Here is a 115343-nt window from a genome sequence, read left to right on the forward strand (position 1 = left end):
TGAAGATCACCGCGCCGCTGTTGGTGTCGTAAGCGGAATGGGCCAGGCGGGTGGTGTTGCCTTCTTTGTCCACATGCACTGCGTACAGGCCGCCCGCTGCTTCGCCGTTTGCTGGTGTGTAGGGAATTGATACCGTTGCGATGCCCTTGCTTAACGAAGCAAGACTGACGGTTTTTCCATTTTTCACCGTGCTCAGTGTTATGTCGTAGGTATTGCGAAGGTTGTTGACTTCGACTGGCTTCAGCGTCATGGTGATATCGCCGTCACCCTGGGTGCGCTGCTGTTTCAGAGAATCCTGGTCAAAGGAGACATTGACCGGCAGCCCCACCATCTGAAATAGCTTCACATTGGTGGTGACCAATCGGTTCAGTGCCGCACGCTCTGTGATGATGGTCCAGCTGGTGGCATCAGGAGCAACAAGCACTACCTCCACACCAATGCCATTGGCTGTTCTGTTCTGCGCTTTTGCAGCTTTCTCAGCTTTTTCAATGGCTGTTTTCACCATGCTGTCGGTAATGATGATCACTGCATGGCTGCCGGAAATCTTGCCATTGGCATTGACACTGCCCATCACCGGCTGGTCAGGCTTCTTTTCAGTGGTGACCACAGCTGAAGACCTGGCACGGGAGGAGCCGCCAGAGGAACTGCCACCGCCGTTGTCATTACCGCCACCATTATGATCGCCGTCTCCGCCGTCGTTATTACCACCGCCATTATTATCATTGCCGCCATTATTATTGTCGCCTCCGCCGTTGTCGTTGCCGCCGCCATTATCGTCTCCACCGGGGTTAGTCGCTTTGACGAAGTGGAGTGTTCCGGCTTTGGCACCTGACAAGGTCACCGGCGAGCTGTTTTCTTGTGTCACGGAAAGACTGTTTCCCGTAGCCACCAGGCTCCAGTAGGTTGCCTGGGTGCCTGTCACAAAAGCAATCTCGGTTCCTGAAGGAAGCCCTGGCAGTGAAAGAACGTCCTGCTGCTCTTTGGCGTGGGCTGTGCGGTCAACAATGCAGAAAGGTGCCACTGCGGCGTTGGTTATCAGCCTGCTGTCGTCATCCACTGTCAGCTTGCCATCCTCAATGTATACCCCGTAGTCGCAGTTGGTGGTTAGTGTGGCCCCGCCGGTGACATTCACGCCGCCTTCCAGCGCCTGCACGCCAATGGAATCGCCGTTTGCAATGAGGGTGGCACCGTTGGACACATTCACGGTGTCGCACATCACGGCGTAGCCGTGGGCAGAGGAAACCGTCAGGTTGGTGCCCTGGCCAGTGACGTTCAGTGTGCCATCTTGCCCACCTGAACCACCCAAAAACAGGGCGCCTCCCATGGTCACTTGCGCGCCTTCCTGAAGGGTGACAGTATCACCGTTAAAGGCGCCGCCGATGCCCCCAGCGCTGAACAATGCGCCTGCCCCGCTGAAGGTCAGATTCAGCGGCCTGCTGTAATCGCTCTCCATCCTGCCCTGAATCACTGTGGACCCTGTGGTATGAACCATTGTTTCGGCGGGCAGTGTCACATTCCCGTCAATATAGGCATTGCCCAGGGTGAGCGTGTTGCTGGCGTTATCCCAGGCATAACCGTCATTTACCACCGTTTTGCCGCTGTGGTCGCCCGTGGTCAGGTCAAGGCCATCCGGGCCACCAACTTCTTTCAGTTCTGAACCATCGTTTTTGTAAGTCTTATAGCCTATGAAGGAGCCATCGACTTCATCCACCACATCCACCCGTAGAATGCCACTGCCGGAAATGGACAGAGCTGCCATTTGCGCCGGGGTGGTATCCTGGGGAAGGTGCATGATACCATTGTTGACAATGGTTCCCTGGTTGATAATGGCAGTTGCCCGATCAATCATGAACCGGCTTCTTTCTTGAAGGGTGATGGTACTGCCGCTGCCAACGGTGAGGTTGCCAGAGATGATGGCATCGCCTTCAATAGCCAGGGTGCTGCCACCACTGATGGTGAGGTGCTTGGGATCACCCCCTCCGCCCATGAAACCTCCCATGACAAGGGCCCCCCCGAAGGCTCCCCCCTGAAGGGTTACCCGGGCGCCGTTTTCTATCAGGACATCTCCCTGAGCAATGATTCCGTAAACAGCACCTCGCATCTCAACGTTACCGCCGGAAATGGTCAGGTTTTCTACCCCGGCAATGCATTGCCATGCTGACACCAGCAGTGAGTCGCCGGTGCCACCCTGAAGGCTGATTGACCGAGACGGGCCACCGCCCGTCGCCACCAACATTCCGACACCGCCTGGTGTGTTGGTGTTTGTCAAATGATTGGTGCCCCGCAGCCGGATCACCATTTCTTCACCTACTTGCAGGGGAATATCGCTGCCCATGATGCCGGCATTGTTCAACACCAGCGTGGCAGGCGAACTTCCCTGGACCGGCTCAAACAGGGCATAGCCATCTCCTGCTTTGTAATAGGTGGAAACGGTGGGGGCTGTGACCAGGTTCAGACCTGCAGATGCGTCAGGACCAGCTGCTGCCACCTGCAGCACTTTGTCTGCCATGGTCATTGTTCCGGCAGCGCTCACTGCACCGATGACCAGTCCTGCATCACCGATGCTCACATTGCCGGTGGATGAAATGGCACCTGCTGCGTCGCTGGCAGCCGCGATGATCACCTGGTCCGCCTTGAGGGTCAGATGACTGCCCAGAAACACATGCCGTCCGCCCCCGCCGCCTGAAAGAGTGATTTCTGCGGCATTGCCCCCTGCCGGATTGGTGATGGAGGCAGCCCCTGCCATCAGGGCATATCCGCTTCCCGGAGCAGCAATATGAATCTTCTGCCCTCTGATATCCGCTGAACTGCAGCCTGAAATGCCGCTGTTCCCTTGCAGGTCCACCACCCCTTTGGCACTGATGTTGAGGGTATAGTCGCTTCCGGAAATAATGAATTCATGTGGTTCAGTTGTTTTCAGTCGAATGTCACCCCTGGGTGCCGCCAGCTCCACTTTGATTTTTGCATTTTCAATGAGTGTATTGCTGCTGTCAATGGTGATATCTCCGGTTTCTGAAACAAGGGAAATGTCACTGCCGCCGCTTCCACCCATCCCTCCCCGGATGCTTTGCGCCAAAACAATTTCATTTTTTGCGGAAATGGAAATGGTGTGGTTGCCTAACTGGCTAATGGCATAGCCTTGGCCGCTTAGGGAAACCCCACCCTCCGGCGCCGAAAGGGTGATCTTCTCCTGGGCATTGATGCCTATATTCCCTGTACCCTGAAGGGTGATGTTCCCGTTGTTCGCCCTTAGAAACACCTCTCCGCTCCCGGTTTGAAGCGAGTGTCCGTTCATGGTCATGCTGTTGGCTTTCACCGAGATATTACCGCTGGTTTGAATCATCTGCCAGGTGGATTCCAGGGTAAGATCGCCGTCAATGTCAATGGAAACGTCTCCTGTTCCATTGATGCGTATCCCATAGTTGCCTCTGATGTCCAGATGGCCGGCACCGGTGATGCTGATAGATTTTCCCCCGGTGCCGTTGTAGATGGCATAGCCGCTGGTACTGCCGCTGGCGGTTCCAATCTGGTTGCTTGTGCCCTGTAGCACGATGTTTAAATCGTAATCGTTGACTTCAATGGCATGACTGGAAAAAACAGGATTAGAAAGAGTGGCCCCTTTTAATGTTACCGTTGCAGTGGTGCCGCTTTTGGTCACATGAATCTGCCAGTTGCCTGGACCGGCTCCTTCGGTACTTACCACACCGCTGGCGTCTGTGACAGCATACCAGTCGTCGCTGTCAACGGCTATGCCGCTGATGGCAACGGGTGCCGGGTCAGATAACACGTGCATCATGGCACTGCCAATCAGCACGCTGATTTCCGGCAGGTTCACACCTTCTGCAAGGGTGTAGCCTGCCGGCAAAACAGGCACATAGGTATAGCCGGCACCGTTTTCACTGGCATCAAACCATGGGGAGCTGCTTTTTTCAGCATCAATCACCCACTGCACCTCTTCCAGTGTGATCGAACGACTGGAAGATTCGGTGGTGAACCCTGATAAAGGCACCTTGTCACTGTCCACGATCACCGTTCCCTGGATTTCCCCAGTGGTGTTCCCTGCCGGGTTGTTTTCATCACCTTGAGAGGTTTCACCTTCTTGAGCGGTTTCATCTTCTTGATCTGAAGCAGGTCCCGCCTCGCCGTGGGATTCATCGGCTGTTGGTGTTGTCGGGGCGCTCCCGTCAGGTGGTGTTTCTTCGGGGAGGGTTTCGCCAGGTTGTCCGCCGTTTTCCATGCTTTCCCCGTTATCTGGTGTGTCTGGTGTTTCGGATGTGTCAGGTAGTTCGGATGCGTCTGGTGTTTCAGGTAGTTCGGGTAATTCGGGAACATTCGGCAGTGCCATTGGTTGCCCGCTGATTGTCACGCCCAGCGTGTTTGGCAGATGAATATCCGATTCCCGGGCCCCCACTGCCAGCTGTTGGCTGGTAATTTCACCGGTGAGCTGTGCAAAAGCGGTGATTGTTTCCACTTGCTGTTCATGGGCAGAAAAGCCGTAGCCCGTGGCCGGGGTGGCCATGAGAACAGCCAATGTTAATGCCATCATTTGCTTTGCTTTTTGTTGGAAAGAGGTGCTTTTCAGGCACCTGCTCATACTTTTGATTGTCATCGTTTCCTCCAATGCTCAATGCCCTTTTGTTAATGGGCATTGTCCTGTTATTTTGTTTGAAGCACAAGGTGTTGTTCACGACAGCATTCCAGTGCTCTGATCAGTATCTCCCTGATTCCCTGCAGCACACTGGTCAACGTTTTTTTGATTCCCTGCAGCAGCCTGGTCAGCGTTTCTTTGATTCCCTGCAGTCCTCGGGTTTTTGCCGGGTTTCGCTTTTCTCCTCCTTCCTATGCTGAAAATGTCAGACAGGCCATCTGCCACTGCTCCCTGCCACTGAACCGCTCCTATCGGCCTGGGAAAACTGTTTCAATCGAACTCCTCGCCAAGAAGACCCTCAGTATTCACAGCTTCTTTTTACTTCTTTAGCCTTTCTTTATCCTATGTCATAAAAAAAACAACCAAGCTTCTTTTATAGAAGTTTGGCGGCTGGTGGCTGATTGTCGATGACGAGAGGTCAGTGGCGACTGGCTGTCGTTGTTTTCACTAAAGTAGCATGCTGTCAAATGTTTTTCAACAGGCCGTGATCAAGCGGTCGAAAATCTGCACAAGCGGTTATTTTTTGAAGGTTGATGGGACACGCCAGGCGCTTTATCATGCTCTCCTGGCAGAGTCTATTAGTGGTTCATTCCACAGCAACATGATACAATGAAAGAAAACCGATTTAAATCAAAAGGAGCTGAAATAATGAACCATCGAATCATCGCCATCATTCTCATTGTCATACTCTTTGCAGGCGTTGCAGCTGCCCCTGTATCAGCTGCACCCCCCATTCGTGTAACGGTAGATGACGTTCTGCTTCAAATGGACGTGCCGCCTGCCCTCATCGAAGGGAGAACCCTGGTTCCTCTCAGGGCTATTTTCGAATCACTGGGAGCCGAAGTGGAATGGAATGACCAAACGCGCACCGTCACCGGACGTAAAGGAACCACCACCGTTGTTCTTCCCATAGGAAGCCGCTACCCGACAGTTAATGGAGCCCCTGTGGAAATCGATGTTCCCGGAACACTGGTCAATGGCCGCACCATGGTACCTGCCCGGTTTGTCAGTGAAAGTTTCGGTGGTCAAGTGGTTTGGGATGGTGCCAACCATCAGATTCATATATCCACTTCACCAAGCACCTCTCAAAGCGAAGCATCCAGCACTTCACCTCACCTCACTTCAGAAGAAGCGCCTTCACCCTCTGCCACTGAAATGATGCCTGAAAAAGCAGTGAATGCCCAACGCAGCGTGGTCGATGTTGCTTCAACCACCGGATATGGTTCTTATGTCTTGATGAGTGACGGAACCGTTTGGGGTTGGGGTGGATCATTTGTTGGTGATGGAATCACCGAAGTTAAGAAACAACGAAGTGAAATGATGTACTATGCTTTTTCGCCAAGTCGATTCATTCCTGTTAAAATCGAAGGGCTGACCAATGTTCAGCGCCTTAATGCAAGCAGATCTGTGGTGGCTTTTCAACAAAATGGCAGCGTTTATGGATGGGGCGTTTACAGCGACGTTGATCCTGCCAATGCATCTTTGAATGAAATTTCCGACTTAACCAACTGGCATCCCGCCGCCAATTATCTGGTGACACCCCAAAAGATAAATGGCCTTCAGGACTATGTTGACGTTTCGGCTGGACTTGGACACACCCTGGGCCTCAAACGTGATGGTACCGTCTGGGCGTGGGGCAACAACAAACATGGTCAATTGGGGAACGGTACTTTTGAGGACAGCAGTACAGCGCTTCCTGTAAGTGGCTTGGATAATGTCATTGCCATCTCAGCCGGCAGCCATCACAGTGTTGCTCTCAAGAGCGACGGCACAGTGTGGTCGTGGGGTATGAACGGATCAGGAACCATGGGAAATGGCACGACAACAGGGCCGTCAACATATGGACACCCCCTGCCTGTTCAAGCAACCAATCTTAATAACGTGGTCAAAATCCAGGCAGGAAGTTCCATCACCATGGCCATCAAGTCCGACGGCACCTTATGGAGCTGGGGTTTTAATGATAATGGCATGCTTGGAGACGGCACCGATACTTCGAGACAGACACCCGTTCAAATAAGCACCCTTTCCAATGTGGTTGACGTCAGTACGGGATTCCGCACAGCTGTTGCATTGAAAAACGATGGAACTGTCTGGGCATGGGGCAACAATTTTCGCGGAAGGCTTGGCAACGGTACCACTGAATCCAGTTTTTCGCCCGTACAGGTGAAGAACCTGCACAACATTGTCAAGATATCCACTTCAACAAAGCATTCTATTGCACTTGGTGCAGATGGCCGGGTATGGACATGGGGAAGCAACACTTTTGGAAGTCTTGGCGTCGGAATAAACCAGTCAGCCGCCTCAGTGCCTGTCGAAGTGACATTTCCTCCATTGAGGGATGCAACTGAAAGCATTGCATGGCAAAATGGATACCACTATGCAGAGCCGTTACCTCAAGATCTGGAAGTCTATTTCGACCTTGACAGCCGATTGGAACTGGCCATGTACATTCCGTTATCCTTAGAACAGCATGGACTGGATTTCGGAAGAGCTGTTTTAGCATCTAAGCTGGGTGAGCTAAATATTGTGGCAGAGTCTTTTGATTATGCGAGTACGCTCTTTGAGACCCGGGAACAAATCAGCTACAACGCTTACTGGGATGACGCATACATGATTCATGTATTGCATATGAAGCCCTCCAGCCGGATCTTCATCGCAATTGAACACCGAAGATAGCAGCCATCTGAATGAAGATAGCAGCATCTGAATAATGAAGCTTTCTTTGCTTCTCCGCTTGTTGAAAAGAATTCTTCATCGCCATAAATCCTGCGCCAGCAGCATGGGCACCCTGCAAGGCTTCTGCTGCAGCGACTGCTTCTTCTGCTTCTTATGAAGACTCTTCTTCGGGAGAGTCTTCTTTTGACGTGCCGTCATCTTTCTGTTGTAAAGGCATGAAATTGGGTAAAATCAATCCAACTACTACTCAACACCCTTACCTGCTGGAGGTATTCCCATGAAAATTGCCCTGCTGACAGAAACCTGGCACCCTTACACCAACGGAGTCACCACCCATATCGCCGTTCTGGCCGAAGGATTGAGATCCCTGGGCCATGAAGTGCTCATCGTCACCGCCGATCCAGATTTGAGACGTCATCAGGTGGATGCCCAGGGCGTGCTGCGGTGCCCCGGTATTGCCATCAAACGGATATACGGCTACGGCCTGGCGGCGCCCTTCAGCTGGAAACGTTATCGGATTCTTCGAAATTTTGGCCCTGATGTGATACACATTCATCAGGAGTTTGGTGTGGGTACCTTTGGAATGCTGGCTTCCCGCCTGTTAAAAGTGCCCCTGGTGTATACCCTGCACACTGCCTATGATGAATACCTGCATTACCTGGCCCCGCCCGCCCTGATTCCGGTGGTGCGGTTTATTTCCCGTGCCCATGTGAAGCTGCTGGCGACCGCCGCTGCCATGACCACCGGTCCTTCTGAAAAAGCATCTGCCTACCTGAATGCCCGGGGAGTGGTGACGCCCTTTGTGCTGGTGCCCAACAGTGTGAACTTGTCTCTTTTTCATCCCGGCAATAGGACCAACTGTTTTCGGGGTTCCCTTCGCCGTCAAATGGGCATTGAAGATAATCATACCCTGGCTATTTTTGTCGGGCGGCTGGGAAAAGAAAAAAGTATTGCTGAACTGCTGGAATATTGGCAACAGATGGCAAATGGCGGCAACCACTTCCACCTGCTCATTGTTGGAGATGGCCCTGATCGCGAGACACTGGAAGCCATTGCATCAAAAAAGCACCTTCCCGTTACCTTTGTCGGAAAGGTGCCCCACGAAACCATGCCTCGTTATTATGGCATTGCCGATCTTTTTGTCAGTGCCTCCACCACAGAAATGATGTCCATCGCCCTGTTGGAAGCTCAGGCCAGCGGCCTTCCGGTGTTGCAGCGTTTTGATCCATGGAACCGGCAACAGGTGACTGACGGCGTGAATGGATTTGCATATGAAGATGCTGCGTCATTGGGCAGGCACCTTGATTATTTTCACCACCTGACTGAGCGCCAATGGCATGAATGGCGGCTGCGTTGCCGGGCTCACGTGGCCCAACAGGATCACACCCATCTGGCAGAACGCCTGCTGGAAGTTTACCAGCAAGCCATTGCCTGTTCCACAGTCTGCCCGCCGGGTGCATTGGCACCCACTGATACTGATTAACACCCTGCCCATTTTTTGATCATTCTCTGATCATCGGGTGCAGCACCATTGAGTCGCCAATGAGTTGCCCATTTACCTATCTTAAAAATAGAAACGCCCTTGATTCTACAGAATGATGTAAAATCAAGGGCGTTCATGGTGCACCTGAGAGGAATCGAACCTCCGACCTGCGGTTTAGGAAACCGTTGCTCTATCCCCTGAGCTACAGGTGCATGATAAACGAAAAGTATATATGAAACAGAATGGTGCAAATGGCAAGGATGTGAGCTGCAGCCTTCAGATAGTATGAGACCCACAAACCTGCTCTTGTAGCATAAACAAAAAGAAATGGCTTGTCAATGGGTGTCTTTATCTTTTGAGTGTCTGTCATTTTTCTATTGCAAGGACATAGATTTGAGTAGAGTCGACGCACCAAGGCAATATTTAAAGGATAGTACCCTATGAATCTTTTTTTCGATGTGCCATTTCCTTTCGCAGCAGTGCCTCAATTTGTGGTGCGGGCATGGGCTTGTAAAAATGGAAACCCTGCACATCATCACACTGTTGCTCTTTTAAAAACTGCAGTTGCTGTAGTGTTTCAACACCTTCTGCAATCACGCTGAGCCCCAGGCTTTTGGCCAAATGAATGATGCTTCTGGCTATGGCTTGGTCTTTGCCACCTTTATCGATGCCGTGGACAAACTCCATGGCTATTTTAAGGCGATCCACCGGCAGTTCTTTGATGCGGCTCAGAGAAGAATACTCGGTGCCAAAGTCATCGATGGAGATGGTCACCCCCAGGTGCTTCAGCTGCTGAAGCAGTGCAATGGGATAGGTGGTTTCTTTAATAGCAATGCTTTCAGTGATTTCCAGCTCAAGGCAGGCGGATGACAGCCCTGTTTCCTGCAGCACCTGATACACCATTTCCACCAGCCGGGGGTTGCGAAACTGTTCCACTGACAAGTTCACTGCCATGGTCACCAGGGGCAGGCCCAGGTTCTGCCAGGCTTTGTTCTGCCGACTGGCAGTTTCCAGCACCCATCGGCCAATGGCATTAATGAGCCCCGTTTGCTCTGCCAGGGGAATGAAAACGCCTGGAGGAATCAGTCCTTTTTCTGGATGCTGCCATCGAACAAGGGCTTCAACACCGACCATTTGCCCGGTGTTAATATTGATCTGGGGCTGATAGTAAAGCACCAGCTCCTGCCGCTCGATGGCCCGGTAAAGCTGGCTGGTCAGCTGCGTTTTATCTTCAATGCCTTGTTTCATCGTAGGCGTACAGCCAGCCACCTGGTTTTTTCCCTGGTCTTTGGCATGGTACATGGCCAGATCGGCATTTTTGATCAGGCTTTCTGCATCAGTTCCGTCTTCAGGATAGACGGCAATACCTCCACTGGCAGTGACAAAAAACTCCTGTTCTTTCACCTGTATCGGATCGCCAAAAACTTCCATGATGTTTTCCGCCATTGTCTGGATCTGTTGACGAGTTTCCATTTCTGGAAAGAGAATGAGAAACTCATCGCCTCCAAACCGGCAGAGGGTGTCCTGTTCCCGTATCTTTCGGCTCATGTTGCCTGCTGCCTGTACCAGCAGCTGGTCACCGCCTTCATGCCCCATGGTATCGTTAACGCTTTTGAAGGAATCCAGATCAAGAAATAACAGACCGATGCGTTTTCCTGTTTGAGCAGCCTTAGCGATGGCCTCTTGCAGGCGATTGTTAAACAGTGAACGGTTGGCCAGGCCGGTGAGGCTGTCATAATAGGCCAGTTGGTTGATTTCGGCTTCATTGCTGATCTTCACCAGTGCATCTGAAACCAGATTTGCCAGAATGCTCAACACCTCTCGATGGCTTTCCTGCCAGTTTTTTGTCTCACGGGTAGAATCAAATCCGATGAATCCGAAGAACCGTTGCTGATTCATAATGGGTAGTGCCAGGGTTGACAGAATCTGCTGACTTTCCAGTAGTTTTTTCTCATTTGAAGCTTCCGGCGGCAACTGGGCCACCGCCGGAATATGCACCATGCGGTTCCGGGTCAACTGATCCATCCACCAGGAGACATCTGCCGTTGAAAGAGCTTCTGCTGCTGCTTTGCCTGACTTGGTGTGCTCATGACACCACTCGTATTCATATGTAAGGAGCGTCATATCTTCCGAAGCCTTAAAGAGGTAGCTGCGGTCCACCTGAAAATGGCTGCCTGCCTGCGCCAGCAGGTAGTTGATTTTTTCGTCCAGATTCGCCTCGTTTGCCTGCACAAAAGCTGCCGACACATTGGCCACCACCCGCTGCAGGTTGGTCTGATCCATGTTTTCCTTCAGGCGGTAGACATAGGTGCGGTTCACGTAGTAGGCCAGAAAAGCTCCCAACAAGTAGATGCCCAGCCATGTGACGTGATCTGCAGCATTGATGCGAACCATTTGTTCCGGCACCTGCCGCCAGATCCACAGATGAGTCATCACGGCCGACAAGGTCACCATTACCAGCATGCTTCGGTGGCTGTACACTGCCGATATAATCATCAATATCAAGGGAACCGGCCACGCGATGTGGCTGGCTGCGGAGCCCATCAAGTACAGCATAATCAAAGGATAGCTTCCCGCCAATATTGCCATTAACAGATTATCCTGCCTTTTGGTTGAAAGGGGCAGGCGGGGAAGGAGCAGCAACAGAACGCCACATAGAAATAGAAGTGCGCTAAAGGTAAATGTTCGACGCAAGGCTTCTCCGTTGAGAAAATACCCTCCCATGTTCAGCACACTGCCCACTGCAAATGAAAAGGCGACATAGCGAAACATCTGGAGTCGACTGGTTTCATTCAGTATTTGCCCCTGAGCTGCCGTTTCTTTATTAGTCATCAGTCCGTGCTTCATCACCGCCCGGTAAAAGGCCAGCATGGGAAACAGAGCAAACACTATTCCCATCTGTGGAAGCTCTGCTGTCAGCGAATACCGCAGCAGCACGTCTGTGACTGTGGCAAGGATAAAAGCGAGTATGAAGCCGCCAATAATCAAATGAGTAGTTTTTCCAATTTCTGCATGATCCTGTTGTTTTTTCCAGCGCATTAAAATTCTCAGCCCAATCATGGAATAGAGTATGTAGTAAATCCGGTATAAGGTTTCTCCCATACCGGCCGGTTCGGTGTCGATCCAGCCGGCCGGCATTTTAATGAGATGATAGCTCTCAACAGGCAGGCTTCCGATGGGTCCAAAAAAAACAAAAATCACCAGGGCCGGCAGATATAGCAGCACCTGAATGATTCGCTTTTTCAATAAATCATGGTGCCCTGCCAAAATGAGCAGAAAATGAACCATAAAACTATAAAACACGCCCCACCCAATGGATGCAACTCTGTGCCAGAAAAGTGCCGATTCAGCATTTGGGGCGGCATTTCCCATGGAGTAGGCGAGTCCCCATAGGGTTAAAGCACCTGAAATCAAAAAGAAGAGACGATTCAACCTGTCGCCCGTGTTCAATAAGAGAATATAGACACCCATGGAGGCATAGATGGCTGATGTCACCAGAAAAACAAATGAAAAAAACACATCTGATGTGATCATATGTGCAAAGGTGCTCCCTTCAGTCAGCCACCCTCAATGTGGTAACGAATATTTCGTTTCATTCTTCAACAGGAAATCAATGGATGAATCCTGTTGTAGAGGCAACAAAGGTGTATTTGTTTCATTTTAAACAATGTGGCTGCATCTGTCAATATTAGTCATGTGCTTTCATATGCTGATGATCAGGTCATTTGGGGCAGGTTTTCCATGCGTCGCAGTGGATGCTTTAGTCTTTGGTTGATGGCATGATTCGATTAAGACTGATGATCACTGCCCCCAGAAGTATCACAGCCACCCCTGCACCTGCTGACTTTTGAAGAACAGATATTATTCCCTGCTCTTGCCAGTTCAGGAAGGGGTAGGGATACTCACCTGTTTCACTGCCAATGATCATGGTCACCAGCCAATATCCCACTGGATAGAGGGTCCAGCTCCACAGATATTTCCACCGGTAGCAGCCCCTTGGCTCTGTGAGCAGCCAGTCTGTCAGATAGGCCAGGGGTACCAGGTAATGTGTCAGAAGGCTCACTGCAAATAAGGGAGGTGTGAGGCTATAGCCCTGGCGCAGATAGACGTGGAACACCGCCATGGCGAGGGTGATGTACACCAACAATCCGCCGCGCAGGCCTCTGGGCAGGTAAAGGCCCTCCCGACGCTCCGGTGTTTTCAGGCAGGAGTACAGGCTCCAGGCAACCACCAACAAATTGGTCTGATTGGTGAAAAGCCTCATCAGTCGGTAGCTTCCCTGTAGCGGGCCGAAATCGTGATGAACACCATTGAGCATAAAAAGGTAGTTGAGTAACAGTGCCACCAGGCCAACAAATCCGTAGGCCATTCGAAAGTATGTCCAGCCTGAGAAACGTTCCTTTTCATTCAATGTTTTCCCGCTCCCCGTTTCATTCATTTCTTCCTTGTTCGATCTCCCCCATCGCTGATGATGATTCATGACTTATTCTTCTTCCAGTTCAGTATCCAACTGTTTTTCCGGGGTTATTTTGAACCCTTCGCCCATGTCTCAAGTCTTTCTGGAAATCATTCTAAAGACCTTTCTGGAAATCTTGCTGGAAATCTTTCTGGAGATCTTGTTGGAAATCTTGCTGGTGGTTATTTTCCGATTCATTCTGAAGGTCTTTTAAAGTGAATGTATTTTGTTCGTCAGCCAGCACCACGCAGTTGCGCCCCTGCTGTTTGGCTGCATAGAGAGCTTGATCTGCCCTGCGAACCAGGGCTTCCGGGGTCGTTTTTCGTGACGGTATAATGGCTGCCACGCCAAAGCTGATGGTGATGACACGATGAATGCTGGAATAGGGGTGACTGATTTGCAGCGCCTCCACATTCTTGCGAATTTTTTCGGCCACCCGGCAGGCACCATCTTTGTCGGTGTTGGGCAGCATGATAATGAACTCTTCGCCTCCGTATCGGGCCAGCACATCGGTTTCACGGCGAAGGGTTTTGCCGATGGCGGCTGCCACCTGCCGCAGGCACACATCTCCCTCGGGATGACCGAACTGATCATTATACTCCTTGAAAAAGTCAATGTCACTCATAATGAGTGCCAGAGGCCGGTTTTCACGCTGCAGCCGGTGCCATTCCTTCTGGAGCTTCTCTTCAAATGAGCGGCGGTTGTCGGCACCGGTGAGGGCATCGGTGCGGGACATGAGCATCAGCTTGCGGTTGGTATTGGTCAGCTCCAGGGTGCGCTGCCGGATTTTTTCTTCCAGGTCCCGGTTCATCTGCTGAATTTCTTCATACATGGCCGCATTTTCTGTTGCCAGGGTGTTGGCACGAAGAAAGGCGTGATTGAAGCGCCAGGCGAGAAATCCCGCCTGAATCATGATGAAGACCATCAATCCCTCTGACACAAGCTCAGGGGCGTTCCAAAGGGAAAATTCCCGTAGCATGTCACTGGCGGCGGCCAGCAGTACTACCACCGAGCCAACTGCCATGGCATAAGCGCCTCGGTTCTTTTTGCGAAACCCGTACACCACCATGACATAAATCAGGTAGATGGACCCCAGAAGTATGAATCCCTGCCCGTATTGAAAGACAGCATCATAGCCCTTTACCGGTGTTAGCGCCACAAAGGCCGTCAGCCCCCAGATCCCCCACCCGCTCAGCCGGGCTGCCCGGTCCATTTCAGGGGAATCTAATACATCCCGCACGTATATCACCAGAAGGGGCAGCAAAATAAACACGGGAAGGTACCCCAGTTTCATCATCAACTCTCCCGGCATTTGGGGCCACAGGCGTACCACTATACGCTCGCCGATGATGCCCCCTCGTATAGCTGTAATGAAGGCGGCTGTCGCCAGAGAAAGAAGGGCCGGCTCCCGCCGCTGAATCAGGTACAGTACCCCATAGTACAGGGCAATCACCAGTAAGCTGCCGAAAATCAGGCTTTCACTGATGATCTGCCGCTGGGTGAGGCGGGTGACTGCCTGGCTGTCACCCAGCAGAACGGGCCGCAGCCGCATTCGCCGGTGGTGAAAATTAGAGACCTGCACCACCACTTCCACTTCACCATCTATATGATGAAACAACAGTTCCGACGGCAGGTACCGGGGCTTACATTCTGCCGGGTTGGTGACAGGAGTACCGGCACTGACAAGTTCTTTTCCATTGATCCACACCCGGTAGGCTGAGGCGAAATAGGCGAATTTCAGGCCATAAATCCGTTCATCCTCCGGGAGAAGCACCCGTACCCGCAAAGTGGCATACCCGTTGGCGTCCAGTCCTGAAAGTGGTTTTCCCGGCATGATTTCGGCCGGGATGGGAATCGTTTGCGGCTCATTTGGTAGTTGAATCGCCGATAGTTCTGCCGGTGTCAGCAACTGATCTGTAAATATCTCCCAGTCACCGTTCATGGACAGCAGTGGCTTGATCTCCGGGTTCCACTGCCGCAGGTCAAAAACACCCCTTTCAACCCGAAAAGAGTCTGTCTCTGTTGCGGCTAGCTGAGTTGTTAACGTTTTATCCGCCGGTATCCAAAAACCCACCAGTGTCATGAATATCACCAGTATCACACTGATGAGGATCAGCATCGATTTTACTAGATTCTGTCGTTGCCATCTCTTTTGTTTGGTTGTCACCTGTATGGCCCTCTCTTGTCGCCTGCGTACATCTACATTGAAGTGATTGAGCTTCTGAGCCCATGGTACTGATTTTCAGTATATCACTGTTATCTTCTGTCTTCAATCCGTTAAAAATCCCCCAACCAGTTATGCTGGGGGATTCAGACTGCAGGCAACCTATGATGAAGACAGGGGATTTGGTAAAGAGCAGCTTTGGAAATCTTGTCAGTGTTCTTTATTTGTCAGTTGCGGCTTTGATACCAGTTTCGGTATTATGCCAGATGACCTGCTTCGCAACCGCGACAGGGGGGCAGGTGAATTTCAATTTTGACTCCTGGTTGATCTTCTCTGTTTCGGATCAACAGCCGCCCCCCAATGTTCCACAACATTATTTTAACATCTGTCAACCCAAGACCCATTCCTGATTTTTGCCCGGTAAAGAACTTTTCCCCCTGAAAATAGGGAGCCATTTTTTGGAGCATCCGCAGGCTTTTGGACGGCAGATGAATGCCGTTATCGGTCACTGTCAGCCGACAGGGTTGATTATCGCCGGCACAGATAACGGCGATGTGAAGGTGTGGCTGGTTTTCCGGGTGATGTTTTATGGCATTTCGAATGATTTCTGACAGAATCACTTCCAGATTTTGAGCAGAAATGGTCAGCGCACATTGGGTTTGAGGGTTGATGGTCAGGTTTAGGGCATTTTCTGGCAGCTGATGTTCTCGACAGACAGTTTTAATCATTTCAGGCAGCTCATTCACCGGCATTATCCGATCAGCGCTGATATTGCGGGCCCCCAGGGTGCGCAGCACCCGTTGAATCTGTTCATGAAGGGTCATGGCGCCACCTTTGGCCGTTTCCACCATTTCACGGGTACCGGCCAGGTCACCCTCTTCCAGGCTCATGGCCGCCAGGTCGAGAAAAGGGATCACCTGGTTCAGCGGCGTGTTCAGTTTGTGAGATACCAGGCTATGGAATTTTTTCACTTCCATGGTCAGTTCCACATCTTTCGAAATGTCACGAATCTGAAGCATCCACTGATTTTCGTGTGCCAGAGGATAGGTGTGCACTTCCAGCCACTGAGGAACGCTTTCCCTGGTTTCCGGTTTCACCAGATAGTGAACTTCTTTTTCGTCGGATCGCTGTGGCCAGTGTTCCCAGGCTTCCAGGGGCTTTTTCAGAAATTCGCCTTCCAGCAGTGGTTCCAGCTGGTGCATGTGCCCCTCTTTCTCTTCGGGTATGTTCAGCATCATTCTTCCCACCGGATTGGCATACAAGATCACATCTTCATCATTGATCACCAGATAGCCGGTGTCGGCATGCTGCACCATCCATTGAAAGCGCTGCCTTTCTCCTTCCAGTTTCCGATACCGGTTCAGTCTTAAGATGCCTTTGATGCGGGTGATAATTTCCAGTCTGTTAAAAGGTTTTGTAACAAAGTCATCTCCACCAGCTTCAATGCCTTGAATCAGCGAATCCCGGTCATCAAGAGCGGTTATGAAAATAATGGGAATTTCCCGGTAGCCATCGATGGAACGAATCTGCCGGCACACGTCATATCCGGTCATTTCAGGCATCATCACATCCAGTAAAATCAGGTCTGGATTCGTTTCCTTCAAACGTTTCAGGGCATCTTTTCCATTGCCGGCAAAAAAAAGGCGGTAACCCTGGTCGTCAAGGGTGGTGTCCAGTGTCTCGCGGGCGCTGGCTTCATCGTCAATGATCAGCAGGCGGTATCGATTCATCTCTGTCGGCTCCTTTCCCGGCGAAATCCTGGTCCTTTTTTTCCAGTGTCCATTGAATGATTTGTTTCAATTCTTTCAGCCGCACCGGTTTGGAGAGGTAGGTATCGGCACCGGCTGCCAGGCACCGTTCCCGGTCACTACTCATGGCCAGTGCCGTGAGGGCTATGATGGGAATTTGGCCGAGCCTGGGATGGTTTCGAATGTGACGAATCGCTTCAAACCCATCCATCTCAGGCATGTGCATATCCATGAGAATGAGATCGGGGAGATGCTTTATTGCTTTTTCAACCGCTTCCTTTCCGTTCCGGGCCACCATCAACTGCCAGTGCTGCTGTTCCAGATACTGGCAAAAGGTTTCAATGTTGGCTTCCTGATCCTCTGCCAGTAAAATGACTGGCGGCGGGAAGTCCTCCGGCCTCCTGAAGGGTTCCTGAGCAGAGGCTGTTGGTTCGTTCTCCTGAAATCCTGGACCAGTCTCTTTCCAAGTATCTTTCAAAGATGTTCTCGCGACGCTTTTCTCCAGAGGGAGATGCATGATGAACCGGCTACCTTTTCCGGCGATGCTTTCGACTTCGAGGGAGCCACCGTGCTGTTCAATAATTCCCTTTGCCAGAGACAATCCCAGCCCGGCACCTTCGAAGCGTCGGTTCAGGCTGTTTTCCACCTGGGTGAATGGGTTGAAAATCAGGGTGAGATCTTCTGCCGCAATCCCAATGCCCTGATCCCACACGATGATCTTCAGTTGGTTGTTAACATTGTCTTTTTCAACAGTGAGTCCCATGTGATCGCCGGTTTCAGAAAATTTCAGTGCATTTGCCAACAGGTTCTGCAGCGCCTGTTTCAAACGGCGGCCGTCGGCATGAATGATGTTCACGGTTTCATCGTATTCGAAAGCAACAATCACTTTTTTTGATGCCGCTTTTGCTTCAATATTTCTGATGATACTTTCGCAGAGGGTTTTCAGGGCCACCGGCTCCTGTTGAATGGTGAGTTTTCCCAGACTTATTTTTGCTGTATCCAAAATTTCATTGATCATTTCCAGTAGATGTCTTCCACTGGTTTCAATAGTTTTCAGAGAACGGACCTGCTTTTCTGTCAGGGGGCCGCACACCTCGTCAAGCAGCGCTTCTGTCATCCCCAGAATGGCGTTGAGTGGGGTTCTCAGTTCGTGACTCATGCCGGCGATGAAAGCTGCCTTGCCGTTGAAATCACTGATTTTTTCCTGTTGCTGTTCTGCCGCATCTGGGGGAGATGGCGGAACCGTGCCTGCGAATCTGTACCGGTTTTTACCTTCCCCTTCTCCTGCCCCTTCCTCTGTTCCTTTTTGGAGAGGTGCTGCCCGGAGCAGGCTCAGACTGACAGAAAACCGGCTGCCTTTCCCAGGTTGACTTTCCACCGACAAATGACCATTCATCATTTGCACCAGCTGCCGGGTGATGGCCAGTCCCAGCCCGGTTCCACCATACTGGCGGGTGGTGGAGAGGTCTGCCTGAATGAAGGCCTCAAAAAGCATTTCCAGCTGGTCGGCCTCAATGCCGATGCCGGTATCTTCGACATCTATACAGAGCCCCACTTCATCAACGGTTTGATAAGTGGAGACGAGGGAGAGGATCACCTCTCCCTTGTGGGTAAATTTCAGAGCATTGCTGATCAGATTGTTCAGCACCTGCTTATAACGAACCACATCGCCAATCACCCATTCCGGCAAATAGGGTTCTGCCTGAAATATCAGTTGATTGTTCCGATTTTTTGCAAAGGAAGCAAAGCCTTCCATCACCTGCTGTGTTTCTGCCACCAATTGAAACGGTCTTTCCTCCAACTGCATATGCCCGGCTTCAATTTTGGAAATATCCAGAATGTCGTTGACGGTGTGCAGCAGAATTTCGATGAAAGCATTGACAGAATGAATATGTCTTTGCTGCGTTTCGTTCAGGACGGTTTCGGCCAGCAAATCAAGATTTCCCACAATTCCGTTGAGTGGTGTGCGGATTTCGTGGCTCATGTTGGCTAAAAATCTGCTTTTAGCCTGATTGGCCGCTTCTGCAGAGCGCAATGCCATCTGGGTGGCCTCCTGCATTTCCCGGGCACTGGTGACGTCCCGTTCCACCGACAGCACCCGCTGATCGTCCAGCGCCACGATTCGGGTTTCGTAGTGCCGGGTTTTGTCCGGAAAATCGATGCTGTATTCCAGGGGCATCATGGTTTTTTCTCTGACGGCCTGCCGGTATTTCTCCAGAATGGTTTGGGTGAAGGCATCGCTGAAAAATTGACTTAAATGGGCGGGTGTTTCATAATGGGCCAGATCGGGTTCCCGCTTCAAGTATTGCTGCAGGCAGTTTCCTTCAAGGTCGTTGACAAAAAGACTGTCTGGAATGGCCTGAAGAAGAACTTCCTTTTCGCGTTCGCTTTGTTGGTAAGCCTCCTGAATTTCTTTCATCTCAGTCATATCCATTTTGACCACCAGGTTAACCTGCCGCCCGTCGATCCATTCGATTTCTGACTGACGCACTTCATACCATCGCCCCTGATCATCTCTAAAAGCAGTGGTTTCGCGTGTCTTCTCCTTGCCTGGTCCAATCGGCAGGGAGGGGTTCTGCTGCATCCTTTGCCAAATGGCTGAAGTGCTTTTTTCTCCCTCCAACGGCCCGAATAGCTGCCTTGCCTTTTGATTGAGAAAGAGAATTTCGTCACTGTCCCGGTCCACCACCAACACGACAGCCTCCATGTTATTCATGATTTTTCGCAGTCGTGTTTCTGTCTTTTTGAGCTGGTCCATGGAAAACAACTGGTCGGTGATGTCTCGTCCCGATGCATAAATCTTGCCGTCATGGGTGGTCATCTGCCATTCAATATAATGAATGTTGCCACTGGTATCACAGTACCGGTTCACATGCCCTGCAAACACTTTTTCACCCTCATGTTGCAGGGCCTTCAGTCTGGTTCTCCAGCCTTCATCATCCGATGGCATGAATGCGGTGCAGTGACGGCCCACCAGTTCTTTCGCTTCATATCCCAGAATTTTTTTCCAGGCCTTGTTCACCTTTATGAAATAACGATTTTCATCCATCACGCAGGCCAGCTCCCGGCTTACCTGAAAAAAGGTGTCCAGCTCCACTGTTTTCACCGCCAGTGATTGCTCTGCTTCGATCAGGGGAGTGATGTCATTCACATACCCCAGAATTTCGAAGGCATCTTCCTCTGAATGGTAATGTCTGGCAGCAGTTTCCATGACCCACACCGGTCGTTGGGATTTGGAGAGAATTCGGTAATAAAAAACGGTACTCTGGTCACTCTCCCGGTTGAAACGGTTCAGAGCCTGCCGTTCCAGCTTTGGCAGATCCTCGGGATGAATGAGTGCCGTGTAGCTTTTAATACTCTTCAGCAGCTCTTCCCGCGTGTATCCAAAGGTCTGTATCACATTGGGCGACACTTCAACCATTGGCCAGGCCGGGTCATTCTTCCACCTGAAAATAATGGTAGGCCCATTGGTGAAAAGATTCCGCTCTGCCCGAAGGGCTTCTTCTGCCCGTTTTTGACGGGTGATGTCAGTCACATACCCGAAAACCAGCCGGGGATTTCCGGTTGCGTCGGTCTCAACGACCTTTCCCTTGTCAAGAATCCAAGCATAACTGCCGTTTTTCCGTTGTACCCGGTATTCATCTTCAAAGTAAATCCGTTTTTCTTCCCGATTGAGACGAAGATTCTCCAGAAAACGGGGCTGGTCTTCCGGATGAATGCGCTGTCGCCAGGTGTGTGGTAATTCTCCCAGGTCGTCCGGTTCCAGCTGAAACATTTTCAGCAGCTGGGGTGACCGATGAATACGATTTTCAGCCACATGCCATTCCCAGAAGCCAACACCGGCTTCTTCCAGCGAAAATTGCCAGCGTTTTTCGCTTTCCTGATGTTGACTGGCGGTGGATTTTTTCCGGTGCTTCCATGAATGATCACTGGTCATCAGATGTTCCCCCTTGCCTGTCTCAACATTGATTTTTTATTGTTGCTATACCTCTACCCTTCCTCTTTTTTAGAGTAACACCTTTTAAAAACTGGCTCTTTCCGTCATGTTGTGGCCCGCTTTTTACTGAATCCCCTTGCTTTTTTGTCACCTGACATTGTTTTTTCCCGCATATTGCCAGGAATATCACTTTCAGTGTTTTGATTATCTGCTTTTGAGGTAAACAAATAGCAACTGTCTTCACCTCGGGTATGCGTTGAATGTGCTTCGGGCTTGCTTTCTGAAAGGAGTTTTCTATGGATACCATTAGCCAGCTATATTTTGAAGAAACCATGGAACAGCTTGAAAATGCCGAAGGATGTCTTAATGAAATGCAGCAGTTTTTCCAACCGGCACATGTGGACCGGCTCTTCCGGTACATCCATTCTGTCAAAGGCTCCTCTGATATGATGGGTTTTTCCGAGGTCAAAGACCTGTCTCATGTACTTGAAGATCTTCTGAGTCAGGCGCGGGAAGGTAAAAAAACGCTGACCGGCGAACTGATGGATGTGTGCTATCAGTCGGTGGATACATTGATTCACATGGTGGAGAATCGAAAACAGGATGTTCACGGTTCCGCCAGTGTCCGGCTTATTTCTGAATCCCGAAATCTCATTCAACAATTACAGCAGATTTCAGAAGAATCATCCTTTGAAATGAGTGTTCTGCGGGAACCCGTCACTTTTCCCGAAGAACCGCACGCTTCTGCTGCCCCAGTTTCCATCTCACTGCCCGACCCGGCGGCCATCAAACCGCCGGCACCCCCAGCGGAAGTGCTTCTGCCCGATATTTCTTCAGAAACATCGTCACCCGCTTCCAATCCGCTTCCTATTCCAGTTCCGGTTCCTGTTCACCGCTACTACGTTCGGATGCTTCTCTCACCGGATAACCCCATGACGGCAGTGACTCGTTTTCTGATTCTGAAGCGCCTGGATGAAAACGGGGTAGTGATCTATACCCATCCTTCCAGAGAACTCATTGAGGCCATGACCGAATTGCCTGTTTCCCAGAATCTGCAGGATGCCAATGGTGCGTTGACTTTTCTGAATCCCCATGAAATGGTGTTTCTCTACCGTTCAAATCTGAGCCGGGATCATTTGTCGCGGGAACTGGATGTGGGCTATGTGGAAGACCATTTTGTCATTGATCTGGGGAAGACCTACCAGGAGTACCGGATGACGAAGGATGACCGGGCTTTTTTCAAGTACTATTTCAATGAATACGCCCGTATTTTGTCCTCTCTGGAACAGCTGACCCGGCAAAGCCGGCACGGTCAACAGGCCACCCCCGGACCTCACTGGCAAAAGATCCATTATTCCCTGATAAAAATCTCTTCCCGAATCATTCAGCTTCCATCCAATGAACGCTATCACCAGTGGATCAACGCTCATCAGCTGGCGAAGGATTTCTTTGAACTGGAGACAACGGCCAACCAGCCAAAAACACCGGCCCTCATCACTTACCTGAAAACACTGTTGATGCATGCCGCCACTGATGCCTGGCGGCTGGTGAAAAATGAGGTAGTGATCAAACACCTGCATTTGGAGGAAAAACAGCATGTGTTACTCTCCCTTCAAAATCTGTCACTGGAACTGAACCCGGATTTGCATCAAGTATTGCTGGTGGATGTCAGCGCCAAAAACCGCCTGCTTGAAAGCGAAGTCAAGAGTATTCTCTCTATTTTTCAAACTCTGAAAGAAAAACAGATCAGACCGCTGCTGATTCATGACGGCAAAAACCGGTTGCGCATTGACCAGGGAACAGAGCCTCTGCCGCTGAAATCCCTCTTTGTTCAATATCAATATGAACATCAATTACTTGAAAAAGCGTTGTTGCAGCTTTGCCACCATCCCTTTTTCCCAGAAACCGAAGGAGGAGTCTCATGAGAATTTTAATTTGTGACGACCACGATGCTTCAAGAATCGTTCTCTCCAAATACCTGGCCCGCTACGGCACCTGTACGCTGGTGGATAACGGCGCCGAAGCCATCTCCCTTTATGCAGAATCACAGCAATCGGATGAACCTTTTCAGCTTGTATGCATTGATATTTTGATGCCCCAAATGGACGGCTTCAACACCCTCCGTTCCATTCGGGAACTGGAAAAGGTCTTTTCACCAAAAGACACGGATAAGCTGAAAGTTATCATGGTAACCGCGCTTGATGACACCGACAATATTCACCAGGCCTATTCCCTTGGCTGTGATGCTTATCTGATGAAGCCCTACACCCTGCAGCAGGTGGATGATACCCTGAAGTCGCTGGGATTGATTACTTGAAAACGCTGGGGTTGATCCCCTAAAACAAAGGCGCTGAACAGCGATTTTCCATCCTGTTCAACGCCTTTGTTTGATGTCTAAGAAAATGTGATGTCTAAAAAAATAGGATACACAATGAAGCCGTGGTAACTGTGAAAAACGTGTTTTAAAGACTTTCAGTCGTTGACATCCGGTCAGTGTTTGACCGCCGCCGCCCTTACCGTTTCATTGCCACCTGCTCCTTTGCCCGAATGGCCTGATAAAGCACCTGGTTCACCGGGGTGGGCACTCCCAATGCCTTCCCCAGACGGCAGACGGTTCCTGCCAGCATCTCCACCTCTGTCTGGCGGCCGCTTTCCAGATCGTTGAGCATGGACGGCCGGCTTTCCGGCGGCATGTTCACCAGCACTGCATCCCATTTTTCCAGATCGGCAGGGGTGAGCTTGACGCCGTTTTTCTGCGTTATCTGAAGCACTTCTTTCATGGCATCCTGCATCAGCTGATGGGCCTCCGAAATTTTCTGGAAGGCACCAAAGCCTTCTCCCACCAATGCTGATGCCTGGTTAATGCCCACGTTCACCATGAATTTGTACCACAGCTCATACAGCATGTTTTGGGGCACCTGGTAGACAATATCCATCTGGTCAAAGAGGGAAGCCACCCGCTCCACCTCCGGTGACCACTGGGTGTTGTCGGCCTTGCCGAAGCTCATGGTGCCATATCTCTGAAAGCGAATCACATTGCCGTCGCGAAAGCCGTCCAGCCCCATGCAAATGCCGTAAAGCACTTTATCGGCCCCAAAAGCTTCTCCCAGCCGCTCTTCACTGGTGATGCCGTTCATCAGGGAAAGGATAAGGGTGTCTCCGCCCACGAAGGGAGCCATTTCTGTGATGGCTTCTTGCAGGCCGTAGTCTTTCACCGCCACAATGATCAGCTGAGCCGGTGTTGGCTGGGGTTCTGCCGGATCGGCGTACCGGAACTGGTAAGGGGTGTCATTGATATGAAAGCCTTGTGCCTCATATCTTTTTTTCCGTTCCCCGCCTGCCAGCACCCGCAGGGTAATACCCAGTTTGTTGAAAAATTTCAGGGCATAGGCGCCGCCAATGGCACCCAGGCCCACCACCATGACTTCCTGAATGGGTTGCATGTTGTCACCTCTGATAAGATCTGTTTTTATGTTTTTCCTCTTTTTACCATCTGCTTTTCAGTGCTGCCTTTGCCATGCTGATAAACTGCGGGCTGTTCAACGCGCTGTCGAACTTTCGTGTGCTGGGGTCAAAAAGTGTGCTGATGCCTGACAACACATACCCGCCACCCACTTCGTTCAACGCTTCATCAGAAAGCTCGCCCTCTGTAAAGTGTACCGACTGGAGCAGGGCCTCCCGTAACAGCTCTATTTCTTTCAGGGTGAAGGTCATGCCTTCCCCTTCCAGCAGCAGCTGCACGCCTTCCGGCCTTTCCTGCTCCATCAGGGTAAGGAGCAATGCTTCGCTGTTTTCCAGTTTTTCTTTCAGTTCCAGCCATTTTTTCATTTCTGACATCATTCTCTCCTTCCCTCTTTGCAATCATCCATGTAGTCATTTTCGTTTTCACTGTATGAGGGACTCTTCGTTTTCCACGAACAGGTTGATCCCGAAAACGGCTCGGGGAGCTGTTTTCGGGATCACATGAGTGCTCACTTGTAAATAACATCAGTTCTCTGTGTTCCGATGGTCTACCAGCGTTGCAACGTGCTGTGCAATGCTTTGCCCACATCAATAGATGTCACAAGGATTTTTGATATATTCTGAGCCGCTTTGTTTAAATCCACTTTCATTTCTGCTGTTCCGCCGGCAACCACTTCCAGATCTTCCTCTGAAAGCTCGCCCTGCATGTCTTTCATTTGTTGTGCCATAAGCGCTCCCAATTGATCCACTTCTTCTTCGGTAAAGTCCAGTCCGGCTTCTTTCAGCACTGCCTGCACTTCTTTGGGATCTTCTTGCTGGGTCAGTTTTTTCACCAGTTCAGGGTTTGCCTCCATTTTCGCCTGCATTTGGTTCATTTTTTCCAACATGTTGTTTCCACCTTTCCTGTTGTCATTTATGGTTGCACGGCAATTGCCCTTGGCCATCTGTGTAACTGCTGAATAACCCCTTATTCCACTATTTTCATTATATCTAAAAAGTCACCTGATTGCGCATTATATTTCAAAAAAACAGACTATGGATGCTTTTTTCCTCAGAAGCCCGTAGCAGGGTGTAGCCAATGCCAGCCATTCCCTTAAATAAAGAAGGATTCCAGAGATGGGTGTGGCGGCGGCGCAGCAGCTGGCGGCATGTTTTCCCTGAACCCTCGGCTGTCAGCCACCATTCTGCCACGCCGCTGTTGCCGCAGCACAGATCATCTGTCTGAAGCGGCTGGTATTGCTCAAGTATTGCTGCAATGCGGTTCATGTTGTTACGGCCGGTGTGTTTCATTTCTTCCCGGCCACATTTTTCCAGGCTTGCCCACATCAGCCCCATGCCCGCAATACCGCTGCACAGGCTGAGGGGAATGGCTTCTTTTTTGGTGGATAGTTCTTCCAGCAAGGCGGCTTCTGCCCTGATGCCTTGCCCAATGATTTCTTCCACCTCTGGGCGGTTTCTTTTTTCGTTATAGCGAATCAACACCTGAAGGATGCCGCTTCGCGCCCCCATCCCCATACGCAGCACCGGAATTTCTCTGGCGGCTGTCTGCCCCACCTTTTTCACTGTTGACGGATCCCACCACTGGTTTTTTGCCCCCAGAATTCTTTCAACACAGTTGTCCATCAGTTCATCAGCGGTTCCGTCAGGCAAAAATGCCGCTGCCACCAGCAACCCATGTGCCAGCCCGGTCAGTCCTTCAAACCAGTTCCAGGTGGTGCATTTCCTGATGGCTTCATGGGGAATGCCGCGAACCATCCTTTCAGCCGTCTCAAAGAATATTGGCTCTTCCAGGTATTCGCCCACTCTCACCAGTGTCAGTAACATCCCTCCCAGCCCATGGGCTGTTCCCATGGGCAACCGGTCTGTGGGGACAGCTCCGAGGGACTGCTTCAGTTCTTCGCAGAAGGGATTCATCAGCTTCAGTGCCTCTGTGTGTATCTCCGTCTCTCCTGTGGCTCTGAAACAGGCGGCCATTAAGAGGGCAACCCCCAACCGCCCATCGTACAGGGTGTCTCTCATGGGTGCTATTTCGATGATTTGATTGCGCAAATTGTACTGATAAGTAAGGGAATGTGAAGAATCTCTCTTCTTTCTTTCCATTTGACGTCTCAGCTCCCGGCAGATGTTCATGGAGGCTTCTTTGAAAACCGCTTGATCTGCCTGATCTGCTTGATCTGCTGGAGTTGCTTGAACTGCTTGAGCTGCTATATTTGATTTAGCCATTGTATGAACTGTATCTGGTGCATCCGTGGATGCACCCCCCTGTTTCACCGGTTTTTCATCTGCCCGCAGCACTGCCGTGCCTGCGGTGTGAGTGGTTTCATTCCTGATGTGCAAAGACGCCTGGATATAGGCCGTCTGTCGCTCTAAATCTTCCCTGTTCAGCCCTTTCATATGCTGCTCTGCCCGCTGAAGGGCTGTGTGGGTGAAATAATCGGCCACAAGGCAATCATGGGGATCATAGAGCCCTTTCTCGTCTGCATAGCCGCCGAAAATCGGCACATCACCCGCCTCCAGATGACGACACTCTGCCTGAAACGCCGGCCAGTTTTTTGTCATCTCTGCAACAGTGGAATGCAGCAGGTAGGGGGCTGCCAGGCGTTCGGCTTCGGCGGAATAAAGAAAGCCGTCTTCCAGACACCGGGGGGAGGCCAGGCATGCCTGCAGTTGCGCGTATGTCCAGGTTTTGCGCATCACAAACCGCACCGGCACCTTTTTGCCCCGCACTGTTTCTTCTGCCCATTGACAGATGGCAGCGCTGCCTTCCTTCATCAGAAATTCATATGCTTTTGTGAACCCCTCTAAGAATGCCTGCCGGTGGTCAAAAACCAACTCCCGTCTGCCATTGAAAACCGGCACACTTTCCCTGATGCTGCTGTTCAGGGAACTGCGGTCAACCCATGATTCCGCCGACTCCTGCAGCCAGATTGGCAGGAATCCCAGGTTCAGCACAGAGGCTCCCTGCATGCCCTGGTCGCTCTGCGGTTCAATGGTGACGCCGTGGGAGATCACTGTTTCCAGGTCAATGAGTACCGGGTGGGCACCGCAGGCAATGACATTTTCATCATGAAAATCGCAGCCCCCCATGGCGTAGACAAGGGCCAGCCACCCTCCCATCCGCTGGTAATATGCCTTCGCTTCTCCACGGGATACAAGGCTGGTGTGCTTCACAAACTGTGCCCAGCCATGATCTCCGGCATTCACCGTTTTCGGTACTTTCAGCGTGTAGGGGAAGCCGCGTTTACCAAGTTGATCAAGCAACGACGTATAACAGCTGTCAATCAGCAAATTGCGTGGCTTGTAGACCAGCTGACGGCCAGATTCACAAGTGAGCACCACCACGCTTTTTCCCCGGTCGTGGGTATCTCCCAGATTGCCGCTGATGCGTTGAATGGCTCCAAGGGGTTGTCCCTCATTCAGCGTCTTCTCCAGTTGTGGGAGGTTCTGGCGGTAGTGAGCCGCCAGTGCCGTCATGTTGGTGATCCAGTGATGGGCACTGATGGCCAAAAGTCTTGCCAGCACGGGAAATTCCACGAAAACTTCTTTCCAGCCCCCTGCCAGCAGGTGATCGGCAAAGAGGTGCAGGCAGTGTATCTGCTGTGTGTCATTCATCTGCCGCAGGTACTTCATGGATTCCCTGCGAAGCACAAAAATCTTGAAACATTGCGTCAGGGTGGCACTGCAGGTTTTCCGAAACGCATCCAGCAGCAGCCTGCTGCAGTCAGCGACTGCTTTTTCTGAAAAAAATGCCTCTTCATCAGGTCCCCAGGACTTCTTCAGCTGGTTTTCCAGGGTTCGAACCAACGGATAAAGCACGGTGATGCCTGTTTGCGCCTGAACCGCTGCCACTGACGGGTGTTCCCGGCCAATGTCTTGATCATCCCTGTCACTGTTTTCAGCCATATCTTCGTTACCGTCAGGAACTTTGTCTTTTCGACTTTTCTGGTGCGACTGCCAGAACGTTTCACTTTCCCGCTTCCATTCTTCTGGATTCAACACAGAAAGCCCTGACAACATCCTGTTAACTGTCTCCATGTATGGGGGCAGCTCTCCTGGCCATTCGCCCTCGCCGTCTTTTTCTTCTTCGTTTCCTGTTTCTACCTCTCCCGCCAAACGAAGGGCCTCTTCCCAGGTGAGACCGTCCATTTTCAAGCGATTGTGAAAGCTTGTTTCACTGCCTCTGGCTGCCGCCTTCTTTTGCCAGAGGGCCAGTCGTTCCCGGCTGTTTTTCAAATTCTCCCTTTGTTTCCCTGTCTCATTTTCATTCATTCGTTCCCTGATAAACCGGGCCTTCAACGCCATTTTTCGCATTTCTGCCTCTGTCAGTCTCATCGAGAACCTCCTGGAACATGGGTGTTTGCGGCAATGGCATCCATGAGGGACTGATAGCTTTCGTGGCTGAAGTAGCCATGTTCTTCCCAGAACCGGTATTCTGCCGGCTTCATCACCCTGCCCCTTATGATGCTTTCTTTCATGCCGTGAAACAGATTCTCCAGTCGGTCGTTTGAGACAAGGCGTTTTTCACCGGACAGATACTGGCTGATGACGGTGCCTCCCAGCTCTGCCTTCCTTTCAACGTCCTTCGGATTCTGAAATACTCCCGGAAACTGGGTGAATACGCTGTACCCGCCCACGACCCGAACCCCCATGTACGCCATCACCCGAATCAAATAACCAAGCACTTCTGCTTCACCGGAGGAGGAGGTTGTGGTGAGGGCGATGCCAGGTTTTCCGGCCAGGCGAAACAGGTGAAGCCAGTAACTCAGCCGGTCAATCAGGGTTTTTGTCTGGCCGGAGACTTGAAGGGCGTACACAGGACTCCCCAGTATCACAAAATCAGCCTCCAGCAGTTTTTCTTTCATCAACCCGCCATCATCTTCCCTGTCCAGAAGACAGCTTCCCGTCCTGAAACAGTCACAACATCCACGACATGCCTGTAATTGCAGCTGATCTGACGTCATTATCTCCCAGGTAACTTGCGTGTCACACACGGCCCCGGCTTTTTCACACATCTTTTCTGCCAGCTGCGCAGTGCCTGACTTCTGTCCCCGGTGACTGCCTATGTACGAAACTATTTTTTTCACAGCTTCACCCCTTCATGGGCCGACAGGTTAAGGACTGGCCTTGCTCTTGAAAAGAGCCAGAAGCATGGCTTTTGGCTCTTTTTCAGTATGACTGATTGGCATATTTGTTGCTACCAACCGCCTTTGCCGGGTTTAACAGTCGGTTGTCCGCCGATCGTTACCGTCACCTGAGTGATAGGTATTAACCCCTGGTTAGTAAACCCAAAGCCACCTGCCACTTCTTCCAATTCACTCTCTGACAGTTCTTTTCCAGCGGCCTGTGCTTCCAGTGCTTTCAAGGTTGCTTCATATACCTGTTTGAGTTCTTCCAGTGTAAACTCCAGCCCCTTTTCTTTCAACAGGACCTGTGCCTCTTCAGCGGTTTCTTTCATATACAGTTCCTTTGCAAAAACCTCATCTGCTTCCATTAACGATCTCAGCTTTTTCATTTTCTCTTCCATTAGTCCATCTCCTCTCGTTATGCTTTCCTTTTTCCGGCAGCCTGTCTGTCGCCGGTCATCGCCCGTTGGAGCCGTCACCACCTCCGATCATGAGCAAGGTTCCTCTGAAGTGCATTCTCCTCTGGAGGATCCCTTCACCTGAGAAGCAGCATCACTTTTTTCAATGCTTCCAAAATTGCTTGTCTCATTATCTTCTGATTATCTATATTGTGATCTTCCGAAGAACCCCGACCAATTCGATCCACCTGTTAATTTGCCAGACAGGGGTGGGAGCCTTTTCTTTGCTCCCGGGTGATGATCAGTGTTCTACCACCTGCCTCTAACGTCACCTGCTGCTGTCAGTTCATTTATGAGCGGCTTTCTATTTATCATGGAGTAGCTGTCGGGCTTCTGATACGGAGGGATATATCCGCCTGCCACTTCTTCCATGTCATTCTCCGACAGTTCATGACCGACAGCCTCTGCTTCCAGTGCTTTCAAGGTTGCTTCATATACCTGTTTGAGTTCTTCCAGCGTAAACTCCAGCCCTTTTTCTTTCAACAGTACCTGTACCTCTTCAGCCGTTTCCTGCATATACAGTTCTTTTGCAAAAACCTCATCTGCTTCCATCATTTCTCCCAGCTTTTTCATTTTCTCTTCCATGACTTCATCTCCTTAGTTTTTTATACTAATGAGCATTGATAGCCATGCCCTGCGGCACGGCATGGCAGGCAGTTTGCCTTCAGTTCACAGGCTTCACAACTGGCGTCCCGGTTTTCTTCGTGTTCCCGTAACCCTTTTAGAATGGGTGAATGTAGCCAGTATGCTTGTAGACTGGGGTACGGCTCTGGTGTCATCACATGGCGGCAGGGAGTCCAGTTGCCGTCCACATCGAGTGCCGCTCCGTTTCTTCCGGCACCACATCCTCTGTGAATCCCCTGGTTATGGTTGAAGAAAAATGATTTTCCAAGTTCTGCTCTCAAAGGGGAAAAACAGGGCTCCACCAGCACTGGCATGCTGTCTTTCTGGCGACGGCACTCTTTCAAATAGGCTGCCAGCTGCAGGAGACTCTCTTTTTTGATGGGTGCCTGGATGCTCATGGTCGCATCCGGTTTTGTTTCCAGAATCACCACGCCATCCATGTCATGAGCTTCTGCCAGTTTCACCAGGTCAGGAAAATCGGCGATGTTGTCTTCCCGTGCCACCCAATTGATGTAGGCTTTGGTTTCACCATCTTCTTGAAGCAACCGAAGGGCATTCATCGCTTCATGATAACCTTCCCGTGATAACCGGTTCACTGCCTCAGTGGATCCGTTCAGCGACACATACACATCATCAACACCTGCGGCTTTCAGCTGGCGCAAGCGTTCCCGGTCAAATCCCCAGCCACTGATGGCAATGGATGAAATCATTCCCAGGGCCCGGATCTTTCGCAGCAGCCGGTCCAGATGGGGGTAGGCCAGGGTTTCGCCGCCACTCAGGTTGATGTTGGGCACCTTCATCGCCGCTGCTTCCTCCAGGGCTTTTTCCGCTGTTTCCGGATTCAGGTCTCTTCCATTCTCCAGGGTGCAATAGCACTGGGGGCAGCGAAGGGGGCACCGGGTGGTCAGTTCCAGGTTGATGACTTCCGGTGCTGTCATAGAGCGTTGGGGTGGTGAAACAGTTCTCGTGGCCTCAATGAGTGTTATATAGTGGAGACGTTCCTCCTGGGAGGGGTTTTCCGGCAGTCCAAAATCATCTATCAGTCGCTGCACCAGGGGATTGGACTCACCTGTTTCCAGCCACTGCCCCAGTTGATTCAGCTGAAGGGCCTGTACATAAATGCAGTGACCTCCCGGCATCCGGTATGCCGCCAACATGTTCTTTTCCGAACGCCATATGGTATTCATCTCTCAGGTCTCCTTTTCTTAATGAGATCATTTCGCGCTCTTTTGTCGTGGTGTGTTGAAGGTTGCCCTTCTACCATGTTAGATGCATCCTCATTCTTATTCTCCTTGGTCCCTCCCCCATTGATCCGCCAGCCACTCTATCCAGGTTCTCTTCAGATAGTTCGCCTGTTTCTGAGGGTGTGATGGATGTGATCAATGCTTCCCTTGCTGCATTTATTTCTTCAATGGTCATCTCCACATCGTTTTCTTTTAGAAAAACCTGTACCTCTTCCGGCGTTTCCAGCTGGAACAACTTTTCAGCCAACTGCTCATCCGCTTCCAGTTTCTGTTGTAACAATCTCAATTTATCTTCCATATTCATCCACCTTTCACTTCTTATGATGGCTGCCTTTTTACCATATGATATAATATCCAGGTGTCTTCGGTGACTTATGTCCCCGATATCCCCCAGCCACGTTATCCAGGTCCTCCTCAGATAATTCGCCTGCTTCTGAAGGCGCGACAGTTCTGTTCAAAATATCCCTTGCTGCAATAATTTCTTCAATGGTCATCTCCAGGCTGTTTTCCTTTAATAAAACCTGTACCTCTTCCGGGGTTTCCTGCTGGAACAGCTTTTCAGCCAACTGCTCTTCGGCTTCCAGCTTTCGAAATAACCATTTCAATTTTTCTTCCATTCTTCATCCACCTTTCACTTTTTATATGGTCTCATGTCTGTTCTTGGTGCCAGACTACACCCGCATTTGTTGCTTACCACCTTCCAACGGGGTGTTCTCTACCAGATCCAAAACCCGTACCACCTGCCACATTATCCAGGTCTTCCTTTGATAGTTCCGCTTCATCGGTCACCATGAATTTTGCCACAGTCGCCTCAAGTTGTTTTATTTCTTCCATATCAAATATCATGCCTTCTGCCGCCAACACAGTTTGAGCTTCTTCAGCGGTTTCCTGAGAAAAAAGTTTTTCCGCCAATACCGGATCTTCTTTCAGTTTTTTCATCAGCATGGTTGATTTGTCTTCCATTTTTCAGCCCCCTTTCTACTTGTGTTTTGGTTAACAACTAAGATGTTACACTACCTTGGTCCCGGTACCCAGCCTGATTCTCTGTCACTAAACGGCCTTGCCTTCTGGTATCATTTCAAGAGACAGGTGGGGATGGTCTTTTTGAAGGATCCGGGCAATTTGATTTTTTGTGTCAATGATCTCTTTTTTCAGGTAACTGGGTTGATAGGTTGTAATGTATACCAGAATGATATACTGGCTGCCATTTTTACTGATAAACACGTCTTCCACTAAGATGTGTGTTGGCATATTTTGATGCACCACTTCTTCGAAATAGCTACGTTTATCATGATCTTGCAAAGTTCCGCCGGCCATTTCGATTAATGAATTCTTAATAATGGCCACAGGTTCTTTGATGAGCAGGGTAGTCAGAAATAGTACAAATATGGAGTCTGCTAAATAGGGAATAAAATCACCACCCAGTTCAGCTCCTCCTGGCATGCTGTCTTTTTGGCGACGGCGCTCTTTCAAGTAGGCTGCCAGCTTATCAGTCGCTGCACCAGGGGATTGGACTCCCCTATTTCCAGCCACTGCCCCAGTTGATTCAGCTGAAGGAGACGCAAATAGCTGAATTGACCTCCCGGCATCCGGTATGCCGCCAACATGTTCTTTTCCGAACGCCCTATGGTTTTCCTCTCTCAGGTCTCCTTTATTTAATGAGATCATTTCATACTCTTTTGTTGTGGTGTGTTGAAGGTTGCCCTTCTACCATGGTATATGAATCATTCTTCTCCTTGGTACATCCCCTGTGGATCCGCCAGCCACTCTATCCAGGTTCTCTTCAGACAATTCGCCTGTTTCTGAGGGTGTGATGGATGTAATTAATGCTTCCCTTGCTGCATTTATTTCTTCAATCGTCATGTCAAATCCGTTTTCTTTCAACAAAGCCTGTACCTCTTCCGCTGTTTCCAGCTGAAACAGCTTTTCAGCCAGCTTTTCATCCGCTTCCAGTTTCTGTTTTAACAACATCATTTTATCTTCCATTTTTCATCCACCTTTCACCTTTTGTATCAACACATGTCTGGTACTCCTTCATCGCCATTTAAGGGCTGATGATTTAATCGGCAGTTACTTTTTACCAGCGCTTTCCCTTTGCTTCTGTAACGTATGCAGTGGATCCGACCGCCATTAATGCAAGGGCAAGCCCCAGCATCCAGAAAAACCCGCCTGTTACTTCTTCCAGATCTTCTTCGGATAATTCGCTTTCTTCAGAGCGTTCCATGGCTTTGATCAAGGCTTCCCTCACTGTATTGATTTCTTCAAGAGTCATCTCCACATCGTTATCTTTTAGAAGAACCTGTACCTCTTCCGCTGTTTCCAGCTGAAACAGCTTTTCAGCCAGCTTTTCATCCGCTTCCAGTTTCTGTTTTAACAACATCATTTTATCTTCCATTTTTCATCCACCTTTCACCTTTTGTATCAACACATGTCTGGTACTCCTTCATCGCCATTTAAGGGCTGATGATTTAATCGGCAGTTACTTTTTACCAGCGCTTTCCATTCGCACTCATCGTCAGTTGAGTCAAACCAGCAGCACACGCTATAGCAAGGATCATGCTTATGAGGAAAACACCACCGGTCACTTCTTCCAGATCTTCTTCGGATAATTCCCCTTCTTCAGAGCGTTCCATGGCTTTGAGCAAGGCTTCCCTCACTGTATTAATTTCTTCAATGGTCAAATCCACGCCGTTTTCTTTTAAAAGAGCCTGTACCTCTTCCGGTGTTTCCTGCTGCATCAGCTTTTCAACCAACTGCTCATCCGCTTCCAGTTTCTGTTTTAACAACATCATTCTTTCTTCCATTTTTCATCCACCTTTCACTTTTCGCCAGGCTGCTGCCTGGTCTGCAAACAGCCTTCTTCGCTGACAAGAAACAAATGAAGTGGTATTACCTTCATAGAATAAATCTCTCTCAGCGCTTTCAGCAACTTGGTTTCAATCTGCCGCCACTGATCCTCTGGTGTATAACCGGACATGCGGGAACGGCAAAGGGTTATTAATAGGGGTTTTAATTGATTGCGGCTTAAAAAATCCTTTAGTTTTCCAATGCGTCGTTCAATCACAGACTCAGATACTTTTAACAGCTCCGGTATTTCCTGAAATTCTTCGTAGGAGAGGTAATACCGGCTGTGGTCTCCCTCTCCCTCCCGATGGGCTGAAAGAGCCGCCGCAGGCAACAGGCGCATGGGGTGATAAGGGTTTTCCTGGTACTCCCGGTAAGCTTCTGCGGTTATTTCAATACGGGTTTCTGCTGACGAGAGTCCATTGTCGCAGGAGAAAATATCCAAATCGATGTCCAGGATCAGCGGCCGGTGGGTTTGATAGTCGCTGGTGGTTTGAAGCTGAATGTACCGGTAAAAGCTGTGGTTTCCCCACTTGCTTTCCGGGTTTTCCAGCACCCGCCGCAGCATGGGTGTTACCTCACCGGATGTGAAGTGGCATCCTTGGGATTTCCAGGAAACAACACTGCGCCAGGTGTCCGATGCGTTGCCAATGCCAAACCCTTTCAACCAGGCCATTTCTCCCAGCAGGCCCTGGTAGAGCTGGGGTGTAATGAAATTGGCAATACCCAGGTTCTGGTATGTATAGTCCACGATGCCCTGGGAATCTTCCGGCAGGTCATGGATGGAGGTGGGGATTCCGCCTTGTACCAGATCGTCATGGGTGTCTGTGTGCAGCAGTGCGTTGCCGGCAGGAGGAATGATGCCTCTCCCGGAAGCTTCCTGCCAAACAGTAAATGCCTGATGATGTTCCTCAATGATGATGAGGGGAATCGGGTTCTGCCTATGGTGCATTGTCATCACCCCTGTGTGGATTTGTTGTTCAGCCAGGTTTTATTCGTCACCAGCGCCGTCCCTTATTGCTTTTTACCAGCGCATTCTATTCGCACTCATCGTCAGTTGAGTCATACCAGCAGTACACACTAAAGCAAGGATCATGCTTATGAGGAAAACACCACCGGTTACTTCTTCCAGGTCTTCTTCGGATAATTCCCCTTCTTCAGAGCGTTCCATGGCTTTGAGCAAGGCTTCTCTCACTGTATTGATTTCTTCAAGAGTCATCTCCACGTTGTTTTCTTTTAAAAGAGCCTGTACCTCTTCCGATGTTTCCTGCTGCATCAGCTTTTCAACCAACTGCTCATCCGCTTCCAGTTTCTGTTTTAACAACATCATTCTTTCTTCCATTTTTCATCCACCTTTCACTTTTTATATGGTCTCATGTCTGTTGTTGTGTCATGGCGATCTTGGTGCCAGACTACACCATCATCTGTTGCTTACCAACTTCCCCTGGTAAAAACGACACTACCGTATTCAAAACCCGTACCACCTGCCACGTTATCCAGGTCTTCCTCTGATATTTCCTCTTCATCGGTCACCATTGATTTTGCCACAATCGCAGCAAGCTGTTTTATTTCTTCCATGTTAAACATCATGCCTTCTGCCGCCAGCACAGTTTGGGCTTCTTCAGCGGTTTCCTGAGAAAAAAGTTTTTCCGCCAATACCGGATCTTCTTTTAGTTTTTTCATCAGCATGGTTGATTTGTCTTCCATTTTTCATCCACCTTTCACTTTTCACAAGGCTGCTGCCTGGTCTGCAAACAGCCTTCTCCGCTGGCAAGAAACAATTGTAGGTGAGGTAATACCGGCTGTGGTCTCCCTCTCCCTCCCGATGGGCTGAAAGAGCCGTCGCAGGAAAAAACATCCAAATCGATGTCCAGGATCAGCGGCCGGTGGATTTGATAGTCGCTGTTGGAACGCTCTTTTCTTGGCACTTCTCCATTTGCTTCGTTTAACTCTATTGAGGTTTATGGGCTGTTACTCCATCGTGGTGATTTGGGATAACGTCACTGTTATGACTCTTTTACCAACGTCCTTTTGTAAACATATTGGTGACAGTTGTGCCAGTGGCTAGAGCAACAAAAATCCCACACAGTGCCAATACACCGTAAGCGAAAAAGATGCCACCTGTTACTTCTTCCAAGTCCTCTTCTGACAATTCGCCTTCTGTCATGCGGTCCAGCATTTTCAGTATGGCTTCTCTTATTTCATTAATTTCTTCAATGGTCAAATTCACATCGTTTTCTTTTAAAAGAGCCTGTACCTCTTCCGGTGTTTCCTGCTGCATCAGCTTTTCAACCAACTGCTCATCCGCTTCCAGTTTCTGTTGTAATAATTTCAATTTTTCTTCCATATTCATCCACCTTTCACTTTTTATATGGTCTCATGTCTGTTGTTCTGTCATGGCGATTTTGGTGCTCTTTGGATATTTAAACCCCAGGACTGGTCTTTGTCATCATTGTTGGGAGTTGCTGTTCAGCCAGGTTTTTTTCAGATAAGGCGGCAGGTTGATCTCCCAGGGTTTCTGGCTTGTCTCGCTGGTCTTTACCGTGTCCGTTTCAATAAAACAGGGCCGCCAGTGAGTGGGTACTTCTCCTTCAAAGGTTTCACTGAAAACAGTTTCACCTTCATTCAGACACCTGTTGCGAAAGTCCTGGTCAAGCATGGCTTTTGTCATTAGCTGCTTCATGTTTTCCTGGGTCTGGCGTTGCCAGTGGCGGTAGGCTGCCGTGCCTTTCGCCATCTCCTGATTTCTTTCCGCTGCCTCCCGGGCGAGGCGTTTCTTTTGAAGCTGCTTTTTAATGGAAACTGCCAGGGTCTGCAGGTAGACCTTTGCTGTGAGGGGTTGGCCCTCCTGCTGTGTCAGTTTAAAGTGGGATATTCTGTTGATCAGGGCGCAATAACCTGCTTCCTTGCCCATGAACTGCCCCCGGGTTCCTTTCCATGACAGCAGGATCTCCTTCTTTTCTTGTGTGCACAGGCCTGCTTTGATGAGCTCTTCCAGAAAGGCATGGAGATTTTCGGGGGAAGTCACACCAAAATTAATGCCCAGTTTTGGGTGTACGCCTTCTTCTGCCACATCCACATCCAGGATGAATCTGCCGTCGCTATGGTGCTTGGTGAGGTTGTTGAGGGAGGCCACATCCGGCGGAGTTCCTTTCCATTGCAGGCCTTCTGTCCAGGTCATTGCCTGTTCCCAGCTCATTTCTGCGGTGAACAGCCGCAGGCGGTCCTGGTGACGGGCCAACATGGTGCCCATCTGAAAAACCGTCACTTCTTCCGGCAGGGAAGAAAGGGTGTGCAGTAATGTGTTTTCCATTTTTCCAACAGCCGGGTTATCCAGCAGCATTGACAGGCTGGGGCGCAGCAGTGGCTGGTGCATGCCTCTTCGGGGGTGAACACCGCTGCCGTCGTAAAAGAAGCAGGGCGGGGGAAGAGGCTGTTCGTAGGCGGTCTGGTCCATTTCAATCCACACTTCCGCCACCTCTGCCGGCCACCCACGGCAAAAGCTTATGAGTCGCTGCCAGCTGTCAGCTTCTGCCATTTTGTCGAAGGCGGGGCTTGAAAATGCCTGAATCATTGCAGGTGCCTCTTCTGCCAACACGCGAAAAGAAATGTCTGCTCTGCCGGCCTGGTCATTTAAATTGGTTTCTGCGATGACTTCGCTGGTCTGAAAACCGGCAAAGGATTCGCTTAATCGTTGTATGTGTCTGGCCGTATCTGTGGAGAACAGATTCTCCGGTGCCTGTGATACAGTTATTTTCAGTAAATCCCCCACGTCTACGGGCATTGAAATGCTCCTTTCCTGACAACTCTCCATCGCTCGATTCAACTCGTATGCGACACTATTAGTGACACTACCTACGTTCCCTGGAAGTTACCCGCTATAAAGAGTTAACATAAGCGGCTAACATCTGTAAAATTCCCCACAAACTGCTTGCTGGAAGGAACCTGCATTCTCGAACCTCCGGCTACTTGCTCTAAATCAGCTTCATCCAGCTCGCCGATAGCTTCTCCTTTAAAGGTTTCTTCCAATATCTGCGTTTCCTCTGGGGTCAGGGTGATACCCAAAGAATCTATCATGGCGATGAGCGCTTCTTTAGACTTGCATTGTTCCAGCTGCTGTATTTGTTCTTTTGTAGCGGTTTGTAAAAAGATTTTCACTGACATGACTTCTTCCTCCTTTTTTCTGCTTCGAAGCCTTCTTGCCCTCCGTCCCCACGTTACCATCCAGCTCACCTATCCAAACACGGTTTTTTTGCTCTACGCTTGCTTTTTGTCCGCGCCTCCAGGTTTATCTGAAAACAAACCCAGTGATGCACTGGGAACTAGAGTCATAATTGCACCTACAAGAAGACTTACTAAAATAGCAATTAAAGATCCTCCTGCCACGTCTTCCATTTCTTCTTCTGATAGTTCCCTCTCTGGATCTAAGCCTTTTTCGGCGTACTTTAATGCCTTCGCCACTGTGTTCTTAAGTTCAGCGGCTTCCTGTAGCGTTAAATCTACACCATTATCTTGCATTAAACTTTGTACTGCTTCGGGTGTTTCTTGTTCCACTAACTGTTTAAATAAACTCTCGTCAGCCGATAGTTTTTGTTTTAATAACTCAATTTTTTCGTTCATGATGACTCCACCTTTCGATTTTATCCGAGGAGAATCTCCCGATGATAACTTACCTATCTAAACTTGCCTATCCAAACCCTGCACCTCTTAAGGTAATCAACATCGAAAGGGTGTGACATCCCCCCTCTATAATCATCCCCTGCTTCTTTTCTTAAGCCAACTGACGTTTGGCCAATTGAGCAAAAATACCGTTCATGTTCATCAGTTCTTCATAGGTGCCCTGCTCTGCAATTTCTCCCTGGTCCATGACGATGATTCGTTGACAATTGATGATAGTACTGAGTCGGTGGGCAATGACAACGCGGGTGGCACTCAGTTGATCCAGACTTTCGCTGACAATTTTCTGGGTTCGGTTGTCAAGGGCGCTGGTGGCTTCGTCAAAGTAAATGATCCGCGGCCGGCTGACGATGGCCCGGGCGATGAGCAGCCGTTGACGCTGGCCGCCGGAAAGGGTGCTGGACCCTTCACTGATGACTGTGTGCATGCCCATGGGCATGGCTTTAATGTCTTCTTCCATGCCGGCCCGCCGGGCGGCGTCCCAGGCATCTTCCATGGTCAGGTTGGCCTTGGATCCCACAATATTGGAAAAAATGTCTCCTGACATGAGTTGTCCGTTCTGCAGTACCACACCCAGCTGCCTGCGCACAGATCTGATGTCCACTTTTGTCAGATCTTTCCCATTGTAGTAGATCTGCCCGGTCTCCGGTTTTTCGAAGCCCAGAAGCACCCGAAACAAGGTGGATTTGCCGCTGCCGGAGGAGCCTACCAGGGCCACGTACTCCCCTTCTTGAATCTTGAAAGAAATATCTTTCAGTACCAGCGGTGCCCCTTCTTTATACCGGAAAGACACCCGGCTCACTTCGATTTCACCTGTGAGCATCCCCACGTCGCCCTTGGCTTCATCATATTCCGGCATGGCCTCCAAAATGGGGGTGGTCATTTTATACATGGGAATAATGGCATTGATGGTGATAAAGGTTTCTGACATTCTGGTCATGTAGCCGATCAGGCTGCCCAGGGCTGAGTTGAAGGCGATGAATTTCCCCGGATCCAGGTATGATTTGGTGGATTTAATCACCAAGTAAAAAATAAACATGGAGATCATCACAGGGAAGATGGCGTTGAAGGTTTTCATCACGTTGGCTACTGTTTCGTTTTTCAGGGCTACTTTCCGCTGTTGGCTGAAGGCTTTTGCCCACTGGTGGAACGCCCGGTTTTCTGCACCTGCCACCCGAAATTTGGCCACACCGTTGAAAAGCTGCAGCACCAACCCCTGAATCTCTTTGGAGAAGTCGATGAGTTTTTTCTCGTAGCGCACCTGAAACCAGCCCAGGGCCAGTGTCACCAGTATACTGATGACCACGGGAATAGTGGCAAAAAGGGCCAGTCGTTTATTGTAATAGAAGAGAAGCCCAAAAGTGAAAATGGAAAACAGGCTGGTGAGGATGGTGTTCACTGCTGCTCCAGAAACTATTTTTCGAATTTGGGTGATTCCCATGGCCCTCATGGCCAGTTCACCCGAGGTGTACTCCTTGAAGAAAGGCACCGGAAGCGCCAGCAGCCGATCCCACACTGCTGCCTGGATCGAACCGTCCATCTTGCCTTCCAGCCGGGTCATGGCGAAGGAACGGGTCAGTTCAAACAAGGTGTTGGCCAATGCCACGGCTCCCAGGAGGAATCCAATTTGAAGCAATTGGGTGCGTTCTCCTTCAGGAATCACACTGTCAAAAACAACCCCAGTTGCCACAGGAGTAAGCATGCCCAAGATACCGCCTGCAATTCCCATGAGTAAGACGAGCACCAGATCCCGGCGCCAGCTGCTGGTAAGGCCGAACTGAATCAGGTCTTTGGCCTTCAGTGCCTTGTTGGGGAAGGGACGGTAGAAATAATGGGCAAAGCCTTCCAGTTCTTCTGCCAGCCCACTGCTCACCACGCTGCTTTCCTGGGTTGCCGGGTCATACATCCAGTAACGGGAAGGGTTTTCAGGGATCAGGGCCACCGGCTTCTTGTCTTTTCCCCAGTAAGCCAAGAGGGGCCCATGGTCTTCGCGGTGCCAGCCTTCCCTCAAAATCACCTGACGGACATTGAATCGGGCCGCTTTGGCAATTTCTCCCAGAGGGTCTTTGGAATCAGGGGTTAATAATTTGTCAATAGAGGCTGGAATGGGGATGTGCTGTTTTTTCCCCACCATCTGGCAGGCGGCCAAAAATGGGTCTATCACTGCTTCTTCGATGAGTATGTCATCCACTTTTTCTGTTACCTGGACCAACTGCAGCAGGGAATTTTTCACAAACCACCGGTTGAATTTCTGTTTTTCCGCCTGTTGCCGGTGTTGGTTCACTACGCTTTTTTTCTCCTGGTACCCTAGGTATGCCTTGAAAGCCAGATGCATCCAGCTTAGGGCTTCATCCAGCCACCCTTCTTCCACCATGGCGGGAGTGACGGCCAGGGTGATGCTGGTATTTTCAGTGGCGGTGAGCCATCCCATGGGTGACAGAGGTGCCCACTGCCCTTGCGTCAGGATCACACCTTCTTCCCAGTCATAAAGGCTCAGTCTGCCGGTATCCACCCGCACCCATAAAAAGCGGTTGGGTGTTCTGATGCGCTCCTGCTGCTGTACGGTCACCGGGCTGTTATCCAGAGATACCAAATGAAACTGGCTGTGAACTGTTTCCGGCAGCATATGGCGCTGCAGTCGTTCCAACCATTTGACCAGCAGTTTTTCCAGTTCTTTTCCCAATTGTCCCTGATTTTTGAGTGCTTCCACAAACCGGCTTCGCTCCATGACCAATACCGAAGTGCCATGCCGGCCGTTCATAAGTATGCCCCGTTGGTTCTCCTGGTAGGGCAAAAGGGGAAACAACAACTCCCCCTCCGTTATTTCAAGCAGAAACTGGCGTCGTCCTGCCGGTCGAAACCCCTCGATTTTAACGGAAAACAAATCGACTTTTCCGCTGATCACCAGGTATACCTTGTCTCGCTCCTGAAACAGCAGGGGTTTGTTCCCCACCAGTTCCAGAGGGGTGCCCAGGGATTTGATTCGTTCGTACATCTTTTCTGTGTTTAGATCCATGTAGTCACCCCTTTCTTAACCCATGTTAATGAGTTTGGCATAATGGCCATCTGTTTTGCACAAGTCTTCATGGGAGCCACGTTCCACAATTTTACCCTGTTCCATGACGATGATTTCGTCACAGTCCCGAATGGTGCTGAGGCGGTGGGCCACGATGATGCAGGCACAGCCCCGACGGCGGAGGTGTTCATCCAGTTGTTTTTCTGTCAGAGGGTCCAGTGCACTGGTGGCTTCATCCAGCACCAGCACACTGGGGTTGTTCACCAGTGCCCGGGAGATTTCCAGCCGTTGTCGCTGGCCGCCGCTGAAGTTGGTGCCCCCTTCATCCAGCCCGGCCATGTAGCCATTGGGACGTTCTGACACATCCCGGTGTATGCAGGCATCTTTGGCTGCCTGTACCACGTCAAGTTCTGAGGTGGTGGGATCCCAGAGCGTAATGTTGTCGTGAATGGTGCCCTTGAACATACTAATGTCCTGGTCCACCACGGCGATGGAACTGGTCAGCACCTGCCGGGGAAGTTCGGTTCGTTCACGGCCATCAAAAAGGATTCTTCCTGACCAGGGCTGGTACAGCCCTGACACCAGCTTGGCCACGGTGGACTTTCCGCTGCCGGAACTGCCCACCAGTGCCACCCGCTCGCCGGGTCTCAGGTGTAAGCTGAAGTTTTCGATGAGGGGTGGTTCCAGGGGGCTGTATCCAAAGGAAACATCTTCCAGGGTCACCCAGCCCTCCAGTTTATGATCCAAAAGGACTGGTTCCCCCTGTTCGGTGGCGGGCGCTTCGCCGCTGCCACCCATGGCTGAGGGCATTTCGTCAGAAGTCTCCGGTAACTGTGTTAAGCCATCCACCGGGTATTTCAGCACGTCGTCCAGCCGGGTCATATCCCCCTTTAAGGTCTGTAACACGCCCCCCATCTGTACCAGGCTGTTCACCGGGTCCATAAAGTTGGCCATCAGGCTCTGAAACGCCACCAGCATCCCCACGGTCATGTGGCCGTCCAGAATTCGGAAGCCGCCCACAATCAAGACCAGGGTGTTGGTCAGGGCAGTGAGGAGCCCGGGAACCCCTGAGAGAAGCTGGTTGGAAACTCCCATTTTTTGCTCTGCATTCAGGGTTTTGGCCTGGTACCCTGCCCATTTTGCGAAGAAATCGCCTTCTGATCCGGTGGCTTTCAGGGTTTCAATCATTTGCAGGCCTGACATGGCGGTGCCCTGCATTTTGCCGTAATCCTGCAGCAGCTTGGCGTTCATGTCTTCCCGTTTGGTGGACACCATCCGCAGGTACAGCACACTGATGACGGCCACCACCACCCCAAGAAGGGTTAAGACGATGTCGTACTGAATCATGATGAAGACGTAAAAGATGATCACCATGAAATCCAGAAATGTCTTGGCCATCTGGCCGGACAGCATTTTAGCCACCTGGTCGTTGCTTTGCATGCGCATGCTCAGATCACCCACAGAACGCTGCTGGAAAAACTCCACCGGCAGCCGCAATACATGCCATATAAACTGCCCGGAACTGCTGAGGGCCACTTTGGTCTCCAGCCGCAGCAGATAGTATTCCTGCACCCAGGTGAGAAGGGCCCGCAGCACCGCTGTGATCCCCATGCCCCATAACAGGGCTTTCAGCCAGTTCTCCCGGCCTCCCAAGAGCACTTCGTCCACAAAGGTTTTGGTGAACACCGGGATGACAATGCCGGGAATCACCAGCAGCAACCCAATGATGATGCTGTAGGTCAAGGCAGTTTCTGAACCTTTGACCCGCTTTAACAGGGCTTTGATGATGCTGGGCTGACTGCCGCCTTTTTTAAAGTCGGGACCGGGCTCAAAGGTGATCACCACTCCGGTGAAGGCCTGGTCCAGCTCTTCTTCAGTCACTGTTCGGGGCCCCATTCCCGGATCGTTCAGGTATACTTTTCCATTTTTAAAGCCTTCCAGAACCAGAAAATGGTTGAAATTCCAGTGAATAATGGCAGGGCCGGTGAGCTTCTTCAATGAAGCAGGCTCCCAGCGGTATCCTTTGGATACCAGGCCGTAACGCCGGGCGGCCCGCAGCATATTGCTGGCCTTGCTGCCGTCCCGGGAGACGCCGCACTGTATCCGCAGTTCTTCCAGGGGAACAAATAGTTTGTAATAGGCCAAAATCATGGCCAGGGAGGCGGCACCGCATTCCACAGCTTCCATCTGGAGCACTGTGGGTACTTTATGCCGGGATCCGGTTGGTTGTGCTGACATGGTTTCGCCTCCTTAGTCGAAAGGCAGGTATTTTTTAACCTTGGGAATGATCATTCGAATGGGCTGCTGGGCACTCACTGTGATGGAACCGCTGCCCACTGTGCCGCTGTCAATGGTCATGGGAGGGCCCATGGGGGTGGACCACTGGTAGCCGCTGGGGGTGTTTGGGTTGGTCACCAACTCGATACGCACTTCGATGGGGGCTCCCTGGCTTCCCATCTGGCTCACCAGTTCCTGGTTTCCCAGGGTTAACAACATGCCCTGGGCTGTTGCCGGGTATTCAGAAACCGACACCACCCGACCCAGCATGTACCCATACTCTTCTTTCTTGGCCACTCCCGGAGAAAACTGGGCTTCCATGCCGGGAATGATTTGCTTGCCCCGGTCTGCCGGCACATACAGCACCCCCTGCAGATCCTGAACATTGCTGCCTTCCTGAACAATACTGAAGATGGATACGCCCGGCTGTACCAGGCCATCCTGGCTCACCCGCACTTCCAGCACCCGGCCACTGACGCCGGCCACGATGTTGGATGAAAACTGCAGTTCCTGCTGCAGGGCTTCAATGCGGCGCTGGGTGTCCACCATTTCTCTGGCGTTGGAGGAAGCCAGGCGGCTTTTCCGGTCTTCCATATCTTCTTCCAGCAACCGTACCTGAAGCCGGGTCTGGATCAGCTGTGCCTCCTGGGCCCGCAATGATTCTGCCGATGCCAGTTCCTGGGCAGGGAAGGCTTCCACCACCTGCCGGGCACGTTCCACATTCATTTCAGTCAGCTTAAGCTGGTTCTCAGCTGCTTCATACTCTGTCTGGGAAACGGCCCCGGCTTCATAAAGCGCTTTCTTTCTGTCCACTTCTTCCTGCTGCCGTTCTGCCTGCATCTCAGCTTCTTCCAGGGCTATGAGGGCCCTTTCCAGTTCAAAGCGGTTCAGGCTGGCGTTAGCGGTCTCCCGCTTGTAGGTGGCTTCCATGATCACCACCTGAGCGGCGGCATCTTCCAGCCGTCGGGTCATTTCATACAGCTCATACAGTTCTTCCTGAAAAGCCGCTTCCTGAAACTGGGGTAGATTTGCTTCCACCCGTTGCAGTTCGGCGATTTTCAGTTTCAAGTGATTGATTTCTTCCACCAGCTCCTGCTGTTCGATGCGGGCCAGCACATCCCCCTGGCGTACCACATCTCCCTGTCTCACCCGAATGTCTGTCACCCGGCCAGAACGGGAATGGGTGACATTGTGAACGCCTCCACTGGTGAGCAGAATCCCCTGGCCATGGGTTTTGGCTGGAATACTGCCAAAAATGCCCCACACCAGCGCGGTGGCCACCATGGCTCCAATGGCCAGCAAGGCCAGCCAGGCTCGGGGGGTGGTGACTGTCATAATCTGGTCCAGCTGCTCTGGAGAAGACAGCCGATCCAGTGATGTTTTTCGAAATACGTTACTCATGCTTTTCCCCTCCTATTCGCTGTCCAGCAGTTCATAGACAAAGCGGCCATTGACCACTCGCTTTTGGTAAATGTGTTTACCGGCCACCCGCCCCGTGGAATCAAAGTGGATGTTACCCGTCAGCCCTTCCCAGGTGATCACCCTGAGGGCCTCTGCCACATCGGCGGGAGCAGGGCTTTGCGCCCGGTTCACGGCTTCTGCCAAGATATGAATGGTTTCGTACCCCTGCACCGCCCATTCGTCGGGTTCTTCGCCATGGGTCTGCTGAAAGGCTTCCAGAAACTGGTTCATCCGTTCACCGCCCATTTCCATGTTCACCAAAGATGCCAGTACCGCCCCTTCCCCATATGCTCCAAAGGTTTGGATAAAGTCCACGTCCATGCCTGCATCTGCCAGAATGGCCGGGAACTCCCCCGCCTCCTGCAGCCTGAAGAGAAACTCTTTCCCTGTCAGCATGGAGTCTGCCACAAAGACCGCTTCATACTCCATGGCCTGCCACTTTTGCAGGGCCCGGCGAAAATGGGTGTCTTCGTGGAACCGGGTGGCTCTGTCCACCACCTGAATGTTCAAATCGTCTGCCGCCGTTTCAAAGGCATTGGCCAACCCCCGGCCGTATTCATTGTCGGCGTAGTAAATCACAATTCGTTCCAGGCCATTTTCATGGGCAGACAGCGCCATTTCCCTGCCGATGTCATCATCTCCGGGAATGTTCTGGAATATGTTGGCATACCCCCGCTGGGTCAGCCGGCTGTTGGACACAATGGGGGAGATCATCACCATTCCCGCTTCTTCATAAATGGTGGAAACGGGAATGGTGACGTGGGTGCTGGTATGGCCGATGACAGCGCTCAGGTTCACGTTTTTTGCCAACTCCTGGGCAATAATGGTGCCCTTCATCACAGATCCTTCATCATCATGGGGTTCCAGTTCCAGTGTTCTGCCGGCCACTCCGCCTGCCGCGTTGATTTCTTCCACTGCCAGCTCCGCTCCCTTCATAAAGTCGGTGCTGGTGGTCAAAAACGGGATGCGCCCTGCCACCGCAAAGGTTACCGGCTGCTGGGGATTACGCTCCCAGTTTTTCCGCTGTCCTTCAAGGGTGTGGGTACTCTGGCAGCCGCTGGCCAGCACCGCCAGAAGACCAATCCCTGTGCATAGCCTGATCAATCTCTTATTCATCGCATTACAGCCCCCTCATGACTCAATAGTGGTCTTCCATAACGAACCAGCAGCCTTTTTTCAGCATTCATGCTGGCTTCGTGGCCTTCCAGCCCCTGGGCCAGCAGCCTTTGGTGACTTTCGATGTCACCGGCTTCGATCCACGGGCCTTGCTGCCATTTGTGGCTTTGCCGGTAAAAATCTCTTTTCATTACCAGCCGTGCCGGTTGAGCCTGCCGGTTTTTCAGGCCGGCGATATGCATGCCCAAGGTGAACATGTTCACCAGGCTTCTGCCGTTCAGGGGCGACACCGCTGTCAGCAGAATTCCTTCTTTTTCATTAGGCTGTATGCAATTAAGGGCCCTTTCGGTTAACAAACACTGAAGCCCATTGCCCCGGTACCTGGGATGAACATTGGTACCCTCCAGCTGAATCACCTGCCCCAGCTGGCTTTGGGGAATCCCCAGGTGATGCCCCAGGTTGTCTTTTCCCTCTCCCGGCCAGGTGATCACCCGAAAGGCTCCCATGCCCTGCTCGTCATAAAGCCCCAGAATTAAGCCGCTTGCCTGATTCAGGTACCCCGACATTTCTTCCCGGGTGTATGGGATGTACAGGTCTGGGTTTTCCAGTTCATGAATAACCAGATGATGCAGGGCCATCACTTCTTCCATCTGTTGTGTTTCAAGGATGGCCAGTCGGCACAGGCTGTTTTTTTTCGTTTCCCGGTTGTAGCAGGAAAGAAGGGGACTCTTTTCAATGGCCCTTCGATGTATCGTTGGTTGAGCTGGTTGTATTGGTTGTGCTGGTTGTGCTGGTTTCATGGGTTTCACGGCCACGCCTCCCCTCGCTGATGCAGTCATTTTTTTCCACCAGGTTATTCAGTGGTTTTCCGGTATTTTCCGGTGTTTTTGGGTGTTTTCCGGTATTTTTAAAGGTTCTCAGAACCCCGTGCCTGCTGCCATCTGCCGCAGGGTTAGCCGGGTCAGGTGAGCCAGAGCGCTGCGCTGACCTTTTGTGGTGTAGAGGTCTGGGTTTCGGCTGCCCCAGGCTTCCAGCTGGTGTGCCGCCTGGGCCACCACTGCCACCACTTCTTGAAAAGCGTCATCAGATAAGTGCTGGTCTTTCAGGTAATTTTGCATTCGCCCCCCGGGGCGATAGGTCAGGTCTTCCCCGATGCCGAAGAAATGGAGCAGCCAGGAGGCCTTGAATTCACCCAGGGCAGCCACGATCCCCCGGTAGTCGGCCACCATTTCGTCCAGTAGATGGTTGTTGGCACTGCCGTACATCCGCAGGGTGACGTAGTGCGTGGCTTCGTGGGCCAGTCGAATGGTTCGGGAATAGGCCAGCCATTCACTGTTCTCCAGGCCCATGACCCTGGCGGTCACCCCACTGTAGGGTGCCTGGGTGATGAGAAGGAACACGTCCCGATAAAGTGCCGGCGTTTCTTTCATGTGCTGAAAACTGAAAGCGGCGCCTTGCTGCTTCTGGTATTGTTCCACCCTGTCCCAGTTATTGTAGCCCTTCACCATGCAGGCCCCCGTGGAAGGGGGGATTTCCACAGGTTCATTCCGGCGAGCCAGTGCCCGCATCAGGTTTTCAAAATCGCATCTTGAGGGAATGTCCAGCACCGGCAGATGCCCTGCTTCTGTTGGATGAAAAAACAGTTGAATTCCTTCCGGGTTTTCCAGTGGCAAGCCGGTGGCTTTGATCATTAACAGGGGGCTAAGCCCCTTTTTGGTGGCAGCCTGGTATTCGCTGTGTTGGCTCATGCCTGCTTCAATGGGAAAACACAACTGCCGCAGGGGGTTTTTCAGCACCTTCATCAGGCTTTGCTTTTGGGCCATGGCCTGGTAGCGCCGCCAGTCCCGAATAAAGAGCTGGTCTTCAAGGGGGGTGGTCAGATCAGGTGCTTCCCGGGGCTGCACCCAGTGGTTTTCATCCAGCAAACTGGCTGCCGCTCCGGCTAATGGTGTGTGATGAGTGCCTGTTTGCCTGGTGGCTGAGTGTTTGGTGACTGAGTGTTTGGTGACTGAGTGTTTGGTGCCTGTCTTACTCATATTGGTGTTCATGGGCTGCCTCCTGTCAATGAAGCACATCGTCCTTTTTAACCGTTAAAAACTGATGCCTGAACAAAAACGTCGAAAAAGTTCCCGGTTACCCCTAAAGAGGAATTTCTGATTCTTCTGGTTCTGCCTTGCTTCGGCGCAGGGTGGTCATAAAAGCCAGGGTGAGTACCAGCACCCCTGCCCCGATGAAGCCAATGCCCCGCTGGTTGCCCAGGGTGATCATGCCCCCGAAAACCATGGGGCCCAACATCTGCCCGATTTTTTTCACGTTACTGTAGTAACCCAGCGCCAGCCCTTGACCCAGTATTTTGGCTGATTCCAACCCCAGCAGGTAATTTGTCTGGGCCACCAGGGCAAAGCTGTCGGCGATTCCCAAAAGAAAAGCGGCGACAAAGGCGGCCATCAACGTGCCCACTGAAGCAAATACTGCCATGGCCCCTATGGTGCTGAGGGCTCCCATGACCACCAGGGTTTCCACCCGCAGCCGTTTGCCCAGCACCCGGTTGATCAATGGCCCCAGGTACACGATACAGACGCCGTTCACCAGGAAAGCCCGCCCCACATTGGCCACAGGAACATTCATTTCCTGGGTCAGGAGGGGAAAGAAGTAGTCAAGAAACATCATGCAAATACCGGCAGGTAACAGAATTCCCAAAAGGAACAAGAAGACTTTTTTGTCTGAAAAAAAGTGTTTTAGTGGTTCTATCTGTTTTTTATCTGCGCTTTTCACCAGCTTCTCTTCCACTGTAGGGGTCTTTATCTCAGCATCTGACGGCTTTTGTGTAAATTTAAGAACATACAGGCCTGCAAGGGCAATCAACACCACCGTCACCATGAACACCCCCCGGTATGCGATCCGGTCTGCCAGCATGGCGCCGATGACCACACCACAGTTCATGCCGGAGTAAATGCCGGCATTGAGGGAGGCATATCCCTCAAACTTGTCAGAAGCCAGGGTCAGCACACACCCCCGCATGGCCATGAGGGTGAAGCCGTACCCGGCTCCGGTAATACCCCTCACCAAAACAAACACCAGGGGGTTAGTGGTGAGACCTGACAGCAGGGTGCCTGCTCCCAGCACCAAACTGCCTACAAAGAAGGTTTTTCGCCAGCCGATTTTGTCAATGTATCTTCCTGCCAGAATAATGCCCAATGCTCCCAGCAGAAAGTTGAAAGAAATGGGAAGCCCATAAATCACATTCTCAGAAAGGCCCATCACAGGCCGGGAGATGGATTTCATGAGAAGGGGAATGAAGGAGGAGGACATGAAAATGGCGGTAAAAACGATGAAGGCCAGCACCCGCACCACCAGCGCGTCCAGCGTCTGGTCTTCCGCCATCAGGTGTTCTTTCCCCTGCAATGCTTCTTCTGCCTGCCAGATTTCTTCGCCGACTGGTATCTCTTCCATTTGCCGGGTTTTTTCGCCAACCGATGTCGGTTTCTTTTTTCGGCTCAGCCACACCATGAGAAAAAAGGTGAGTTCCACCATGAAAAAGGTGGAGGTGACCAAAACTGTCAGGGTGTCCAGCAGCAGTTCCCGCAGCTGGTTTCTCAGGTATTCCTGAGAGATTGTCACTTGCAGTGACATACCGCTCACTTCCCCTGCCCCTTCCGGTAGGGCAAGGCCGGTGGCTTCTTCCCCTGGCTTCCAGGCACTGCCGGCTTCTTCAGGGGTCATGCCGTGAACAATGCGGTCGTTCTGAATCATTCGAATGCCTTCCACCTCAGGCAGGGAGTTGGCAATGTTGGCCAGATACTGGTCCATCTGGTAAAACTGGTGGTAGCCCACCCCTTTATCCAGTACCGTCTTCACGTCTTTCTCGATGATGGAGGCCACCGCCGCCGTATTGTCCCGGGTCTGGGTCAGGTAAGCTTCCTGGAACATGCGATAATTTAAGAAGCCGTAAATGATCTGGGCGGAGCCAATCACACCCACCATCAGCCACAGCAGAATTTTCCGGTCAATGTGTCCCGCTGCTGTCACCGGCGATTTTTTCCCGCTGAGAAAAATCAGTGCCAGAGTAGCCAGGCACACCAACAGCAACAGGTTGCGTCCCTGCTGGTACAGGTAAGGTCTGACCCGTTGATCCACCAGGTTTTCAGAAAAAGCCAGCCCCAAACTGCCGATGGGCTGACCATCCTGATTGAATATGGGGAAAAACTGGTGGTACACGCCTTCTTCCAGACCATAGACATAGGCCTGAGAGGGTTTCTCAGGAAAAACAGCCCGAGGCTTCATGTTTTCAGGCAGGGTGATGTTCTCCAGAGCGTACAGGGCCTCTCCTGCACTGGAATATATTTCCACCTGCTGAATGCCAGGAAGCTGGCCGCGAATTTCTTCCAACAGTGGGGTCATGCCATGGAAATTTTCCAGGGGTTTCCCGTATTTGACTGCAAATTCGATTTTTCGAACGGTTTCACCCACCACCACTGACTGGCTGTTCATCAGGGAGGTGACATATTGATGCCGAAAAGAGCTGATGTTCATCATGCCGGTGAAAGCCAACACACCGATGATTAGCATCAGAGAAGCAACGATAAAGGTTTGTTTCATTTGTTGTTGATTGGTGCCTGCCATTTGTTCATTTGTCTGTCTCCCCCACATCTTCAACCGCATCATCTCTTTTCTGTGTTTTCAATGCTGCCTCATGGTGTCACATGCTGGCAGTCGGTGCCTTTAATGGCTATTGTCAGAGTACATTATTGGTTATTGCTGATTTGCATTATTTCGTGTTGCTTCGTGCAGGCTGTTGCCGGTTAGTACTGCTTCCTGTTGGTCGTGCAGACTTCTGCCGGTTTGCGATGGTATCACTGTATCACTGGTTGTGGACTGACTACTGCCGGCTGTTTCAGGCTGTTGCTGACAGCTTGTGTTCGTGGCTGTTGGCGTTTTTTTTTCGCAGCCAGTGAGAGATCTTTTGCTTATTCGGTGCTTTGATAGATTTCATCGGCAATGAGCAAAATCTCAAAGGGCGGCTGGTACCCGGTACGTTCAGCCACTGCCATGTTCAAAACAATGCTGGGCGTATCACCGTAGATCTGTGGCAGGTCTCCCGGTTTTTCTCCTCTGAGCACATGGCCAATCTGATCGGCTCCAAAGCGGCCAACACCTGTAAAGTCAGCCCGGTACAGGCTGAGAAGTGCTCCGTGTCGCACTTCTGTCGCCCCCAGCTGGGAAAACACCGGGATCCCCGCCTGGTAGAGGGGTGTCAGCAGCCGTTCCAGCTCCCGGTTATCCCGGGTGCCTGCCGTCATGTACAGGGCATCCACTTCATCTGCCAGTTCTGTGTAGGCTTGCAGCAATTCTTCGTGGTATCGGTCACGGTCTTCTTCTCCGGAGGCTTCTTTCACGATGCGTGTCACCAGTTCAAATCCCCGCTCTTCTTTCAGCAACTCCAGATCTTCCAGAGCGGCATAAATGCGCCCTTCCATGGAATCTTCATAGACAAGCCCCAGCTTTTCAAACTCAAAAATATCATGGAACACCGCCACCTGCCGCTTGTAGCGGTCTGCATCCATGTGGGCCCATAAATGGTCTTTTCCCGAATGGTGGGGTGATTCGATGATCCCTGCCTGAACGGCATTGCTGGTGGAAAACACCAAGGTGGGAGTTTCGTGATCGGCCGCTGCCATCACTCTGCCGAAGTAAGTGCCCATAACAATCATCAAATCCAGGTCTTGTTCTTGTTCCACCCGATTCACCAGTGCTTCAGCCGCGTCGTCATCCAGCAGGGAATAATGGGCATCCTGAACAAAGGTGACATAGGGGCTCCCATTGTTCGCTTCCACCCATTGCCACATGACCAGGCTGTCCTCCTGGCCTTCTGTAAACGGAATTTCTTCCGGATTAATATCAATCCACCCCAGCTCCTGTAAGCCTATCAGAAGGCCATGAAAGGTACCGGCGAAGTTGGCGAAGGGGTCTGTTTCCGCATAGCCGATACGCAGGGGTGGCCCCTTAAAATCAGCAGGAGGCCCTGTTTCTGTCAACATCTCAGCAGGGCCAACTCCCGCTGCCCCTGCCTGCAGCACCAGCAGGCTTGTCAAAAGAATGATCATCAGGGAGATGATCCCTTTACTTTTTTTCATGGTTATCACTCCATTCATTGATGCTCATCAGGCTGACCGCTTCTGATTTCAACCTGCTCTCCGCTTCTTCAAGACATTGGCAAGCCCTGTTCATCAAAACGCTTTATGACACTTCGAAATATGTTTATCAAAAACGCTTTGAAACGTTTCAAAATCTGTTCAAGTTCTGGTAAACATCTGTTTGAATCCCTTTGTCATCCGCTTTATAGCTTCATTCACTCAATTTTCAGTATAGCAGTTTTTTAAGATTTCGACTATTTATAAATATGATTATTTATTCGATTTTCAACCTTGAAGTTGAGTGCTCTCATTTGTACCATAACAGATTTCAAAGCCCTCACCCATTTTTGGGGTAGGTACCCTCTTTTTAGGGGTAATTGCCTGTTTTTATTCGATTCTTTTTCATTTTTTTCAATGCTTCGTCTCGTTGTTGTTATCTGCAGGCAGCACTTCTTCATCAGCCTTTTTCGGGCAGCAAAAAGCTCCCAGTTGTTAAGGCTGGGAGCTCAGACTGTAGACAAAACATGATGAAGACAAGGGATTTTGTAAAGGGCAGCCTTGGAAATCTTGTCAGTGTTTTTTCGAAAGGAGGAGAAAACCGCCAGCGCCTGCTGTTTGAGCGCAGCGAGTTCAGGCGCTGTTTTCGAGTTTTTCGACTAAAAACACACAAGATTGGAGTCAGCTGCCCTGGCCAAATCCCTTTGTCTTCAACCTCAGCTCCCAGTTGTTATGGCTGGGAGCTTTTGCAATAGCAGTATCGAAGCTTGTGCAATAGCAGTATCGAAGCTTGTGCAATAGCAGTATCGAAGCTTGTGCAATAACAGTATCGAAGCTTGTGTCAAAAATGCTTACTGGAGCCCAAAGAACTCCCGGGCATTATAGTAGCAGATATTCTCCACCACCTGTTTCAGTGCGGCTTCGCCGGAGAAATATTCGCCCCGCTCCACCAGGGAACCCAGGTAGCTGCAAAGCATACGGCGGTACAGTTCATGACGGGGGTAGCTGAGGAAGCTGCGGCTGTCGGTGAGCATGCCCACTGACAGGCTGATGGGGTACAGGTTGGCAACGGCTTCAAACTGGCGCTGAATGCCATAGGCCTGATCGTTGAACCACCAGGGGGCGCCCAGCTGCACCTTGGCCCGGGTGCCGCCCTCGCAGAAGCCGGCGGCCAATATGGCGAAGGTTTCCATGAGCACCGGGTTCAGGGGATACAGGATGGTCTTGGGCAGGGCTTCCCGTTCTTTCAGGTAATTCAGGAGGGTCCCCACGCTTCGCACAGAGGTGGTGTCATCGGTACAGTCAAAACCGGTGGAAACGCCCACCTGCTTTTCCATCACCTTGTTGGCACCCTGATAAGTGCCGATGTGAAGCTGCATGACAAAGCCCTGGCGATGGTACATCTGCCCCATGGCTGCCAGGCAGGCGGATTTGTACCGGTTGATTTCCTCTGTGGTGAGGGCTTCACCTTTGGCGGCTTTTGCATAAATGGCCTCCACCTGTTCTTCGGTGAAGTCGGCCCAGGTGAAATCGGCAATGCCGTTGTCACTGATCATGGTGCCGATGTCTTTGAAGTCCAGCAGCCGCTTTTCCAGCGCGGTCATCATGCCGGCAAAGGAGTGGATGGTCATGCCGGTGACGGCTTCCAACTGGGGCAGGTAGCCTGGAAAATCTGCCTTTTCACAGTAAAACACCTTGTCAGGGCGGAAGGCGGAAAGAACGCGCACCTTCAGATCTGGATCTGCCAGCATTTTTTCGTGGTATTCCAGGGAATCCACCGGATCTTCGGTGGTGCTGGCCACTTCCACCCGGGAAACCTCCATGCACCACCGGGGAGTCATTTGCTTTTCCACAATCATGGCTTTGGTTTTTTGGTAAATGGTTTCTGCATTTTCAGGGCCCAGGGGCTCGTCGATGTCAAAGTAGCGCTTCAACTCCAGGGCACACCAGATGTACAGGGGGTTGCCGATGAGCTGGGGCATGATTTCAGCAAAGGCCAGGTATTTTTCGTAGTAGCTGGCGTCGCCGGTGATGAGGCGTTCATTGATGCCAAAGGTGCGCATGGCCCGCCATTTGTAGTGGTCACCTGCCAGCCACATTTCCCCCAGATCTTCAAACACTTTGTTTTCGCAGATTTCTTTGGGAAGCAGGTGGCAGTGGTAATCGATGATGGGAAGGTCTTTGGCATAGGCATTGTACAAGTGCCTGCCGGTTTCATTGGTTAAAAACAGGTTTTCTGAAAACATGGTTCCTCCTTCTCTTCGGGCCGGGGCCTGAAGGGGTGAATGATTTTGGGCGAACAGGCGGCGGCTAAAAGCCGATGAGAGCGCCCCCGTCCACCGGCAGGCAGATGCCGGTGATAAATTTGGCGGCATCGCTGCACAGGTACACGGCGGCCCAGCCGATGTCTGCCGGTTCACCCACTTTGTTCATGGGGGTGCGGCCCAGAATTTTGGCCTTGCGTGCCGGATCGTTGTCGGTGGCTTTTCGGAACATGGGGGTGTCGATCCAGCCGGGGGCAATGGCATTCACCCGAATGCCGTCGCCGCTGACTTCGCTGGCCAGGGTGCGCACCAGTCCCAGATAGGCTGATTTGGCGGCGGCATAGCCCATGACATAGGGTTGGCCGATGAAGCTGGTCATGCTGGCGGTGAAGAGAATGCTGCCACTTCCCCTTTGGCGCATATGGGGCACAAAGGCTTTGGAAAGGGCAAAGGCGCCGGTGACATGCACCTTCATCACCCCTTCAAAGTCTTCCACTGTCATTTCTTCCACCGGTTTTTTGCAGTGATTTCCCGCATTATTGATGAGAATGTCCACCTGGCCGTGAGCTTCAATGAGCTCCGCTGCCAGCAGTGGGGCTTCCTGAGTATTGACCACGTCATACTGGCGGTAAAACACGCTGCCGGGATACTGGTCGCAAATGGCCTGGGCGGTTTCCGGCAGACTGCGGCCCAGCATGATCACTTTGGCACCGGCGCTGACCATGCATTCTGTCATGGCCAGTCCCAGCCCGGTGGCACCGCCGCTGATGACAGCGGTTTTTCCCGCCAGGGAAAAGATGTGGGGATAGGATGACTCCATCTTCTTCACTGATCTTCACTCCTCACCGCCGGTTTTTTGCTTTCTTTGACCGGCGTTCTGATATCAACAGGTCCTGTTGATTGGGTTTAATCCCGTGATTTTTCGAGACCGCCTGTTTCCAGGAAATAATTACCCGCGGCATGTCTTTTAACGGCATGTCTTTTTTAGGATCAATCGGTTTCATTTTATGCCAGTGTTACCGGGTGTGGCAACCCCCGTAATGGCAAACGTGATGGCAAAGCTTCCTTTAAAAGACTGATAGAAGACTGATAAAAGACTGATAAAAAAACTGATGACCGGAGAAGTCGGCTGCCTGTAAAATTTGTGGTTTGAAGTTCGGTTATTTCTCAAGCCTGGTATTGAACGTTATGAGTTTCCATGACTTAAGGCTTTTATGCATCGCATTTTCGGGGTTTTACCACGTCTTTTTCCTGGTATTTATAAGGAATGTAATATTCTTTATGCCCCTGTTCTTCAGCCTTGGTCAACTGACCACCGGCCACGGCGGCCACCAGCTGCACCAGGCGGGCGGTGGCGTCTTCCTGGGTGCATGCGCCCCGGAGCATCACGCCGGCATCCACATCCATGTCATCCGACATATGCCGGTAGGTGTCACTGTTACCGGTGATTTTGATTACCGGGGCCACCGCAGAACCCACCACACTCCCCCGGCCTGTCACCAGAAAAGTGAGGTGACTGCCGCTGGCAATGAGAGCCATCAGCCCTTCATTGTCGTTGGGGTTGGTGATGCCGAAGTTCATCCAGTGGGGGTCGGGGGTGGTGTCCAACAGCCACAGGCCGGGGTGGGGCGGGGTGGCACCCACTTTCAGCACGCCCTGAATGGGCCGGGAGCCGCTTTTGATAAAGGCACCCATGCTTTTTTCCTCGATGGTGGAGAGTCCGCCGGCGAAGTTGCCGGGGCTCACAGAATACTGGCGTACGGCTTTGCAGTAGTCAAGGGCTTTGTCGTAGGTGTTGGCCAGGGCTTCCCGGGCGGCTTCGTCAGCTCCCCGGGCCAGCAGATGATCCCGAAGCCCGATGGCTTCCACGATTTCCTCAAAAATGGCAGTGCCCCCCTGATCCACCAGCCAGTCGTAAAACCGGCCCACCAGCACGTTGCCTGCCAGTCCGCTGGTATAGTCACTGCCGCCGCACTCGGCGCCAATCACCAGATCAGCAACCCCCATGGGTACCCGGGGGGTGTTCTCCAACTGCTTCTCCAGGCTTTTCACCGCTGCAAGGCCTTTTTCAATGCTCTTTTGAGTACCGCCGGCATCCTGTATAAAGAACCATTCCGCCGGTTTTCCCTCGGCGGCGGCTTTTTCTGCCAACCATTGAGGCTGAATGTATTCGCAGCCCAGGCCCACTGCCAGCACCGCCCCCACATTGGGGTGGCGCATCAGGGCAATGAGCATGCGCACCGCGTATTCATTATCGGTGCAGCCCTGAAAACCCACCACCTCCACCTCTTGATGGTCGGTGCGTTTGACGATTTCCTTGGCCACAAAACTGGCGCATTCCACCGTGTAGATGACCAGCACTTTGTTGCGAATGCCCTTTTTCCCCTGGGCACGTGCATAGCCCAGCCACTGCCCTGGTGCCGGTGATGATTTAGAATGGGGTTGCTGCTGCGTTTCCGGGTTCATGCCCTTTCCTCCCTTGCTCACTGACGCCTCTATTTCCTTGCTCACTGACGCCTCTATACCTTACTCCTTTATTCCCTTACTCATAGCGGGTGTCTTTCGGCGCGCCGGTGTGGGCGTCCAAATGGGATGACCGCTCATCGTACAGGCTGCGCATGCAGTGAAGGTGCACCCAGGCACCCTGCTCAACGGGAATGGTGGTGCAGCCGATGACCACGCCGTATTTCACAATGGGGGTTTCAGCCGCCAGCGGCTTCAGCGCGATTTTGTGCCCCGGGGGAATCACTTCCACCGCTTCAAGGGTGGCCTGCGTCCCAGGGGGAAGTCCGGTGAGAGGCACCGGCCCGGGCGAAATCTCACCCAATGCCGTGGCCACATTGTCTGCCGGGTCGATGACAAAGGCTTCCGGGTTGGAAAGATTCTCAGCTTCTTTCACAACTTCCCTGGCATCCTCCGTTGATTGTTTCATGTCATACCCTTCTTTCTGTTGGTTCCAAGTTCCGGTTCCCGATTCTCACTTCAATCAGTCTGCTGAACGTTCCTGTGCCATGTGACTGATTCTTTGTGGGCTTTATGCGGCACGTGGTTTCGCGTTCTGTGGCTTGAACTATCATTATGTTTACAGAATACCGAAGGTGCGGAAGGCTTCAGTGGCAGACATGCCGTTTTCAATGGCTTTGCGTACCACTTTTTCTCCGGCGGCTTTTTCAAGTGATTTTTCAATGACCTCAGTGGCAATGCCGGCGGGAATGATGAGCACCCCGTCGATGTCACCGAACACAATGTCGCCGTCATGGATGGTCACCTGACCGATTTCAATGGGGCAGCGGAAATCCACCACCTGGGTGCGCACAGAGGAATCCTGAGCATAGCAGCCGTTGCTGAACACAGGCCAGTTTTGCTCCAGTACCTGAGGCGTATCCCGGTGCCAGCCGTTCACCACAGCCCCAACCGCTCCCCGCATTCGGGCAGTGGCAGTGAGCAGCTCGCCCCAGTAAGCACACCGTTTGGTGCCGCCGGTGGCAAGGTATATTTCATTGGTTTCCAGCTGATCGAGGGCTTCTGTGAGAAGGCCGAAGGGTTTTTTCTGTTCGCTGAACACGTCAATCATCAGCACTGTCATGGCTTTACCCGCCAGCTTCATGTCCTCCCGCATGGGGCGGACATCCTGGGGAAGAAACTGATGGTAGTAGCCCATGACATCCAGAATATCTCCCACCACAGGTGTGTACAGTTTTTCTTCCATCAGTTGGAACATTTCTGTTTCATTTTGCCATAAAGACATGAAATTGCCTCCTTTTTCTCGGTTCCTATTTTCGGCTTCGGCTTTGGCTTTAATTTGGGTTTTGGTTTTGATGTGATAGGTGCCTGTTGCCTTTTTCTTCTGAATGATCGAATGATTGAATGATTAATAATTAATGATTGAATGATTAATGATTTATTGAAGCACAATCCCTGGAAAGGGGGAGGTTGAAGACGAAGGGCCTGAACCCCTCTCCGTAAGCAGGCTTTTCTCGAACATACACAAACCTGAATCGCGCCCTTGAAAATGGGTTCTTTCTGACACTCGCAACAGCGCCCAACCCCGAAAGCAGCTTTACCTAATAGCCGTATGCCAGGGCCCCGCCGTCAACAGCAAAATCCTGACCGGTGATATAGGCTGCGCCGTCGCTGATTAGAAACTGGGCCATGGCCCCCAGGTCACGGGTGTCGCCATAGCGGTGAAGGGGCATGCGGCTGAGAATTTTCGCCTGCCGCTCTTCGGTCATCACCTGCTTGTTCATTTCACTGGGGTACCATCCCGGTGCAATGGAGTTGACGTTGACATTGTCGGCCGCCCATTCCACTGCCAGTCCCCGGGTCATGGCCAGTACGGCTCCCTTGCTGGAGCAGTAGGGCACCACTTCAGAGAAGCCCAGGTGGGCTGCCATGCTGGTGATGTTCACAATGCGCCCCACGTGGGGAGAGGCCTTCAGGTAAGGGTAGCAAAGGCAGCTGAGCTTGAACACGCTGTTCACATTCACCTGATGAATTTTTTCGAAATCTTCGTCGGCAAAGCTCTCTGCCCGGCCTTTGACGGTAATGCCTGCGTTATTCACCAGAAAATCGATGCCATCGGTTTCACCAATGGTCTTCACCAGTTCAGCCATACGGGGATAATCGCAGACATCCCCCGCCAGGTGAACCACCCCGGGAAGCGCTTCGGCCCCTTCAATTTTAACACTGCCGCTGCGGCTGATGGCATATACGTTGGCACCGGCTTCTGCCAGCACTTTGGCAATGGCATAGCCAATGCCGCTGGATGCACCTGTGACAATGCCTGTTCTTCCTGTCAGTTCAAACATGTGGTCGCCTCCTGATCCTACAATTCTATTCTAATGAACTGCTATTCAAGCTGTTTCATGAAACTCTTTTGTGTGATTTCATGAAGCCCTTTTGTGTGATTTCATGAAGCCCTCTTGTGTGATTTCTTAAGGGGTGTTGAGGGAATCTTTTCATGTTGCTTTGATTGTTTCATTCTTATACTGGTTGGTTAATGCCCCTTCTGTCCTGTTCTTATCCTGTTACCGTTTATAGGGGCTGCAGGTGTTCTTCCATAAAGCGGAAGCCCCAGCCGGCACCTTCCCGCTGATGAGCGTAGCCATTTTCAATGACCATGGGCTTGTCGATGATGCCGTCGATCCAGTCGAAGCTTTCGGCGCCGTAGGGTTGCCCGATGGTGGCCAGCAGCGGCACATCGTAATCTTTGTAGTAATGGGGCAGGCAGGGAATGTGATGGGCTTCTGCCAGGGCGGCGCTGAGACGCCAGGCCTCCACGCCGCCAATACGAATAATATCAGGCTGCCACAAGTCAAGGGCATTGCGGCGAATAAGCTCCCGCAGGGCAACGACGTCATATTCCCGTTCTCCCATGGCCAGGCTGATGCCGGTTTTGCTGCGTATCATTTCATACCCTGCGAAATCGGTGTTCACCACCGGCTCTTCAAACCACTGAATGCCCATTTCCCGGGCGGCATTGGAGAGGGTGATGGCGTTGGGCACCGACATGCCCTGGTTGGCATCCATCATAATTTTCACCGTGGGTCCCAGGGCTTCCCGCACCTTGGCAATGCGGTGAAGATCCCGTTCCAGTTCAGGGCTGCCCACTTTGATTTTCACCGCGGTGAAGCCGCGGGCTTTGTAGCCCAACACTTCTTCCAGCAGCTCTTCGTCGCTGTAGCTGAGCCATCCGCCGCTGCCATAGACGGGGATTTTTTTGCCATTGGATCCCAGCAGTTTGTGTATGGGCTGCCCCAGGGTTTTTCCCCAGGCGTCCCACATGGCCACATTCACCGTGGCCTGGGCCCACCGCTGGAGTCCCACGTTGCCGAAATACTCTGCTTCCCGTTCAAAATCCGCCTTCAGTTTGAGGGTTTCATTGATGGCATAGCCATTTTCAAGCACCAGGCCTTTCATGTCATGAAGGGCACCTTCAATGGCCCGGGGGGAATAATGGAAGGAGAGCAGGTATCCCTGACCGGTGATGCCGCTGTCGGTCACAACCTCCACCACATAAAAGGCAATTTCGCTGATGGTGTGGGTGGCATCGGCAATGGGGCGGCTGATCTGGGAGACTGCCCGGTATAAGTGAAGGTCTTTGATGGTATGGGGGTTTGAAGATTGGGGTTGTTTTTTGGATGGCTGCTGAGATTGCTGCCGGTCTATTTGCTGGTTCATGAGTCTGCCTCTTTTCAGTGAAGTTTTTTAGCTTAGAAGCATTTCAACTTACAGACGCACCACCCGGTAAGAATGGCACTGCCTCTCAATGAGCTCCCAGTCCAGTTCTGCCCCCACGCCGGGGCCTTCGGGAACAGTGATCATTCCCTGTTCATCGATGGGAAGGCTGCCCTTCATGGGAAACTGGAAAGATTCTTCAGGCACAAAGTATTCATAGTATTCGCAGTTGCGAATGGCACAGCTCACATGCAGGTTCACCAGATCCATGTAGTTCATGGTGGTGGTGTGAATTTCGCAGTTCAGTCCAAAGCCCTCTGCCATATGGGCAATTTTCAGGGTGCCGGTGATCCCGTTTTTCCAGCTTACATCGGCCCGTACAATATCTGCCGCCCGCTGGGCGATGGTCTGGGCCACTCCCCAGTGACAGCCCCGGGTGGTTTCTGTGGCGGCAATGGGAATATCCAGTGTGCGGCACAGCTCCTGATACTTGTAGAGCTCAAAATCACGGAAGGGTTCTTCCAGCCACCGGTAATTCAGCTTTTCCAGCTGCCGGCCCACGGCAATGGCCTGATCAAGGGTGTATTCTGCCACAGGGTCACTCATGAGCACCATGTCGTCTCCCACGGCCTTGCGAATGGCTTGGTGAATCTCCATGTCAAGGGTCCAGGGGCCGGGGGGGTGAGCCTTGTAGGCGTGAATGCCTTTGCTCCTATAATAGAGGGCTTCTTCCACGTAGTCTTCCAGGGTTTCATGGAACAGCCCGCTGGCGTAAACAGGCAGCTGGGTGCGGTAGGCTCCCAGGTATTTGTAGAGGGGCAGGCCCGCTTTTTTGGCGCACATGTCCCAAAGGGCCACATCCACCGGCCCTGGCAGGTACACAGGAAAAAAGGTGAGGTGGCGGTCGATGTTCCAGAGCTCATGCCAGATTTTCTCCCGGTCATGGGGGTCGCGACCCATCACCACCGGGGCAATGTTGTCGTGAAGGTAGTTTTCTGTCACGCCGCCGCTGCGGGCGGCCAGGCAGGTGGCCAGGCCTTCGGTGCCATCGTCGGCAGTGAGCTTCAGCACCACCACATCCCAATCCATGGCGGCACCGCCCCGCCGTTTTTCATCAAAAAGACATTTTTCCCGCTTCACCCACCAGGTTTCAAAAGATACGATTTTCATTGTCAGGCTCCTTTATCAGTGCTTATTAGAAATGCTACCCTCCGTGTTTATACGTGTTCAAACAAGAGTTTATAAGTGAACGCTTATATCCGTATTAAAATGAACGCTTATATCCGTGTTTAAACGAAATCCCATCACTTTGTTAAATGAAAGCTGATATGAAACTTAAATGAACGCTTTTCCAACGGTGTTTGCATTGCTTTCATGGGCACATGCGTCACCATTTGATAAGAAATCGATCAAGAATCGATACGGATTTCCTTCGGCAGGAAAGCACCTGGTGCAGCCATCTTTTCTTGATGATCATTGTGAATCACTCTAAATTTTAAAGAGTTTCTGCCAGCCACTCCACCGCCAGGGCAAACCAGGTGGCCACGTGGGGGTCGGCCCACCGTTGATTCTCCGGCTGCTCCACCGCTGGAGTTGCCAGAGAAAGCCCGTGCTCGCCCCGGGGATACAGGTGCAGCTCTGCCGTCACCTGTGCCTTCATGAGAGCCTCCAGAAACAACAGGCTGTTTTTGGCTGGTACCAGTTCATCTGCCAGGGTGTGCCACAAAAATGTGGGGGGTGTCTGGTCTGTCACCTGCTCTTCCAGGGAAAACAGCTGACACAGTTCAGGGTCTGGGCCTGCCAGCTGTTGAAAGCTGGCGGCATGGGCGCACTCCCGGGCAGAAATCACCGGATAGCAGAGCACCAGAGCATCCGGCCGGTGAAGTTTAAAACTGGTGGTGGCAGGAAACAGATCGTTTCGGTGCCACAGGGTTCCCAGGCTGCCCGCCAGATGACCGCCGGCAGAAAAGCCGCAGACTGCCACCTTTACGCCGGAAACCGCCGTGTTCTCTGCCAAAGCCACTTGTTGCCGGGCTTCTGCCACGGCTTGGGACAGCTGATGCAGCGGCTGCCACCCCAAGGGTGCCGGTGCCACCTTGTAGTGAAGTACAAAGGCATGAAATCCCGCCTGATTGAAGGCTTCGGCCACCGGTTTTCCTTCCCGGTGAGAAATCATCTGGTACCCGCCGCCGGGGCAAATCACCACCGCCTGCCGGGTACTGCCTTCTGCCAGCAGATAAGCGTCCAGCCAGCCTTCATTTTCAAGGGGAATGTGAAAAACGCCGTGATTGGCCGTGATTTCCATGGAACAACCTCTTTTCCTGTCTGTTAAAACACTTGCAAAGACCGCAGTTCTATTTCATGGTCGCTGTTGTTAGTTTATTTGAGTGCTGCGTTACATGACGTTACGTTCTGCGGTTGATTGATGAGAGCCGGAAGCCAGCATTGCTGTCTTCCGGCCGGGCACTTCAATGTCGAAGTGTTGAAGGTTCTTTTTTCAATAAGGTACATCTACTGCTTTGATGTAAACGTCTCATTTGATAATGGCCTGACTGCCCGTCGGGCAGCACATTATTGACCCAATGTACATTTTGCGGCTGCCTTTTGTTTAATCGTTCAACAATCAGCTGTTTCTGTACACCTTTAACTTCTCAACGATCAACTTCTGCTCCACCGCTTCAGCCGACCAGCAATCTGCCAATCCTCTCCAGAAACCCTTTGGCTCAACCCTCACAGCTTATGGAATCATCTTCAACAAGCTAACTGCCCAGCACGGGCATCATCAAATTAGGCAGCCACATGACCAGCCCCGGAACAAAGGTGATCAGCAGCAGCACTGCCACCATAACGCCCAGGAAGGGCAGCAGGGTTTTCACCAGCCGCTCGATGGGGACGCCGGAAACGGCGCTGCCCACAAAGAGGGTGCCTCCCACCGGCGGGGTGATGAGGCCAATGCCCAGGTTTAGAATCATAATGGCACCAAAGTGCACCGGGTCGATACCGATGCTGATGGCGATGGGCAACAGCACGGGAGTGGCCACCAGAATAATGGCCGACATGTCCATGATGGTTCCCAGAACCAGCATCAGTATGTTCAGCATCAGCATAATCAGGTATTTATTTTCGGTGATGCCAAAAATGGCATTGGAAACCATTTGGGGCATCCGCAGAAATGTGAGCAGCCAGCCGAATACGGTGGAGGTGGAGATGAGAATCAGCACAATGGCCAAGGTTCCCAGAGAACGCTCCATCACCTTCCACATTTCTTTCAGGCTCAACTCCCGGTAGATCAGGAAGCTCACCAGCATGGCCCATACCACAGCAATGGCGGCTGATTCGGTGGCAGTGAAGATGCCGGAAACAACCCCCAGCACCACGATGACCACGGTGAGCAGGCCCCAGATGGAATCCACCAGGGTTTTCAGCACATTGATGAGATGAAAAGGATCCCCTTTGGGGTAACGGCGTTTCACCGCCAGAATGTAGCTGTAAATCATCAGGGCAATCCCCAGAATAATGCCAGGAATCAGACCCGCCAGAAACAGGCGCCCCACAGAAACGGTGCCCGCCACCATGGCGTACATCACCATGTTGTGACTGGGGGGAATGAGCAGTCCCTGCACAGAGCTGGTCATGGTGATATTGGTGGCAAACTCTTCGTCGTAGCCCTGGTCTTTCATCATGGGAATAAGAATGGTACCCAGAGAAGCGGTGTCAGCAGTGGAAGAGCCGGAAATGCCGCCAAAGAACATGGAAGCCACAATGTTCACCATGGCCAGGCCGCCGCGAATCCATCCCACCAGCGCATCCGAAAGGGCAATAAGCCGTTTTGAAATGCCTCCGGCCCCCATGAGCTCACCAGCAATGATAAAGAAGGGAACCGCCATGAGGCTGAACACATTCACGCCTTTCACCATGAGCTGGGCCACCTGCATGAGGGGCAGTCCCAGGTAAAGGGTGGTAATGATACTGGAAATCCCAATGGCAAAGGCAATGGGGAAACGGCTGATAATCATCACAAATAAAGAGCCGACAAGTATGAGAACTGCAATGGTGTTTTGATCCATCAGGCGGTTTCCTCCTTTCCTTGAATGACAGCTGATTGTTGCGTATTGTCTGTGTTATTCGTTGGGCTTCCGGAAAGATCTTTGTTGCGGTGTCGGTGAATGAAGTTCAGCAGTCGCTCGATTTCCATAAGACACATGGCCGCTCCCGCCATGGGAACTGACAGGTAGAGCCACATGGACCGGATACCTACGCCAGTTATCAGATTGCGTCCTGCCAGCATGGAGAAGCGCCAGCCGTAAATCATCATAAAAATGGAGAAGGCGAAAATACAGATCTGAGCGGCACCCTTCATCACGTTAACGACTTTTTCAGGCAACAGAAAATCAATAATAGTCATGCGGATGTGGGTATCTTTGCGAATTGCCAGGGCCGCACTGATGAGGGACATATACACCATGCACATGAGTACCACCGGCTCACCCCATGTGGGGCTGCTGCGCAGCACATACCGGCCAAAGACCACGTAGGATGTGATGGCCACCATGCCGATGAAACAGAGCTTGCAAAAAGTCATGAAGAATAAGTAGACCTTGTCAAAAAACTTTGTCATCACGTTGGTACCTCCCTGTTGATCAAAAGGGGCAGCGAAGTCGCTGCCCCTTGAGGAGATGCTGCAGGTTCTTCCAATGGTTTGTTGTTCACTGGTTCACTGGTTTACTGATTCAATGCAGCAAATGGATTTCTTCTGAATTGTCTTTACTTGTTGATGATGGCCTGATATTCATCTTCAAGACCAACAATGTATTTTTCCACAACACTTTGAGTTGCTTCCATGTAAGGGGTTTTATCCGGTACTTCGATGACATTGGCTCCTGCTGCCTTGATATCTTCCAGCAGTTGGTTGTCAAGCACTTCAATGCTTTCACGGTTCCAGATTTCGGTTTCCTTGGCAGCTTCCATGAGAATGGCCTGGTCTTCAGCATCCAGCGTATCCCATACTTGCTCGCTCATGAGTACGATGGAGGGGCTGTAGGTGTGGCCGGAAAGAATGTAGTTGGGAGCCACTTCAAAGAACTTGTTGGAGTAGTAGCCGGAATGAGGCTGTTCGGCACCGTCAACGGTTCCTGATTGCAGGGCGGAATACAGTTCTGAGAAAGAAATGGGTGTTGACTGGATGCCCATGGCGGCAACGGTTTCACTCATCAGATCAGTGGTGGGAACACGCAGTTTCATGCCTCTGAAATCTTCGATGGAGTCAATTTCTTTGCCGGGAACAGTGAAGAAGTTTCTGGAACCTTCATCCAGGTAAAAGAGGCCTACCATGCCGGTGCCCACTTCCTGAGCTTCTTTAAGGAAATCATCACCGATGTCACTGTGCAACACACTCCACAGATGATCTCTGTCGCGGAAAATGAAGGGAAGTCCAAACAAGTTCAGCTTCTGAACGCCAAAGTCTGTCAGGCTGTTGGTGTTACCCCGGGCGATATCAATGGCGCCGCCACCCATTTGCAGGGTTTGATACGCAGTTTTTTCGTCTCCCAGCTGACCTGCTGGATACACTTCGATGGTGATCCGGCCGCCGGATTTTTCGCTGACCAGTTCTGCAAACTTGTCTGCCGCTTCGTCCATGATATGACCGTCGGGATTCAATTCAGCGTACTTGAGGGAATAGCTGGGCTTATCTGCCGGTGCGGCTGCGCTGCCGTTGCCGGATTCAGCGGGTGCCGGAGCCGGTGCGGATGAATTGGAGCCACATCCTGCCAAAAGAGAAATACTCATCATACCTGCCAACAATAATGCTGCCTTCTTTTTCATTTTGTTACCTCCCCTTTTTTGCAGTGACTCAGGGTTTTCCTGAAACTGCTTTTCTTCGTTTTGAAACCTGTCACTGATCTTTGGCACCCGGAACTCGCTTGGTATAAATGGAAGACGTTTTCCTGATGCGCAAAAATCTTCTTTTTGCTCCGCTGATGGCGGGAGTGATTTCCGCTGCCATTTTGCGAAATGACTCTGTTGACAACCGACTGTTCTGAGAAGAACAGACGGGTTACAGACAACACTTGAACGCTCTTGCTGATTTCAATTGCCTTTCTGTTCACGTTTCTTTTGATGATTTTACGCCTGTTTTTTTGATGGTGCTTATGATGCCAATGATACTTATGATGCCGGAGATGTTAAACACGTCAGTAATTCTAAAGATATTTAAAGATGTTAAGGATTCCAAAGATGTTAAGGATTCCAAAGATGCCACAGGCGGGAACTTATCATGCTGATTGTCAGGCTGATGGTATCCCTTTACAGGTACATGGATAAATTGCTGTTAAAAAGAACCACGCTTTCCACATACTTGACATCTTCGATGGGTTTTTCACCCTTGATCAGATAATCCAACAGGCGTCTGGTTGCCAGGTAGGCCTGTTGATAGGGGTTTTTGTAAATAATGTTGTTCAGTATGCCCGCTTTCATATTGGCTGCATTCTCGTCAAACAAGTCACTTCCGATGACCCGCAGCTTACCCGCCAGTCCCATTTCCTTCACCAGCTTGCCGATCATTACGCTGCCCCGTGCATTGACGCTGTAAATGGCCCGGATGCTTGGATCGCTGTTAAGGTATTCCCGCATGCGCATGGAAATCTCTTCTTCATCCTTGTAGCCGTGAACTTTGACAGTTTTCAGGCTGATTTCGTTTTCTTTTATGTAAGCGTCAAAGCCCTGGATAATACCGTAATGGGAGGGCACCATGATGTCACCGGCGCCAATGAGCACACTGCTGTTTTCAGGAAGCTGAGAACTCAACAGCTCTGCCACCATACGGCCTGTTAATTCGTAATTGGCCTGTACACAGCCCATGCGGCCGCTGTCATGAAGATCATCACAGGTGAGCATGACGGGAATGCCCTGTTGAATAAACTGGCGAATGGCCTGCTCCCCCCGTTCATCGTGGGCATGACCGACAGTGATTAACCCGTCAATTTCATGGTTATACCTTTCCAGCACGGCTGTCAGCTCATGACCCTGCACATTCATTGTGTTGTAGTAAGGTATTTCGATGACCTGCAGATTATAATCCTGAAGCTCCTCCATACAGTCCCGAAACCCCTGCCAGACATAGGTATAGTAATACCGGTTCTGCTCTGTGGAGCCGGGAAAAGCCGCCACAATTCGCAGGGTTTTCCGTTTAAGGGAAGAAGCCACATAGTTGGGACGATAGCCAAACTCACGGGCTGTCTCCAGTATTCGCTCCCGCAGTTCATCCCCAACGCCAGGCTTGCCGTTTAAGGCACGGTGTACGGTTCCTGAAGAAACACCCATATTTGCCGCAAGATCTTTGATGGTGACTCGTTTGACCATTCGTTTCACCGCTTCACGTTTACTAAAACGTTTTCCTAACGTTCTGGCCTTATTTTAATATGCTCTTTCCTGCCTGTCAATGCTTTTTTCAAAAAAAGATAAGAAATGGTTGAAAAAGTGAGAATCTTTTGTGATTCATGCGTTGTGCCGGTTTTGGTTTTTTGTGTATTTTCAAGGCTTTCATACGTCACAATTTGATTGTGATTTATTGTTCCGACCAGGCCTTGCTTTTTCCAGGGAAAGTATCCGCTGAACAATCTGAATATTCACTGGTTTATTAGCCGCTTTTACTAAAACGTTTTAATCTCTTTTCTCCCATTTCTTCTTATGGTATAGTGAAATCACTTACCATTACCTTGCCGCCAGTGTGGCTGAAGCGGCATGCCTGCTCTTCACCTTAAACTTGTTCTCAGGAGGAAATTCTATGGAAAAATCCCTTGTTATTCGCACCACCATTAATGCCCAGGTTTTTCGCCAGTTCAGTTATTTCAATGCTTTTCAAATGAACCACCGGGGTTTGATGCTGCTTTTCTTTCCTGTATTTCTCATTATTCTGGGTGTGATTCACTTAAACACCGGCAGCCGCCTTTTTTTCTATGCCTACTGCGGCGCCGGCCTGTTGCTTCCTGCCCTCTACCTGACTTTCTATCATGTATCCCTGAAGCGCCAGATTCGTCTCCATGGTCTGGATACGCCCCGCGTTGCCTATACGGTGACCCTGGACCCTCATGAGGTTCAGGTGGTGAATGCTCATGAAACCACCACTTTTCAATGGCATCAGGTGTACCGGGTTTTTCACCTTGATCACGTTTCCTACCTGTACCTCACCAAAGCCCGGGCTTTTATTCTGCCCCATGGCGATTTTCACCAGGGAACCCCTGAGGCGCTGATCAAACTGGTGGACGAGCAGGTGCCTGTCATTCGCGTCAAGAATAAACGCCCTCAGTCAACGGGATAGTACCCGGCGCATGCCTTTTATTGCCATTCGTGCCAGATTGATTCAACCAAAAAGCAGTGACTTCCGCCTGTTCTAAGCGGTGTCACTGCTTTGTTTGTTCGTTATGCTTCATGCCTGATTGCCTTTACTGCGTGATTATATGTGTAGGTGATTGTGTGATTGACCGGCTATTTGACCGCAATGCGTTCAACGCCGCCCATATATCCCCGAAGCACTTCTGGAATCACCACACTGCCATCAGGCTGCTGGAAGTTTTCCAGAATAGCCGCCAGGGTACGGCCCACTGCCAGACCCGACCCATTGAGGGTGTGAAGGAAGGTGACTTTTCCCCCTTCTTTGGGGCGGTAGCGGATGTTGGCCCGTCGCGCCTGAAAGTCTTCAAAATTACTGCAGGAGGAGATTTCCACATACCGGTTGTAGCTGGGCATCCACACTTCCACATCGTACTTAAAGGCAGCGGTGAAGCCCAAATCACCCGTGGAAATTTTCACCACCCGGTAGGGGATTCCCAGTTGTTTCAGCACTTCCTCCGCGTTGGCGGTGAGGCTTTCCAGCTCTGCATAAGAGGTTTCAGGGGTGGTGAATTTCACCATCTCCACCTTGTTGAACTGGTGCTGGCGAATGAGCCCACGGGTGTCACGGCCGGCAGACCCGGCTTCTGAGCGGAAACAGGGGGTATAGGCGGCATAGCACAGAGGCAGGGATTCTTCTGGAATGATTTCATCCCGGTGGATGTTGGTCACAGGTACTTCTGCAGTGGGCACCAGAAAATAGTCTTTTTGGGGCACCCGGAAGGTGTCTTCTTCAAACTTGGGCAGCTGCCCGGTGCCGGTCATGCTCTGGCGGTTTACCATGAAGGGGGGCATCAGCTCCTGATAACCGTGGTGTTCGGTGTGAAGATCCAGCATGAAGTTGATGAGGGCCCGTTCCAGTCTGGCTCCCAGGCCTTTATAGAGCACAAATCGGGCTCCGGTGACCTTGGCTGCCCGCTCAAAATCCAGGATATCCAAATCGGTTCCCAGATCCCAGTGAGCCTTTGTCTCGTATTCGAAGGTGCGGGGGGTCCCCCATTGGCGCACTTCCACATTATCATCATCGGTCTCTCCCTGGGGAACATCCGGGTGGGGCACATTGGGAATGCGCAGCATCAGTTCATAAAGCTCGCTGTCCACCTGGGCCACTTCTGCATCCAGATCCTTGATACGGGCAGAGAGATCTTTCATCTTGGCCATGATTTCGGCGGTGTCCTGCCCTTCTTTTTTCAGGCGGGGAATCTCTCTTGAGACTGCATTTTGTTCGCTTTTCATCTGTTCCACTTCCTGAAGCAGGCTGCGCCGTTTTTCATCCAACGCCACCACGGCATCCAAATCCACTTCTGCTTCTCCCCGGCGTTCCATGGCCGCCTTGATGGTCTCCAGTTCGTTGCGTATCCGTTTCAGATCCAACATTTGATTTCCTCCTCATCTTTTTTCTCTGCTTTTACTGCTTTCACTGTTTTCAATGTTCTCACTGTTCTTGCTTCTCTCACTGCTTTTCACTTTTTCTTTGGCTTCCGCTTGATCCGCTTAGTTTCGTTGTCGCTTTGTTCTGCGTACTGCCTTCGCTCATTTAATGATGCTTTCTTTGTTGCCGCAGTTGTCATACAAAAAAACCTTCATCCCCGGTGAAAGGGACGAAGGTTCATACTCCGCGTTGCCACCCTGATTGACTGTTTCACATGAAACAATCCACTCAATATACGGGATAACGGCTGTCTGGGCCGGCGGCGCTTGGTGACCCTGGAATAACGCCTGGCGTTTCCAGCGGCTTTTCACGCCACAGTTCTGAACTGGATTCGACTGGTTGCACCACCGTCTTCCACCACCGACGGCTCTCTGGAGGATTCTCTCAGTCTACTGGGTTCTTCTTCACTTTTACAGGATATTTTCGACAGACTGTTCAGCGACTTAAAAGGTTTATCAGGTTTTCGACAAAATGCTTCTGTGTCATTAACAGTGCCTTCGATCAAATTATTGTATCACAGCCGCCATCCCTTGACAACCTGTTTAGCTTCTGATTTCTGGTTTTTTGGTTACTGAACTTACTCCAGTTACTTGAGTTCTTTTGCCTGAGCCACAATGGCGGCTTCTTTTGCGTCAGCCGCTTCTGGTGTGGGCAGCCCATGAAGCACTTTGTTGCCGTCTTCATCAACACTGACAAAGGTAATGAAGCCATCCACCAGCAGATCGCCGGTTTTTTCATCCACCACACTGGCATAGACGGTGATGCTGGTTCGGCCGGTGAGCACCACTTTGCTGTCGATGAGAATAATGCTGCCATTGTGCACCGGTTTAAAGAAGCGGAAGCCATGAACTTTAAGGCACACGATGCCTTCGGGTTTTCCGTACTGGCTGGCTGCCGCCACAAAAGACGCTTCCACAAACCACTCGGCCATTCTGCCGGCAAAAAGGGTGCCGTGGTGGTTCAAATCTTCACTTTTCACCAGATGGTGAATCACATGACTTTTCATAATGGGTTCCTCCTCAAAGTATCCTGATTCGTTGGCTACCCGACATAGATACCCATTATGGCGACATATATTGATCTTTTTCTATGAAAATCGTTGAAATTCTCATTAATGATTTTTGCTATGCGAAACCACCCCAGGAAATAGCGCTATTCTCCCGCTTGAGCCTCCAGGACATTTAAGATTTCTTCCAATTGCGCCAGGGCCTCCCCATAGGCTGCCCAATCTCCCTCCTGAGAGGCTTTCTGAGCGGCTTCAAAGGTGTTGCTGGCAGCCCGAATCAGCATTTCGGTGGAAGCCTCTGCCAAATCTGCCGGCAGGGTGACCTCCGGTGACGGGGTGTCAGCAGGCGTTCCTGGAGCTCCCGGAGTTTCTCCCGGGGCGGGTGCTGTCGGCTGTTGTTCTGGTGATGACGGTGTTCCGGTGCCACTTTCAGGAATGGTGGGCGTACCGGCACCAAAGAGGCGGGTCAGGGCTTCTTCAAGGGTGCTTTCCATCACAATATCGTCTCCAAAGGCGGCGATGACCTGCTTCACCTCCGGCGGACTGTCGGAATTGGAAGCCTGGATGTACAGGGGTTCAATGTACAGGAAGGAGTTGTTCATGGGAATCACCAGCAGGTTCCCCCGAATCACCTGAGAACCGCCTTCTCCCCACAGGGTCAGGCTCTGGGAGATGACTTCATTCTGATCGATGCGGGCTTCTATCTGCATGGGCCCATAGATGTTCTGATCTTTGGGCAGCTGGTAAAGCACCAGTTCGCCATAATGCTCTCCGTCATTTCGGGCCATGAGAAGGGCAATCATATTATTCAGCCGGTTGGGGGTGTAGGGGACGGAAAGCACAAATTCTTCCCTGTCTTCTCCCGGCATTTTGAAAATCATGTACTGGGACTCCACATTTTGAGACTGACCGGCATAGCGCTCCTGGGCAATGTTCCATAGGTCTTCATCCAGGTAGAACACGGAGGGGTTGGCCATGTGATACCGCTCATAAACGATGGTTTGCAGATCAAACAGCTCCTGGGGATACCGGATGTGTTGATGCAAACCTTCCGGCATGGCTTCCAGGGGCTGAAAAAGCCCGGGGAAGATGTTGGCATAGGTTTGAATCACCGGGTCTTCCACATCGGCAATATAGAAATTGACGTCGCCTTCGTAGGCATCCACCACGACCTTCACCGAGTTGCGCATGTAATTGTAGTCTCCCCGCAGGCGGCGGTTGTAGTCCTGGTTCAGGTAGGGAGTGGCGTAGGGGTATCTGTCGTGAATGGTGAAAGCGTCGATGATCCAGACCAGTCGGCCTTCATGAATCACCAGGTAGGGATCTTCATCGTAGAGGAGGAAGGGGGCGATTTTCGTCACCCTGTCTTCTATGTTCCGGTCAAAAATAATGCGGCTCTCCCCTGAAATACTGCCGGAAACAAACAGCCGGGCACTCCGCTCCCGCAGGGCGTAAAGCAGCCGGTTAAATCCGCTTAAAGGAATGCCGGCAGTTCCTTCATACATGGTTTCTGCGTTGTCTTCACCCATGGGGTAGTCAAATTCCATTTCACCGGTATTCACCACGATGTAATGATTGGTGAGTTCGCCAAAATAGATTTCAGGCCGGGTAATCAGCAGATCAGTGGTGCTCACGGGGGGAATGTTGCGAATAAACAGCTCTGGCTGCCCCTGGGGGGTGATGGCATTCACCGGTGAAACCACTGCGCCATACCCATGGGTGTATTTCAGATGCATGTTCAGCCAGGTTTTGGCGGATTCGCTGATGCGTTCCATATTCAGTTCACGGGCTGATGTAAACACCTGGCGGTATTCGCCGTCAATGTGGTAGCGGTCAATATCCACATCGGTGAACTGGTAATAGGGGCGAATGGCCTGCAGTTGATTGTAGCTGAGAAGGGCAGGCCGGTAGTCATTGATGCGGATGTTTTTCACTGTTTCCGGGTTGGCCTCCAAGTCTTCCCGGGTGAGGTTGTAATCGATGTTAAACGCTTCTTCCCGCACGTTATCCAGCCCATAGGCCATGCGGGTGTACTCGATGTTCTGGCGGATATAGGGGGTTTCCCTGGCCAGCACATTGGGCTCCACCACAAAGCGCTCAACGCCTGCACTGGCAATGCCTCCCAGCACTGTCACCAGTATGAGGAGCACCGGACCAGCGGCCATCAGCTTGTATTTTCGGCCATAAAAACCCACCAGCAGCAGCACGCCGCCGGCAAAACTCACCAAGGCTTTGATGCGGTAAAGGGGCAGGCCCACGGCCATATCGGTATAGCCGGCGCCATAAATGGCCCCCTGGGGAGAGTACAGGAGTTGATAAATGCTGAGAAGGTACCGCAGGGTGAGAATGGCAAAGAAAATCACACCCAGGGTCACCATCTGGCGGGTGGCAAAGGTCAAAAACCGTTTCATCGTGTCTTTCCAGGGATTAGTCCCTTCTTCCACCTGAATCAGGGTGGGCCGGCGGACAGCCAGCATGAACAAATAGAATATGAAGGTGACCACCACCACGGTGAAAATCAGTGAGATCAGAGTGTCCAGCCCTTGCATCAAGAGGGGCCAGGTGAAGAAATAATAGGCGATGTCTTTACCAAAAACCGGGTCTTCCACGCCAAAGGGAACCTGATGGCGAAACTCCAGAATCTGCCACCAGAAACGCCCCACGGTATTCATGGCGGTGTAGAGTCCCAGCACCACCGCCGGCAGCAGCAGCCACCGGTTGATCTGTTTGTCCGACAGGGTCACCTGGGTGGCACCGGTCTGTTTTTCGTACCTTTTCTTGAGTACCCGAAAATAAGCATAAAAGAGAATACCTGCCACTATAAAGACAGGGATGCCCAACGTCATCTGCGTACGCAGCCGGGTGAGAAACACACCCGTGTATCCCAAATCGGCAAACCATTGGTATTCGGTGATGAAATGGACCAACTGGCTGGTGAAAAGCAGCAGAATCACCACCAGGGCCGCCACCCCTCCCAGTATTTTTCGAATGCGGTTCATTTGAAAAACTCCCTTCTCTCATCATCCAGTTAAATGACCGGATGTCACCATTTTTTAATGGTTTTTTAATGGTTTTTCACTCATGTGGTTTGTTCAGAGGGTACCGACCACCGTCACCCATGCTTTTCGATTTCGTTGATTCATGTTGATGATTTTTCATGATCTCTTCTACTTTATCACACCAACATGAACTGTTGATGAAATGGTGTTGATAAACAAGACGTTCTTTTTCTGTAAATGTTTGCTTTCAACCCTCACGGATTTAAAGCCCTGTTGTCTGTAGAAACCTGATGATGCCTGAAGATGCCTGAAGAAAAGGCACCGGGCATTTTCAGCCGGGTGCCTTTATTGCATGGTCCGTTTAAATTCTTTCTTGAATTTTTCGATGATTTTCTTTTCCATCCGGGAAACTGTCATCTGTGATACATTCAGCGACATGGCTACCTGCATCTGGGTCTGGTTTTCGAAGAAGCGGTCTTTCAGCACCTTGCGCTCCACCTGATTCAGTTTTTCCATGGCCTGCAGAATGAAATCCCGGTTTTCAATGAAGTCGAACATTTTATCGGTTTCACCGATGAGATCCATGAACTGAATATCTTTGTCCTCTCCTTCGTTGTCGTAGGTGAGGTCAAGAGACTTGGGGGTGTATACCTGGTTGGCCTCCATGGCTTCGATGATTTCTTCCTCAGAGCAGTTCAGGTAATCGGCAATGTCTTTTATTTTTGGGGTTCGCTGTAATTGTTGCTGTAAAATACTTTTGGTGGTGTTGATTTTTTTCGACAGTTCCTGAATGCGCCGGGGTACCCGGATAGACCAGCCTTTGTCACGAAAGTACTTTTTGATTTCACCGATGATGGTGGGAGTGGCAAAACTGGAAAACTCATAGCCCCGGTCAACATCAAAGCGTTCAATGGCATAGATCAGGCCGAGGGAAGCCACCTGGTAGATGTCTTCGTAATCGATGCCTTTATTGATATATTTTCTGGAGAGTATTTCGGCGATAAACAGGTAGCGCCTTACCAGTTCGTTTCGGATTTTCACATCCCGGTTTTCCCGGTAGACCAGGAACAGTTCTTTATCATTCAGTGTGTCAAGGGAAAGATGGCGGCCCGGGTTTGACGGAGAGTGATTGGCGGTGGATGGTGTCGTCATCAGGCTTCCTCCCTTAAATTTTTAATCATGGTGATGGATGTGCCCTGGCTGCTGCCAGTTTTAATTTTCACATCATCCATCAATGATCTGATGATAAAGATTCCCAGCCCTCCTTCATTCAGTTCTTCCAGTTTTGGGTCCTGGAGGGTTTGAACACTGTAGCCCTTGCCGAAATCAGAAACAGAGATGGTCAGCCGTTTCTGCTCACGAATAAACTGGACAACAAAATTTTCCTCAGCACTGCAGCCGCCATGCATAATGGCGTTGGAGCAGGCTTCAGACAAAGCCACCTTGATGTCTTCGATATCTTCAATATCGAAGCCCATACTGCTGGCAATGGCTGTTACTGTCAACCGGATCATACTCACATACTCTGAACGATGGGGAATGGACAACTCGATCATTTCCCGGTTGATTTCATGATTCATTTTGCTGAGCTCCTTCATCACTGGTCTCACGATAGGGATCACCTTCTCATTGGATTTGGAAACTAATTTTCCACTACTAGTATTTTATCCAATCCCGTGATATTTAATAATTTTTTTATGCTGGGCTTCAAATTTCTGACAAGAATGTTCAAATTTTCCTTCTGTAACTGCTTCAGGGTTCCAATGAAAACGCTTAATCCGGTGCTGTCAATGTATTCCAATTGGTCTCCCATGATGCGGATCGACCCTTTTTTCTCTTCCAACATTTCATTCACTGCTTTTTTCAGAATGCCGGCAGTATGCAGGTCCACTTCACCCTCCAGTACAAGCACCCAAAGCTGTTCCTCTTCATTAAAGGATTTTTGGATCTTCAGTGCCACTGTACTCCCTCCTTTATTGCGAATAAAAGGCGTCATTGTGTGTTGTCTGTCTATTATAACAGATTCAGCCTGTTAACACTATATAAGTGTGGTGATTTGTCTATTTTTAGACGGTTAGTCTCATCATTGGACCTTTTAGGCGATAAAAACTGTTGGTTATAAGGCATTAACTCCTCTGGATCTAAAGAAAAAAACGGCAATAGCGCCGTTTTGAGGATGAAGGTTAAAAACGATTTTTCTCTCAACCAGGATTCTGATAATATAACGTGTTTCTATTCTTCATCCTCTGTTTCTATTTCTTCAGAAACAGTATCTATTTCTATTTCAGATTCTTCATTCAATGCCATTTCATTTTCATCTTCTGCTGTTTCCAAATCGGTTCCGTGGGTAGCTTCCGTTTCCACCTCTGTCTCCAAATCTTCTTCCAGGGCATTTTCCGGTTCTTCTTCCCGTCGGGGCAGCAGTGCCATGGAGATGATGTGGTGCTGTTCGCCGGTGCGCATCAAGCGCACGCCCCGGGTGCGGCGGCCAACTCTGGAGATGGTGGTCACGGCCAGGCGGATAATGCTGCCATCCTGATTGATGAGCAGCAACTCATCGTCATCGTTGGTAATGCGGGCACCAATGAGCTCACCGGTATCTTCGGTATAATTATAGGTGTAGAGACCTTTGCCGCCTCTTGACTGAACCCGGTATTGATTAACGCTGGTGCGTTTTCCAAAGCCTTTTTCACTCACCACCAGCAGGTCTTCCGGTTGCTGGGGATCAAAAACTTCCATGGTTACCACCCGGTCATCTTTTGCCAGGGTGATGCCTTTGACACCCATGGAGCTGCGGCCTGTCTCCCGAAGCTTGTCGGTTTCAAAGCGAATACCGATGCCCCGGGCAGTGGTGAGCATCACATGGTGTCCCGGATCGGCGTGACGCACGCTGATGAGTTGGTCACCCTCCCGCAGGGTGAGGGCAATGAGTCCTCTTTTGCGGGTGTTGAGGAACTGGCAGAGCTGGGTTTTTTTAATAACCCCTTTTTCAGTGGCCATGAGAAGGTATTTAAGATCACACTGCTTGCTCACAGGAATGGTGGCGGTGATCTTTTCTTCTGGTTCCAGCTGAATCAGGTTCACAATGGCACTGCCCTTGGCCTGTCGTTTGCCTTCAGGAATTTCATACACATTCAGCTTATATACCCGCCCTCTGTTGGTGAAAAAGAGGAGGGAATCGTGGCTGGAGGTGATGAGAATGCGTTCCACAAAATCTTCTTCCCGGGTGCTGAGGGCGCTGATTCCTTTTCCGCCCCTTTTCTGGCTTTTATACTCGCTGACGGGCACCCGCTTGCAGTAGCCGAAATGAGTCATGGTGATGACCACATCTTCTTCTTCGATGAAGTCTTCCATGTTCAGCTCTTCGATATTTTCTTCGATGAGAGTACGGCGGGGATCGCCGTATTTTTCCTTGATTTCCACAAGTTCATCACGAATGATGTCTCTGACCATCTGTTCGCTGGCCAGAATGGCCCGCAGCTGCTGAATCACTTTCATGGTTTCTTCGTAGTCGGCAATGATTTTGTCCCGCTCAAGGCCGGTGAGGCGCTGCAGGCGCATATCCAGAATGGCCTGGGCCTGACGCTCTGAGAAATCAAACTGGGTCATGAGGCCTTCTTTGGCTTCTGCACCGGTGCGGCTGCCGCGAATAAGAGCAATGACCTGGTCCAGGTGATCCAGTGCCTTTCGAAGGCCTTCCAGTATATGGGCCTTTTCTTCTGCCTTGGCCAAATCATAACGGGTGCGGCGCACAATGATTTCTTTCTGATGCTCCAGGTAGTAATGAAGCATTTCTTTCAGATTCAGCACTTTGGGCTGGCCGTCCACCAGTGCCAGCATGATGACTCCAAAACTTTCTTCCATCTGGGAATGCTTATAAAGCCGGTTCAGCACCACATTGGGGCTGACATCACGGCGAAGTTCAATGACGATGCGCATACCGTCCCGGTCTGATTCATCTCTCAGATCGGTGATGCCATCCATTTTTTTATCCCGCACCAGGTGGGCAATTTTTTCGATGAGGCGGGCCTTGTTCACCTGATAGGGCAGTTCGGTGACGATGATCTGTGCTTTTCCGCTTTTCAGTTGTTCAATTTCTGCTTTGGCGCGTACCCTTACCCGGCCCCGGCCGGTGCGATAGGCAGCCAAAATGCCGCTGCGTCCCAAAATGGTGCCCCCGGTGGGAAAATCAGGGGCGGGAATGGTGGTCATCAGCTTTTCCAGCGAAATATCCGGTTCTTCCAGCATCAAGACGGCTCCATCAATCACTTCTCCCAGGTTGTGGGGAGGAATGTTGGTGGCCATTCCCACGGCAATGCCGCTGGATCCATTCACCAGCAGGTTGGGAAAACGGCTGGGAAGCACCACCGGTTCCTGGAGGGTTTCATCAAAGTTGGGCATGAAATCAACGGTTTCTTTACCGATATCCCGAAGCATTTCCACCGCTATTTTTGACAGCCTTGCTTCGGTGTAACGCATGGCTGCCGGGCTGTCGCCGTCAACAGAGCCGAAGTTGCCGTGGCCGTCCACCAGGGGTGCCCGGATGGAAAAATCTTGCGCCATACGCACCATGGCTAAATAAACCGCACTGTCGCCATGAGGATGGTACTTACCCAGAACGTCACCGACGATTCTGGCAGATTTTCGGTAAGGTTTATCCGGCCCCATGCCCAGATCGTTCATGGCATACAGGATACGGCGGTGAACCGGTTTGAACCCGTCCCTTACATCTGGGAGGGCACGGCCAACGATGACGCTCATGGCGTAATCGATGTATGATTTTTTCATTTCATCCTCGATACCGATGGGGATGATTTTTTGCAATTCCTGATCCACTTTTTTTCTCCCCCTTATCAGATATCGAGATTGGTCACATACCGGGCGTTATTTTCAATGAACTCCCGGCGGGGTTCCACTTTTTCACCCATGAGGGTGGTGAAAATTTCGTCTGCCACAGCGGCTTCATCGATGGTAACCCGTAAAAGCGTTCGGGTTTTGGGATCCATGGTGGTATCCCACAGCTGGTCGGGATTCATTTCTCCCAAACCTTTGTAGCGCTGAATACCCACCAGCCCTTCCTTTTCAGGGCTCATCTCTTGCATTTCTCTTTTCATCTGTTCATCGGAATAGGCATACCTGACTTCTTTTCCCTTAGTCAGCTTGTATAGGGGCGGCTGGGCAATGTAGATATAGCCGGACTCCACCAGTGGCTTCATGTGCCTGAAAAAGAAGGTGAGTAATAGAGTGCGTATATGAGCGCCATCCACATCGGCGTCAGTCATGATGACGATTTTGTGATAACGCAGCTTGCTTTCATCAAACTCATCCCCGATTCCTGCTCCAAAGGCGGTGATCATGGCTCTGATTTCGGAGAAATTCAGCATCCGGTCCAAACGGGCTTTTTCCACGTTGAGAATTTTTCCCCTGAGGGGAAGAATGGCCTGGGTGGCCCGGTCTCTTCCCTGCTTGGCACTGCCGCCGGCGGAATCTCCTTCCACGATGTAAATTTCGCACAGGGAAGCGTCCCGTTCAGCACAGTCTGCCAGTTTCCCCGGCAGGGCGGTGTTTTCCAGCACGCCTTTTCGCCGGGTGAGTTCCCGGGCTTTTTTGGCGGCTTCACGGGCTCGTTGGGCACGAAGACATTTATCCATGATAATGCGGGCATCTGCCGGATTTTCTTCCAAAAATCCATCCAGAAATTCGCCGGTGAGGCTCTCCACAATGCCTTTTATTTCACTGTTCCCCAGCTTGGTTTTGGTTTGGCCCTCATATTGGGGATTTCGAAGTTTCACCGAAATAATGGCGGTGAGGCCTTCCCGAATATCTTCCCCCAGCAGATTGGTATCTTTTTCTTTCAGATACCCGTTCTTTCGGCCATAGTCATTGATGCACCGGGTCATGGCACCCTTAAACCCACTCATGTGGGTGCCGCCCTCCTGGGTATTGATATTGTTGGCAAAGCTGAAGATGTTTTCGGTATAGGAATCGGTGTATTGCATGGCAATTTCCACCACTGATTCCTCTTTTTCTTTTTCGAAATAGAGGATGGTTTCGTGGAGGGCTTCCCGATTTTTATTGATATGTCGCACAAATTCCCTGATCCCGCCGCTGTAGTGGAAAATGCTTTTTCGTTCCTGCTCTTCCCGCTTGTCTTCCAGTACGATGCGGATTCCCTTGTTGAGGAATGCAAGTTCCCGCAGGCGGTTTTCCAGGGATTCATACTTGAAAATGACTTCTTCAAAAATAGTGGGATCCGGCTGAAAGGTCATGCTGGTGCCTGTTTCTTCTGTTTCTTCCATACGACAGACTTCGCACAGGGGCAGCCCTTTGGAGTAGCTTTGAATGTAGCGGTAGCCGTCCCGTTTCACTTCCACTTCCAACTTTTCAGACAGGGCGTTCACCACTGAAACCCCTACGCCATGGAGTCCGCCGGAAACTTTATAACCGTCTCCTCCAAATTTACCCCCGGCATGAAGAATGGTGAGTACTGTTTCCAGGGTGGATTTTCCCGTCTGAGAATGCACTTCGATGGGAATTCCCCGTCCGTTATCGGTGACGGTTACCTGATTGTCAGCATCAATGGTGACGGTGACCTCTGTGCAATAACCGGCCAGGGCTTCGTCGATGCTGTTATCCACCACTTCATACACCAGATGGTGAAGACCCCGGGCGCTGGTGCTGCCAATGTACATGCCCGGTCTTTTTCGAACAGGTTCCAACCCTTCCAGTACCTGAATCTGTTCCGCATTATAATTGTTTTGTCTGTTTTCCATGGGTTTCCCTCAATTCTATATCCATCATTTCTTCATTTTTGCTGTGAAAGCGTTTTTGCAGGGTGGTGCTGGCAATGGCCGATACTAAAATCAGGGGCTTGTTTTTTTGATGATCTCTTTTTTGATCTCTTTTTTGAAGCCGCCGCCGGCTGCTTTTCGTTTGACCCTTTGGGGCATCCACCATCACAAAAGACTTGATATTATTTTCATGAAGGGAATGGTCACCGGAAAAGGTGTCAAAAAAAACCTGGCTGTTTTCGGCATCCATTATTTGACGGGCATCCAAAATAGCGATGACTTCTGATTTTTTGACCAGCAAGCCTTCTCCTATATGCAAGTACACGGATGACAACCCCTCCTTCATTTCTTTTGGAAAGAAAGATTTTTTCTCTGTAATAAAATACACCACTCTTTATTATATCCTTTTTAGGCTTCTTTGGAAAGCCTTACCATTCCCTTCTCCACAAAATACAACCGCCCCCGCTGAGGATCTTCCATTCCCGGCAGGGTGTGGGTGGCCGTGATGATGGTTTGCACCGGTTTCAGATACTCCAATAAATCCTGTTGTCTTCCCTCATCCAACTCACTGGTTACATCGTCCAACAATAGTACCGGGTATTCGCCTGTCATCTCTTTCATCCATTCCATCACGGCAAGTTTCAACGAAAGCACCACTGTTCTTTTTTGACCCTGAGACCCGTACTGGCGCACGTCCATTTGGTTAATGGTGAAGGCCAGGTCATCCCGGTGGGGTCCTTTTCCCGTGGTTTGCCGGTACAGATCTGCCCGCCGGTTTTTTTCCAGAAGCTTTTCCATGATCTCTGTCAGTTCTTCAGGCGATTTTTCTGGCCATTCTGGCGGCAGGAGAAGTCCCGGTTGATAGTGAATCGCCAGTTCTTCCTTTTTTCCCGTGAGGGAATGGTGTATTTCTTTTGCCCATTTCTCTATTTCCATTAAAAAACGGTGCCTTTGCTTCATTAACCGAACACCAAACTCGCTCAGCTGGTTATCCCATATTGATATTTCTTCTTCTTTTGGGTTGTTGTTTTTTAATAACTGGTTGCGTTGTTTCATGATTTTCTGATACTGAAGCAGGGTGTGATAATAACGGGGAGACACCTGCACCATCTCACTGTCCATAAACTGGCGTCTTTCTGAAGGGCTGTCTTTCACTATTTTTAAGTCTTCAGGTGAAAAAAGCACTGCCTTGAAGGTGCCCATCACATCACTTATTCGCTGCTGAGAAATACCGTTTCTTTTGACTCTTTTTTTCTGGTCAGGCCGAAACATCATTTCCATTTGATGGTGGTTTTTTTCGTCTCCCTGGGTGCTGACCAGGTTCATTTTCAGGTATCCCTGGGAAGCGCCAAATCTTATGAATTCACTGTCTCTTCGTGTTCTGAATGAACGCAGGGCAGCACAAAGATACAGGGCCTCCAATAAATTGGTTTTGCCCTGTGCATTTTCTCCAAGAATTAAGTTGATGCCGGGGTGAAATTCCAGTTGCAGTGATTCATAATTGCGAAACTGGGAAAGCATGACTGATTCCACCATCATGGTGACTTCACTTCTTTCTCATGGGTGAAGAACTGTTTGATGAATAAATGGCGTATAAAGGGCTTTTTCATAAAGGACTGGTTCATACTGTTATTTCACACAACCTCTATGATCTCACGTTCACAGATCACCTGATCGCCCTGTCTTATTTTTTTACCCCTCTCAGTGGCCACTGTTCCATTCACCTTTACCATTCCTGTTACAATGAGGTGTTTGGCCTGGCCTCCACTATCGGCAATGCTGACCGCTTTCAGCAGCTGGTCCAGTTTTATGTATTCGCCTTCCAGTGTAAACTGAATCATGACATAAATCCTCCTTTACATTGCCATTATCACTGTTTCTGTTTCAATGGTTCTTTTTCAGTGTTTCTGTTTCACTGCTTCTTCATCTTATTCAGTACATGATCATCTGTTTCAGTGTATGTTCATCTGTTTCAGTGTTTGACCATCTCTTTCGGTACTTGTCACCCATCTTCTCAACCCTAAAAGTCTTCAGATGCGTTCATTCGCACCGGCAGTACCAGATAAAGCCAGTCGTCTCCCTCAACGGGTTCAATGATGCCCGGTGTATTCATCTGATTCAGTTTAATATCAATTTCCTCATCATCAATGGCCCTCAGTGCTTCCAGAAAATAACGGGCATTGAAAGCAATCTCTTTGTTATTGCCCTGTTGTGACACAGGCATTTCTTCATGTACCTGCCCCAGATCTGTACGGGCTGTGAGGGAAAGGGTGCTGTCGCGAATCACCCATTTAATCAGGCTGCTCTTCCCTTCCTTTACCATCAGACTGGCTCTGTCAACACTTGCAAAAAGGGTGTTTTTAGGAATTCTAATGACAGTATCGTGCTGTTTCGGCAAGATATCCCTAAACTGAACAAAGGGCTTATCAATTCTCCGGGAATTAAGAGTGGTTTTCTCCATGGAAAAGACCACCTGCTTATCGGTCAGTGACACCTGAAGTGGTTTTTCATTATCTTCCAGTATCTGTACCAGTTCACTCATGGTTTTCACAGGAACCGTAAAGCTGGTTTCCTGAGTTGTATTGACGCGGCAGCGACGCAGGGCCAGTCTAAAACCGTCAACTCCCACCATTTCCAGCCGCCCTTCTTTCATTTCACACCGCAGGCCCAACAAAGAGGGCTTCGATTCATCCACAGAAGCACAAAAGAGGGTTTGCTGAATCATGCTCTTGAAAAGATCCTGGGGAAGTTGAAAAGAAGTGTCGGCATTGATAATGGGCAGTTCTGGAAATTCTTCCACTTCCAGTAGGTGAAGGGTGTACGAAATATGATCACAGGTAATGAGCAGCTGACGGTGTTCGGCCATTTGAAAGTGAATGGGCCGGTCGGGCATTTTACGCACAATGTTGAGAAACAGACGCGCATCAACGACAAAAGCCCCTTCTTCTTCTATTTCTGCCATGTTAAAATGCTCAATGCCTATGTCCAGGTCTGTGGCCACCAGCTTTAAATACTGGTCAAAGGCTTCAACATAGATCCCTTTCAGAACAGGGAGGGTGGTTTTACTGGAAACCCCCTTTTGAACAATGGAGAGACTTTTGAGGAGTTCTTTTTGTTGGATGGTGAAACGCACGGTGGATAACCTCCTTTTGTGAATGAGAGAAATAAAAAGACAATAAAAGCAAAAAAGACAGTCGTCATAGTCGTAGGGGCTGTGGATTTGTTAAAAACCGATGTAACTGTTGAAATTTAAACGAAAAAAATGTGGCTAAAGGTGTGAATGAAAGGGCATTTTTGTCCACAGAATCCACAGCAAAAAAGAAAAAGAGGGGTTTTTCCCTTTATCCACAACTCATCCACAACTGATTCACATGGTGATGTGGATGATATTTTTAATCAGTTCCGCGTATTTCTTCCATCATTTTTTCAATACGATGCTTCAGGGAATCATCGCTGCGCATTTCTGTCACGATTTTTTCATGGGCGTGCATCACAGTGGTGTGATCACGGTTACCAAACTCACTGCCTATCTTGGGAAGGGATAAATCTGTGAGTTCCCGGGTGAGGTACATGGCTATTTGCCTTGGAAACGCAATCGAACGCGTTCTTTTTGCCGAATCAATCTCTTCCAGTTTAATGTTATACTGACCTGAGACGTATTCTTTAATGAAAGAAACAGTCACTTGTCTGGATTTGGTGGAAAAAATGTCATTTATGGTTTCGCCGGCAGCTTCAAGGGTGATTTCGTTATTATTAAGAGAACACTGTACCACGATGCGGTTTAAAGCGCCCTCCAATTCTCTGATGTTTGACTGAATTTTTTTGGCTATATAAAGGAGAACTTCATCAGGAACCCTTATTTGTTCCATTTCAGCCTTTTTACGAAGAATGGCAATTCGGGTTTCATAATCCGGTGGTTGAATGTCACCGATAAGGCCCCATTCAAAGCGGCTGCGCAGGCGTTCCTCAAGAGTGGGAATTTCTTTTGGAGGCCGGTCACTGGAGATAATGATTTGCTTATTGTATTGATGAAGTGCGTTGAAGGTATGAAAAAATTCTTCCTGAGTACGTTCTTTGTTGGCAATAAACTGAATATCGTCAATGAGAAGAACATCCACATTTCGGTACTTATTGCGAAACTCAATGTTTCGGTCGTCCCGGATGGAATTAATCAGTTCATTGGTAAAACTTTCGGAAGAAGCATAAAAAACCTTCATTGCCGGATTATGCTGCAGTATGTAATGACCAATGGCGTGCATCAGATGGGTTTTGCCAAGACCCACACCTCCATAAATAAAGAGGGGGTTATAGGCTTTTGCCGGTGCTTCAGCCACCGCCAGAGAAGCTGCATGGGCAAAACGATTGCTGTTGCCCACCACGAAGGTTTCAAAAACATACTTAGGGTTAAGATTTCCAATGCTGGTTTGAAGAGGGATTGATGATACTTCATGGCGTTCAGCAACTGAAGGGGGAGCTGTAACTATTTCTTCCGGCACGTCCTCAGGCGATTGGAAAGAAATTTCATACGCTCGGGAGGTTACCCGCTGAATGGTGTTTTTAATGAGAATATGGTACCGTTCACTGAGAATGTTTTTGATAAAAGTGGAAGGTACTTCAAGTACGATCCTGTTTTCACCGGGAACAACCCGTAAGGGTTCAATGACACCAATCCAGGTATTAAAACTGGTATCATTCATCTCTGGTTCAATTAATGAAAGTGCTTCGGTCCATACTTGCTGCAGGTAACGATCTTGACTCATGGTGAAAAACCTCCTGTTGGTTCCGGCCTAATCAGAATCCATTCTGTTTTTTCAAACAAGCAATATGAAGTCAACTGAAACAAGGGAGCATCATCGATGGAAAAATGATTCATCTTAGGAATCCCATGCTTAAGAGACAAAAAAAGATTGTTGGTAAAGCTGTGAACAATCTGTGGAAAAAACCGGGAGCATGTGGAGAACTTTTCAATGCCCGCCGGGCTGCTTGTTTTCAGTCGGCCGTTAGACTCTGTTTTATTATATAAAGAGTTGAAGGGAATAGCAAATCGCCAGTTATCCACAATTCGTTTTTTTTTTAAAATAATGGAAAGTGGCTTGTTATAGGGAAATGGAAAAAGTTACACACATACTTATCCACATCCTGTGGATAAGTATGAATTAAAAGGATAATTTTAAAATATACCGCAGAGGTTGAAAATACTGAATGACAGCTGTTTATTCTTTCTTTTTTTCACAGAAATGATTTAAATATCCACAAGTGGATAAAATAAAAATTTTTTTCCACAGAGCCGCTGCAAGCCTTTTCTTGACAGCAACAGGTAAACTCGTTATAATCTATGTGTATTATTGTCTGATTCTTTCCGTAAAGCCGTTTGACGGCACTGACAAGAAACGAACTGCATGATTGCTGTATCATGAGGAGGTGTTGGAACCATGAAAAGAACTTATCAGCCTAAAAAACGCCAGCGAAGCAGAGAACACGGCTTTCGAAAGCGTATGAGTACAAAAGCGGGTCAGAATGTCCTGCGCAGAAGAAGACTCAAAGGAAGAAAGCAACTGACAGCATAAGGCCGCATTATGTGGCCTTTTTCAGTCTGAAAGGGAAGCTGCGGGGGAGGGATGCCGTTGAATCGCACCCAGGCGTTGAAAAAGAACCGAGAGTTCAGACGGGTGTACCAGCTGGGCAAATCCACTGCAAATCGCAACCTGGTGTTACATTATTTAAAAAATCAGACGGATGAAACACGGGTGGGCATCACTGTTTCAAAAAAAGTGGGTAAGAGTGTGGTGCGCAATCTGGTGAAACGAAGAATAAAAGAGAGCCTTCGGGAACTGGAAGAGAAGCTGCCTCTGGGTTATGACCTGGTATGGATTGCCCGGGCCGGTTGCGGTGAGGCGGATTACCACACACTGAAAAGTGCCGTGGCACACCTGCTGCGAAAAAACTTTCACCAGAAGAGGCTTCAAAGCAGTCAATCGAAGAACCGTGGGGAGTCACAAAAGCCCGGCAATTAGCAACGGTTCAGGAAAAACGGTTATTGACAAAGGTGCTTGTGCGTACACAAAAGGAAGCAAGCATGAAACAAAGGCGAAAATCATTTAAACGGCAGCATCAGAACCGTTGAATTATCAGTATTTCTTACAGGAAAGAGCACCATGAATCAGACAATGATGAAACGATTAAACTGAATGAATCGAATGATGAATTCATGTAGAGAAATGGAACAACGATGCTCCTGCGGAAAGACTAGTGAAAAGCAAAAAGGCAGAAAAGCCGAAAACTGAGATGACGGCAATGGCAGCAGCAAGGGAATCATTTGCCAAGGCCACGCAGGGTAAATGGGAATCAGGAGCAGAAAGAAGCAGGGACCATGGGAACAAAAGGAATGATTCGTCTTATCAAAGCTTATCAGCGCTGGATTTCGCCGCTGAAAGGTCAAACATGCCGGTTTCACCCCACCTGTTCAGCATACAGTTTAACCGCTTATGAAAGATTTGGTTTTTGGAAAGGAACCGGGCTTATGATCCGTCGAATTGCCAAATGTCATCCGTTTCATGCTGGTGGTGTTGACCATGTTCCGGAGAATGAAAACCGGCACACTGAAAAAGGGTCTTAGTATCCTGAAAGAGCTTATGAATCAAAAACACCTTTAACCCTTTGAAACAGCTTAAGAATGAAGATTATTCCGAGAGTATGAGTGACTGAGTGGTAAAGAAACAATCATCGAGAACGTCTTTTATCGGAAATGTGAAATGATTCGCAGATGAACAGTCGTTAAAACAGCCATTACACAGGGAATCCGCAGGCGGCAGGAATTGGCCGGCGGGATGAACAGCAGAAACAAGTTTGAGTCTTTTCTGATACCGGGAACGACAAAAACCGATGCAAATGATCGGTTTGAATATGAATGTTGGAGGTTTTGAATGTGTCATTTATAGCAGAACCACTTGGGAGACTTCTCTTAATGGTTTATGGCATTGTGGGCAACTACGGAATTGCCATTATCATCTTTACGATACTGGTCAAGATGATCATGATTCCGTTGACCATTAAGCAAACCAAGTCCATGAAGAACATGCAGGAAATCCAACCGAAAATCAAAGAAATTCAAAAGAAATATCAAAATGATAAAGAAAAAATGAATGAAAAAGTGATGGAGCTGTACAAGGAACATAACGTGAATCCCTTTGGGGGTTGCCTGCCATTACTGATTCAGTTCCCGATCATTATCGGTCTTTTCACTGTTCTGAGACAACCTGAAAATTACGGAATCGCTCAGGAAATTGTGGAGGCAGGATTTTTGTGGATGCCCAGTTTATCAGCGCCAGACCCGTGGATTTTACCCGTACTGGCAGGGGCCACCACTTACTTGTCCAGCAAAACCATGTCATCGGCCAAAGGAGCTGGCGGACAACAGGAGAGCATGCAAAAGATGATGCTTTACTTTTTTCCTCTCATGATTTTCTGGTGGGGCCGCAGTTTTCCAGCCGGGTTAACTCTGTACTGGGTTGTGAGCAACTTGTTCCAAACTGTGCAACAGCTGGCCATTCACCGGCCGGCATCCTTATTACCGCATAAAGGGAGTGAAGCCAAATGAAGACGGTGGAAGCGACCGGAAAAACCGTTGAAGAGGCCATTGCCAACGGGCTCAAAGAACTGGGATGTGCGCGGGAAAATGTGGAGGTAAAGATTCTGGAAGCACCCTACAGAGGACTGTTGGGACTCATCGGCAGCAAAGATGCAAAAGTGCAGCTTGCTGTGATGGATCAGACGGAAGATGAAACCCGGCTGTTTCTTCAGGATCTGTTTCAGGCAATGGAACTTGAAGTGGACATACACATCGATTATGATGATGATCAAATGCGTATTGATCTTTCCGGGCCCAATATGGGGATGGTGATTGGCAAAAGAGGCCAGACGCTGGATGCAGTTCAGTACATCACCAGCCTGGTGGCCAACAAACATCGGGATAAATATGTTAAAGTGATGCTGGATACAGAGAACTACCGTGAAAAGCGGGAGCAAACACTGATTCGACTGGCTAATAAAATGGCCAAAACAGTCAAAATGACCCGTAAAACCATGGTGCTGGAACCAATGAACCCCTACGAGCGTCGAATCATTCATGCAGCGCTTCAGTCAGACCCAAGGGTGCAAACTTACAGCGAAGGGGAAGAACCCTACCGAAAAGTGGCCATTGCTCTGAAAAAGTAAATGTGAACACACTCTGATAAGAAAGACTTAAAAACCCAGTGAAGGCTGGGTTTTTTTCTACTTGAGAACCCTGAAGAAGAAGGAGGAGACATGATGGTACAGGAGGAAACCATTGCTGCCATTGCAACGGCAACGGGAGAAGCAGGCATTGGCATTGTTCGCGTCAGTGGCGGTGAAGCTCTTGAAAAAGTGCGCAGACTGTTTTATGATGCCTCTGGCAGATCTGTGGAATCCCTGCCGCCGCGTCGCATGTTGTATGGGCAGATTCGAAACCCTGAAAACAGCGAAGTGGTGGACGAAGTACTGATGGTCTACATGAAAGCACCCCACACCTACACACGGGAAGATGTGGTTGAAATCCAGTGCCACGGCGGCACTCAGTCGGTAAGACGCATCATGGCACTGCTCCTGGCCCAGGGCATTCGGGGTGCGGCACCGGGTGAGTTTACCAAACGGGCTTTTCTCAATGGGCGTCTGGATCTGAGCCAGGCTGAGGCAGTGATGGACTTAATCAGTGCCCGAACAGAACGAAGTCATCAGGCTGCCATGGACCAGCTGGAAGGATTCTTATCCAGAAAAGTGCGCCTTCTGCGGGAGCGTATGCTGGCGCTGCTGGCAGAAATGGAGGTCTCCATTGATTTTTCCGAGGAGGAAGATGTGGAGGTGGCCACTTACGATAGTCTGATGAACGCCAGCAGGGAACTTATCACAGAAATCGACGGGTTGATTGCTTCTGCCAGAACCGGTAAAATCCTAAGGGAAGGGATTAAAACCATCATTGTGGGAAAACCCAATGTGGGAAAGTCGTCACTGCTCAACGCCCTGCTTCGTGAAAGCCGGGCCATTGTCACCGATATTCCCGGCACCACCCGGGATGCCATTGAAGAACAGCTGAACCTGAAAGGGATTCCCATGGTTCTCATGGATACCGCAGGAATCAGGGAGACAGAAGACCTGGTGGAGCAGCTGGGAGTGGAACGCACCCGCCTCCTTTTTGAAAAGGCAGATCTGGTGATTATGATGCTGGATGCCTCCACACATCTGAGCCGGGAAGACCAGGAAATTCTTTCCATGATCAAAAACAAGAAAACACTGATTCTTGTGAACAAAACAGATCTTCCCTCCCTGTTTTCTGAAACAGAACTGCCCGACTGGGTGGATCGAAACCAGCTGCTGCGCATTTCACTTCTGGAAGAAGCAGGAATGGAAGCATTGGAGGAGGCCCTCATCACTCTTGTTTTTCAGGGAGAAACCCTGGAGAAGGAAAAGGAAATGGTGACCAACCTGCGGCATCAACAGGCACTGGAAGTTGCGGGAAAAGCCTTGCAGGACGGTTTGCAGGCACTGGAAAATCAGCTGCCACTTGATTTTCTTCAAGTGGACTATCAAACAGCCATGGACAGCCTTGGTGAAATCGTTGGTGAAACAGTACGGGAAGATCTGGTGGATTACATTTTTTCCCATTTTTGCATCGGTAAATAGGGGTTTGGAAGAATGCAAAATACAAGGCCGACACAGACAGAAGAAGGTGTTTCGGCAATGAATAAAGAAAAAATAGATCGTCACCCAAATATAACAATTGTTAAATTCAGCAGATAAAGGAGTCAAACACATGCATTATGAAGCAGGTCAATACGATTTGGTGGTGGTGGGTGCCGGGCATGCCGGATGTGAAGCGGCACTGGCAGCATCACGAATGGGAATGAGGACGCTTCTCACCACCATTTCCCTTGATGCCGTTGCATTACTGGCGTGCAATCCTTCCATCGGGGGAACGGGAAAAGGGCATCTGGTGAGAGAAGTGGATGCCTTGGGAGGCGAGATGGGCCTCACCATTGACAAAACTTTTATTCAAAGCAAAATGTTGAATACAGCCAAAGGGCCAGCGGTTCATTCCCTGCGTGCCCAGGCAGATAAATGGGAGTATCAGCAGGCAATGAAACAGGTGCTGGAAAACCAGGAGAACCTGGACCTGCTTCAGGCAGAAGTGGTGGATCTGGTGACAGTCACAGATGACAACGGACAGCCAGAAAGCCAGTCATTAAAAGAGCATTGCCATCTTCAAAAGGGAAAGGTGGCGGGAGTGGTAACCCGCACCGGAGCCATTTACCGCAGTCAAGCTGTCATTTTAGCCACAGGCGTTTACTTAAAGAGTAAAGTGTTCATGGGTGAAATTCATTACGAATCAGGGCCCAGCGGTCTTTTTCCCGCCCAGTTTCTTTCAGAAAAACTAAGGGCCATGGGCATTGAACTGCGCAGGTTTAAAACTGGAACCCCTGCCCGGGTGGATGCCCGCACCGTTGATTTTTCAAAAATGGAACGGCAGGACGGCGACCAGGAGATCGTTCCTTTTTCATTTGCCAATGAACATCTGGAAATTCAGCAGCTCCCCTGCTGGTTGAGCCGTACCACCCCTGAAACAAAAGCTGTCATTGAAGCAAACCTTCACCGGTCAGCCATGTACAGCGGGCAGATTAAAAGTACCGGAGTGCGTTACTGTCCTTCAATTGAAGATAAAGTGGTGAAATTCAGCGACAAGCCCAGTCATCAGTTTTTCCTGGAGCCTGAAGGCCGGAACACCACCGAAATGTATGTACAGGGCATGTCCACCAGTATGCCTGAAGAAGTGCAGCTGGCCATGTACCGCACCATGATCGGATTGGAACAGGTGAGAATCATGCGGCCTGGGTATGCCATTGAATATGACTGCATTGATCCCACCCAGTTAACCCTTTCGCTGGAAATGAAAGCATGGGAAAATCTGTTTTGTGCCGGTCAGTTCAATGGATCCTCCGGTTATGAAGAAGCGGCTGCCCAGGGACTTATGGCGGGGATCAATGCCGTGCTGAAACTGAAAGGAAAGGCCCCCTTCATTTTAGATCGTTCAGAAGCGTATATTGGCGTGTTGATTGACGATCTTGTCACCAAAGGCACCAATGAGCCTTACCGAATGATGACGTCAAGAGCAGAGTACCGGCTGGTGTTGCGTCAGGATAATGCCGACACCCGTCTTACTGAAAAGAGTTATCACCTGGGCCTTGCCACACAGGAACGTTATGAAGCCATGAAAGCCAAAAGCGAAGCGGTGACAAATGAAATGAACCGGCTCCAAAAAACCATCCTCCCGCCGGAAAGCATAAATCCATTACTGGTGAAAAAGGGCTCATCCACAGTAAAAATCGGATTATCTCTTTTGGATGCCCTGAAAAGACCTGAAATCGACTATGATGATCTGGCTTCGGTGGATCCCCAATATAACGCTCAACTATCCAGAGCGGTGATTACCCAGTGTGAAGTGAAGATCAAGTATCAGGGATATATTGATAAACAGCTGAAAAGCGTGGAGCAGTTCAGAAAAATGGAACACCGGCTGCTGCCACCCGAACTGGATTATCATCTTATTGCAGGCTTGCGCCTGGAAGCCCGGCAAAAGCTATCGCAACTGAGACCCCTTTCATTGGGACAGGCTTCCCGAATTTCAGGTGTTTCACCTGCGGACATCTCAGTACTGCTGGTGTACCTGGAGCAACAACGTCGCATGAAAGAGAAAGGGGAAGACGTGTGATGAGCCAAACCATGACACCTGATCTGATCAAGATGCTGTCCGAGGGTATCAGAGAACTAAACTTTGATGTGACTGAAGAACAGATCCAGCAGTTTAATAACTATTATGAACTGCTCATGGAATGGAACGAAAAAATGAATCTGACAGCCATCACCGAACCTGAAAAAATTGTCACCCACCATTTTCTCGATTCTATTTCCTGCGCCAAGGCCCCTGGTTTTTTTGAAGCAACCCAGGTGCTCGATATGGGCACCGGTGCCGGGTTTCCCGGTATCCCCCTTCAAATTATGTTTCCCCGGCAGCAATATGTACTCATGGATTCGCTGGCGAAAAGGGTGACCTTTTTGGAAACAGTGATTAAACGCCTGGGGTTGGAACAGGTGAAGCTCTATCATGCCCGGGCTGAACAGGCAGGGCGTAATACGCAGCATCGGGAACAATACCGACTGGCAGTTTCGAGAGCGGTGGCAGCCCTGCCGGTATTGCTGGAATACGTGATTCCTTTGCTGAAGGTGGGCGGCCGGTTTATCTGTCAAAAAGGACCCCGATGGCGGGAAGAACTGGATGATGCCGAAAAAGCAATGAAGGAATTCAAAGTGGTGGTGGCAGAAATTCGAACGGTGGACATTCCGTATACCGACCTGAAGCATACCCTCATTGTTTTCCAGAAGACAGGGGCGACTTCTTTCAAATATCCCCGGCGGCCGGGAATCCCTTCCAAAAAACCTTTATAAAGGAAGGTTTCTTCAAATCACTTCACAGACCACAGAACTAAAATACAACAATAAACAGGTGAGAGCCAGTGTTTTCAAATGAACCGCCTATTTGTTTCACGTGAAACAAATAGGTGGTTTTCACATAAAAAGGAGCGCATGCGCTTTCTTCTGCCTATAAAACATGATAGAATGGAAAAAGCAGACGTCTCACTCGTCGCTCAACGCAACCCACCACTGGGAAATGCTGGAACAACTTTGAGAAGCAATCCAAGGAGGAACACAGCATGGGCGTATCCATCGCAGTATTTAACCAAAAAGGCGGCGTGGGGAAAACCACCATGGCGGTCAATCTCAGCGCATGTCTTGCAGCACAGGGTAAAAAAGTCTGCGTGTTGGACATTGATCCCCAGGGGAACGCCACCAGTGGCTTTGGTATCGACAAGTCCCAATTGACCACCACCATCTATGATGCTTTGGTGAATGAAATTGATATCGAAAAAGTGATTATTCCATCAGGGTATGAAAACCTGGATGTGATCCCTGCCAGCGTTGATCTGGCAGGGGCCGAGATTGAACTGACTGCGCAAAAGCAGCGGGAAAGAGTGTTGCGCAAGGCCCTTGAAACCATCAAAGAGAAATATGACTACATTTTTGTGGACTGCCCGCCATCACTGGGCTTACTCACCATCAACTCGCTGGCAGCGGTTGACCGCATTCTTATTCCCATTCAATGTGAGTATTACGCACTGGAAGGCGTCAGCCATCTGATGAACACCTACCAGATGGTGAAAAATAACCTTAACCCGGCACTTACCATTCAGGGAGTGGTTCTGATGATGTTTGACGGGCGAACCAATCTCTCCATCCAAGTGGTGGAGCAGGTGAAGCGGGTGTTCCGGGGGAAGGTGTACCGCACCATTGTTCCCCGAAATATCCGACTGGCAGAAGCACCGAGTCATGGTGAACCCATCATTTATTACGACGCCCGTTCTAAAGGGGCTGAGGCTTACCGAGAACTGGCTGAAGAATTCATTGAATTGGAAGAAGGTGACTGGTGATGACAGGAGCAGGCAAGAAAAAAGGACTTGGAAAAGGGCTGGAGGCATTGATTCCCCATTGGCAGGATGTGGAACAGGAAGCTGCAGGAAATGACCAGGATCAGGTGCGAATGATCCCCATTGAACAGGTGTACCCCAATGAAAATCAGCCGCGAAAAGTGTTTCAGCCAGAAGCTTTATCAGAACTGGCAGCTTCATTGCGACAGCATGGGATGATTCAGCCAATTCTGGTGGCAAAGAAACAAAAGGGATACATGATCATTGTTGGTGAGCGTCGCTGGCGAGCGGCCCAGCAAGTGGAAATGGAAAAGATTCCCTGTATTGTTAAGGAATATACAGACCGGCAGCTTTACGAGGTGGCGCTCATTGAAAATCTTCAAAGAGAAAATCTGTCAGTGATTGAAGAAGCCACAGCCTATCAGTATCTGATGGAAGAATATCGGCTGAACCATGAAGAACTGGGTGATGCCCTGGGTAAAAGCCGTTCTTATGTGGCCAACACCATTCGATTACTGCAACTGTCGCCGGAAGTAATGATGCTGGTGAAAGAAGGGCGTCTCAGCGGAAGCCAGGGTCGGGCACTGTTGGGAATTGAAGATGACGCGCTGCAGTTGAAACTGGCGCTGCGAATTATCGACAGCAAACTCAATGTCAGGCAAGTCGAAGAAATGGTTCGGCAGGAACGCACCAGGCAAAAGAAAAAAGTATCGGTTAAAAAAAGAGACCCGGAGCTGGTGGCGGTGGAAACCAGGCTTCAGGATTATTTCAATACCAAAGTGAAAATTACCAATGGCGCCAAAAAAGGCAAAATTGAAATTGAGTACTACAATCAGCAAGATCTGCAACGCATTCTGGATATGCTGAATTCGTAAACAGTATGCCATCAGCGTGTCAGCACCTGATCAAACCGGATACAACCAGTAATGTTTCACGTGAAACAAAATGAATGGAGACAACCAACCCATGATTTATTTAGATAATGCAGCCACCAGCTTTCCAAAACCGCCTGAAGTGATTCAGGCGGTGGTGAATCAGCTGGAACAAATTGGCGGCAATGCAGGACGGTCTGCCCATCAGGGCGGGCTGGCGTCCAGCCGTTTGATCTACGAAACCCGTTGTTGTATCAGCGAATTGATTCATTGCCCGGATCCCCTTCAAATAGCGTTCACCCTGAATGCGACAGAAGCATTGAACCTGGCCATTCATGGCGTGTTAAACCCGGGTGATCACGTCATCACCACCTCCATGGAACACAATTCGGTGCTTCGCCCTCTCAAAACCCTTGAAGCATCAGGCATCTCCCACACCATTGTCTGGGGTGATGAAACCGGCGATGTGAAAGCAGATGACATCAAAAATGCCATTCGGCCCAATACCCGAATGATCATAGCGACACACTGCTCCAATGTGACAGGCACCCTTCTGCCAATTGAAGAAATGGGAAAAATGGCAAAGGAGCATCACCTGCTTTTTTTAGTGGATGCATCCCAATCCTGCGGCAGCATTCCACTAAGTGTAGAAGCCTTGCAGGCAGACTTTCTGGCAGCCCCTGGCCATAAGGCTCTTTTAGGGCCTCAGGGAACCGGCTTTTTATACATTGGCAAAGATCTCAAAATAAAAACGCTGAAACAGGGCGGTACAGGAAGCAGATCTGAAGACCTTCTGCAGCCTGAGGTTGCGCCCGATCGCTACGAAAGCGGCACACAAAACATTCATGGCCTGGCAGGTCTAAAGGCCGGCGTCGACCATTTGCTGAAAACTGGTGTGACAGAAATTCAGCGCCATGAAAAAGAGCAGGTTAATCGACTTATGGAGGGGCTGTCGGTGATTAAGGGAATCACCCTCTATGGTTCACCCAAGAAAAAAGAGCGGGGAAGCGTGGTTTCCTTTCGCCCGGGAAATCTTGATGTGAATCAGTTTAACTATACCCTGGACAGTCTGCATGGCATCTCTGCCAGATCCGGATTACACTGTGCGCCACTGGCACATCAAACCATTGGCACTTTTCCTGAAGGCACTTTGCGGTTCAGCCCAGGCTGGCATACCACAGCTGATGAAATCGAGGCGGCACTGACGGCAGTATCCCAGGTGATGAAGCAGTTTTCTTAAGGTGGAGGCCACTCACGTGATGTTTTAAATGAAAAGTGTTTGAGCACAAAAGTGCCTGCGTTGGCACTGAAAGACTGCAGACAAAACAAGATGAAGAAAAGGGATTTGGTAAAGGGCTGCCACGGAAAGTTTGCCAGTACGGGAATCCACTGCCATGGCCAAAGCAATCAGCCTTCAACCCATAAACTGCCTGTGGCAGGCTTTATTTAAAAAGACGATCAAATACCGTGAACCTGATCAGGTTCCAGATTTTACTGAGAGTCCTGGAAATACTGGGATTCATAGAAGGAGCGTTTTCATGACGAACTGGTTTGCCCTATTGGAACAACAGCCGGGATTGTTTATCACCATCAGCCTCAGCGCGGCAGGCCTGCTGTTGCTGCTGGTCTTGGTTCTTTGGATTAATTTACTTTCCTTTAAAAAGAAATTCAAGCAACTGATGAAAGGTGCCACCGGAGAGAATTTGGAGGAGTTGCTGAAACAACATGTGGTACTGGTTCAGGCACATCAGGAACTGGCAGAAGAAAACCGTGTTACCATGAAAATGATCGAAGAAAACCAGCGAAAAAGTGTGCAGTACGTGGGGGTTAAGCGATTTAACGCTTTTGAAGACGTGGGCAGTCGCCTCAGTTATTCCATTGCCCTTTTGGATGATCATTTAAATGGAGTGGTTTTAACCGGACTTCATGGCCGTTATGAATCCACCACTTACGCAAAGGCCATTGACCATGGTCATTCTGAGCAACATTTGTCGGTGGAAGAAATGGATGCCCTTCAAATGGCCCGGGAACAGCAGTTAAAGAGGAATAAGGGATGAAGCCCTGGGCCGTGCTGGTGAACCCTTCTTCGGGTCGCGGAAGGGGAGGTGCCATGGCCGCCCGGATCACACAGGCGCTAAGGGAATCTGGCATTGAGTTCCAGTATTTTGAGACAGAAAAAAGCGGCGATGCCACGAACATAACCGGAGCGTTCCCACTGGGAGGCTATGACCGGCTGCTGGTGGTGGGTGGCGACGGCACCATCAATGAAGTGGTGAAAGGCCTGCGGGATCTGACCTTGCCACTGGCCCTGTTTCCGGCAGGTACAGGAAACGATGCCGCGCGGCTTTTGGGCATTCGGGATGAAATAACGGCTCTTAAAACCGCCTTACAGGGAGTTCCCCGCAAGATCGATCTGGGATGGGCATCGGGTGATCATTTTGTCAATATTTACAGCTTTGGGTTGGATGCTTCCATTGCCACCCAGGCAAACCGTTGGAAACACCTGCTGCCAGGATGGATTTTATATCCGGCAGCGCTGGTGAAAACCATCTTTTCCTTTCAACCACCCCGGGTGTCATACACCCTGACAACACCAACAGGGGAGATCATTCACCGACAGGAAACCATTCTGCTCATGGCCATCTGCAACGGCAGTCATTACGGTGGCGGTATGCAGATTAACCCGGCTGCTAATCCCAGAGACGGTGTATTGGAGCTTTGTGTGGTGAGAAAAATGCCCCGCTGGAAAATATTGCTGCTGTTTCCCACCGTGTACAAGGGAACACACGTTTCTTTTCAGGAAGTGACTATTGAAAAAATAACTGCCATGTCATTTCAAGCAGAAAAACCAGGCCTGCTGAACCGTGACGGCGAAACCTGGCCAGGGATTGAAGCAGCCATAAAGGTTGTTCCAGAAGGGTTGACAGTTCTGTGTCCGGTGTCAGAAGGCATTTCAACCACCACTGTTTCCAAAGAAACAGGAGGGATGTAGGTGCGAAAACGCCGAGGCCTATCCGGCCTTTTACTCATTTTTACGATTCTTTTGATGATCAGCCCCTGGGCAATTCGCTGGATTCAGCGCACCTGGATATCACCGGCGCTGGTATTAAAACCCGAGCGGGAGGTTGCAATTCCTTACAGCGGTAACCTGGCGGTGCACCCGGGAGGCGAAGGGCTGTACCTGGTGCGCAATGCAGAAGTCAGGTATTTTCACCCCCAACAGGACCAAGACTGGGCCTTTGGCACCGAAACGCTGGTGCCTGTCACCGGAAACAATGATAAACACCTTTTTCTGATGGAGGCTTCGCCCCGTTACCTGCTGCGAATCAACGAGCAGGGACACATGCTGTACCAGCAGGCCGCCAACCGGAGCGCTGACAGCATGTTCGCCTGTGAAACCGGATTTCTGCTGTTGCAACATCCGGAAGAAAATCGGCTGCAACCATTTTCGGTGCTTGATCCCGACGGCAGAGTAATGGGCAGCATGCTGCTGACAGAGGGGGTGGTGCTTCAGGCCAGCATCTCTGGACGACACGAAAGGGTGCTCATCAGCGTACTGCGTCGTGCGGGAAACACCTTCGAAACAGCTCTTTTAATGTACGATCTTTATGGAGTGCTGCAGTCTTCTCAAAATCTTCAGGGAAAAGTGGTGGCAGATCATCTGATCACCGATGAGGGAGATGTGGTGGTACTCACCACAGAATCGCTGCACCGGTATACCCTTACCATGGAAGAGCGGTGGCAGACACCAGTGGAACCTTTTTACCTGACTGCCCGGGATAAGACAGGCTACTGGGCGCTGGCTCACAGAGCAGAGATCATGGGAGACATGGCCAATGAAGCGGCCAATGGAAACAGTGAGGGCGATCCGCCGGAAACCATCATCACATTCATTGAATGGGAGGCGGAAAAGGTTACCCTTTTTGAAGAAGCGGCCGCCATCCAGGAATTAAAAGTGAATGACCGCTTTCTGTTAATGGGACAGCAACGGCGGCTGGCAGTGCTGAACCATAGGGGAGAACTTCTGGATGAACAGTCCTATCAGGATGATGTGGAAGAATTGTTTTTACTTCCCGGACAGCGGATTGCCGTGTTGCGCCGGGGTCAGATTCATTTTTATCAGCTGCAAACCGGTGACTAATACTCCAACCCATCACAATCACCGGCCGGGGAGGCGAAAACATGGGATTTAACTGGGTGGATGGCGTCATGCTTGCCCTGATGGGGTTTAACCTGATCAGAGGCTATCAGCGGGGACTGGTACTCACCCTGACAAGTTTGGCCAGTTATGTGGCCGGATGGCTGGCAGCATTAACATACAGTGAACAGGTGGCAGTCTACGTTCAGGCGACACCAAGCCTATACAATCCACTGTTTCGGTGGGTGTACGATTTTCTGGAAAAACGCAGCGATTTTTCACAGGCAACCCATCTGGCTGAAGAGACCCTGGTTGAAAAATGGCTGACATTACCCATTCCCGGAATGGCCCGGGAGTGGCTTCACCAAACGGACGCCCTGGCAGATATGCAAGCGGTTGAAGGCTTGGTTCAGCAAACAGAAGCCTGGTTTTTACATCAGGCAGCAACGGCCATCACACAAATGGTGGTCTCCCTCATTGCATTTGTACTGGTTTTTCTGGTGGTGAAACACGGGGTATATCTGTTGGGACTGTTGCTGCACGGGTTGTTTCAGCTACCGGTGCTCAGTGCCTTCAACCGATTCACAGGTCTTTTGGCAGGTCTGGTGAGGGGTGTCATCCTCATTTGGCTGCTTACACTGCTCATCACCCCCTGGGTGGCGGCTTCTCCCCAGGGAATGCTGGCAGAGGGACTGCGCCAGTCACAACTGCTGGAACAGTTTCCCTGGATATCCGTCGTCAAGGTGGAAACCGCCGCCGAAAGCAACCAGAGGGAAGAAGCACCACCAGTGTGAACGCCTGATCACCACCCTCAATTTCACTGACAAAGAAAGATCACAAAACTGCAAGATAACGCAAGAAAACGCAAGAAAACACCAGCATCAAAAACACAAACTCATACAATAAAAGCACTAAAGAACCACAGAACCACAGAACCACAGAACCACAGAACCACAGAACCACAGAACCTCAAAGCTACAAAGCTACAAAGCTACAGAACCACAGAAAGGCAGATTTGCAGAAAGTTGGCCCATATCCCGTCAAATGGTTGAATGTCAGGTCGTTAACAAAGGAGGCACTTTATGGCCTATAAAGCCCTATACCGAAAATGGCGGCCAGAAGTTTTTGAAGAAGTCATTGGTCAGCGACAGGTGATTCGAACCCTGAAAAATCAAATAACCACCGACAGTATCTCCCATGCCTATCTATTCTCAGGAATCAGAGGAACAGGCAAAACCTCCACCGCCAAAATCTTTGCCCGCGCCATTAATTGCCTTAATCCGACAGATGGCGATCCTTGCAATGTGTGCGAGGTTTGCCGAAGTATTTTGTCAGAACAGATGATGGATGTGCTGGAAATTGACGCTGCCTCCAACAACGGGGTGGATCATATTCGGGAAATCAGGGAAAATGTGAAATACCCGCCAGTGAAAAGCCGGTATAAAGTGTACATTATCGACGAAGTACACATGCTCAGCGCCGGTGCCTTCAATGCCCTGCTAAAAACGCTGGAAGAACCACCAGACTATGTGGTGTTTATTCTGGCCACCACCGAACTTCATAAAATTCCGGCCACCGTGCTCTCAAGATGCCTGCGGTTCACCTTCAAGCCCCTGAGTCTTGAAGAGATCCGGCAGCGGCTGCTCACCATCTGCCGTTCCCTGGGAGTGGATTATGAGGAAGCCGCTGTCACCACCATCGCACTGAACGGAGAAGGCGCTCTTCGAGACTCCCTGAGCATTCTTGACCAGTGTCTGGCCTATCACCCGGGAGAACTGCACTATCATCAGGTGGTGGAAGTGCTGGGAAGCATCAACGAAAGCCTCCTGTTTCAGTTGGCAGCACATGTCAGTCAGGGAAAAGCACTGGAAGCACTGCGTCTGGTTCAATCCCTCTATCAGGAGGGCAAAGATCTGCAACAGCTGGTGACAGATGCCATGAAGCACTATCGGTGGCTCCTGATGGCCTCACTGAATGCCACGGTTGAAGGCTGGGAAACCCTGCCGGAGGCAACCCGGGAACAGTATCTGGAGCAAAGCCGTTCCTACCAGACAGGAGACCTGACTGTCATCATCCGCCAACTGGCTGAAACAGAATATATCATGAAACGAAGTGCTCAGCCCCAGCTGATGCTGGAAAACAGCCTGATCACCCTCTGCCAGCAAATGAGGACGGGAGCACTTGCACAGACCTCCAGGGCAGTTTCAGAAAATGGAAAGGCACCTCAGGAGCCAAGAGATGTTCAGGAGCCAAGAAATCTTCAACAGACGACGCATGCGACAGATCAAAGGAGCATCACTCAACTGGATCAGCGGATTGGCCGCATTGAAGATTTTCTGAATCGGATGAAACAGCGAAAAGCAGCAGGCACAGCGCCATCAACACCATCCACCCAGCCAAAACAGCCATCAACGGCAGACGCCTCGGCAGAGGCAACTCTCGGAGCAAACGAGACGACAGCTGAAAAAGCAGGCCTTGGGCAAAGAACTTCAGAAAAAGAGAAACCGGATTCTTCGGGAGATCAAAAACTTCAGGTGGAAACCACCATGGAAGCAACGCCAGGAGAAGCAATGCCTGCAGCAGGCAGCGATGCGGAAACACAGCAGGCAGCAAAGGAACCTGTGAAGGAAGCAGCTATGACCAACACAGCAGCCGCGATCAACACAACAAATGAAGCAACCATCATCAAAGAAACGGCCGCTTCCTTTGAAGAAGCGGGTGGTGGAGAACCGCCAGCCAGTTGTGGTACCGGTCCGGCAGCACCATTAACCTTTGACATGATCAGGCAGATGTGGCCCCATGTGCTTGATCAGATGCGAGCCGATAAGAAAGTTTCCATTCAGGCCATGGTAAGAGAAGCCCAATTGACACAGCTTTCCGGCTGTGACTTAACCCTGACATTTTTGCCGGAGCAGACCATTCTGTGTGAACGTTTGGGACGAGAAGACATTAAAGATTATTTGGCCACCCTCATTCAGCAAAAAACTGGTCGGCGTCTTCGGTTGAAACTGGAAGTAAAAGAAGCCGAACCACAGCATTCTTCTTCAGATCAGGTGGCTGAAAAACTGAAACAGGTGGTTCCTGAAGAATTGGTGGAAGTGGTGGAAGATGATCAGGATGATCCGGACCTAATGTGAGCCCCGGCAGCATGCCGGCATGCATCAAACTGTTGAATGCCGCACCACCCCCGTATCACCGCCGCACCACCTCTGCCTTACCGCCGTGCCATTTCTGCACCACCCCCGTATCACTGCTGAAGGACCACCGTACTGCCACTGCATCACCGGAAAAATTGTGGTATAATAACACAACAGCCACTCTTTTGAGGGGCTGATGCCAGCATTTTTCAATCGAAAAATAACAACAGTCATCAACGACACTGAAAATAATGACAGGGAGGAAACCAAAGTGGGCAAAAAAGGATTTCCCGGCATGGGAGGCATGCCGAATATGAACAACATGATGAAACAGGCACAAAAAATGCAGAAACAAATGGCAGAAATGCAGGAACAGCTGGAACAGCAAGAATTTGAAGCCAGTGCCGGCGGCGGCGTCATCACCGTCAAAGTCAATGGTAAAAAAGAGATCATCGATATTCAGATCAAGCCCGAAGCGGTTGATCCTGATGATGTGGAAATGCTGCAGGATCTCATCATGGCAGTTGTGAACGAAGCCATGCGCATTGCTGACGAAACCGTCTCCCGGGAAATGGGGAAACTCACCGGCGGCATGAATCTGCCGGGTTTTTAGACGGCGGCGTGAACCCCGTCAGCTCGAACCGGTTCAGTGCCATTGAGGGCATCGAAACCGCACCATTCCGTGAGGAGATAAGGCATGCACGAATTTACAACCCCCATCGCCAGCCTGATTGAAGCCTTCAGTAAACTGCCGGGAATCGGCAGAAAGACGGCGCAGCGGCTGGCATTTCATGTGATCAGTATGGAAGGCCGGGAAGTGACACAACTGGCCCGGGCGATCGTTGAAGCGAAAAAGAACATTCGCTACTGCCAGGTGTGCTGTAATTTCACCGACCATGAACAATGCACGATTTGCAGGGATACCCGGCGGGATCACAGCATTATTTGCGTGGTGGAAGACCCCCGGGATGTGGCTGCGCTGGAAAAAACCCGGGAGTATCACGGTTTGTATCATGTGCTCCATGGAGCCATTTCACCGTTGGAGGGCATCGGCCCGGAAGATATCAAAATCAAAGAACTGCTGGCCCGGGTGGCCGAGGAACCGGTGGAAGAAATCATACTTGCCACCAACCCCACCATTGAAGGGGAAGCCACCGCCATGTACCTGGCCCGCATTTTCAAACCCGCAGGCATCACCGTTTCCCGCATTGGGTACGGAATTCCTGTTGGGGGCGACCTGGAGTACGTGGATGAAGTAACGTTATTGAAAGCCATGGAAGGACGTAAAAAGCTATGAAAATCGGTTTAAGAACCGTTAAAACCGGTATTGCTGTGGCGTTGAGCCTCATGATGGTTCAAATTCTACAGCTTGAGAGCGTTATTTTTGTATCCATCGCAGCCCTCATCGGCATGCAGCCCACCGTTTCAGATTCATGGAAAGTGGGCGGAAACCGAATTTTGGGAACCGTTGTCGGCACCCTTTTCGGGCTTCTGATGGCACTGCTTTTGCCTGGCAATTTTTTACTGGCAGGCCTGGGAGTGGTGGTGCTGATTCTGCTGATGAACCAGCTGAAAATCCCAGAAGGCATTACCATCAGTTGTGTGGTCTTCATCAGTATTTTCATGAACACACAAAATGATATACTCCCTTATGCCCTCAGCCGCCTGACAGACACGTTTATGGGGATTGGTATTGCCCTCATGGTGAACTATTTTATATTCCCCCCCAAGTACGACCGGCGGGCCATGTCTGAAATGCGTAAGGACATGACCCGAATACTTACTTGCCAAAACCGGATACTGGGCATGCTCCTCAAGCAGGAGCAGGTACTCCTGACAGAAGTGGACGCCCAGATTGATGATATTCTGGAAGAACTGAATGAATCCAAAAAACTGGCGGAAATGCAGGAAAAAGAAGAAAAACTCAATGTCTACGGTCAAATACTCTGCAAAGAAATCAACCTGGTGCTGCGCATTACCACCGATATGTACCAGCACCTGAAAAACCTCTACGGGCTTCTTGAAAACGGCCTCGCACCCCACACCCTTCAACCCGTTGAGCCGGAACTGCTGGCCCTTTACGAAAAGCTGAAGCGGGAAGAAACCCTGCTAAGGGAAGGCAGCCGTCAGAGGGGGGAAACCTTGAAAGAGCTGATGGAAGATATCGCCAGCCTGAAACGCCGGGTGAAAAGCGATAACATTTCCCGCCAGCTGGGAGCCGAAGAAATCATACAGCTGATGGTGATGGTGTATAATATTGGCGAAATCATTACCAAAATGGAAATGATCACATCCCAGCACAACGCCTGAGGATTCTGACACGTCAAACACATCAAGCATCTCAAACAAGCATCTCAAACAAGCATCTCAAACAAGCATCTCAAACATGCAACCGTCAACAATGAGTATTGATGATGCACGTGGCATCTGATCAGTCAAACGGCACCAATCAACAGACGAAAGCCAGCAAGGAAAAAAGAAAAAGAAACACAGAAGCAAAGGAGCTGCCAGGCATGGAGTTTCATCAAAACCGTAAAGCCCTCACCGAGACAGCTATGATTGCCACCCTCACCTCCATTTTTGTGGTGAGCACCTTTTATATTCCCCTGTTATCCATTCTCCTGGCACTGATTCCCATGCCCTTCATGGTATTGGCTGTGCGCAGGGGGAGTCGTTACGCCTTTTTTGCGCTGGTGATGGTGACACTGATCATTGGTCTTCTGACAGGGGTGATTTACAGTCTTTTTGCCCTGGTGATCTTTGGCCCAATGGCCCTGGCCATGGGCTGGTGGATTCGTCACCGAAAAGAGCCCCATGAAGTGATTTTCATTGGTGCCGTTGGCTCTGCCGCCGCCATTTTTACCATGATGCAGCTCATTGCCATGGCCAGCGGCATCCAGCTGACTCTGGAGATCAGCCAGATGATCACCGGTATCATGGAACAGCAGGCAGCCGCGCTGCAGCAAATGAACCTTGAGGTGGTGGCGCTGGAAGAAGCCGTCCACTACCTGCTGTTGGTGTTTCCGGGGCTCATTCTCATCCAGTCTCTCTTTGGGGCTTTTGTGAACTACTACCTCACCATGGCGGTTCTCCGCCGGTTTACCCCTTCTGAAGAACCGTTACCCGAGTTCAGCAGGTTCCGGCTTCCGGGGCACGTGGTCTCCGGTGTTTTTCTGCTCATGGCTTTGTCCTGGGGTTCGCAGTTCATTCACGGAATCAACCATATAAGCCTGTTGGCCAATGTTACGCTGATAGCAGTCATGATTTTCTTCATGCAGGGAATTTCTCTCATCAGCTACTGGATCAAAGGCACCCGGGTTCCCAAATGGGTGCGGCTGGTCATTCTGGTGATCCTGGTGATCCTCAGCCCCATGATCACTCTGATTTCACTGCTGGGGCTGGTGGATGTGCTGGCAGACTTTCGAAAACTCACTGTCAGCAAATGAGGAAATTCAGATTAGATAATGAGGAAGTTTGGATTCGACAGGATGAACCAGTGAAAGAAAGTTAAAGGCAAGTGTCCCCTCATAAGCAGTCCATTTAAAGGAGCGGCTTTATGAAAAAAAGCAGCCTGTTACAGTTCTTTGTTCCCGATACCCGTATCTACATGATCATCATTACCCTGCTCATTGGCATTCTGGCCTGGTACAATCAGGCCATTGCCGTGGTGGGGGTTTTTCTGCTGGTATACCTGCTGGTGTATAACCTGCGGGTGAGCAATATCAAGCGTCAGGAATGGACCCGTTACATCGAGCGGTTGTCGGCAGATGTGGATACGGCCACCCGGGAATCCATTCTTTCCATGCCCATTCCCTTAACCATGCTGGACATTGACGGTACCATCACCTGGTACAACCGTAAATTTGCCGACATACTGGAAGAAAATCATCAGACAGAGCTGCTGGAAAAAAAGCTGGATGATTTGCTGCCAGATTTTCATCTGAAGGAACTTTTGGAAAAAGAAAACGAAGAGCTGCTTCAGGTGAAGGTGGGAAACAGAAGCTTCAAAGTGGTGGCCAATGTGGTGAAACGCGATAAATCTGCAACCGCGGAGCACCTGATGATTCTTTATTGGTTTGAAACCACCCCTTATGAAAATCTGAAGCGAAAATACAACAGTGAAAAACTGGTGCTGGCACTGGTACAGGTGGACAACTACGACGAAGCCATCAAAAGCACCGATGAAGCCAACCGGTCGAAAGTGATTGCCGAAATCGACCAGCAGCTTCACCGCTGGACAGGACAGGTAAAAGGCGTTATTCGCAAATATGAACAGGATAAATATATAGTCATCTTCGAATATCACCAGCTGGCACAGCTGGAAGCCAAGCGGTTTGACATTTTGGACAGTATTCGGGAAATACAGGCCGGCAACCATATTCCCCCCACCCTGAGCATTGGTGTGGGTTCCATGGGGAAAGATTTTCAGGAAACCCTGGCCTATGCCAACACGGCCAAAGATCTGTGCCTGGGCCGCGGCGGTGACCAGACAGCCGTGAAACGGCAAGATGATATCAAGTTTTACGGCGGAAAAACCCGGGCTGTGGAAAAACGCACCAAAGTGAAGGCACGGGTCATTGCCTACGGCCTGCGTCAGTTGATGGAGCAGGCAGACCAGGTGCTGGTGATGGGCCACAAGCAACCAGATCTGGATGCCCTGGGCGCTGCCTTGGGCATTTACCGGGCAGCCCGTAACCGAAAAAAAGACGCCTATGTGGTGATGAGCGGCAGTAACCCTTCCATCGAAGTGCTCTATGACATGATGATGGAAAAAGAAGTCTACCAGAAGGCTATCATTACCTGCGCCGAAGCCATGCGGATCAAAGGAAAAGCCCGCACACTGGTGGTGGTGGTGGATACCCACCGGCCGGCCTACACAGAGTGCCCTGAACTGCTGGAGAACAACGACCGGGTGGTGGTCATCGACCATCATCGCCGCAGCACCGACTTTATTGAAAACACCCTGCTCACCTACCACGAAACCTACGCCTCCTCCACCTGTGAAATGGTGACGGAGATTCTCTATTACATGGACGACAAAATGACCCTGGAAACCCTGGAGGCAGAAGCCATGATGGCCGGCATTGCCCTGGATACCAAGAACTTCACCTTTAAAACAGGCGTCCGCACCTTCGAGGCAGCTTCATACCTGCGCCGGGCCGGTGCTGACACCACCATGGTGCGGCAGATGTTTCAGGATGACCTGGAATCCATTGTCTCCCGTGCAGAAGTTATCAAAAAGGCTGAAATGATGATGGATCAAATCGCCATTGCCATCAGCGACGACCATTCCAGTCACGCCCAGCTGGTGGCCGCCCAGGCCGCCGATTCAATGCTCGCCATCAGGGGAGCCAAAGCTTCCTTTGTGCTGGGCATCAATACCGAAGGCCAGGTGTTTATCAGCGGCCGGTCACTGGGTGAAATCAACGTGCAGGTCATCCTGGAAAAACTGGGGGGCGGCGGCCACATGACCGTTGCCGGAGCCCAGTTGGAAAATATCACCATTGAAGAAGCTAAAGAACAACTGATTCAGGCCATCTCAGAGGCATTGAATGAGGAAAAGGAGGAAACATCATGAAAGTCATCCTGCAAAAAGATGTAAAAGGTCTTGGAAAAACCGGCGATGTGGTAAATGCCAGTGACGGTTATGCCCGTAATTTTCTGTTGCCCAAAGGCTTGGCGGTGGAGGCCAGTACCGGCAACCTGAATAATGTGAAACAACAAAAGCAGGCTGAAGCCAAACGCAAGGCCGATGAACTTGCCGAAGCTGAAAAACTGAAAGAACGGCTGTCGAAGGTTACTGTCACACTCACGGCCAAATCAGGGGAGGGTGGCCGGCTCTTTGGTTCCATCACCAATAAAGAAATTGCCGAAAACCTGGAAAAGCAGCATCATATTGCCCTGGACAAACGAAAAATTGTGTTGAACGACCCCATCAAAGAACTGGGAGAAACCCTGGTGGATGTAAAGGTGTACCCGGGAGTCAACGGTACGTTGAAGGTAAAAGTGCAGGCGGAAAACTAATCACCTGAGAGATCAGTTGACGGATCAAGAAGAAGGAGTCGAGCCATGGAAGCTTTCGCCAACTTTGCACAGGTACCGCCTCACAGTGTCGAAGCCGAACAGTCGGTGCTGGGAGCCATGCTCATGGACCGGGATGCCGTCTATGTGGCGCTGGAAATTCTGAAACCCGAAGATTTTTATAAAGAAGCTCACCGGGAGATTTTCGAAGCCATGGTCGGTCTTTTTGGCAAGGAAGAGCCGGTGGACCTTCTCACGCTCACAGAAGCTTTGCGAGCCCGTGAAACCCTGGAGGCGGTGGGAGGAATCCCCTACCTGTCCAGCCTCACCTCCAATGTACCGGTGACGGTTCATGTGGAACACTATGCCAAGCTGGTGGAAGAAAAGGCAGTGGTGCGCCGGCTCATCCATTCTTCCCGGGATATCATGCAGCTGGGGTACCGGCCCGAGGTGGAAGTGCAGGAACTCATTGAGCAGGCCCAGAAAAACATTTACGATATCACTCAAAGCCGGTATCGTCAAGGGTTCACCCACATTAAAGACCTGCTGGGCACCACCTTCGACGAAATTGAGCGGCGGTACGAAAACAAAGAAGCCATCACCGGGCTCACCACCGGCTTCAACGACCTTGACCACAAGCTTAACGGCTTTCATCCGTCAGATTTGATTCTGGTGGCAGCCCGTCCCGCCATGGGAAAATCTGCTTTTGCCCTGAACCTGGCGCAAAACGCGGCCATGAAGGGTGATGCTTCTGTCGCCATTTTCAGCCTTGAGATGTCAAAGGAACAGCTGATCCTGCGTATACTGGCGGCTGAATCCATGGTGGATCTGGGAAAAATTCAAAGTGGCCGTCTCAACGAAGACGAATGGCAGCGCATTGCCCAGGCCATGGTGCCCCTCTCCCAGGCAAAGATCCATTTCGACGATTCAGCAGGCATTTCAGTCACAGAAATGCGGTCAAAATCCCGACGGCTGAAAATGGAAAAGGGCCTTGACCTGGTGCTGATTGACTATCTGCAGCTGATGCAGGGAGAAACCCGCAGCGAAAACCGTCAGCAGGAAATCTCCAGTATCTCCCGAAACCTGAAAATCATGGCCAAAGAACTGGATTGTCCGGTGATTGCGCTTTCACAGCTCTCACGTGCACCCGAGCTGCGGTCTGATCACCGGCCCATTCTCTCAGACCTTCGTGAATCCGGTGCCATTGAGCAGGATGCCGATGTGGTCATGTTCTTATACCGGGATGCCTACTACGACGAAGAAAGTGAAAAGCAGAACATTGCCGAAGTGATTCTGGCCAAGCACCGTCACGGCGAAACCGGTTCCATTGAAATGATCTGGATGGGAGAATACCAGAAGTTTGCCGATCTTTCCAGATATGACAGTTAAGAAGCGGCAGCCTGTTGTCAGAAGGCGGGTTCTGTGCTACAATAATGTTGACTGGTTTAGTATGGATTTCACAGGCAGGAACACTGCCTGAAGGAGGGATAACATGGCGAAGGTGACACATGAAATGACCATTATGGAAGTCCTGAAGTTGGATCCGGGCGTGGCCCCCATCTTTATGAAACATGGCCTGCATTGCCTGGGATGCCCAGGGGCAACCATGGAGAGCATTCATGATGCCGGTCAGGTGCACGGCATTAATGTTGATGTACTTGTCAATGAACTGAACCAATTTTTGGAAAGCAACGCATAACACCCCCAACTATAGGCAGACATCACAAAACCCGGCGGGAATCACTCGCCGGGTTTGTTTTGGTATAGGAAATAGCACATGCAAAAAAGTGGTGGATAACGTTTTGGTAATGGCTTTAAGCTTCTTACTCACGGTTCCCCATCACCTATTAACTGAAAAACTGCTGTAGGCAGTTTCAGACTGTAGACAAAATAAGATGAAGACAAGGGATTTGGTAAAGGACAGCCTTGGAAATCTTGTCAGTGTTTTTTCGAAAAGGAGAGAAAACCGCCAGCGCCTGCTGTTTGAGCGCAGCGAGTTCAGGTGCTGTTTTCGAGACTTTCGACTAAAAACACACAAGATTGGAATCAGCTGGCCAGTCCAAATCCCTTTGTCTTCAGCCTCAAACTGCTGTAGGCAGTTTTGTTCTTGTTTGTGAAGCAGTGGTTTTTTCGCTTTAGACAACAGGCAAAAAACAAAGTGAAATGATGACAGCTATGATTGATCAGAAGTGCTGAAAAGCAGGCTGAAGAGCTCTGCCGGCAATGTGAAGCTGTTGCCGGAGAGCGGCGTATTTGATGCTGTGCTCGCCGGTGTCACAGTAAGACCCTTGGCATCGGTGCTGATTCTGCCAGCGTCTTCCTTTTCCGAACACGTTTTCCCGGCACATGCCTTTTCATCACCGGCTTCTCCGGTATTCATTTCTCCGGTACGGCGATCCTCCGACTTTCCCACCAAATCAGAAGAAGGTTCCTGCTGAAGCAGCATCTCGTCATCAGAAGCCTTCAGCCGAAGCATTTCCTGATGAATCTGCTCCATTTTCCTGTCCAGCTGGGCCACTGTATCAGCAGCTTCCTTTAAGTCATCCTTCAGCTGCTGGGGCACTTCCCGTTCATATTTATAATAGATTTTGTGTTCCAGACTGGCCCAAAAATCCATGGCAATGGTTCGAATTTGAACTTCCACAAAAACTTTCTCCATGCGGTCTGACATAAAGACCGGGACCTGAAGAATCATATGTAAACTTTGATATCCGTTGGGTTTGGGTTCTTCAATATAGTCTTTGTAATCCAGCACCGTGATATCCTGCTGCTGCATCAGCATGCCGGCCACCCGGTAGATGTCTGGAACAAAGGAGCAGGTGATGCGAATACCGGCAATGTCACGAATGTTCTCACGAATGGATTCCACCGACCAGGGGTAATTCTTGCGCTGCAGCTTGTTGATGATGCTTTCGGGGGTTTTCAGCCGGGACTTGACATGTTCAATGGGGTTATAGTCATGCACATATTCAAATTCCTGTTTCAGAATATTAATTTTGGTGTTCACTTCTTCCAGCCCGAAACGGTAGTACATCATAAACCGGGTAAGGGATTTTTGAAAGGTTCTCATTTGCTCAGCATTCACCTGTTCTATGTTAATCAATAAAGTCAACTCCTTTTGTGGGCATCGAAGCGCTGCGCACAGTATCAGACTGTTATTTCCAGGAAAATCATATCTCCAACAGAAATAATGCACATCATCCCAAATGGAAATGACGAGCAGACATCACCAGTAGACATTACAAACAAAATCTCGAACGGGTGCCACAGCCAGAAAAAAAGCCAGGGGCATGTAAAAAGTGTTAGAAAACTGGAAAAAAGGGGCATTCAATCAACATGACGAGAAAGAGACAAAAACGTTTCATCAATGGTGATGGATCAAAAGATGCCATTTCGAGATCATCACCAGAATAGCAGATGCGTATGAACCATGAATGAACGAATCCCTGTTTTGCATAGACATCGATGGGAAAGCGCACCGAAAAGCAAACCAATGAAGCAACGATATGGAAAATATGGGAAAAACATCCAGCAGAAAATAAAACAGATGGAAAGGGATCTGAAGACAAGGCAGATCCACTGAAAAAAGGTAAAAGACGCTAGCGACACCAAAAAAGCAAAAGACGCAGAAACTGTAAAAACAGGTCGGCTGAAGGTGACGATGAACAGCAACTGAAATGAAAACTTGAAATGAGAACCTTGAAAAGAGGTCCATGAAAAGAACCCTTGAAAAGACAACCAGTGAGAGGAGTGATGGGCATGAGAATACTGGTGGTGGATGATGCGCCTTTAAATCTTCATTTTGTCACAAGCATCCTGCATCAAACCTATCCCCAATATGAAATTTACCAGTGCCAGCGACCGAGGCAGGTGGAGAAGCTAGTCAATGAGAAAGAAATTGACGTGCTGCTTCTTGATATCACCATGCCGGAGATCAGCGGCCTGGATCTGTTGAAAAGCCTCCGGGAGAAACTCAGCAGCGATGACCTGCAGATTATTATGCTCACGGCACTGGATGACGACGATATTTTTCAGACCTGTTACGCATTGGGAGCCAATGACTACGTGAAGAAACCTTTCAACAAGGTGGAACTGACTTCCCGTCTCAATCACGCCATTAAGAGCATTCAAGATCAACAGCAAAGAAAGCAGCTGATCCATGGAATTAAAGAACATAACAATGAGCTTCGACGGGTCAACATGGAACTTCAAATGGCACAGGCTGCCCTGGTTCACTCAGAAAAAATGGCAGCCATTGGCCAGCTGGCGGCAGGCGTGGCCCACGAAATCAACAATCCCATCGGTTATGTGAGCAGTAACCTGGAGACACTGAACAGTTATCTTCAAAAGATGACACACTACATCCACCAGTGCCGTGAAGTGCAGGAAGCACTTGAGAAAAGTGAACACATCCCATCGGAAGCCCTGGCCGTTCAACTGGCCGACAGCTATGAAACACAGAAGCTGGGCATCATCATGGAAGACCTTGAAGGTCTCATGGCAGACACCCAGGAGGGTGTGCAGCGAGTGGCGACCATTGTTAAAACCATGCGTAATTTTGCCCGCAGCGGTGACCACGACGAAAAGGGATGGGTTATCCTGAACGACTTAATACACCAAAGCATGATGATGCTTCAAAATGAATCCAAATACGTGGCCGATGTGATCTTCCGGGAGCAGGATGAAATCGAGGTGTTTTGCAATCAGGGACAAATCGGGCAGGTACTGGTGAATATCCTGAACAATGCCATACAAGCCATCCGAAACCAGGAAAAGCCGGAGCGGGGACGGATTACCATCGGGCTGGGGCGCACGGAAGATAAAGCCAATATCATCATCAGCGACAATGGGCCGGGGATTCCAAGAGAGTACCTGAGCCGAATTTTCGACCCCTTCTTCACCAGCAAAAAAGTGGGCGATGGCACCGGGCTGGGACTCAGCATTTCTTACGATATCATTGTCAATAAGCACGGGGGCATGTTAGCAGCCCACAGCGAAACGGGAAGGGGTGCCATCTTCGATA

Annotated in this window: 93 protein-coding genes, 1 tRNA gene and 1 other annotated feature (1 of these 95 running past the window's edge); of the genes, 30 read left to right on the forward strand and 64 right to left on the reverse strand. The window is 50.4% G+C overall.

Annotated features, from left to right (window positions below; all coding sequences use genetic code 11):
- A partial coding sequence (locus QOL74_RS09990) for a hypothetical protein (RefSeq protein WP_283409333.1) occupies positions 1-4609 on the reverse strand: 4609 nt, incomplete at its 3' end.
- Positions 4610-5296: 687 nt separating this feature from the next.
- Here QOL74_RS09990 and QOL74_RS09995 point away from each other — a divergent pair.
- Both QOL74_RS09995 and QOL74_RS10000 read left to right on the forward strand, forming a co-directional pair.
- On the forward strand, positions 5297-7324 hold the full coding sequence (locus QOL74_RS09995) for an RCC1 domain-containing protein (protein ID WP_283409334.1): 2028 nt from the start codon (positions 5297-5299) through the stop codon (positions 7322-7324).
- Between the two features lie 277 nt (positions 7325-7601).
- Entirely contained in the window at positions 7602-8807 is a 1206-nt protein-coding gene (locus tag QOL74_RS10000; protein ID WP_283409335.1) for a glycosyltransferase, read from the forward strand.
- Between the two features lie 136 nt (positions 8808-8943).
- Here QOL74_RS10000 and QOL74_RS10005 read toward each other — a convergent pair.
- From QOL74_RS10005 to QOL74_RS10030, 6 genes are all read right to left on the reverse strand, one after another.
- Positions 8944-9019: transfer RNA gene (locus QOL74_RS10005), tRNA-Arg, on the reverse strand.
- Positions 9020-9245: 226 nt separating this feature from the next.
- Positions 9246-12341 carry an EAL domain-containing protein gene (locus QOL74_RS10010; RefSeq protein WP_283409336.1) on the reverse strand — a complete coding sequence of 1032 codons (3096 nt, stop codon included), beginning with the start codon at positions 12339-12341 and terminating at the stop codon, positions 9246-9248.
- Between the two features lie 226 nt (positions 12342-12567).
- Entirely contained in the window at positions 12568-13287 is a 720-nt protein-coding gene (locus QOL74_RS10015) for a Pr6Pr family membrane protein (protein ID WP_283409337.1), read from the reverse strand.
- A 91-nt stretch (positions 13288-13378) separates the two neighbouring features.
- Positions 13379-15430: a sensor domain-containing diguanylate cyclase gene (locus QOL74_RS10020; protein WP_283409338.1), complete on the reverse strand. Its 2052-nt coding sequence runs from the start codon at positions 15428-15430 to the stop codon at positions 13379-13381.
- 254 nt (positions 15431-15684) lie between these two features.
- Positions 15685-17157 (reverse strand): ATP-binding response regulator, encoded by a 1473-nt coding sequence (locus tag QOL74_RS10025; RefSeq protein ID WP_283409339.1) that lies wholly within the window; start codon positions 17155-17157, stop codon positions 15685-15687.
- Entirely contained in the window at positions 17129-21112 is a 3984-nt protein-coding gene (locus QOL74_RS10030; protein WP_283409340.1) for an ATP-binding protein, read from the reverse strand. The genes QOL74_RS10025 and QOL74_RS10030 overlap by 29 nt, the downstream gene beginning before the upstream one ends.
- Positions 21113-21408: 296 nt before the next feature.
- Here QOL74_RS10030 and QOL74_RS10035 point away from each other — a divergent pair, with 296 nt between their 5' ends.
- Both QOL74_RS10035 and QOL74_RS10040 read left to right on the forward strand, forming a co-directional pair.
- On the forward strand, positions 21409-23037 hold the full coding sequence (locus QOL74_RS10035; protein ID WP_283409341.1) for an Hpt domain-containing protein: 1629 nt from the start codon (positions 21409-21411) through the stop codon (positions 23035-23037).
- The gene (locus QOL74_RS10040; protein WP_283409342.1) at positions 23034-23429 is read left to right on the forward strand and encodes a response regulator; all 396 of its coding nucleotides are present in this window, start codon (positions 23034-23036) and stop codon (positions 23427-23429) included. Before QOL74_RS10035 ends, QOL74_RS10040 begins: the two co-directional genes overlap by 4 nt.
- A 196-nt stretch (positions 23430-23625) precedes the next feature.
- On the opposite strand, the gene QOL74_RS10045 is transcribed toward QOL74_RS10040, so the two are convergent.
- The 43 genes from QOL74_RS10045 to QOL74_RS10255 all read right to left on the reverse strand — a co-directional run bounded on the left by QOL74_RS10045 (position 23626) and on the right by QOL74_RS10255 (position 69345).
- Entirely contained in the window at positions 23626-24555 is a 930-nt protein-coding gene (locus QOL74_RS10045; RefSeq protein ID WP_283409343.1) for a ketopantoate reductase family protein, read from the reverse strand.
- A 43-nt stretch (positions 24556-24598) separates the two neighbouring features.
- Positions 24599-24949, reverse strand: coding sequence for a hypothetical protein (locus QOL74_RS10050; protein WP_283409344.1), 351 nt, complete (start codon positions 24947-24949; stop codon positions 24599-24601).
- A gap of 173 nt (positions 24950-25122) precedes the next feature.
- Positions 25123-25461: a Nif11-like leader peptide family RiPP precursor gene (locus QOL74_RS10055; protein WP_283409345.1), complete on the reverse strand. Its 339-nt coding sequence runs from the start codon at positions 25459-25461 to the stop codon at positions 25123-25125.
- A 133-nt stretch (positions 25462-25594) separates the two neighbouring features.
- The gene (locus QOL74_RS10060; protein ID WP_283409346.1) at positions 25595-28906 is read right to left on the reverse strand and encodes a DUF4135 domain-containing protein; all 3312 of its coding nucleotides are present in this window, start codon (positions 28904-28906) and stop codon (positions 25595-25597) included.
- Positions 28903-29658, reverse strand: a complete 756-nt coding sequence (locus QOL74_RS10065; RefSeq protein ID WP_283409347.1) for a flavodoxin family protein — start codon at positions 29656-29658, stop codon at positions 28903-28905. The genes QOL74_RS10060 and QOL74_RS10065 overlap by 4 nt, the downstream gene beginning before the upstream one ends.
- Positions 29659-29768: 110 nt before the next feature.
- Positions 29769-30098 (reverse strand): hypothetical protein, encoded by a 330-nt coding sequence (locus QOL74_RS10070; protein WP_283409348.1) that lies wholly within the window; start codon positions 30096-30098, stop codon positions 29769-29771.
- A 306-nt stretch (positions 30099-30404) separates the two neighbouring features.
- A complete protein-coding gene (locus QOL74_RS10075) occupies positions 30405-30740 on the reverse strand; it encodes a Nif11-like leader peptide family RiPP precursor (protein ID WP_283409349.1) in 336 nt (111 codons plus the stop codon).
- A gap of 20 nt (positions 30741-30760) precedes the next feature.
- Positions 30761-31966, reverse strand: a complete 1206-nt coding sequence (locus QOL74_RS10080) for a radical SAM protein (protein ID WP_283409350.1) — start codon at positions 31964-31966, stop codon at positions 30761-30763.
- Positions 31967-32036: 70 nt separating this feature from the next.
- The gene (locus tag QOL74_RS10085; protein ID WP_283409351.1) at positions 32037-32321 is read right to left on the reverse strand and encodes a Nif11-like leader peptide family RiPP precursor; all 285 of its coding nucleotides are present in this window, start codon (positions 32319-32321) and stop codon (positions 32037-32039) included.
- Positions 32322-32358: 37 nt separating this feature from the next.
- A complete protein-coding gene (locus QOL74_RS10090) occupies positions 32359-32640 on the reverse strand; it encodes a Nif11-like leader peptide family RiPP precursor (protein WP_283409352.1) in 282 nt (93 codons plus the stop codon).
- 73 nt (positions 32641-32713) lie between these two features.
- The gene (locus tag QOL74_RS10095; protein ID WP_283409353.1) at positions 32714-32986 is read right to left on the reverse strand and encodes a Nif11-like leader peptide family RiPP precursor; all 273 of its coding nucleotides are present in this window, start codon (positions 32984-32986) and stop codon (positions 32714-32716) included.
- A gap of 87 nt (positions 32987-33073) precedes the next feature.
- Positions 33074-33496, reverse strand: a complete 423-nt coding sequence (locus QOL74_RS10100; RefSeq protein WP_283409354.1) for a hypothetical protein — start codon at positions 33494-33496, stop codon at positions 33074-33076.
- Positions 33497-33730: 234 nt separating this feature from the next.
- A complete protein-coding gene (locus QOL74_RS10105; protein ID WP_283409355.1) occupies positions 33731-34009 on the reverse strand; it encodes a Nif11-like leader peptide family RiPP precursor in 279 nt (92 codons plus the stop codon).
- A gap of 91 nt (positions 34010-34100) precedes the next feature.
- Positions 34101-34418, reverse strand: a complete 318-nt coding sequence (locus tag QOL74_RS10110) for a hypothetical protein (RefSeq protein ID WP_283409356.1) — start codon at positions 34416-34418, stop codon at positions 34101-34103.
- A gap of 91 nt (positions 34419-34509) precedes the next feature.
- The gene (locus QOL74_RS10115) at positions 34510-34827 is read right to left on the reverse strand and encodes a Nif11-like leader peptide family RiPP precursor (RefSeq protein ID WP_283409357.1); all 318 of its coding nucleotides are present in this window, start codon (positions 34825-34827) and stop codon (positions 34510-34512) included.
- Positions 34828-34841: 14 nt separating this feature from the next.
- Entirely contained in the window at positions 34842-35819 is a 978-nt protein-coding gene (locus tag QOL74_RS10120; protein ID WP_283409358.1) for a peptide arginase family protein, read from the reverse strand.
- A gap of 72 nt (positions 35820-35891) precedes the next feature.
- Positions 35892-36209 (reverse strand): hypothetical protein, encoded by a 318-nt coding sequence (locus tag QOL74_RS10125; RefSeq protein WP_283409359.1) that lies wholly within the window; start codon positions 36207-36209, stop codon positions 35892-35894.
- Positions 36210-36298: 89 nt separating this feature from the next.
- Positions 36299-36574, reverse strand: a complete 276-nt coding sequence (locus QOL74_RS10130) for a Nif11-like leader peptide family RiPP precursor (protein WP_283409360.1) — start codon at positions 36572-36574, stop codon at positions 36299-36301.
- Between the two features lie 310 nt (positions 36575-36884).
- Complete coding sequence (locus tag QOL74_RS10135; RefSeq protein WP_283409361.1) at positions 36885-37214, reverse strand: Nif11-like leader peptide family RiPP precursor; 330 nt, start codon at positions 37212-37214, stop codon at positions 36885-36887.
- 102 nt (positions 37215-37316) lie between these two features.
- Entirely contained in the window at positions 37317-38651 is a 1335-nt protein-coding gene (locus QOL74_RS10140; protein ID WP_283409362.1) for a hypothetical protein, read from the reverse strand.
- A 104-nt stretch (positions 38652-38755) separates the two neighbouring features.
- Entirely contained in the window at positions 38756-39031 is a 276-nt protein-coding gene (locus QOL74_RS10145) for a hypothetical protein (protein ID WP_283409363.1), read from the reverse strand.
- A 93-nt stretch (positions 39032-39124) separates the two neighbouring features.
- Positions 39125-39487, reverse strand: a complete 363-nt coding sequence (locus QOL74_RS10150; protein WP_283409364.1) for a hypothetical protein — start codon at positions 39485-39487, stop codon at positions 39125-39127.
- Positions 39488-39638: 151 nt separating this feature from the next.
- Positions 39639-42560 carry an NHLP bacteriocin export ABC transporter permease/ATPase subunit gene (locus QOL74_RS10155; protein ID WP_283409365.1) on the reverse strand — a complete coding sequence of 974 codons (2922 nt, stop codon included), beginning with the start codon at positions 42558-42560 and terminating at the stop codon, positions 39639-39641.
- A gap of 15 nt (positions 42561-42575) precedes the next feature.
- The gene (locus QOL74_RS10160) at positions 42576-44798 is read right to left on the reverse strand and encodes an NHLP family bacteriocin export ABC transporter peptidase/permease/ATPase subunit (protein ID WP_283409366.1); all 2223 of its coding nucleotides are present in this window, start codon (positions 44796-44798) and stop codon (positions 42576-42578) included.
- A 12-nt stretch (positions 44799-44810) separates the two neighbouring features.
- Positions 44811-46238 (reverse strand): NHLP bacteriocin system secretion protein, encoded by a 1428-nt coding sequence (locus tag QOL74_RS10165; RefSeq protein WP_283409367.1) that lies wholly within the window; start codon positions 46236-46238, stop codon positions 44811-44813.
- 12 nt (positions 46239-46250) lie between these two features.
- Positions 46251-47414, reverse strand: coding sequence for an ABC transporter substrate-binding protein (locus QOL74_RS10170; RefSeq protein ID WP_283409368.1), 1164 nt, complete (start codon positions 47412-47414; stop codon positions 46251-46253).
- Entirely contained in the window at positions 47411-48223 is an 813-nt protein-coding gene (locus QOL74_RS10175; RefSeq protein WP_283409369.1) for a hypothetical protein, read from the reverse strand. Before QOL74_RS10175 ends, QOL74_RS10170 begins: the two co-directional genes overlap by 4 nt.
- Before the next feature lie 108 nt (positions 48224-48331).
- Positions 48332-49462: a DUF7005 family protein gene (locus QOL74_RS10180; RefSeq protein WP_283409370.1), complete on the reverse strand. Its 1131-nt coding sequence runs from the start codon at positions 49460-49462 to the stop codon at positions 48332-48334.
- A gap of 91 nt (positions 49463-49553) precedes the next feature.
- Entirely contained in the window at positions 49554-52064 is a 2511-nt protein-coding gene (locus tag QOL74_RS10185; RefSeq protein ID WP_283409486.1) for an MFS transporter, read from the reverse strand.
- 317 nt (positions 52065-52381) lie between these two features.
- Positions 52382-53548, reverse strand: coding sequence for an ABC transporter substrate binding protein (locus tag QOL74_RS10190; RefSeq protein ID WP_283409371.1), 1167 nt, complete (start codon positions 53546-53548; stop codon positions 52382-52384).
- Between the two features lie 848 nt (positions 53549-54396).
- Positions 54397-55791, reverse strand: a complete 1395-nt coding sequence (uxaC, locus tag QOL74_RS10195) for a glucuronate isomerase (RefSeq protein ID WP_283409372.1) — start codon at positions 55789-55791, stop codon at positions 54397-54399.
- Between the two features lie 64 nt (positions 55792-55855).
- A complete protein-coding gene (locus tag QOL74_RS10200) occupies positions 55856-56629 on the reverse strand; it encodes an SDR family NAD(P)-dependent oxidoreductase (RefSeq protein ID WP_283409487.1) in 774 nt (257 codons plus the stop codon).
- Positions 56630-57021: 392 nt separating this feature from the next.
- The gene (locus QOL74_RS10205; RefSeq protein WP_283409373.1) at positions 57022-58275 is read right to left on the reverse strand and encodes a UxaA family hydrolase; all 1254 of its coding nucleotides are present in this window, start codon (positions 58273-58275) and stop codon (positions 57022-57024) included.
- Positions 58276-58351: 76 nt separating this feature from the next.
- A complete protein-coding gene (locus QOL74_RS10210; RefSeq protein WP_283409374.1) occupies positions 58352-58741 on the reverse strand; it encodes a UxaA family hydrolase in 390 nt (129 codons plus the stop codon).
- Between the two features lie 150 nt (positions 58742-58891).
- Positions 58892-59557, reverse strand: coding sequence for an RraA family protein (locus tag QOL74_RS10215; protein ID WP_283409375.1), 666 nt, complete (start codon positions 59555-59557; stop codon positions 58892-58894).
- A 316-nt stretch (positions 59558-59873) separates the two neighbouring features.
- The gene (locus QOL74_RS10220) at positions 59874-60617 is read right to left on the reverse strand and encodes an SDR family NAD(P)-dependent oxidoreductase (RefSeq protein ID WP_283409376.1); all 744 of its coding nucleotides are present in this window, start codon (positions 60615-60617) and stop codon (positions 59874-59876) included.
- 226 nt (positions 60618-60843) lie between these two features.
- A complete protein-coding gene (locus tag QOL74_RS10225) occupies positions 60844-61989 on the reverse strand; it encodes a mandelate racemase/muconate lactonizing enzyme family protein (protein ID WP_283409377.1) in 1146 nt (381 codons plus the stop codon).
- A 48-nt stretch (positions 61990-62037) separates the two neighbouring features.
- A complete protein-coding gene (locus QOL74_RS10230) occupies positions 62038-63156 on the reverse strand; it encodes an enolase C-terminal domain-like protein (RefSeq protein WP_283409378.1) in 1119 nt (372 codons plus the stop codon).
- Between the two features lie 325 nt (positions 63157-63481).
- A complete protein-coding gene (locus QOL74_RS10235) occupies positions 63482-64291 on the reverse strand; it encodes an alpha/beta hydrolase (protein WP_283409379.1) in 810 nt (269 codons plus the stop codon).
- Between the two features lie 454 nt (positions 64292-64745).
- Complete coding sequence (locus QOL74_RS10240) at positions 64746-66053, reverse strand: TRAP transporter large permease (protein WP_283409380.1); 1308 nt, start codon at positions 66051-66053, stop codon at positions 64746-64748.
- Complete coding sequence (locus QOL74_RS10245; protein ID WP_283409488.1) at positions 66053-66604, reverse strand: TRAP transporter small permease; 552 nt, start codon at positions 66602-66604, stop codon at positions 66053-66055. The genes QOL74_RS10240 and QOL74_RS10245 overlap by 1 nt, the downstream gene beginning before the upstream one ends.
- A 146-nt stretch (positions 66605-66750) precedes the next feature.
- Positions 66751-67809: a TRAP transporter substrate-binding protein gene (locus QOL74_RS10250; RefSeq protein ID WP_283409381.1), complete on the reverse strand. Its 1059-nt coding sequence runs from the start codon at positions 67807-67809 to the stop codon at positions 66751-66753.
- Positions 67810-68289: 480 nt separating this feature from the next.
- Positions 68290-69345 carry a LacI family DNA-binding transcriptional regulator gene (locus tag QOL74_RS10255; protein WP_283409382.1) on the reverse strand — a complete coding sequence of 352 codons (1056 nt, stop codon included), beginning with the start codon at positions 69343-69345 and terminating at the stop codon, positions 68290-68292.
- Positions 69346-69769: 424 nt separating this feature from the next.
- Here QOL74_RS10255 and QOL74_RS10260 point away from each other — a divergent pair, with 424 nt between their 5' ends.
- The gene (locus QOL74_RS10260; RefSeq protein ID WP_283409383.1) at positions 69770-70303 is read left to right on the forward strand and encodes a YcxB family protein; all 534 of its coding nucleotides are present in this window, start codon (positions 69770-69772) and stop codon (positions 70301-70303) included.
- Between the two features lie 167 nt (positions 70304-70470).
- Here QOL74_RS10260 and serS read toward each other — a convergent pair whose 3' ends face one another.
- The 13 genes from serS to dnaA form a co-directional block, all read right to left on the reverse strand.
- Positions 70471-71751 (reverse strand): serine--tRNA ligase, encoded by a 1281-nt coding sequence (serS, locus tag QOL74_RS10265; protein WP_283409384.1) that lies wholly within the window; start codon positions 71749-71751, stop codon positions 70471-70473.
- A 217-nt stretch (positions 71752-71968) separates the two neighbouring features.
- Positions 71969-72220 (reverse strand) — a binding site (T-box leader).
- A gap of 172 nt (positions 72221-72392) precedes the next feature.
- Positions 72393-72812: an acyl-CoA thioesterase gene (locus QOL74_RS10270; RefSeq protein ID WP_283409385.1), complete on the reverse strand. Its 420-nt coding sequence runs from the start codon at positions 72810-72812 to the stop codon at positions 72393-72395.
- A gap of 146 nt (positions 72813-72958) precedes the next feature.
- Complete coding sequence (locus tag QOL74_RS10275) at positions 72959-75811, reverse strand: UPF0182 family membrane protein (RefSeq protein ID WP_283409386.1); 2853 nt, start codon at positions 75809-75811, stop codon at positions 72959-72961.
- Positions 75812-76156: 345 nt separating this feature from the next.
- On the reverse strand, positions 76157-76963 hold the full coding sequence (locus QOL74_RS10280) for a SigB/SigF/SigG family RNA polymerase sigma factor (RefSeq protein WP_283409387.1): 807 nt from the start codon (positions 76961-76963) through the stop codon (positions 76157-76159).
- Positions 76963-77391, reverse strand: coding sequence for an ATP-binding protein (locus tag QOL74_RS10285; RefSeq protein ID WP_283409388.1), 429 nt, complete (start codon positions 77389-77391; stop codon positions 76963-76965). The genes QOL74_RS10280 and QOL74_RS10285 overlap by 1 nt, the downstream gene beginning before the upstream one ends.
- 62 nt (positions 77392-77453) lie before the next feature.
- Complete coding sequence (locus tag QOL74_RS10290; protein WP_283409389.1) at positions 77454-77771, reverse strand: STAS domain-containing protein; 318 nt, start codon at positions 77769-77771, stop codon at positions 77454-77456.
- Between the two features lie 272 nt (positions 77772-78043).
- Entirely contained in the window at positions 78044-80647 is a 2604-nt protein-coding gene (gene gyrA, locus QOL74_RS10295) for a DNA gyrase subunit A (RefSeq protein WP_283409390.1), read from the reverse strand.
- Positions 80648-80664: 17 nt separating this feature from the next.
- Positions 80665-82584, reverse strand: a complete 1920-nt coding sequence (gyrB, locus tag QOL74_RS10300; protein WP_283409391.1) for a DNA topoisomerase (ATP-hydrolyzing) subunit B — start codon at positions 82582-82584, stop codon at positions 80665-80667.
- Entirely contained in the window at positions 82559-82927 is a 369-nt protein-coding gene (locus QOL74_RS10305) for a hypothetical protein (protein WP_283409392.1), read from the reverse strand. The genes gyrB and QOL74_RS10305 overlap by 26 nt, the downstream gene beginning before the upstream one ends.
- 83 nt (positions 82928-83010) lie before the next feature.
- Positions 83011-84141 (reverse strand): DNA replication/repair protein RecF, encoded by a 1131-nt coding sequence (recF, locus tag QOL74_RS10310; protein ID WP_283409393.1) that lies wholly within the window; start codon positions 84139-84141, stop codon positions 83011-83013.
- A gap of 95 nt (positions 84142-84236) precedes the next feature.
- Positions 84237-84443, reverse strand: a complete 207-nt coding sequence (locus tag QOL74_RS10315; protein WP_283409394.1) for an RNA-binding S4 domain-containing protein — start codon at positions 84441-84443, stop codon at positions 84237-84239.
- 179 nt (positions 84444-84622) lie between these two features.
- Positions 84623-85735, reverse strand: a complete 1113-nt coding sequence (gene dnaN / locus QOL74_RS10320) for a DNA polymerase III subunit beta (protein WP_283409395.1) — start codon at positions 85733-85735, stop codon at positions 84623-84625.
- Positions 85736-85994: 259 nt separating this feature from the next.
- Positions 85995-87362, reverse strand: a complete 1368-nt coding sequence (gene dnaA, locus QOL74_RS10325) for a chromosomal replication initiator protein DnaA (protein WP_283409396.1) — start codon at positions 87360-87362, stop codon at positions 85995-85997.
- A gap of 672 nt (positions 87363-88034) precedes the next feature.
- Here dnaA and rpmH point away from each other — a divergent pair.
- The 24 genes from rpmH to QOL74_RS10445 all read left to right on the forward strand — a co-directional run bounded on the left by rpmH (position 88035) and on the right by QOL74_RS10445 (position 112019).
- Positions 88035-88169 carry a 50S ribosomal protein L34 gene (gene rpmH / locus QOL74_RS10330; RefSeq protein WP_283409397.1) on the forward strand — a complete coding sequence of 45 codons (135 nt, stop codon included), beginning with the start codon at positions 88035-88037 and terminating at the stop codon, positions 88167-88169.
- Positions 88170-88226: 57 nt separating this feature from the next.
- Entirely contained in the window at positions 88227-88616 is a 390-nt protein-coding gene (rnpA, locus tag QOL74_RS10335) for a ribonuclease P protein component (protein WP_346771741.1), read from the forward strand.
- 371 nt (positions 88617-88987) lie between these two features.
- The gene (gene yidD / locus QOL74_RS10340; RefSeq protein WP_346771743.1) at positions 88988-89218 is read left to right on the forward strand and encodes a membrane protein insertion efficiency factor YidD; all 231 of its coding nucleotides are present in this window, start codon (positions 88988-88990) and stop codon (positions 89216-89218) included.
- Between the two features lie 348 nt (positions 89219-89566).
- On the forward strand, positions 89567-90199 hold the full coding sequence (locus QOL74_RS10345) for a YidC/Oxa1 family membrane protein insertase (RefSeq protein WP_283409400.1): 633 nt from the start codon (positions 89567-89569) through the stop codon (positions 90197-90199).
- Complete coding sequence (gene jag, locus QOL74_RS10350) at positions 90196-90816, forward strand: RNA-binding cell elongation regulator Jag/EloR (RefSeq protein ID WP_283409401.1); 621 nt, start codon at positions 90196-90198, stop codon at positions 90814-90816. Before QOL74_RS10345 ends, jag begins: the two co-directional genes overlap by 4 nt.
- Positions 90817-90906: 90 nt before the next feature.
- Entirely contained in the window at positions 90907-92298 is a 1392-nt protein-coding gene (gene mnmE, locus QOL74_RS10355; RefSeq protein WP_346771742.1) for a tRNA uridine-5-carboxymethylaminomethyl(34) synthesis GTPase MnmE, read from the forward strand.
- A 130-nt stretch (positions 92299-92428) separates the two neighbouring features.
- A complete protein-coding gene (gene mnmG, locus QOL74_RS10360) occupies positions 92429-94381 on the forward strand; it encodes a tRNA uridine-5-carboxymethylaminomethyl(34) synthesis enzyme MnmG (protein WP_283409402.1) in 1953 nt (650 codons plus the stop codon).
- Positions 94381-95115: a 16S rRNA (guanine(527)-N(7))-methyltransferase RsmG gene (gene rsmG, locus QOL74_RS10365; protein WP_283409403.1), complete on the forward strand. Its 735-nt coding sequence runs from the start codon at positions 94381-94383 to the stop codon at positions 95113-95115. The genes mnmG and rsmG overlap by 1 nt, the downstream gene beginning before the upstream one ends.
- 266 nt (positions 95116-95381) lie before the next feature.
- Complete coding sequence (locus tag QOL74_RS10370) at positions 95382-96155, forward strand: ParA family protein (protein ID WP_283409404.1); 774 nt, start codon at positions 95382-95384, stop codon at positions 96153-96155.
- On the forward strand, positions 96155-97027 hold the full coding sequence (locus QOL74_RS10375; RefSeq protein WP_283409490.1) for a ParB/RepB/Spo0J family partition protein: 873 nt from the start codon (positions 96155-96157) through the stop codon (positions 97025-97027). Before QOL74_RS10370 ends, QOL74_RS10375 begins: the two co-directional genes overlap by 1 nt.
- Before the next feature lie 91 nt (positions 97028-97118).
- Positions 97119-98264: an aminotransferase class V-fold PLP-dependent enzyme gene (locus QOL74_RS10380; protein ID WP_283409405.1), complete on the forward strand. Its 1146-nt coding sequence runs from the start codon at positions 97119-97121 to the stop codon at positions 98262-98264.
- A gap of 298 nt (positions 98265-98562) precedes the next feature.
- The gene (locus QOL74_RS10385; RefSeq protein WP_283409406.1) at positions 98563-99081 is read left to right on the forward strand and encodes a DUF4446 family protein; all 519 of its coding nucleotides are present in this window, start codon (positions 98563-98565) and stop codon (positions 99079-99081) included.
- Positions 99078-100016 (forward strand): diacylglycerol/lipid kinase family protein, encoded by a 939-nt coding sequence (locus QOL74_RS10390; RefSeq protein WP_283409407.1) that lies wholly within the window; start codon positions 99078-99080, stop codon positions 100014-100016. The genes QOL74_RS10385 and QOL74_RS10390 overlap by 4 nt, the downstream gene beginning before the upstream one ends.
- The gene (locus QOL74_RS10395) at positions 100017-101165 is read left to right on the forward strand and encodes a hypothetical protein (protein ID WP_283409408.1); all 1149 of its coding nucleotides are present in this window, start codon (positions 100017-100019) and stop codon (positions 101163-101165) included.
- A 41-nt stretch (positions 101166-101206) separates the two neighbouring features.
- On the forward strand, positions 101207-101956 hold the full coding sequence (locus QOL74_RS10400; RefSeq protein ID WP_283409409.1) for a CvpA family protein: 750 nt from the start codon (positions 101207-101209) through the stop codon (positions 101954-101956).
- A gap of 288 nt (positions 101957-102244) precedes the next feature.
- Positions 102245-104299 (forward strand): DNA polymerase III subunit gamma/tau, encoded by a 2055-nt coding sequence (gene dnaX / locus QOL74_RS10405; RefSeq protein ID WP_283409410.1) that lies wholly within the window; start codon positions 102245-102247, stop codon positions 104297-104299.
- A gap of 271 nt (positions 104300-104570) precedes the next feature.
- The gene (locus QOL74_RS10410; protein WP_283409491.1) at positions 104571-104912 is read left to right on the forward strand and encodes a YbaB/EbfC family nucleoid-associated protein; all 342 of its coding nucleotides are present in this window, start codon (positions 104571-104573) and stop codon (positions 104910-104912) included.
- A gap of 84 nt (positions 104913-104996) precedes the next feature.
- Positions 104997-105596, forward strand: coding sequence for a recombination mediator RecR (gene recR / locus QOL74_RS10415; RefSeq protein ID WP_283409411.1), 600 nt, complete (start codon positions 104997-104999; stop codon positions 105594-105596).
- Positions 105593-106609, forward strand: a complete 1017-nt coding sequence (locus tag QOL74_RS10420; protein ID WP_283409412.1) for an FUSC family protein — start codon at positions 105593-105595, stop codon at positions 106607-106609. The genes recR and QOL74_RS10420 overlap by 4 nt, the downstream gene beginning before the upstream one ends.
- A gap of 104 nt (positions 106610-106713) precedes the next feature.
- Positions 106714-107745 carry a YybS family protein gene (locus tag QOL74_RS10425; protein WP_283409413.1) on the forward strand — a complete coding sequence of 344 codons (1032 nt, stop codon included), beginning with the start codon at positions 106714-106716 and terminating at the stop codon, positions 107743-107745.
- A gap of 110 nt (positions 107746-107855) precedes the next feature.
- Complete coding sequence (locus tag QOL74_RS10430; RefSeq protein WP_283409414.1) at positions 107856-109877, forward strand: DHH family phosphoesterase; 2022 nt, start codon at positions 107856-107858, stop codon at positions 109875-109877.
- Positions 109874-110323: a 50S ribosomal protein L9 gene (rplI, locus tag QOL74_RS10435; RefSeq protein ID WP_283409415.1), complete on the forward strand. Its 450-nt coding sequence runs from the start codon at positions 109874-109876 to the stop codon at positions 110321-110323. Before QOL74_RS10430 ends, rplI begins: the two co-directional genes overlap by 4 nt.
- A gap of 45 nt (positions 110324-110368) precedes the next feature.
- Entirely contained in the window at positions 110369-111709 is a 1341-nt protein-coding gene (gene dnaB / locus QOL74_RS10440; RefSeq protein ID WP_283409416.1) for a replicative DNA helicase, read from the forward strand.
- A 103-nt stretch (positions 111710-111812) separates the two neighbouring features.
- Positions 111813-112019: a DUF1858 domain-containing protein gene (locus QOL74_RS10445; RefSeq protein WP_283409417.1), complete on the forward strand. Its 207-nt coding sequence runs from the start codon at positions 111813-111815 to the stop codon at positions 112017-112019.
- 474 nt (positions 112020-112493) lie between these two features.
- Here the strand turns inward: QOL74_RS10445 and QOL74_RS10450 are convergent, their stop codons facing one another.
- Positions 112494-113423: a GTP pyrophosphokinase gene (locus tag QOL74_RS10450; RefSeq protein ID WP_283409418.1), complete on the reverse strand. Its 930-nt coding sequence runs from the start codon at positions 113421-113423 to the stop codon at positions 112494-112496.
- Between the two features lie 656 nt (positions 113424-114079).
- Here QOL74_RS10450 and QOL74_RS10455 point away from each other — a divergent pair.
- Positions 114080-115343 carry the 5' portion of a response regulator gene (locus tag QOL74_RS10455; protein ID WP_283409419.1) on the forward strand. Its footprint extends 47 nt past the window's final position, so only the first 1264 of its 1311 coding nucleotides appear in the window; it begins with the start codon at positions 114080-114082; its stop codon lies beyond the right edge, outside the window.

The sequence above is a fragment of the Anoxynatronum buryatiense genome (genome assembly GCF_900182905.1).
GTDB lineage: Bacteria > Bacillota > Clostridia > Peptostreptococcales > Tindalliaceae > Anoxynatronum > Anoxynatronum buryatiense.

Coding starts and splice junctions, on each gene's coding strand:
- QOL74_RS10255 (WP_283409382.1), bottom strand. CDS start 69,345: ATGGTCAAACGAGTCACCATCAAAGATCTTGCGGCAAATATGGGTGTT.
- QOL74_RS10385 (WP_283409406.1), top strand. CDS start 98,563: ATGACGAACTGGTTTGCCCTATTGGAACAACAGCCGGGATTGTTTATC.
- QOL74_RS10135 (WP_283409361.1), bottom strand. CDS start 37,214: ATGGAAGAAAAATTGAAATTATTACAACAGAAACTGGAAGCGGATGAG.
- QOL74_RS10140 (WP_283409362.1), bottom strand. CDS start 38,651: ATGCCCGTAGACGTGGGGGATTTACTGAAAATAACTGTATCACAGGCA.
- QOL74_RS10170 (WP_283409368.1), bottom strand. CDS start 47,414: ATGAATAAGAGATTGATCAGGCTATGCACAGGGATTGGTCTTCTGGCG.
- QOL74_RS10420 (WP_283409412.1), top strand. CDS start 105,593: ATGAAAATCGGTTTAAGAACCGTTAAAACCGGTATTGCTGTGGCGTTG.
- QOL74_RS10275 (WP_283409386.1), bottom strand. CDS start 75,811: ATGAACCGCATTCGAAAAATACTGGGAGGGGTGGCGGCCCTGGTGGTG.
- QOL74_RS10165 (WP_283409367.1), bottom strand. CDS start 46,238: ATGAGTAACGTATTTCGAAAAACATCACTGGATCGGCTGTCTTCTCCA.
- QOL74_RS10110 (WP_283409356.1), bottom strand. CDS start 34,418: ATGGAAGATAAAATGATGTTGTTAAAACAGAAACTGGAAGCGGATGAA.
- QOL74_RS10050 (WP_283409344.1), bottom strand. CDS start 24,949: ATGTCAGAAATGAAAAAATGGCTGGAACTGAAAGAAAAACTGGAAAAC.
- QOL74_RS10030 (WP_283409340.1), bottom strand. CDS start 21,112: ATGACCAGTGATCATTCATGGAAGCACCGGAAAAAATCCACCGCCAGT.
- QOL74_RS10000 (WP_283409335.1), top strand. CDS start 7,602: ATGAAAATTGCCCTGCTGACAGAAACCTGGCACCCTTACACCAACGGA.
- uxaC (WP_283409372.1), bottom strand. CDS start 55,791: ATGTTTTCAGAAAACCTGTTTTTAACCAATGAAACCGGCAGGCACTTG.
- QOL74_RS10270 (WP_283409385.1), bottom strand. CDS start 72,812: ATGAAAAGTCATGTGATTCACCATCTGGTGAAAAGTGAAGATTTGAAC.
- QOL74_RS10345 (WP_283409400.1), top strand. CDS start 89,567: ATGGTTTATGGCATTGTGGGCAACTACGGAATTGCCATTATCATCTTT.
- QOL74_RS10185 (WP_283409486.1), bottom strand. CDS start 52,064: ATGTGGGGGAGACAGACAAATGAACAAATGGCAGGCACCAATCAACAA.
- QOL74_RS10235 (WP_283409379.1), bottom strand. CDS start 64,291: ATGGAAATCACGGCCAATCACGGCGTTTTTCACATTCCCCTTGAAAAT.
- QOL74_RS10080 (WP_283409350.1), bottom strand. CDS start 31,966: ATGAATACCATATGGCGTTCGGAAAAGAACATGTTGGCGGCATACCGG.
- QOL74_RS10430 (WP_283409414.1), top strand. CDS start 107,856: ATGAAAAAAAGCAGCCTGTTACAGTTCTTTGTTCCCGATACCCGTATC.
- recR (WP_283409411.1), top strand. CDS start 104,997: ATGCACGAATTTACAACCCCCATCGCCAGCCTGATTGAAGCCTTCAGT.
- mnmE (WP_346771742.1), top strand. CDS start 90,907: ATGATGGTACAGGAGGAAACCATTGCTGCCATTGCAACGGCAACGGGA.
- QOL74_RS10045 (WP_283409343.1), bottom strand. CDS start 24,555: ATGCAACCCATTCAGGAAGTCATGGTGGTGGGCCTGGGTGCCATTGGC.
- QOL74_RS10225 (WP_283409377.1), bottom strand. CDS start 61,989: ATGAACCAGCAAATAGACCGGCAGCAATCTCAGCAGCCATCCAAAAAA.
- QOL74_RS10240 (WP_283409380.1), bottom strand. CDS start 66,053: ATGGATCAAAACACCATTGCAGTTCTCATACTTGTCGGCTCTTTATTT.
- QOL74_RS10025 (WP_283409339.1), bottom strand. CDS start 17,157: ATGAATCGATACCGCCTGCTGATCATTGACGATGAAGCCAGCGCCCGC.
- QOL74_RS10315 (WP_283409394.1), bottom strand. CDS start 84,443: ATGATTCAGTTTACACTGGAAGGCGAATACATAAAACTGGACCAGCTG.
- QOL74_RS10155 (WP_283409365.1), bottom strand. CDS start 42,560: ATGGATCTAAACACAGAAAAGATGTACGAACGAATCAAATCCCTGGGC.
- QOL74_RS10055 (WP_283409345.1), bottom strand. CDS start 25,461: ATGTTGGAAAAAATGAACCAAATGCAGGCGAAAATGGAGGCAAACCCT.
- QOL74_RS10250 (WP_283409381.1), bottom strand. CDS start 67,809: ATGAAAAAGAAGGCAGCATTATTGTTGGCAGGTATGATGAGTATTTCT.
- dnaA (WP_283409396.1), bottom strand. CDS start 87,362: ATGAGTCAAGATCGTTACCTGCAGCAAGTATGGACCGAAGCACTTTCA.
- QOL74_RS10285 (WP_283409388.1), bottom strand. CDS start 77,391: ATGAATCATGAAATCAACCGGGAAATGATCGAGTTGTCCATTCCCCAT.
- QOL74_RS10260 (WP_283409383.1), top strand. CDS start 69,770: ATGGAAAAATCCCTTGTTATTCGCACCACCATTAATGCCCAGGTTTTT.
- rpmH (WP_283409397.1), top strand. CDS start 88,035: ATGAAAAGAACTTATCAGCCTAAAAAACGCCAGCGAAGCAGAGAACAC.
- gyrB (WP_283409391.1), bottom strand. CDS start 82,584: ATGGAAAACAGACAAAACAATTATAATGCGGAACAGATTCAGGTACTG.
- dnaX (WP_283409410.1), top strand. CDS start 102,245: ATGGCCTATAAAGCCCTATACCGAAAATGGCGGCCAGAAGTTTTTGAA.
- QOL74_RS10145 (WP_283409363.1), bottom strand. CDS start 39,031: ATGTCAGTGAAAATCTTTTTACAAACCGCTACAAAAGAACAAATACAG.
- QOL74_RS10060 (WP_283409346.1), bottom strand. CDS start 28,906: ATGAGACTGACAGAGGCAGAAATGCGAAAAATGGCGTTGAAGGCCCGG.
- jag (WP_283409401.1), top strand. CDS start 90,196: ATGAAGACGGTGGAAGCGACCGGAAAAACCGTTGAAGAGGCCATTGCC.
- QOL74_RS10210 (WP_283409374.1), bottom strand. CDS start 58,741: ATGAAACAATCAACGGAGGATGCCAGGGAAGTTGTGAAAGAAGCTGAG.
- QOL74_RS10370 (WP_283409404.1), top strand. CDS start 95,382: ATGGGCGTATCCATCGCAGTATTTAACCAAAAAGGCGGCGTGGGGAAA.
- QOL74_RS10115 (WP_283409357.1), bottom strand. CDS start 34,827: ATGGAAGAAAGAATGATGTTGTTAAAACAGAAACTGGAAGCGGATGAG.
- QOL74_RS10150 (WP_283409364.1), bottom strand. CDS start 39,487: ATGAACGAAAAAATTGAGTTATTAAAACAAAAACTATCGGCTGACGAG.
- QOL74_RS10215 (WP_283409375.1), bottom strand. CDS start 59,557: ATGTCTTTATGGCAAAATGAAACAGAAATGTTCCAACTGATGGAAGAA.
- QOL74_RS10390 (WP_283409407.1), top strand. CDS start 99,078: ATGAAGCCCTGGGCCGTGCTGGTGAACCCTTCTTCGGGTCGCGGAAGG.
- QOL74_RS10180 (WP_283409370.1), bottom strand. CDS start 49,462: ATGAACACCAATATGAGTAAGACAGGCACCAAACACTCAGTCACCAAA.
- QOL74_RS10425 (WP_283409413.1), top strand. CDS start 106,714: ATGCACGTGGCATCTGATCAGTCAAACGGCACCAATCAACAGACGAAA.
- QOL74_RS10105 (WP_283409355.1), bottom strand. CDS start 34,009: ATGGAAGATAAAATGATGTTGTTAAAACAGAAACTGGAAGCGGATGAA.
- QOL74_RS10160 (WP_283409366.1), bottom strand. CDS start 44,798: ATGTCAGCACAACCAACCGGATCCCGGCATAAAGTACCCACAGTGCTC.
- QOL74_RS10400 (WP_283409409.1), top strand. CDS start 101,207: ATGGGATTTAACTGGGTGGATGGCGTCATGCTTGCCCTGATGGGGTTT.
- QOL74_RS10015 (WP_283409337.1), bottom strand. CDS start 13,287: ATGAATCATCATCAGCGATGGGGGAGATCGAACAAGGAAGAAATGAAT.
- yidD (WP_346771743.1), top strand. CDS start 88,988: ATGATTCGTCTTATCAAAGCTTATCAGCGCTGGATTTCGCCGCTGAAA.
- QOL74_RS10245 (WP_283409488.1), bottom strand. CDS start 66,604: ATGACAAAGTTTTTTGACAAGGTCTACTTATTCTTCATGACTTTTTGC.
- QOL74_RS10205 (WP_283409373.1), bottom strand. CDS start 58,275: ATGAACCCGGAAACGCAGCAGCAACCCCATTCTAAATCATCACCGGCA.
- QOL74_RS10040 (WP_283409342.1), top strand. CDS start 23,034: ATGAGAATTTTAATTTGTGACGACCACGATGCTTCAAGAATCGTTCTC.
- QOL74_RS10095 (WP_283409353.1), bottom strand. CDS start 32,986: ATGGAAGACAAATCAACCATGCTGATGAAAAAACTGAAAGAAGATCCG.
- QOL74_RS10220 (WP_283409376.1), bottom strand. CDS start 60,617: ATGTTTGAACTGACAGGAAGAACAGGCATTGTCACAGGTGCATCCAGC.
- QOL74_RS10200 (WP_283409487.1), bottom strand. CDS start 56,629: ATGGAGTCATCCTATCCCCACATCTTTTCCCTGGCGGGAAAAACCGCT.
- QOL74_RS10120 (WP_283409358.1), bottom strand. CDS start 35,819: ATGCACCATAGGCAGAACCCGATTCCCCTCATCATCATTGAGGAACAT.
- mnmG (WP_283409402.1), top strand. CDS start 92,429: ATGCATTATGAAGCAGGTCAATACGATTTGGTGGTGGTGGGTGCCGGG.
- serS (WP_283409384.1), bottom strand. CDS start 71,751: ATGTTGGATCTGAAACGGATACGCAACGAACTGGAGACCATCAAGGCG.
- QOL74_RS10280 (WP_283409387.1), bottom strand. CDS start 76,963: ATGACGACACCATCCACCGCCAATCACTCTCCGTCAAACCCGGGCCGC.
- QOL74_RS10230 (WP_283409378.1), bottom strand. CDS start 63,156: ATGAAAATCGTATCTTTTGAAACCTGGTGGGTGAAGCGGGAAAAATGT.
- QOL74_RS10075 (WP_283409349.1), bottom strand. CDS start 30,740: ATGGAAGAGAAAATGAAAAAGCTGGGAGAAATGATGGAAGCAGATGAG.
- QOL74_RS10380 (WP_283409405.1), top strand. CDS start 97,119: ATGATTTATTTAGATAATGCAGCCACCAGCTTTCCAAAACCGCCTGAA.
- rplI (WP_283409415.1), top strand. CDS start 109,874: ATGAAAGTCATCCTGCAAAAAGATGTAAAAGGTCTTGGAAAAACCGGC.
- QOL74_RS10130 (WP_283409360.1), bottom strand. CDS start 36,574: ATGGAAGACAAATCAACCATGCTGATGAAAAAACTAAAAGAAGATCCG.
- QOL74_RS09995 (WP_283409334.1), top strand. CDS start 5,297: ATGAACCATCGAATCATCGCCATCATTCTCATTGTCATACTCTTTGCA.
- QOL74_RS10090 (WP_283409352.1), bottom strand. CDS start 32,640: ATGGAAGAAAAATTGAAATGGTTATTTCGAAAGCTGGAAGCCGAAGAG.
- QOL74_RS10125 (WP_283409359.1), bottom strand. CDS start 36,209: ATGGAAGAAAGAATGATGTTGTTAAAACAGAAACTGGAAGCGGATGAG.
- QOL74_RS10070 (WP_283409348.1), bottom strand. CDS start 30,098: ATGGAAGAGAAAATGAAAAAGCTGAGATCGTTAATGGAAGCAGATGAG.
- rsmG (WP_283409403.1), top strand. CDS start 94,381: ATGAGCCAAACCATGACACCTGATCTGATCAAGATGCTGTCCGAGGGT.
- QOL74_RS10445 (WP_283409417.1), top strand. CDS start 111,813: ATGGCGAAGGTGACACATGAAATGACCATTATGGAAGTCCTGAAGTTG.
- QOL74_RS10085 (WP_283409351.1), bottom strand. CDS start 32,321: ATGGAAGATAAATTGAGATTGTTACAACAGAAACTGGAAGCGGATGAG.
- dnaB (WP_283409416.1), top strand. CDS start 110,369: ATGGAAGCTTTCGCCAACTTTGCACAGGTACCGCCTCACAGTGTCGAA.
- QOL74_RS10035 (WP_283409341.1), top strand. CDS start 21,409: ATGGATACCATTAGCCAGCTATATTTTGAAGAAACCATGGAACAGCTT.
- QOL74_RS10190 (WP_283409371.1), bottom strand. CDS start 53,548: ATGAAAAAAAGTAAAGGGATCATCTCCCTGATGATCATTCTTTTGACA.
- QOL74_RS10375 (WP_283409490.1), top strand. CDS start 96,155: ATGACAGGAGCAGGCAAGAAAAAAGGACTTGGAAAAGGGCTGGAGGCA.
- recF (WP_283409393.1), bottom strand. CDS start 84,141: ATGATGGTGGAATCAGTCATGCTTTCCCAGTTTCGCAATTATGAATCA.
- QOL74_RS10010 (WP_283409336.1), bottom strand. CDS start 12,341: ATGATCACATCAGATGTGTTTTTTTCATTTGTTTTTCTGGTGACATCA.